The organism is Coprobacillus sp. (assembly GCF_984815275.1).
Map to the genome: position 1 here is coordinate 1 of NZ_CFJNYH010000007.1, position 96467 is coordinate 96467.

Consider the following 96467-nt stretch of genomic DNA (forward strand, 5'->3'; position numbering starts at 1 on the left):
TCAGGCGTTGGTAGAAATGAAAGAAGATCTTGAGAGACAAGAAAGCATTAAAGAAGAAATGATTCATAATATCTCACATGATTTAAAAACACCAATTGCTTTGATTCAAACATATGGTCAAAGTGTTAAGGATGATATTTATCCTTATGGTGATAAAAATAGTTCTATGGATATTATTTTAGAGAATGCTGAGCGATTAGAACATAAAGTGAAGTCGTTCTTATATTTAAATAGACTGGATTATCTACAAGGTGAGAATAATGAATTAGGAACATTTGATATGAAACAATTGATTGAAAAGATTGTCAATCAAATGGATGCTTTAAAACCAGAATTAACCTTAAAAACAGATTTAGAAGATGTATGTTTTATTGGTGATGAAGAACATTGGCGTGTTGCAATTGAAAATATCATTGAAAATGCAACACGATATGCAAAGACTGAAATACATATTATTCTTAAGGAAAAATATTTAGAGATTTATAATGATGGCGACCATATTGATCAAGAAACTTTACCTTTTTTATTTAATCCTTATGTTAAAGGTGTGAAAGGTCAATTTGGATTAGGACTTTCAATTGTCAGTAAGATTTCATCAATGTTTGGATATCAGGTTCATGCAGTTAATCAAGAAACAGGAGTCAGTTTTATATTTAGGAAAAAAACAGCATTATAAGGTGCTGTTTTTTTTATGAATAATCTTTCAATTGTTTTGATACAGCAAATGTCACAAAGATATTTAAAATGATTTCTGATGACATAAAAATAGAAACTATTGCACCTTCAGGACCTAATATTTGTAGAGTCAATGCATAAAAGAGTGTTCCTAACCACATCACTATAAAACCGACTTTCTTTTGTTGAGTTAATAAATAATATCCAAAGATAATTGTCATCCCACAAATGGCTCTTAGGATATTAAAGAATGAAAAATAATTTGTTAAACTGACTATTATAGAAACACCCATAATAACCATAGCAATATATATAAACATTGTTGTAGAATTTGTTGTCTTTGAACTCATAATATCTTTCCTCCTTTGTTCTTATTATACCTCATTTGAAAGTAAAAAAATAGATTCAGCATATGTCTTGCTCAATCTATTTGAAATATCAATGGCTCATTAATGAATATGGAGTTATTTTACGAATGCGTAAAGCAACAAAAATGGAAATAATAAAACCAAAGAAAATAATTATAAAGTTTAAAATCAGAAATATGGCTGGTATGATTTCAAAATTAACTTTCATAATGCCAATACTTGAAAATAATAAACTTAAGATAGGATTTATTGTATAATAAGCAGTTATAGAACCTAATAACGATCCTATGAGCAGAGCAGGCAATAAACTTAAGGCATTCTGTAAAACCAGTTGAGAAGTTGTATACCCTAATGCTTTTTGAATTCCCAGATGCTTTTTTCTGCGTGTTAATGAAGTCTTCATAACAAGATATAATGTTAAAGCGATAATAACAGCAGTTACAAAAGCAATAACAATGACTAACATACTCACAATTTCACGGTATGTTCCCATCGAAGCTGTAATGGTTTTCATATTATTCACAACACTGATAAATGTATCAGGGTATTTATCTTTAATCATCTGAATAAAGTCATCAATATTTATGTTATCATTTAAATAAACATTAAGAGTTGATTGTTGATGATAAGGAGACAATGCTTGATAAGCATCATTTGTCATTGCGGCATCATGTCCCATAAAGTTAGAACCTTGAATTAAACCTGTAATCAAATACTCTTGCTGGTTGTCACCTTTAATTAAAGTAATTGTATCACCAATCTGCTTATGAAATGATTGTGATAAGAGTCCTCCAATAGCAACTTCGTTTGTATGTTTTGGGAATCTTCCTTGATAAAGTATATCTTGATTATCATAATTGGCATAATCCTCAGTTGCATAACAAATAACAGATGCGCCTTCATCAGTTTTTAAATATTCAATATTATAATCAATAACCTTTCTTACTTCAGGGAATGTTTCTAATAAAACTTTTGTTTGCATTAAATGGGCAGGATTTTTGATATAAAGTTGTACATCAAAAAGTTCTCCAACAGTATATTCTAAAAATTTATCAAATTTAACTGAAATATTATCATACATTGCACTTGCAAACAGAGCGGCAAAGCTAATACTAGCAACAATCATTCCAACAAAAAGATTTTGTTTAAAACTTTGAACGAACGTTTTTCCAGCAAGTAAAATATGCAAATTCCCAGGAAAAGAATCAAGTGGGAAAATATTATGTTTGAAGTTATGGGTTGATAAACCGCTACGTAGTGCTTGAATTGGTTGAAGATGTCTTGCCTTTTGTGCCGAAAAAAGTGCAACACAGATAGTTAAGACAAGTAATAAACTGATAGTTAATGATGATGAAAATATATCAAATCCTTGATTCCAAATAATTCCTGTTTGAATAGCAAACATTTGCGAAAGAAGAGGTAAGAGTGCATAGGAACAGATAATTCCAAGAAATGAACCAATTATCGTTATTATTAAAAATTGAAGAAGAAGTGATTTTACAATATCTTTACCAGTATAACCAATGGCTTTAAGAGCACCAATATTTTGCATATCTTCTTCAATTGAATGACTGATTCTAAATTTAATGACAATGACTGAGATACTGGCTAATATAAATGCAAATGCAATGATTAATAATGATCCAATTGATGATGTGATTGTTCTGGCCATTTTAATTGTATCATAGAAAACACAATCATAGAGTGTAGTTGAGCGATTGACATCAGGAGTATGTTTGGTTGTATACACTTCAGCTAAAGAAGGGTCAGTGAGTTGAATGTGATACATGTAGGCATCTAAAGTATGAGTAAATGCCTTAGATAATTGTTGGTATTGAGCATCTTCTAAAATCAATCCTGTTGTTGTGGAATTAAGGGTTGCTAACATTGTTTCTTCATAGAATCCCGCAACTTGGTATGAAAACTTTTCTTCTTGACCATCATTTGAAAATACTCTTAAATGAAATGTATCACCTAATTCATAGTTTCCACCAGTCTTAAAAAGATAAGGTAAATAAATCGGATTATTATAAGATGTCTTAGATTTCTCTACATAAGAGATTTGACTGATTTGATGCTTTGATTGAGCATTCATAATAGCAAATTGCTTAGTGGTCTCGTCTTGATTATATTGACATTCACCAGATAAATACAAAATAGACTGTTTTTCTATTTGAGAAGATAATTTATCAGTATAGAGCTTTTGTTCAAATGAACTGATATATTTGGGGTCTTTTTTTTGTAGGGCAATAATGACATCAGCACTATTGAGATCTTTTGCTCTTTGATCAAATGACTGATTATAATGAAGACCAACCATTAATCCTAGATTCATTAAAATACCAGCAAGAATAATTATCAATAAAAGTGAAAGTGATTGCCCTTTGTTTTTGTGTAAATGGGACTTGGTTAAAAGCCAAATATATGTCATCATTACCACCCCATCTCAATCAGAAAGGATGTTAAAAGCTCATGGCGTTTTTGATTATTGGGTTGATATGGTCCTAAATGACATTCTCCACGAATGACACCATCTTGTAAATAGAGAATCCGATTCCCTCGGCGAGCTGATTGTAAATCATGAGTCACCATAATAATACTTTGACCTAATTGATTGACTTTTGTTAAGGTATTTAAAACATCAGTACTAGAAGCTGAATTTAATTGACCAGTTGGTTCATCAGCGAAAATGATTTCAGGTTGATTAATCAAAGCACGAACTATACCTGCACGTTGTGCTTCACCACCAGAAAGCTGGGATGAAAACTGTGACCAGCAGCTTTTTGGTAAACCAACTGATTTAAATAATTGGATAGCACGATTTAAAATGTCTTTGCGATTATGTGAAAGCAGTAATCCTGCTGCCATAACATTATCCATAACGCTCATTGTATCAAGTAAATAAATTTGTTGAAAAACAAAACCACAATGCTGTCTTCTAAAAATCGCCAATTGATCATTACTTAAATCAGAAATGATTTTATTTGAAAATTGAATTGTTCCAAGGGTTGGTTTATCCATTCCAGATAAAGCATATAATAATGTTGATTTCCCAGCCCCTGAAGGTCCCATAATGACAGTAAAATCCCCTCTATAAATATTTAAATCTAAGTTCTTTAAAATATGTTGTTGATTTCCCTGACTAGAGAATGTTTTACATAGCTTTTGAGTTGAAAGTATAATTTCATTCATCTTATATATTCCTTTCTGTCTATTGACATATTCACTCTATCATAGAAAATCCTTATTTGTCTTTGTTCAATTCTTAACAGTTTCTTAATTATGATGCTAAAGGTAATGATAAAACTAAAGAGAGACCATGCATTGATTCTACAGCCTTCATATCACCATGCATTTGTTTCATGAAATAGTGTGAGATATAGAGACCTAAACCACTGCCGCTCTTTTTCTGACTATTACTGCCACGATAAAATTTTTCAAATAAAAGGGGAAGTTCATCTTTTTTTATTCCTAATCCATTATCAGAAATGAATATAACGAAATGATTTTTTTTAAATTCAAAGGATATATCAATTTGGGATGCTTCATATTTATAAGAATTACTTAAGAGATTATCAAAGACCTGCTGTAAACGAATGGCATCATAACTTATTAAACACTCAGGAATAGATTGGATATGTGTCATATTTTGATAATCAGAATTTTTAATTATTTGATAAATTTCTTGGCTTTGATGAAGAGTAGGGGTAACTTTGAGTTCCTGTAATTCCTCTAAAGAAGCATGAAATAAATCTGAAATCAATTGATTAATTTGATTCGCTTTATCATGAATAATTTGCAATTGTTGTTTTTCTTTACTACTTGTTGATGTAACACTCATGAGTTCGGATACAGCTTGAATAGAAGCAACTGGTGTCTTAATATCATGACTTAGCTTAGCAACCAATTCTTTTTTACTTTGATTTGCTTGTTGTTCATGCAAACGTGCTATTTTTAATTCTTCACGCATTAAATCAAAACTTTCACTAAAAGCACCAAATATATTTTGACGGTCCATAGTGAGTGGGAAATCTAAATCTCCATGAGCAACCCGTGATGCAAATTCTTTGAGTTTTTGAAATGGTTGAAAGATAATATACTGGAGATATCTAAAATATCCAAGTACAAGAATAATCTCTAAAATAGTCATAATTGAAATAATCCAACTTGTTTTTTGTTGGTTTATGAGTGACTGAGAGTTTATAGGATTATGTATAATCAATTGACCAAGATATTGATCTTGATTTTGAATATTGATAATAGTCTCACGCTGAGCAAGTGAGTGTTGAGAACTGATGAAAAATTCTGCATTAGTTGTATATAAAATCTCTTCTTGTTTATTAATAATAGTAAAATCAAGTGTATGATCCTGATCAGGGTTGTTAAAAGATTGTGTCATTGATAATGTTTGCCATTGTTGTAAAGCAGACTGCTTAATATCATTGATCAAAACAGTATCTAAGGGTTGATTATCCTGCAAAGAGTAAATTTGAATAAGCAAAAAAGCCTGAAGGCTTATGAAAAAGATGATCATCAATAGTGTCACTTTCTTTTTCATGATAGCTGCTCCACGAATGTATATCCTACACCCCAGATTGTTTGAATCATGATGGGTGAATCAGGATTTTCTTCGATCTTTTCTCTTAAATGACGAATATGAACATTTAAAGTTCCATCACTTGTAAAGTGATCCCTCCATACATTATTAAAGATTTCTTCTTTTGTAAGAACTTTATTTCTATTTTCAATGAGATAACATAAGAGTCTATATTCCAAAGTTTTTAATTTTATAGGCTGACCATGAATGCTTACTTTTTGAGCAGAGAAATCTATATATAAATGCCGATTCTCATAGATATGTGAAGTTTTTGTTCCATAACGGTTCAATGTCACTTTCACTTTTGCAAGTAAAATATGAAGTGAATATGGTTTGCGAATATAATCATCTCCACCAATATGGAGAGCTAATAAAATATCATCATCACTTTGTCTAGCACTAATAAAAAGAATAGGAATCTGTGTTGTTTTTCTGAGAGCTTGACACAAATCAAAACCGGAAGTCTCACCTAAATTAATATCAAGTAATATTAAATCAACAGTATTATTTTTTAAGAATTCTATACAATCTCTTGCATTAAAGACAGCAACAGTTTTTACATCAAACAGATTAAAATATTCAGTTGTACTTTGAGCTAGAGGAACCTCATCATCAACAATTAAACAATCATAATGCATAATTTCTCATCCTCTCTTTCTTCATCATTGTATCCATTTCATCTTTATCTGTCAATCGACTTAAACGACTAATAAAAACAGAGACTCAATTTGAATCTCTGTTAAACATTCTGTTATCCTTTTTTCTTTGGATCTTTAGCAATTTCAGCAATTGATGTAATTGTACTTGCCAATCCTTGAATATCACTAGGAATAATAATCTTTGTTGCCTCACCTTCAGCAACTTTTTCTAAAGCTTTGAAACCTTCTAATGTGACATAAGCTTGAGCAGGTGCTGCATCATTAATATAAGCAATACCTTTTGCCTGAGCTTCATAAACAAGTCTTAATGCTTCTGCTTCACCTGTTGCACGAGCAATTTGGGCTTCTTTTTCTGCGTTGGCTTCAAGAATCATAGATTCTTTTTTACCTTCTGCAGTTAAGATGGCTGCAGTTTTTTTACCTTCTGCCTGTAAGATAGCCTCACGTCTTTCACGTTCAGCACGCATTTGTTTTTCCATTGCTTCTTGAATATCACGAGGAGGAATAATATTTTTCACTTCCACACGGTGTACTTTAATTCCCCAAGGATCTGTTGCTTCATCAAGAATAGAGCGCATTCTTGAATTAATAATATCTCTTGAAGTTAATGTTTCATCTAATTCAAGGTCTCCAATAATATTACGAAGTGTTGTTGCTGTTAAGTTCTCAATAGCATTTAATGGTCTTACAACTCCATAAGTAAATAATTTTGGATCAGTAATCTGAAAATAAACAACTGTATCAATTTGCATTGTCACGTTATCTTTTGTAATAACAGGTTGTGGTGCAAAATCAATAACTTGTTCTTTTAATGACACCTTATTAGAAATTCTATCTAATAAAGGAATCAAAATGTGTAAACCAACATTGCATGTACGATTATAAGCACCAATTCTTTCTACAACGTATGCATAAGATTGAGGAACAATACGAATTGTTCTTGCAATCACAATAATAGCAATAATCACCAAAATAACTATCCATAAATAATTTGTAATAAAATCTATCATAATCCATCATCTCCCGATTCTCTATTTATTTTTTTAACAATCACATGAGCACCTTCAATAGAAACAATTTCAGCATATTCACCTGCTTGAATTGTCATATTGTTTAAACTTGTAGCCATCCATAAAGTCCCCATAACTTTGACTTCGCCTTTATTATCTGCTGTAATTGTTTCTGTGACTAAACAATGTTTTCCAATAACTCTATCAAGATTTGTTTTAATAGTATTACCACGTAAATATTTTTTAGCCAATGGTCTTGTTACAAAAATACAAACAATTGAAATAATTGTAAATAGTACAATTTGTAGCGTTTGATCTAAACCAAAGAACTCGCCAATTAATGCAGCAATGGCACCTAAGCCAAACCAAATACTCACTAAATCAACTGTAATAGCTTCTACAATAATAGCAATAACTAAGACAATTGTCCATACGAACGTAATTGACATTGATTTCCCTCCTTATAGTTGTACTATCATTATAGCATGTACAACATCATATGTGGCTTTGTATTTATAACACTGGTTTTCACTAAAATCGAATTTAAATTCTTGACTTAGGTCATAGACAAACGATTTGTTGGAGATTCTACCATAACTCTTTCCTAATGAAATGCGATGGAGTTGACTAGCAGGATAGATATTGTCATCTAATTCTTGCTTGGTCACAGGTTTAATTCCTATTTGTCTTGTTTTTTTATCTATTCCTAACAAGACATAGTTGACATCTTCAAAATGAGCACATGCTGCTTTATTTAATGTTAAATTTGTTTCATATACAGTCACTGTCATTGTTGCAATATCATTTGTAGACCATTCAAAGTTCATTCTCTCGCCCTCCTTAATACCATTATATTATTAAAATTATTTTTTTGCAACAAAATTAGATAAATTTTATACTTTCATCAGGTATACTTTCAAATAAAGATAGTTTATAATAAAGAAGCAAAGGAGATTATGATGAAGAAAAAGATTTTACTATTATTATCTGTCTTATTGTTATGGGGTTGTCAATCAACGCCAATACCAACCAAAACTTTAAAACAAAAAACAACGCTTTCTTTCTTCTATGTAGAAACATGTTCACAATGTAAAGCCTTTAAGAAAGAAGCGATTCCGTATTTAGAAAAAATGTATGGTGATTCATTAGTTATACAACTCTATGATTTAGATGATGAAAAAACTGAACCTATTTATGATAAAGTGATAGATTCACTACAGGATTTTGATCAGGAATTTTATAAAAAAGGACCTTTCTATGCTGTTGAAGGTTATTTTGCAACTGTAGGATATACATCAGGTGATGAAGAAGAACTTGCTAAAGATATAGAAAAAGCTGTGAATCATGAAGAATTAGGATATGAATTAGAGGCTTATCGTTTCTTGTATAAGGAATCTTAAAATGAAGAAATTATTTTTAGCATTCCTTATTTTATTAACAGGATGTCAAAAGCAACCGCAGTATTATTTATATGTATATTATTCTCAAACTTGTCCAATGTGTAAATCATTTATTCATGTTGTCATACCACAACTGGAAGAAGAGTATGGTCAAAGTATGAAGATTACTAAAATGGATATTGATGAAGATGCATCAGTTGAAGCTTATGCAAAAACCTGTAGTTTATTAAAAGATTACTATGTTGATGAAGATGCTGGAAGCGTTCCGTTTATTGTTTTAGATGGTTATTTTGCAAAAGTTGGATATGATATAGGAACAGATCAAGAGATGATAGATGCAATTCATCAAGCGATTGCTGGTGAAGAGATCTCATCAGAATTAAAAGATGTTTATTATTTTCAAGAAGGAAAGACATTTCATTAAGGAGGAAATTTAATATGTCAACACCACACAATCAAGCCCAAATGGGAGATATTGCTAAAACTGTATTAATGCCAGGAGATCCATTGCGTGCAAAATTTCTAGCAGAAACTTATTTGGAAGATGTCAAACAATTTAATACCGTGAGAAATATGTTAGGATATACTGGCACATATCAAGGTAAACAAGTTTCTATTATGGGTTCTGGTATGGGACAACCATCAATTGGAATTTATTCACACGAATTATTTACACAATATGGTGTTGAAGCCATTATTCGTATTGGTTCTTGTGGTTCTTTACAAAAAAATGTTCATTTGCGTGATATTATTATTGCCCAAGGAAGTTGTACTGACAGCAATTTTGCTCATCAATATGAACTACCTGGAACATTTTCAGCAATTAGTTCTTATGACTTGCTTGAACAAGCAGTTGTGAAAGCAAAGGAAAAAGGCTTAAATTACCATGTTGGAAATGTGATTGCATCTGATATTTTTTATCATGCTGATCAGGGATCAGCACAGAAATGGGCTTCGATGGGGTGCTTAGGAGTTGAAATGGAATCTTATGCATTGTTTGCGACTGCAGCACATTTGGATAAGAAAGCCCTGACTTTGTTAACTGTTTCTGATTCATTGGTGACACAGGAAGAAACAACTGCTGAAGAAAGAGAAAAAACCTTTACAGCCATGATGGAAATTGCATTGGAGATTGCTTAATGATAAAGAAAGTGGCATTGTTTGATTTTGATAATACCGTTGCAAGTGGAAATACGATAACCAGATTGCTTCAGTATGATATACGTAAGCATCCTTGGCATTGTATATTCTTAATTCAAATGGCTTTCTATTATGGTTTATATCTTATTCATTTGTCATCATTTGAAAAAGCCAAATCAGCCTTGTTATTTCCTGTTCGTTATATGAGTGATCAGGAATTTGAGGATTTTTATCATCAACATGTTGAGATATATTACTATCCACAAGTTGTTGCAGAAATGCAAAGTAAAAAAGATGAGGGTTATGTTGTGATTTTGTGCACTGCTTCTAGTGAAGTCTATATGAAGTATAATCAACTGCCTATTGATCAGTTGATTGGTACAAGAACAAGACGCATTGGAAATCATGAAACATCTGAAATTATAGGTAAAAATTGTAAGGGGAAAGAAAAGATTAATCGGATTAAAGAGTATCTAAAGAATCAGGATATTGAAATTGATTATGAAAATTCATATGGTTATTCTGATTCTAATGATGATATTCCTATGTTATCATTAGTCAAACATAAAAAAAGAGTCTTATTAAAGACTGGTGAAATGATAGAATTTAAAGAATAAGACGTTTATCGTCTTTTTCTTATGGAAAGAGAGAGAAAAGATGTTAAAAAATTTAAAATTAGAACTTGCAAGTTTAGATGACCTAGAAGATATTGCTCATATTTATGAAGATATCCATACTGATTTAGAACAGACAGTGAATTATCCAAGATGGCCTAAAGGAATTTATCCAACAATTCACTCTGCAAAGCAAGCCATTGAAAAACAAGAAATGTTTGTATTAAAAGATCAGAACCAAACGATTGGAAGTGTTATTCTCAATCATCAACAGGACTTAGGGTATGAAGACGCAAATTGGCTTGTTAATGCTAAAGAAAGTGAAGTTATGGTTATTCACACTTTGGCAATTGCTCCATTATACAAAGGTCAGGGTTATGCAGGTATAATGATCCGTTTTATCAAAGATATTGCTAAACGATGTCACTGTTTAGCATTACGCTTAGATTTAACACAAGGAAATTTACCAGCACGTTATTTATATCAGAGACACGGGTTTTATTTTACAGGGATAGCTGATTTGCATCGTCAAGAGGATGGGATTGATTATTGTGAAATGTTTGAATATGATTTGACATCACCTAGAGATCAGTTAGAGATGATAGAAAAGATTGTTGATGATTTTGTGAGTGAACGTGATTGGCATCAGTATCATACAGCTGATAATTTATCAAAATCAATTATTATTGAAGCAGCTGAACTCTTAGAATGTTTTCAATGGGAAGATGAGTATAACTTTGAACATGCCTGTGAAGAATTGGCAGATGTCTTTATCTATTGTTTTCAATTATCTGCCTTTTTAAAAGTTGATATCAAAAAGATGATTTCTAATAAAATGAAAAAAAACATTAAAAAATACCCAGTTGGAAAGTGTTAATTTTGATATGAAAATTACATTATTTTATTTGTGTTGACTATAAACTAAATTCAAGACCAAATATACACTTTAATATTGAAGTGTTTTTTGGATGAATATAATCGATTTCATTTGTAAAATAGAAAATGAATGACGCTATCTTTTTTCAATGTATAATTTTTTATATCATAATAAAAACAATTTTAATTTATGCTATAATGAATGTATAGTATAGAAAATAACAGTCTCTAATGGCTAGATGAAGATTTTATAGCAGAAGGTGATAACAAAAATAACAACGAGAGTGGTAAATGGCTCTATTATGTAATATCCTCTTGTGGAGGTGTTTTATTAAAAATTTAAGGTGAGTTAGAAAAATCAAACGATAACAAGGAGAAAAATATGAGAAGAAAAGATAGAGAAATCACTGATTTTAATGAAATAATTGATATTATTAAAAAATGTGATGTTTGTAGAATTGCATTAAACGATGATGAATATCCATATGTTGTTCCACTCAATTTTGGTTTGGATGTACAAGGAAATCAGGTATTTTTTTATTTCCATGCTGCTATGGAAGGGAAAAAGTTGGATTTAATAGCAAAGGATAATCGTGCAACATTTGAAATGGATTGTGATCATAATTTTATTCTATATGAAGAAAGAATGAGTTGTACTATGGGATATGCAAGTGTTATTGGACATGGAACTATAGAAATTGTTGCGGATGAAGATAAATATGAATCATTAAAAATTTTAATGCGCCAATATCATGCAGAAGATTTTAAATTTAATACAGATATGATGAAAGTCACGACTGTATTGAAAATGACAGTGACAGATATGTTAGGAAAGAGAAGAAATAATATACATTAGTTGACTTTAAAATAATAAGAATCAATAAAGGGATATGTGAAGGAAATTATGAAATGAAGACAAATATGGTATTTATACTTTCCATAACAGTATTATTGATATTTAATATTTAACTTTCGTTTGTTTAATATCATCGAATATGAAGAGATATCACTAGGTTTGCATTTTGCTATCTTGATATGTATAACATAAATGAACCACATTATTTAGACGTACAAATAATCGTGGTTCATTTCGAGATTGTCTCTTTAATTATGTATAGATTAGATATCAAAATCTTCAGATTTGAAATGACTGTAAAATCTTCCTTGTGTTGCTGTGAAACGAAGAACACAATAGTCTGGATCAGTAACACCTTCAGGGTAATACATTGTATCACCATCTTGCCATATAAGTTCTTTACTTTGTGCATCTTCTAAAACTTCCATTGTTCCTTTGAGCATAACGCCTCTAAAGAATCGTTTGTCACAAAAATAGATACACGCTTTGGGATCCTTTCTATATTGTGCAACTCTTCTTGAAGAAGTATTGGTTGTAAAATAAAAAATCTTAATTCCTTCTCTTATACGTGGTGGTAACATGGCTTTGGTATTAGGGAAACCTTCTTCATCAATTGAACTGATAAAAGCAACACTTTGCTTATCTATTAAATTCCCGATTGTTTTTTCTGCATCTCTCATAAATATACCTCCTTTTTTTATTATAGGATGTTTAAGTATAAAGGTAAAGAAAAGGTATTATAATGAGAAAAAAAGTCTAATAATCAATTGTGATCATTAGACTTTTTATATCTTGTCTCCATAACATACCAAATGTTATGATGACCATTGTTGATAACATTGATCTATTGATCAAGGTCAGTAAACAGTAACATAATGTTAATGATACCAGCAATACCAACAATCATATAAATAATAGCACTTAACATAGAGGTACCAAAAATACTTTCAACTAGATTAAAATTGAATAAACCAATTAATCCCCAGTTGATGGCACCTATAATTGTAAATACCAAAGCAATCTTTTGTATTAGGTTCATAGTCTACTCCTCCTAGTGATAGTATAACCAAACATGTTATCTTTATTCATAAAACATGACATTTATCATAAATTATGTTGAGGAGGAAAAATGATGAATAAGAAATATATTGCAATCATTGCTGCGGTTGTGCTTTTGGTGGGTGGATTTTGTTTTTTTAAGTTTAAATCATCTTCATTGGATAAATTGATGAAAGAGGCCAATGAATATAAGAGTTATCAATTGGTTTGTAATATGGAAATGCTTGAGAATGATGAATTAAAATCATATCAAGTCACATCAACTTATGCTAAGATTGATGATAAAGATTACTATAAAGTAGAACTTTATGATAAATCTTTAAATCAAGCACAAGTTATAGTAAGAAATGATGATGGTGTATTTGTACTTACACCTTCATTAAATCAAGCTTTCCAATTTAAAAGTGAATGGCCAAATAACTCTCCAAAACCATACATCTATCAATCATTATTATCATTTTTAAAAGATAATAAACCAGAGAAGGTGAAAGATGGATATTTGGCAAATGGAAATATGACTTATGAAAACGATGAACGTGTGAAAACACAAGAAGTCAAATTCGATAAAGATTTAAAACCTGTTTATGTAACAGTTTATGATGGCGATGGAACAGAAGTGATCAAACTCACTGCAACATCTTTTAAATCTAATGAAGATATTAAGAAAGATGCCTTTGTTCAAGAGACAATTATGAAAGAAAGCAAAAACCAATATACAAGTGCTTCTGCGTCACTACCACTTTATCCTGTATCATTAATGGGATCAACATTAGAACATGAAAAAGTATCTCAAATCCAAAATACAACAAATCATATTCTTAAATTTACTGGAGATAAGTCGTTTACAATTATTGAAAGTGCAATGACTTCAGGTGATGATATTGATGTAGAGGTTGTCAATGGAAAAATGATTGATTTAATTGATGGTGTTGCTTTTGAAAATGAGAATCAAATGACATATGTTTCTTCTGGCATTGTATGCTCATTGTATTCTAATGATTTAACTAAAGCAGAAATGATTGCAGTTTTATCAAGTATGCAGGCATCTAATGTGAAATAGGGATTAATCCCTATTTTTTCTTGAAAAAAAATGCTGATTAGACTATACTAGAACAATGAAAAGGGGTGTTACTGTGACACATTATCGTGATACACATGCATTGATACGTCTTGATTATTTGCAGGACAATGTCAACACATTATACCAAAGAGTTCAAAAGCCAATGATGGCAATTATTAAAGCAAATGCATATGGACATGGATATCAGGAAGTTGCCAATGTTTTAAAGGATCATGAACACATTTCAATGTTTGGTGTAGCAACCTTAAAAGAAGCTATTGATTTACGAAAATTAGGGATTGAACAAGATATTTTGGTTTTAGGTGCAATTCCATTAAAAGACCTTGATTTTGTAATTGATTATGATATAACATTAACTTTATTCTCTAAGGAATATATGGAAGAGATTGTTGAACTTTATCATCATGAAAAGCCAGTCAAGGTGCATATAAAAATAGATACAGGAATGAATAGAATTGGGTTAAAAACAAAAACTGAATTTGAAGATGTATTAAGAAACTATCCTAAAGATATTTTTCAAATTGATGGTGTTTTTACACACTTTGCAACAGCTGATGATCCTCTGCAAAATGATGCTTATGAAAATCAACTGAATATGTTTTATGATATCGTTGGAGACCATCAGTTTCGCTATATTCATTGTCAAAACTCTGCTTCTATGATGTATCATCATGAAGAAAAATCCAATTTAGCAAGAATTGGAATAGCGATGTATGGTGTGGATCCTGCTGGTGAAGAGAGTGTACACTTAAAACAAGTCATGTCTTTATATAGTCGAGTTGTTATGATTAAAAAAATAAAAAAAGGAGAGAAAATAGGTTACGGATTAACTTATACGGCTCCTGAAGATGAATATATTGCAACATTACCAATTGGATATGCTGATGGTTTTATCCGTGCGAATCAAGGAAGAGACGTTTATATCCAAGGTAAGTATTATCCCATTGTAGGAAGAGTTTGTATGGATCAGATGATGGTTAAAGTGGATGAACATATCAAAGTTCATGATGAAGTTGAAATCTTTGGCGATCATATGACTTTATCACGTATGGCTAAAGAATTAAAGACAATTCCTTATGAAATTGTTTGTTTGATTAGTGAACGTGTAGAACGTATCTATCAGCCAACGGTCATGAAAATATATCGTGGTTAAATAATAAAATAACCAATCAAGAGAGAATCTTGATTGGTTATTTTGATATAGAAAAACTCTTGTTTAAAACAAGAGTTACTTAAGATTTTCTTTGATGAAATCATATAAAGAATAGTATTGCATACTTCCTTCTTTTTTAGCAATAACTTCGCCTTTTTTAATAACAAATGTTGCCGGGTAAGAAACACTTTCTCCCAATGTTTTTTCAACATACTCATTAATATTTTTTATATCTTTTGTATCTAAATAATAGAAAGGTGTAGAACGATTCTTTGTTGTATATTGTGTCATGATTGTTTGATAACCTGCGACAGTTGTATTTGATGAATCCCCTAAGACAACAACAAAGTCTTCTTTGCTTTCAATCATTTCTGTTAAATGAGATTGTTTTATTGTTTTATAATCTTTGAATGTTGCTTGACGATAAATAAATAATCCTAAAAAGACAACAAGCACCAAACCAAAGACGCTAATTTCTTTTGCAAACTTCTTAATAAACTCCATTATAAATGCCTCCTAATGTACATATTTTAACAAATTTACATACAGATGACAATAATAACTTTGTGTGAATTCTTTTCTAATTTTTAAGTGATACTTTGTTTTCAGTTTACTTTCTTGAAAAATATGTTTACAATAAAAGAAAAGAGAAAATAAGAGTGAGGTTTAAGGAATGAAAACATATTTAACATTTGATGTAGGGGGAAGTGCTATTAAATATGCATTAATCCAAGAAGATTTATCAATACTTGATAAATCAAGTGTGCCAACACCAATGGATTCATTGGAACATTTTGTTGAAACTATAGGAGAAATTTATGATCGTTATGCTTCTCAAATTTCTGGAATAGCTATAAGCATGCCTGGGATTATAGATCCTCAAAAAGGATATTCTTATACTGGCGGGGCATTACGTTACATAGAAAAATTGGAAACTGTAAAAGTTCTGCAAGCAAGATGTCCTATCAATATAACGATTGGAAATGATGCTAAATGTGCTGCTAATGCTGAAATTGGATTTGGTAATTTAAAAGATATTCAAGATGGGGCTGTTGTTATTTTAGGAACAGGAATTGGTGGGTGTTTGATTAAGAATCATCAAGTTCATACAGGGCGTCATTTTAGTGCAGGAGAATTTTCATTTATGAAAACGAATTGCCTAGATCCAATAGGGTTGGATTATGCATGGTCTGATCGTAATGGAATTAAAGGTTTGTTAAAAAGAGTTCAGGAAGAATTAGAAACTGATAAAAAAATGAGTGGTAAAGAAATTTTTGAATTAGCAAATCAAGGAAATGAAAAGGTCATTAAGGGGATTGATCAGTTCTCATTAGAAGTCGCTACGCAAATTTTTAATGTTCATATTATATTTGATTGTGAGAAAGTTGCGATTGGTGGAGGAATTAGTGCACAGCCATTATTAATTGAATTCATCCAAAAAAATTTAGATGCTATTTATGATAATTTAGGATTTGATGTTTATAAACCTGAAATTGTGCCATGCCATTTTAGAAATGATGCCAATCTTATTGGAACACTATATCAGCATTTAGAGACTTACAAGTAGTTGAATGACTACTTTTTTAATATTAACAATAGAGGTCTACAATTCATGTATTTATTTTTAGTACAAAGTAACGAGTGTTTGAGTTATCAAAGATGATTTAGGGAAATTATATATTAATAGATATTGTAAAATGAGTTGTGCCTTTTGGGATAGTGAATTCATGGAGAATCAAACATAGAAAAGTGTTTAATTCTTTATTTTTAAATTGATATAATTATGCTATAATTGAATCTCAAAAGAGGTGTATATATGGAACTCATTAATCAAACATTAATTATGGCGTTTTTAGGTATTATTGCTGCCTGTTGTGTAACATTCCCCATTTTATTTCTGGTACAAAGAAGGAAACAACATCGAGAACTTATAGAAACAATAAAAGATTTTTTAAAGCAATCTGATTAAATATACAATGACCAGTTTATGGATAACTTAATAAGAAAATAATGACTAGGTCATATAAAAGCTTGATTAGAATTGTTAAAACAGTATATCAATTGGTTCAGCAGATATAGATGTAAGATATGAAAAGATGTTTGTGGCTTGACATGAAATAATCATTCAAGCTGTTACAGAAAAATACTGCTTCCATAATAGTGAAATCATGGAGTTTAAATTATAATGAAACTTTCATTTGCCGGGGTGGTCTTTATATTGTCATGGCAAAAATGTATTGAAGACTATGGATTTTTGGTTTAAGATAATAAAAAATACAAAATCATCTCAGGAATGATTTTGTATAAAGTCTAAGATATATTGTATAAATTGTTTTTGGTGCTGTTCATCCATTCTTTCTGGATGCCATTGAACGGCTAGAATTTGGTTGTTTTCAATTCCTTCTATTAAACCATCTTCACTAATAGCACTTATTTTTAAAGTCTTAGGGACATCTTTAATATTTTGATGATGTGAAGAGTTAACTTTTATTTGAGATGGAAAATAGCGACTTAATAATGTATCTTTTTGAATAAGAACATGGTGATAATCTTTATTGTGTTGAATAAGCGTTGGATATTGTGAAGGAATGTCCTGATATAAACTTCCTTGAAATAAAATATTAATGACTTGAATACCACGACAGATACCGAGAATAGGTTTCTTTGCTTCATAAAACTGTTGAAAGATATCAAAGTCCATAGTTTCAATCAAATGATCTTCTAAAGTGTTTGAATGATGTGATTCTTGGTGATAATAATGAGGGTCAATATCATTCCCTCCACAAATAAGTAGCGCATTATTTCTATTAACAACATCTTGATATTGACGATCCTTTCTAGGAACTACAAGTTCAATATCAAAATATGGTGAAAGAAATTGATAATAAGTATCGTTCATAAAGAAGGTCATGTGATCTTCCTTCTTTCGTAGAGTTATGGCAATTTTATACATATTTCCTCCTAAAATGATTTTTAAATGTTGATAATTCATAAAAATAGATTATACTATTATATATGTAATAAAGAGGAAAATTTGACAATTTCACGTATTTATATTAAGATTGAATAAATTTAGTAATAAGGAGATTTTTTATAAGTGGACCCGAATCAGATAGTTATGATTTTTATGTTTATTTTATTAATTGCTTTATCGGCATTGTTTTCAATGAGTGAAACAGCATTTATGTCAGTTAATAAAATTAGAGTGAGAACTTTAGCAGAGGAAAATAATAAGAAAGCGAAGATTGTTGATTCTTTGTTGGAGAATCAAGATCGTTTGTTAAGTTCTATTTTAGTGGGTAATAATTTAGTCAACATAGGAGCTTCTTCATTAACAACATCATTTGTGATTTCTTTGTTTGGCAATGAAGGAACTGGAGTTGCAATTGCAACTGGTTTTGTCACTTTAATGATTTTAATCTTTGGTGAAATTACTCCAAAATCTTTAGCTACAAAAAATGCCGAGTCTATTGCTTTTGGTGTTTGTCGTTTTATTAAATTGATTACAATGATATGTACACCTGTTGTTGTGGTATTAAATGTCATTTCAAGTTTGTTTATTCATCTATTAGGTGGCGATACAGACAATGGACCAACAATGACAGAAGAAGATTTAAAAACAATTGTGACAGTTTCTCATGAAGAAGGTGTCTTGGAAGATGAAGAAAAAGAAATGATTCATAATGTTTTTGAATTTGGTGAAACCGAAATTAAAGAAATTATGACACCCAGAATTCATGTGGCTAGTGTTGCTGATGATGTTTCATATAATGATTTAATGAAAACATTTAAAGAAAGTCAATTTTCAAGAATACCTGTTCATTCAGATTCATATGATGAAATTATTGGTGTTTTGCATATTAAAGACTTAATGCTTTCTAAAGTTGTGAAATCAAAATTTGATGTGAAGGAATTTATGCGAGATACATTTGTTGTGTATGAATTTAATCATGTCTCAGATGTTTTTGAAGCTATGCGTAAAGAACATGTTTCTTTAGCGATTGTTCTTGATGAATATGGAGTTATGAGTGGTATTGTTACTCTTGAGGATATTGTTGAGGAGATTGTTGGAGAAATTGATGATGAATATGATGAATTAGAAGATTCATCAATTATAGAATTAGAAAATGGACAATATCTTATTGATGGAAGTCTTAATATTGATGAAGTGAATGAAACATGTGGAACAACATTTTCATCTGAAGACTTTGAATCAATTGGAGGTCTTGTTTTAGGTCAATGTAATGGGAGCCCTGAATTAAATCAGGTTTTAAAGATAGATCAAGTTTTATTAACAATTAAACAGATTGATAAAAATAGAATCGTTCAATTACAATTAGAACTTTTAAACCAAGAAGAAAATGATGAAGAAGAATTAGAGGAAAAGCATGACTAGTGTTTTTCCTTTCTTAATCAATAAGGAGGCATTATTGTGAAACACTTTTATGATAAGTGTGTAGAGATTTATGATGATTATCGTGCTGTTGTACCATCTTATGCGGCTGCAGCTTTATCGTTTTATTTATTATTAATCATCGTTCCTGCTTTTTCACTGGTTGCTGTTGGGACATCATTATTAAATATTGATATGAGCTTAATTGAAAATATTATTCAGCAGATTGTGATGCCAGAATATTCAGCAATGATTATTGATGTTTTAGAATCACGTTCTGTTAATACAGTGGCTTTAGTGACTATGATTATTTCTATTTATACAGTTTCTAGAGGTGTTGGAAATATCTATGAAATCTCAAAGAATATGTATCAGGAAGATCGTGATGAGAGTCTTATAAGTTATTATATCTATACATTTAAGGTGACAATATTCTTATTACTATTGTTTATTGGAATTATTGCAGTCATGGCTTTAGGACCACTGGCTTATATATTTAATATTTTATATTCATTATTTGGGATAAGACATATCTTTTTATATTTTTTGATGGTATTTTGTTTAATGAGTATTTATATGATTGTGCCACGGATTCGCACACATCATAGTGATGCTTTTCAAGGTGCATTGGTGGCAAGTGCATTGATGTTGGTTTTATATTATGGATTAAATATTTATTTTCAGTTTGCTGATTTTCAATCTGTTTATGGACCATTATCATTCATTGTTGTGATTTTGTTTGTGTTTGATTGGGCAGCGGAAATATTTTATATTGGAATGTATATTACAAATTTGTTACATTTAAGGAGAAAAGAAGATGAGAAAAGAACAAGTAGAAATTAAGAAATTAGGAATTAATGGTGAAGGGATTGGATATATCAATAAAAAGATATGTTTTGTTCAAAATGCTTTACCTGGTGAAATGGTAGAAGTAGAGATTATCGAAGATAATCGTAAGTTTTTAAAAGGAAAAGTGTTAAAGACAATGAATGTTTCCTCTGATCGAGTTGAATCTTTCTGTAAAGAAGATCATTTTTGTCAAGGTTGTTCATTAACTGCTCTTTCCTATAAACAACATCTTCCTCATAAGAAAGGAATACTTAAAGATGCATTAAAGAAATATACTGATTTTGATGTAGAAAGTCTTCCTATAAAAGCTGTTATACCAGCAATCACACAAACTGGTTATAAAAAGGTCGTTTCATTGCCAGTGACTTATTTTAAAGGTAAAGTTGCTGTTGGTATATATCAAAGAGAATCTAAGTATTTAACATTTATGAATAATTGTTCGATGCAGGATCCATTAATTAATCAATGTTTAGTTAAAATTGAAAATATTTTAAATGAATATAAAGTTAGAGATTATAATGATAAAGTCAAAAAAGGTCTTCGCTTTATGAAAGTGAGAAATATTGCAGGACAAATTCAAGTGCTTTTTGTTACAGGACAAGATGGAATAAGTGAAGAAGTGACAAAAGCAATTGGGCAAATCGAAGAAGTCAAAAGTATTTATTTTACAATCAATACATCAAGGCATCAGGATTTTGAGCAACAAGGTTATAAAAAAATATATGGTCAATCAACATTGCCTTTTCAATGTTTTGAACAACAATATTTATATTCTATAAAATCAGAATTTCCTATCAATCCAGAAATGGAAATGAAAAAATTAGATATAATGAAATCATTTATTCCTGAAAATACGAGTGTACTATCATTGAACTGTGGAATAGGATTATTAGAATTATCATTAAGTCAACATGTTGTTGCAATTGATGATAAAAATTATCATATTAAGGATGCAAAAGATAATGCGAAATTTTTACATAAAGATAATGTTGAATTTATCTGTAAAAATATTGACGAAGCAACTGTTCAGCAATGTAAAAAGAAAAGATTTGATATTGCTGTGATAAGATGTGAAGAGCTAAGTCGTGCTATTAAACAGAGTTTAGTATTATCAAAGGTCAAAGATGTTATTTATGTAAGTGACCATCCTTCATCACTAGCAAAGGATTTAGATGAATTGAGTAGTTATTACCAAATTGAAAGTATTATTCCTTTAGATACATATCCATATACATCTAAATTAGATACAATTGTGAAGTTAAAAAGAAAATAATGAAATTTAAAGAAATTGATTAGAATAATATGTACCCAGAATCTTGGATATATAAATTTATGAATTAAATATTAGTATATGGATGCTGTCCTGTATTGAATGGGGAGCATCCATTTTATTTTTGCTTAAATTCTATTGTCTATACTCTTTTATCGAGAATATAGATAAAGAGTGAATATAAAAGATTATTAGCTGAATAACTTAATATGCTTATACAAACAATCTGTAGTAATATATTAACAAGAATGTTACTTTTGGTGGTAGAAATAAATACTACTGTAATGAAAAGAGCTCATAAAAGATATATAGTGTAGCGCTTTTTGTTAGATAAATACAGAAATATGAATTGTTGAAAATCAATATCAATACAATGCTATCTTGAGGTGGAAGAGGAACTGTGTATATACAAGTGAATTGATATGAGTAAGGAAATGAACTTTGTCTATATAAGCATAGAAGTGCAAAGACTCTCAACTCAATAAGGTAGAAATATAATCATAAAAAAACTGATGAAATCTCTTTATAAGATAACATCAGTTTTATTTATAGTTTAATGTGTATGAACAAGTAATTCATCTTTAGAAAGTTCTTTGCCACATTTTTCACAGACATAAACGATACGAACATTTCCATCACAATCTTTATGATTTAAGCATTTAAAACTCTTTTGTAAATGGTGATCACCCCAAATAATTAAGGCATTATAAATATCGTCTAAATCATTGCTTTTATCAGTAAGATTATATTGATAGCGAGGTGGATGCTTTGAATAAAGCTCACAATCTAACAAATCATCTTCACATAAAGTTTTGAGACGATTAGATAAAAGGTTTGTTGGAATACCAGGGAGATTTTCTTGTAGTTCTTTATATGTTTTGAATCCAACTTTTACAGCATGTAAAATTAATAGTGTCCATTTGTCACCAATTAAATTTAATGTTTGAGCAATATTACAATCAATATCATATTGTTTTTTCATCATTATTCACCTCACTTGTTTAAAACTTCATTAATCATCGATTCCATAATTTCCAAATTTAATTGACCAACTGCATAACCATATGGTTCGCCCGTTTTTTCAATCATAAATGTTGTTGGTAAACTTGATATTTGGAAATAGGAAGTCACTTCACCGTTATCAAAGAGTACGGGCATATTATAACCTTTTTCATCTAAAAATTCTATAATTTCTTCTTGTGATTTCTCACCATTGCCAGGAGTAACAATGGTAATGATGGCAACTTCATTGCTGTCTTTATATTTTTCATAGAGTTTTTGAATTTCAGGCAATTCTCTTTGACATGGTGGACACCAAGTTGCCCAAAAATTAAGGAAGACAACTTTACCTTTTAAATCCTGAAAAGAAATATCCTGCTGATTTTGATCTTTTAATGCATAAGGGAGAGGAAATTGATTTTGTTCAACAGGTTCTTTTTGTGTCGCAACGGGAGTTGAAGCATTGCTCATATATTTTGAGATATCATTCATTTTACCAGTAACCATCGTGATACCAATCACAATGAGAACAATTGCACCTGCCTTGACTGCAATGTTCATCCATTTTTTACGTTTGTTTAACCATTCCAGTGTTTGGTCAGTAAAAAGCCCAACAATAAAGAAAGGAAGAGTTAAACCTATAGCATAGATAATAACCAATATGTTACTGATAAGAAAGCTACCTGAACTTGTTCCTAGAATAAGAATTGATGCAAGTGCTGGACCAATACAAGGTGTCCAAGCAAAACCGAATGTAAAGCCAAGAACAAATGCAAATATAAATTGTGATGGCATATATTTTTTCATAGAAAAACGTTTTGTCTGACTGAGTTTTTGTGAACGTATAACACCAAACTGATAGAGTCCTAATATAATAATCAAGATCCCACCAATTCGTGTCATAAGGGTCATATGTTCTTTAAAAAAAGAACTAATCACTTGGACTGATATATTTAATAAGAATATGGCTATAAAGATACCAATAATAAAGCATGTTGTGAGTAAAAATAATTTTTTACGACTAGGCTTTTCTTCATCATGGCTTTGACCAGAAAGATATCCTACATATAAAGGAATAAGTGGCAAAACGCAAGGGGAGAAAAACGAGAAGAGCCCTTCAAAGAAGACGAGGATAAAATTCATAAATTATCCCTTTAACATATTCTCTAAAGCAGGATAGGGAACAAAACCTAACTGCTTGTTTGTTATTTTACCTTTTTTCACAACAAATAAACTAGGTATAGATTGTACATTGAATTTTGCTGCTAATAAAGGAGTGGCATCAACATCAATTTTCACAACTGTTGCTTCAGGATGTTCATCAGCCAACTTATCTATACTAGGTGCTAACATTTTACATGGGCCACACCATTCAGCAAAGAAATCTATAAAGAGTAATTCAGCATTTTGATAAAAATCTAAAAATTCATTTTCATTTCGATGTAATACTTTTGACATATATAATTTTCCTCCTATATATTAAACAGATCATTTAAAGCTTCACTCATTGATGGATGAGTAAAGATATGATTAGCAATATCTTGATATTTCATATTTTGATTCATTGCTAATTGAACAAAGTTAATCATTTCTTCACTGCGTTCACATAACAAGACACAACCTAGTATTGCATCAGTTTTTTTATCTATAATCGCTTTTAAAATTCCTTCTGGTTTGCCATCAACATTGGCTCGAGGAATAGCAGCAGTAGGGAGCTTTGCAATTTTGACATCATATCCCTGCTGAGTGGCTTCTTGTTCACTTAATCCTATGCGAGAGAATGTTGGTGAAATAAATACTGAATAAGGAATATGACCACGATTATGAATGGTTCTTGTCTTATTTCCAAAAAGATGATCTTTAACAATACGATAATCATCTAATGAAATATAAGTGAATTGTAATCCACCTTTAACATCACCCATTGCATAAATATGAGGAACATCAGTTTGTAAATATTCATTAACAATAATCTGTCCTCTTTCATTCATTTGAACACCAGTATTTTCTAAACCTAAATCAGCAGTATTTGCTGATCGTCCAGTTGCTAATAAAATGGCGTCAAAACGATCAATATATCGCGTTTCATCTTGACTGTAGTGAATGACAGCTTTTTCATTTTGATTGCTGACTTCTTGAACACGACTCTTAAATTTAAATTGCACACCTTGATTTTCTAAGATATGTTGGATTTCTAAAGCAACATCTTCATCTTCACGCCCAACTAAGCGTTCATTCAATTCAAAGACTGTGACCTGACTTCCATAACGAGCATACATACTAGCAAGTTCTAAACCAATATATCCACCACCAATAATTGCTAAGTTCTTTGGGAGTGTTGTTTTTTTCATGATTGTAGCACTTGTATATATATGTTTGGCTTCTTGAATTCCTTGAATTGATGGAATCACAGATTTTGAACCAGTATTAATAAAAATGTAATCAGCAAAGATTGTTTTTTGACCATCAATTTCAACTGTATAATTGTCTACAAATCTTGCTGTTCCATCAATAATATCAACATTATCTAATTGTGCCAATTTATCATAATTCTTTTGGCGTAGTTTTGTAATTAAGTTTTCTTTTTGTTCAACAGCTGCTAAATATTCTTTTGTATCTGCTTGAACAATTAAAGATTTAGAAGGAATACATCCTTCGTTAATGCATGTTCCACCATACATTTGATTTGATTTTTCAATTAATGCCACTTTTTTTCCACGCTTTGCAAGCTCACCAGCTAACGTTTTTCCACCTTTACCAAATCCAATAATAATAGCATCATAATGTTTCATTTTATCAAGACCTCCTTTGTCTACAAATCTACTCTAACATAGTAACTTTATAAAATCAAGTAATATGATTAAATAAAGGGAAAGATTTTTCGCTGTTTGGTTTTTTCCTTGCTTTATTGTGTGATATAATCAAATCGAGGAGGGATAAATATGATTGTTTCAACATTATCAACATACCCTGGTAAGAAAGTTGTCAAAGATCTAGGAATTGTTTTTGCTTATGATGATGCAATTAGATTCAACAGAATAGCTATGAACATGGATAAGTATTTGAATCATGCTTTAGATTGTTTGGCAGATAAAGCAAAAGATAGAGGTGTGAATGCTGTTTTAGGGATTTGTTTTGATATAAGGGATACAATGAAACCGATGTTAATGGGAACAGCAGTTATTTTAGAAGATGAGGGGGAAAGCAAATGATTATTTCAGCACTACCTTATTATTTAGATCAAACAGTCATTGAAGATTTGGGTTATATTTACGCATATGATGATCAATTGATGTTGAGTCGAATCGTTGATGATAGTATCAAAGAAGCGATGAAAGAACTGACTAAAAAAGCTGAGAAACGTGGTGCCAATGCCATTTTAGGTGTGCATATGACAATAACAGAGAATTCTCGTGTTATGTTATCTGGACAGGCTGTTGTGATAGCAAATGTCGAATAAAAATGAGATTTGTAGAACGATGTAAATTATTGAAAAGGAATAATTGATTGGAAAATATTGTTTATTCTTTTTCCTTTTTTTGTTTAATAAATAATTATTGCCAAAAAAAAGTCCTATTTTGGTTTTCTAAATAAGAAATTGGCTCGTGAAAAGGTTCCCAAAATCGCGAGTTAATGTTATAATGATGACGTATTAAGATATGGAGGGATACAATGTCGATTTTATCTGGAAAAGGAAAAGTAAAATTAAATGGACAAAAGGCTTTAACAAAAGATAAGCCTATTTTGTCAATTGAAGCACCTGACGTTGTTTATATTCCCCTTGTTTTAGGAATGGCAACTGACTTTGATGTTCATGTCAAAGAGGGAGACCATGTATGTATAGGAACAAAAATTGCAACACGCAAGAGTATGTATGTTCCTATTTATTCATCAGTTTCTGGAACAGTTAAGGGAATTGAAAAGCGTATGCATGCTTCAAAAAGATTACAACAGCATATTGTCATTGAAAATGACCATAAAAATGAGAGAGTGAAAGCGTATGAAGTTAAAAATCCTGATTCTATGAGTCAGGAAGAAGTCTTCAATGCAATTAAGGAATTAGGAATTATTGGGTTAGGTGGGTCTGGATTCCCAACTTATATCAAATATTCTCATCCTCAAAATATTGAAACAATCTTAATTAATGGTGTTGAATGTGAACCATTTTTAACAAGTGATCATCTTGCAATGAAAAGAGATATTAAAGCTTTGTTTGATGGAACACAATATTTAATGAAAGCTGCTGGTGCGAAGAATGCAATTATTGCTATTAAAGAACATAAACCGGACTTAATGGAATTACTAGTTGAAGAAGCAAAGAATTATAGCAATATTGAACCAAGAGAAGTTCCTGATCGTTATCCAATGGGATGGGAAAGAGTTTTGGTTGAAACAGTCTTTAAGAAAGAGTTTGATAAATTACCTGCTGAAATTGGTGTTATAGTCAATAACTCATCAACTGCAATTGCTTTATCTAAAGGAATTAGAAATGGTGAGCCAATTACACATAGAGTTGTGACATTCTCTGGGAATGGACTTAAAAATCCACAAAACGTAGAGGTTGCGATTGGAACACCGGTGAATTATATTGTTGAAAAACTTGGTGGTTATATTGATGATGACTGTGATGGATTCTTAGTTGGTGGTGGACCAATGATGGGAAAATCGGTAATGAATGATACATTCGTTATTTATTCTCATAATAATGCCATCACTGTTATGAAAAAAGAAAACATCCAGCCTTTACCATGTTTAAAATGTGGTGAATGTACTTTACATTGTCCAGCTCATTTACAACCTGTACGTATTATGCAAGGTGAAAAGGCTGGAAATGTAGAATTGATTGGAAAATTAGATGTTGAACGTTGTGTTGAATGTGGTATGTGTACTTACATCTGTCCAAGTAAGATTGAAGTGACAGATATGGTTGCAAAAGCGAAACGTCGTTATCAATTAGCACAAAAAAGAAAAGCGTAGAGAGGAGTTTGATCATGAAGATTACTTTACAAAGAACATCACCAAACTATAAACAAAAGCTCTCTACACATAGAATTATGAGAGATTTGGCAATTGGTCTTATGGTGATTGTTGCTTACTCATTATATTTTTATTACTATAACTACCCAACTAATGAACCATTAATTGCTGCTGCATTAATTTATGTGGTTTCAATTGTTGTGGGAGTTGCAACTGAAGCTGTATGGGGCTTAATCCATAAAACAAATGTATTAGAACAAATTAAAAATGGTTTTCCTATTATTACATCTGTTATTTTTGCTTTAACATTGCCAATAGGAACACCTTTATATGTTGTTGCAATTGGATCTTTCGTTTCTATTTTCTTAGGAAAATTAGTATTTGGAGGATTTGGAAATAACATTTTTAATCCTGCATTGGTAGGTCGTGTCCTTGTTCATTTATCATTTGGTGATAAGTTATTGCCATATGTGAATGGGATGGCGGGAGCTCAAGGAATTGTTGATATCACATCAACTGCGACTCCTGCAACAATGCTTGCTGGAACAAACTGGATGGGTGGTGCTGACTTTAGCTACACATTGATGGACTTATTGACTGGTACACATGGTGGAACTTTGGGAGAAACATGTATCTGGTTAATCTTACTTGTCGGAGTTGTTTTGGCATTGAGAAGAGTCTTTGATGCTAGAATTCCTGTTGCCTATTTAGGAACAGTACTTATTTTAAGTGGTGTCTATGCAATCATGAATGGTTTGGATTTATTCACTTATCCTGTTATGCATTTATGTATTGGAGGAGTCGTGTTTGGAGCTATTTTCATGGCAACAGATCCAGTCACTTCTCCAACGAGTCCTCTTGGTAAGATTATTTATGGAATTGGACTCGGGTTCTTAACAATGATTATTCGTTTAAAAGCAAATTATCCTGAAGGTGTTTTATTCTCTATTTTAATGATGAATATGTTAACACCATTAATTGATTCATTTATTTTAGGAAGAACAAATACAAGAATTGTTAAGCAATGGGCAACAATTGGCGTTTGTTTGGCAGTGTCTATAGGTTGTGTCTTTGGAGCAGGATATAGTATTCAAAGTGATATTGCAGCTAAAAAAGCAAAAGAAGAATTAGCAGCTAAGAAAAAAGAAGAAGCTGAAAAGAAAAAGGCTGAAGAAGAAGCTAATTCTTATAATTGGAAAGTATTGGAAGAAGTTGATGGCGGATATATTATGGAAACAACAGGATATTCTTCTGATCAACCAATGAAAATTGAAGTGAAAGTTTCTGGTGATACTGTTAAATCAGTAAAGGTTTTAGAATCAGCAGGTGAAACAGAATATTATGGAGCTGAAATTATTCATGGAACTGCAGTGGCAACTCCTGAAGGAAAAGCATTCTATGATAAGTTCTTAACTGGTGAGTTTAAGACAAGTGATATTGATGGCGTTGATACAAAGACTGGTGCAACAATGACAACAAAAGGTATTGTGAATGCGATTAAAGGTGCTATTGTTATGTCACAAATGGAACGTGAAGTCAAAGGTGATACTTATGTTTATACAATGAGTGAAGTAGGATATACAGAGTCAGAACCTATGAAAATAAAAATTACTGTTGATAAAGCAAAACAAATGGTAACAAAAATTGAATTTTTAGATGCATCTGGTGAAACAGAATACTATGGAGCTGAATTAATTCATGGTACAGCTGTAGCAACTCCAGAAGGAAAAGCATTCTATGATAAGTATCTTGCAAAAGAATTTGGATTTGCTGATATCGATGGTGTTGATACAAAAACTGGTGCAACAATGACAACGAAAGGAATTGTTTCTGCAATTAAAAAAGCAATTGCAGCAACAAAATAAGGAGGATCATATATGAAAATATTAAAATTAGCTCTTTTCCTTGCAGTCGTTGCTGGACTTTCAGGAGCAGCATTATCAGTTGTTTACGAAATGACTGATCCTATTATTCAAGAAGCTAAAATTGCAAGCGAAAAAGAAAATTTAGTTAAAATTTATTCTTCTGCAGAATTTAAAGCGTTAGAAACTGATACATCAAAGTATCCTTCTATTCAAGGTGTTTATGAAGCAGAGGGAAATGGTTATGTATATAAATGTAGTGTGACAGGGTATGGTGGTGCTAGTACACCTATCGTTTATCTTATTGCCTTAGATAATGATGGAACTTATAAAGGTTATGAAGTTATTGATGCGAGTGGTGAAACAAGTGGTTTTGGATCTAAAGTTGCAGAACCAGACTTTAAAAATGGAATTGTAGGAAAGAATATTGGTGATTCTATTGATACAATTTCTGGTGCTACTGTTTCTTCAAGTGCTGTTATTACAGGTATTGAAGAAGCAACTGCTCATTATGAAGACAATTTTAAATAGGGAGGGAACATAGATGAAAAAATTTGATATATTCAAAAAAGGATTATTTATTGAAAATCCAATCTTTGTATTATTGTTAGGTCTATGTTCAGCTCTAGCAATTACTACAACTTTAACAAATGCTATTGGTATGGGAATGGCTGTTATTTGTGTTTTGATTATGAGTAATGTCATTATTTCATTGCTTAGAAAGATAATTCCAAATGAAATTAGGATTCCTGTATTTATTGTTATTATTGCAACATTAGTAAAATGTGTACAAATGTTAATGAATGCCTATACTCCAGCTTTATATGAGTCTTTAGGTGTATTCATTCCATTAATTGTTGTTAACTGTATTATTCTTGGAAGAGCTGAAAGTTTTGCTTCTAAGAATGGTGTTATTGATTCTTTATTAGATGCTATTGGAATGGGATTAGGATATACATTTGCTGTTGTTGTGATTTCGTTCTTTAGAGAATTAATTGGTTCTGGTGGTTTATCTTTATATAATCCCTTTGATGCAAGCCAAGTGATTTTCCAATTTGAGTTCTTTAAAGATTATTCCATTTCATTATTTACACAACCTGCTGGAGCATTTATTACTTTAGGTTGTATCCTTGCTTTTATTCAATTCTTAAGAGTGAGAAAAGAAAACAAAGCAAAGAAAGCGGAGGTGAAATAGTATGGGATTAGTGAGTTTGTTTATTGGGTTAACATTTGTTAACAATGTTGTATTAAGTAAATTCTATGCTGTTTGTCCATTACTTGGAGTTTCTAAGAAACCAAAGAATGCATTAAATATGGGATATGCGGTAACATTTGTTATTTTTGTTGCATCGATTGTCACATATGCAATTTATCATGGGGTTTTAAAACCATTAGAAATTACTTATTTAGATTTAATTACATTTATTTTGGTTATTGCTTCTCTTGTTCAATTTGTTGAAATGTTTTTGAAGAAAACAAGTCCAGAGATTTATAAGTCTATGGGTGTTTATTTACCATTAATTACAACAAACTGTGCAGTTCTTGGTGTTGCATTAGATAATATCAGTGCTAACTATAGTTTTATTGAAGCAGCTGTTGCTGGTTTGGCAGTTCCTATTGGTTTTACAATTGTTATTTATGTATTTGCAACAATTAGAGAAAGACTTGATATTGCAAATGTTCCTGCAAGTTTTAAAGGAACTCCAATTGCATTAATTACTGCTGGTATTATGGCATGTGCTCTTGCCGGAATCGCAGGTCTTGTTTAATGAATATTTGGGCTTTTGTTTGGATGGCAATTTTAATTGTTGTCTTTATTGGAACATATTTATTAAACAAAAACACTCCTAAACCTGAGGGGTGTGAAGAATTGAGCGAGTGTGGTGGGTGCAATAATATTGCTTGTTCTCACAACACTGCTCATCATAAGGAGGAGGTCAAGGATGAATATTAGTGCTGTTTTATCATTGGTGGCTATTGGAGCAGTTTTAGGATGTATTCTTGGTATTGCAAATAAATATCTAGTTGTTGAAGAAGATCATCGTATAGCTGATGTTATTGAAATGCTTCCAGGTGCTAACTGCGGAGGATGTGGATATCCAGGATGCTCTGGATTTGCAAATGCTCTTGTTGAAGGTGAAGCAACTAAAGTTTCTGCTTGTGTTGTGAGTAATCAAGAAACCAGAGAGAAAGTTGCAACCTATCTGAATGAAACTCCTGGTCCTGATGGAAAAGCTGTTAGTGTAACAATTTAATAGAAATAGATAAGAGACAAGTTTATGAATATTCATTATTCGAACTTGTCTTTTATAATTGAAATTATGCAGGTTTATGACTTTATCACAAATCATTAAAATATGAATATAAAAGTTATAAAAATAGGGGAGTATAGTGATAAATTTGACATCTTCTTTGATAATTTGAAAGTATGTGTTATACTGTTGATATTTGAGAAAAGAGGATATACATGAAATTTAAAGAACTAAAGTTAATAGAACCATTACAAATGGCAATTGAAAAATTAAATTATACAGAAGCAACACCAATTCAGGAACAAGCTATACCTTTATTATTAGAGGGAAGAGATTTACTTGGTTGTGCAAAAACTGGTACTGGAAAGACTGCTGCTTTTGCTTTACCTATATTACAGAAATTATATTTAAGAGATGAAAGTGAAAAATATCCAAGAACTATTAAGGCATTGATTTTGGCTCCAACAAGAGAATTAGCAATGCAAATAGATGAAACATTTCAATCTATGAATTCTTTTGTGAATTTGAAATCAACAGTTATTTTTGGTGGTGTTCGTCAAGGTTCACAAGTCACAAAGATTGAAAGGGGAATTGATGTTTTAATAGCAACACCAGGACGTTTGAGTGATTTATATAAACAAGGTTTACTAGATTTAAGTCATATTGAATATTTTGTTTTAGATGAAGCTGATCGTATGTTGGATATGGGATTTATTAATGATATTCGCAGGATTATGAAGTATATACCAAAGCAAAGACAAACGATGTTATTTTCAGCAACATTACCAAAAGAAATTCAGCATTTGATTGATGAAATTTTGAATAATCCTGAAAAGGTTATGGTGAGTTCAGGACAAATGACAGTTGAGAGAATACAACAATCATTATATTATGTTGATAAAGCTAATAAAGCAAAATTATTAATTAAACTTTTGGAGAATCCTCAAATTTATAATGCAATCGTTTTTGTAAGAACAAAAAGAAATGCCAATACATTATGTAAGAAACTTCAAAGAGCAGGAATTGAAGCAGAAGCTATTCATGGGGATAAATCGCAAAATGCTAGGGTCAGAGCTTTAAATCGATTTAAGGAAGATAAAGTACGTGTACTGGTAGCAACTGATATAGCAGCTAGAGGCATTGATGTTGATCATTTAACACATGTTGTTAATTTTGATTTACCAGAGCAAGCTGAGAACTATGTGCATCGTATTGGAAGAACAGCCAGAGCAGGAGCAGATGGAACGGCAATTACATTTTGCTGCTTTCAAGAAAAATCAGATTTATCAGAAGTAGAAAAGTTTATTGGTGAAAAGATTCCAGTTATAGAGAATCCTTATTATCCAATGGAAGACTTTAGTGTTCCTGTTAAAAAAGTAACATCACAGATGAAAAAATCTAATCAAACATCAAAAAAGAATAATCAAAAACAAAAAAATCAAAATACACAAAAGATAATTCAAAAACAAAAGCATAGTCAACCAAAACAGAAGAAACGTTCTTTTCATCAAAACAAGAAAACAGTATAATATGTTTTCTTGTTTTAAATTGTATTTTAGAGAGCATAATAATTGAAGTTATGAGCAAAGCGAGTACAATAATATCTTGAGGTGATATAAAGTGAAAATAACAGATTCTTTAGTATATGTAGGTGTTGAAGACAAAACTCTTGATTTGTTTGAAGGACAATATCCTATACCCAATGGAGTGACTTATAATTCGTATGTTATTTTAGATGATAAAATAGCAATCATGGATACTGTTGATAAAAGAGGTCAAGATATATGGTTGAAAAATATAGAAGCGGTTTTAAAGGATAAGATTCCAGATTATTTAGTTGTTTCTCATATGGAACCTGATCATGGAGCTAGTATTCAGATTTTATCTGAGAAATATCCAAGTATGAAAATAGTCGGAAATGTGAAGACTTTTACAATGATGGAACAATTCTTTCATACCGATTTTATTCAACAGAAAATGATTGTTAAAGAAGGCGATACACTCTGTCTTGGAAAACATAATTTACAATTTATAATGGCACCTATGGTGCATTGGCCAGAAGTCATGATGTCTTATGAACAACATGAAAAAACCCTTTTTTCAGCTGATGCATTTGGAACATTTGGCTCTTTTGATCAGGAATTATGGGAAGAGGAAGCAAGACGTTATTATCTTAATATTGTTGGCAAATATGGCTTGCAAGTTCAGAATGTACTTAAGAAAGCAAAAATGTTAGATATTCAAATGATTTGTCCATTACATGGACCAGTATTAAATAATCATTTAGATGAATACATACATCATTATTGTTTATGGAGTCAATATCAACCAGAAGAAAGTGGTGTATTGATTGCTTATGCATCTATTCATGGTAACACAAAAGATGCTGTGATGTATCTTGCTCATCTTTTGGAAATGCAGGGAGAAACAGTCGTTATGCATGATTTATGTCGTACAGATGTGTCTTATGTTGTTGCAGATGCTTTTCGATATGATCGGCTTATCTTAGCAAGTTCGTCTTATGATGGTGGCGTTTTCTGTCCTATGGAAACATTGTTACATCATTTGAAGAGTAAGAATTTCCAAAATAGAGATATTGCGTTAATTGAAAATGGAACTTGGGCTCCAAGTGCTATCAAAGCAATGAACGAAATTTTGGAACCAATGAAGAATATTCATATTATGGAACCAACTGTTACAATTCGCTCTACATTGAGTGAAAAAAACAAAGCAGAGTTTCAAATATTAATCAAGTCAATTATGGAAGGAGGGTGTAAGGATGAAATATGTGTGTGATGTCTGTGGTTATATTTATGATGAAGATTTAGGTGATCCAGATAATGGGATTGCTGCTGGAACAAAGTTTGATAAACTTCCAGACGATTGGGTTTGCCCATTATGTGGTGTAGGAACTGATCAATTTTCAAAAGTTGAAGAATAGTTTTCTATTCTTTTTCTTTACAACAATTGACAAATATGTTATATTAAGTTCGTAGCCGAACAAATAGGAAGTGAAAACATGTATAGAGACCCTGTTGGTCATAGGATTAAGACATTAAATAATTTAATGAAACGTGCTATGGATAAAGAATTTGGACATCGTCCAGATCGTGCAACATTGATGCATACTTGGATTATTGGTTTTTTACAAGATAGAGAAGATGCCAAGATAGATACGTTTCAAAAAGATATAGAAGAAGAATTTTCTATAAATCGTTCAACAACTTCAGAAATGTTAAAACTGATGTGTCAAAAAGGGATGATTCAAAGAGTTGCAGTCGTTCATGATGCACGTTTAAAGAAAATCGTTTTAACAGATCAAAGTCGTGAGTTTAATGCTCGTATGTCTCGCCAAATGGAACTCATACATCATCGCTTAGTTGATGGATTAACAGACGAAGAAATTGAATTTTATATTCAGATTTCAGATAAGCTCATCAATAATATAAAGAATGTACTATAATAAAATCAGGGAAATCCTGATTTTTATTCAATTATATTGTTCGTTAGCAAACAGTTTGGTTGCGTACTAAATAAAAAGAAAGGGTGATTATATGGTTAAGACCTTAATGAAGCAAATTAAAGAATATAAGAAAGATTCTTTATTAACAATGTTTTATGCCATTGTAGAAGTTATTTTAGAAATTATGATTCCATTATTAATGGCTGGTCTTATTGATCAAGGAATAGAAGCTCAGAATATAAGTGCTATTACCAGATATGGAATTATGATGTTTGTGATTGCCTTGTGTACATTGTCATTAGGTTTCTTAGCGGGGAAATTTGCTGCTCGTGCTTCTACAGGATTTGCAGCTAATTTAAGAGATGCTATGTATACCAATATCCAAACATTTTCTTTCTCTAATATTGATAAATACAGCACAGCAGGATTAGTCACAAGACTGACAACTGATGTGACAAATGTACAAGTTGCCTATCAGATGATTATACGTATGTGTATCCGAGCACCTATGAGTTTAATGAGTGCTTTAGCAATGGCAATGATCATTAATTTTAAGTTAAGTCTTATTTTTGTGGCAGCAATTGTCTTTTTGGTATTGGTGTTAGGAATGATTATGTATAAAGCAATGCGTTATTTTAATCAGGTTTTCCCAAAATATGATGATTTAAATGAAAGCGTTCAAGAGAATGTTGTGGGAATTCGTGTTGTGAAATCCTTTGTAAGAGAAAAACATGAAAATGAAAAGTTTAAGAAAGCAGCCCAAAGTATCTATAAGATGTTTGTGAAAGCTGAAAGTGTATTGGCATTTAACAATCCTGCCATGATGGTTTCAGTATATAGCTGTATTTTATTATTGTCTTGGCTAGGTGCAAAAAGTGTTGTTGTTGGAACTTTAACAACTGGACAACTCACAAGTTTATTTAGTTATACAATGAATATCTTAATGTCATTAATGATGTTATCAATGGCCTTTGTGATGATTACAATGTCAATTGCTTCAGCAAGACGTATTGCTGAAGTTATTAATGAACAATCTGACTTGGTTTCACCAGATAAAGCGTTAATGGAAGTGAAAGATGGTTCTATTGATTTCAATCTTGTGAACTTCTCATATAAGCATGGTGATGGAGAACCTGTTTTAAGAGATGTAAATTTGCATATTGCTTCTGGTGAAACGATAGGGATTATTGGCGGAACAGGAAGTGCGAAAAGCAGTCTTGTGAATTTAATTAGTCGTCTCTATGATGTGGAAAGTGGAAGTGTTTGTGTTGGTGGACATGATGTCCGTCATTATGATTTAGAAGTTTTAAGAGATGAAGTGGCTGTTGTTTTACAAAACAATGTCTTGTTTAGTGGGACAATTCTTCAAAATTTAAGATGGGGAAATGAAAATGCAACCCTTGAAGAATGTCAAGAAGCTTGTCGCTTGGCTTGTGCCGATGAGTTTGTACAAAGATTTGAAGATAGCTATAACACATATATTGAGCAAGGTGGAACAAATGTTTCTGGTGGACAAAAACAACGTTTATGTATTGCGAGAGCATTATTAAAGAAACCGAAGATTTTAATCTTAGATGATTCTACAAGTGCCGTTGATACAGCGACTGATGCAAGTATCCAGCAATCATTTGAAGAACGTATTCCAGATACAACAAAAATTATTATTTCTCAACGTATCTCTAGTGTTCAAAATGCTGATCGTATTATTGTTTTAAATGATGGAGTTGTAGACGGTTTTGATACACATGAAAAATTATTGAAAACAAACGCTATTTATCAGACAATTCATGAAACACAAACAAAAGGAAAGGAGGAAGCATGATGAAAAAGAAAAATGTATTAGGGCGCTTACTTAAAGACATCTTTAAACAATATAAAGTTCATTTGATTATTGTTTTTCTATGTATTATTGGAAATGCCATTGCAACTGTTCAAGGAACATTATTCATGCAGGTTTTAATTGATGATTATATTATCCCATTAATGGGAACTGCTTCTCCTGATTTTACAGGTTTATTTCATGCTTTATTGCGTGTAGCAGGATTCTTCCTTTTGGGAATTATTTGTGCTTATTCTTATAATCGCATTATGGTGAGTGTAACACAAGGTTATTTAAGAAATATGAGAATTCATTTGTTTGAACATATGGAGTCTTTACCTATTCGTTATTTTGATAGGACACCTCATGGTGATATCATGTCTGTTTATACAAATGATACAGATACATTAAGACAATTGATTAGTCAATCTATACCACAGTTGGTATCAAGTGCTATTACAATTATAACTGTCTTTATTTCAATGCTGACTTTAAGTTTACCTTTAACAGGTGTCAGTATGATTATGCTGTGTATTATGATTTTCACTTCTCAAAAACTTGGTGGATTATCAGGACGTTATTTTGTTCAGCAGCAAAATGAACTTGGAAAAGTGAATGGTTATATTGAAGAAATGATTTCTGGACAAAAGGTTGTGAAAGTCTTTAATCATGAAGAACAAGCTATTAATGATTTTAGAAAAATGAATAATGATCTAAGAGAAAGTGCATTTCAAGCCAATAAGTTTGCAAACATTTTAATGCCAATCACTATTCAAACAGGAAATGTATCTTATATTATCTGTGCTATTGTTGGCGCAGTTATGAGTTTAAATGGTTATGCTGGCATTACCATTGGGACATTGGTATCTTTCTTAACATTAAATAAAAACTTTAATCAGCCAATTGGGCAGATTTCACAACAAATCAATAGTGTTGCCATGGCACAGGCTGGTGCTAAACGTATCTTTGATTTGTTAGACCAGGAAAGTGAAACAGATGAAGGTGTTGTCACGTTATGTCGTGTTCAATATGTTGATGGTCAAATGGTCGAAACAAACGAAAGAACAGGACATTGGGCATGGCGTCATCCCCGTCAAAATGGTGGTGTTGAGCTTGTTGAAATGAAGGGCGATATTCGTTTAGAAAATGTTGATTTTGGTTATTTTGATGATCGTATGGTTTTACATGATGTGAGTGTTTTTGCTTCTCCTGGTGAAAAGATCGCTTTTGTTGGTGCCACTGGGGCAGGTAAAACAACCATTACAAATTTAATTAATCGTTTCTATGATATTCAAAAGGGAACAATTACGTATGATGGAATTGATATCAAGTTAATTAAAAAAGATGATCTAAGAAGATCGTTGGGCGTTGTTTTACAAGACACACATTTATTTACAGGTTCAATCATGGATAATATTCGTTATGGACGTTTAAATGCAACAGATGAGGAATGTATTGAGGCTGCAAAGTTAGCAAATGCTGATACATTTATTAAGCATCTTCCTGATGGCTATCAGACAATGTTAACTGGTGATGGTGGTCATTTATCACAAGGACAAAGACAGTTATTAGCAATTGCTAGAGCAGCAGTGGCAAATCCACCAGCTTTGATTCTTGATGAAGCCACTTCATCAATTGATTCACGTACTGAGAAGCTAGTTCAAAGTGGTATGGATAAATTGATGAATGGACGTACGACTTTGGTTATTGCACATAGATTATCAACAATTAAGAATAGTGACTGCATTATGGTTTTGGAACAAGGGCGTATTATTGAACGTGGAAATCATGAATCATTAATCAAGGAAAAAGGAAAGTATTATCAGTTATATACTGGTGCGATTGAAATGGATTAAGGTCGAAAGACCTTTTTCTTTTTGAAATATAAAAGAAAGAGCATAGAAGTTGTCATATCTTCATATTTTTTGTATAGTGGGGGAAAATGAAATAGAAGTGTGAAGAAGAGAGAGGAGTGTTCTATGTTTATTCAAGAATTAATGCAATATCAGATACAATATAAACAAAATGTATTTTTAAAAGAGTATACAACATTGCATATTGGTGGACGAGCTCATATTATGATTTTTCCAAAGTCAGTTCAGGAAATAGAACAGTGCTTAAAGTTATGTCAGAAGTATGACATGATTTATGTTGTTTTAGGGAAAGGAAGTAATATTTTAGCTTCGGATCAGGGGTATCATGGTGTTATTATTAACCTAACTATGTTTTGTGAAATGAAGAGGTTAGATGGACAGCGTATTTGTGTGCAAAGTGGTGCTACTTTAAAGAATGTTTGTGATTTTTGTTTACAGCAGGAATTGACAGGATTAGAGTTTGCTTGTGGAATTCCTGGGACAATTGGTGGAGCTGTTTATATGAATGCTGGAGCTTATGGTGGTGAAATGCAAGATGTCGTTGAGAAAGTTGTTTATTTGGATGATAAAGGAGTTAAAACGCTATCGCATAGTGAAATGCAATTTTCATATCGTCATAGTTATTTTTCTCAACAAAAAGGAATTATCTTGGAAGTGATATGTTGTCTAAAAATAGGCGATAAAGAACTTATGAAAAAACAAATGAATGATTTAATGAGACGTAGGCATGAAAAACAGCCAATGAGTGATTATAGTGCTGGAAGTACTTTTAAGCGCCCTAATGGGCATTATGCATCAGCATTAATTAAGCAATGTGGCTTACAAGGCTTTCAAATTGGTGGTGCACAAGTTTCATTAAAACATGCTGGTTTTTTAATTAATTGTGGACATGCCACAAGTCAAGAATTCTTACAGTTAATTAAGTATGTTCAAAAGACAGTATACAAACAAACTGGTTATCAATTAGAATGTGAGATTAAGATGTTAGAGTGATATGAGATTTTGAAAAGAATAATAGTGCCTTTTTTTGGAATATGATATAATGAAAAATGAAAGAAGGGATTATATGGATATAATACAGGCGGTGCAAGAAAGACATTCTGTACGTCGTTTTAGAAGTCATGACATTCCACAAGAACTTGTTGACGTCTTGCAAAATGAAATCTATAAATGTAATCAGGAAGGACAATTGCATATACAACTCATTCTTCAGGAACCTGGTGCATTCCGTCAATTTTTTGTTCATTATGGACGTTTTAAAAATGTTCAGAATTATATAGTGTTAGTTGGCAGAAGGAATGATTCTTTGGAAGAAAGATTAGGATATTATGGAGAGAGAATTGTATTAAAGGCACAACAGTTGGGATTGAATACCTGTTGGGTGGGGGCAACTTATAGTTCTAAAAAAGTTGTTTGTCAAATAGATCATGATGAACAAATGATTTGTATTATAGCGATTGGTTATGGTGATAATCAAGGAAAACCTCATAAGAATAAACCTATGGAAAGTCTTTATCAATGTATTGATGAAAAGCCAGATTGGTTTTTATTAGGAATGGAGGCTATGATGTTAGCTCCAACTGCGATGAACCAACAGAAATTTTTTGTGACTCTCAAAAATAATAAAGTAGAGATAATGACTCAAGGGTCTTATGCGAATATTAATCGTGGCATTTTAAAATATCATTTTGAACAGGGGGCACATAAAACAAAAGAGATTTGGTTATAATGTTTTAAGATGCACATTTGTTGATAAAGTGCATACTCTATGATAGACTCTGTATAGATTGATAGAGAAATATCATAATAGAGAGAGAAAGGATGATTATATATGTCAAATGTATTACATGTAAATGCTCAAGAATTTAATGATCTTATTTCAAATAACGGATTGGTTTTTGTAGACTTCTTCGCTTCATGGTGTGGACCTTGTAAGATGTTAGCACCCAGTGTTGATAAATTAGCCGCTGAGCATCCAGAAGCAAAAGTTGTGAAAGTAGATGTTGATCAAGAAAATGCTCTTGCTATGCAATATGGAGTTCAATCAATTCCAACTTTAATTGTATTTAAGAACGGTCAACCAGTGAATCGTCAAATGGGATTTGTTCCTTATGAAGCTTTAGAAAATATGTTGAAATAAAAATATTTCCCATTATTTAGGGAGATATTTTTTTAACCTTTCTTGTGAGTGTTTATCAAAAATAATATCGGGTTCAGCGAGATACTGGGCTAAAACATCTGCATCTTTTAATAATTCACTATAGTCATCATCAATACAATCCTTGTTACTGTGTTTAGCAATCGCATTGACAATAATAACGATATCCTCTTCATCCATATCAGTTTCTAAAAGCAGTTGATGAGTCATTTCACTGCTGATTTTTGCGTGATGAAAAGAAGTGTGATTGATAAATTGACTGTAATCATGAAAGAGTCCCATAATTGAAGCTATTTGGATATTCAGATGTCTTTCTAAAGCTATTTTTTGACACAAATGACAGACACTTAAACTATGAAAATAGGCTTTTTCTTTAGAAGTACCAAAGCATTCTTTTTCTATATTTTGATAAAAGATATGTTTAAGCTGATCAAAATGGTTCATCGTCTTAGCCCCTTTGGATATAGATTTTTTGCTTGATGGTTACTTTCTTTATAAAATGATAAAGGATAATCTTCAACAAAGATAATACCATATCCTTTTTGAGTACTGCCTTCAATTGTTTCACCATGCAGATATTGAGTAACTTCTTGGTCATTCTCATGAAAACGATAGAATTGTTTCACATCATTTATCTGTAAAGTCAGTGCAAGTGCTAAACTTGGTTCAAAGCGATTTTTTTTACATTCACCTAAATAGAATCCATTTCTTAAAACACGAATGCCTTTGAGTTCTGGAAATTGAGGTAAGATTGCATAGATATGATTATTGTTGTCATATAAGTAAGTAGGAACCTTACAATTTAAATAAGTTTTATAGAAGTCTTGCACAAGTAACTGATTCTGTTTAGAAATGACTGGTTTTAAGTTTTTACTTTTGAATGGAGTCATTTCCCCATGTTTTTGAATTAATGCAATAAAATGTCCTTCCCCCTGATAATGATGAGGATATAAACGAACAGCTTCTTCCATATTCATGCCAGGACTCATACCATGACTTTTCTTTAAGGGAATCAGTGAACAATTATAATGATTTAAAAGGTATTGAATTTGTTCTTCGTTTTCAATAGTATTATATGTACATGTTGAATAAATCAATTGACCTTCTGGTTTTAATAAATTCATAGCAGCATCCAGTAACTGTCTTTGAATATGGGCACATTCATGAACTTTTTCTAGTGACCATGTTTCAATAGCAGCATCACTCTTTCTAAACATTCCCTCACCACTGCATGGTGCATCTAAAATAATCTTATCAAAGAAGCCCTTCAATTGGTTTTCAAAAACAAGTGGATCACAGTTTGTCACAATCGTATTTTTTAATCCAAATCTTTCTACATTTTCAGAAAGAATTTTTGCACGTAATGGAACAATATCATTGGCAATCATCAAACCATCTTCTGAAAGCTGGCTAGCAGCAGCGCATGTTTTTCCACCAGGGGCAGCACACATATCTAAGATATAATCGTCTTTTTGAATGTTAAGAAAATGTGTCACCAACATAGCGCTTGGTTCTTGGATATAATATAATCCACATGAAAAGAAAGGAGATTTTCCTAAAGGATATTTTTCATAATTGAAATAATATCCATCTTTAACAACAACATGAGGTTGAATAAATTCTTTATTTAGATATTTTATTGCTTCTTTTTTATGAGGATTTAAATAAAAAGCTTTGACAGCTGGTTGTTCTAATGCCTTCATAAAATCAGGATATTCATTTTTTAATATGTCTTGCATTTGTTTTTCAAATAATCTATTCATCGTCTTCACCTTTTCTCATTATACAAAGCAAAAGGGGCTGTGTAAATATTTAATCTATGTTATACTGAAATTGGTGATGAAAATGAAGAGATGTGCATGGGCATATAGTGATGAATTAAGAGAATATCATGATCATGTGTGGGGAAAACCACAGCATGATGAAATCATGTTATTTAAAATGTTAGTATTAGAAGGTTTACAGGCTGGTTTAAGTTGGGAAATTATATTAAAAAAAGAAAAAGCTTATGAAGATGCTTTAAATCATTTTGATTATGTCAAGATTGCTCAGTATCAGGAAGATAAATATAATGAATTAATGGAGACACCATTGTTAATTAAAAATAAACTCAAGATGAGAGCCATTATAAGTAATGCTCAAGCATTTCTAAAAGTGCAAGAAGAATTTGGGTGTTTTGATGAGTACATATGGTCATATGTTGGACATAAGCAGATTGTTCATGATTACAATAATACTCAGGATGTTCCAGCTTTTGATGAGTTATCTATAGAAATATCTAAAGATTTAAAAAAACGTGGTTTTAAGTTTGTTGGACCTACAATCATCTATAGTTATTTACAGGCGATAGGTATTTATAATGATCATGAATTGTTATGTGATTTTCGCTAAAAAAATAGTATATTGTCTTTTTAAAGATAATATATTTGTGAAAGCATTGACACTCCTTTTGCTTGATGCTAGAATATGAAAGTAAGTAGGGATGTCACTTCTTTAAAGACATAAACCTTCAATAGTTATACTATTTATGGTTGGTTTTTTAAGAAGTTTTTTTATAGAGGTGAAATGATGTTAAATTTATTTAAAAGTAAAAAATATATTGGTTTACATGCTCCAGTTAATGGGGATATTATAGCGTTAAAGGATCTTTTAGATACAAAGAAAATAGGAGATGGGATAGCCTTTCGCTTTGATGGAAATCTGATTTATTCACCTTGTCATGCATTCGTAAGTATGCTTTCAAAAAATAATCACGCTATTAAGCTGACCATGGAAAATGGAATTGAAATTCTTATTGAAGTCGGTTTGGATGCTGAGAAATTGAGTGGTACAGGAATTGATGTTTTTGTAAAAGTGGGGCAAAATGTAAAAGCAGGTGATCCTCTTTTGCAGATAGATAGGCAATTCTTTGTTTCTCAAGGTGTTGAGTTAATTATTCCTATGATTGTCATGAAGAGTCAAAACTATCAGTTAAAGATCAAAATGAGTGGACAGGCGTCTGTCTTAGGTGAATATGTTGTTATATTCAAGTAGTCTCACAGTATTAGGGAATGTATAAAGTATTGTTTTTAATAAAAATCCAAGGAATGATTTCTTGGATTTTTCTATGTCATGAATATTTCTATGATGGAATGTTTTCTATGGCTGAATTTAACTTGATAGAAAGTAGAACTCAAACTGAGATACTTTCATAAAATATTTGTAAATAAGTGCTGTTAATTGATTTATCAATATAAGAAATGGCACTGAATATGAGATATGAATGCGATCAAAACTTCTATAAATATATGATGAATATATTGAAAAAGGCAAGTTAAATGAGTTATATATCTTTATATTATTGTATGTGTCATGAATGGTCAAACTCTTAAAGAATGTAAAAAATAAATAAAGAAATTTATAAATAATTATGATATAATAACTTGCGGGAGTGTGATTGTATGAGTTATGAGGTTGTAATTGATGATTTTCAAGGACCATTAGATCTGCTTTTACATTTGATTAAAGAAAAGGAAATGGACTTGGAAACATTAGAGGTTTCTGTTATTACTGATCAATATTTAGCCTATATTGACCAAATGGATGCTGATCAACTTGAAACAATGTCTGAATATCTTGTTATGGCGGCACAATTAATTGAGATGAAAAGTAAGATGCTTCTACCTAATGAAAAAGTAGAATTAGAAGATGATTATCAAGAAGACCCAAGAGAACAATTAATTAGAAGATTGATTGAATATAAAAAATATAAGGATATCTTAGATGATGTTCGTGAATGTTATGAATATAGACAAACTTTACATACAAAAGCACCAGCATTAATGGATGATTATGTTGTGGATACATCAGAATTAATTCCTGATCATTTAGAGGTTTATGATTTAATTAAAGCAATGCAAAAAATGTTTCAAAGAAAAGTGTTACATGCTCCATTAGAATCACGTATTGCTCGTGTTGAGATTTCTATTGAGGAACGAAGTGATCAAATCAGACAATATTTTAAGTTGCATAAAAATCAACGTATTCGTTTTGAGGAATTATTTGAAGAACCAACAAGAACATTTTTTGTTGTTACGTTTTTATCTATTCTGGTTTTGGTTAATACAAATGAATTAATTATTGAACAAGATGGAAATTTTGAGAACATATATTTAAAGGAGAGAAATTAATGGAACATGATGAAATATTAAGTGTTATAGAAGGAATGCTCTTTTTATCAGGGGATGAAGGATTAACCATTAAGCAAATCTCATCAGTATTACAAATTGGCAAAAAAGAAGCAACAACTTATGTTGATGAACTCATTCAAGTTATTAACGAAAGAGCAGTAAAAGGGTTTGAATTGGTTAATTTTGGTGGTGTATTTAAACTGATTACCTTTTCTTCACATCATGAATTCTATCAGCGAATGATTGAACAAAATGAAAATACCCTTTCTAATGCAGCATTAGAAACATTGGCTATAATTGCTTATAATCAACCTGTTACTCGTGTGCGTATTGAAGAAATTAGAGGGGTAGGATGTGATGCAATGATTCGAAAATTAGCTGCAAAAGCCTTGATTAAAGAAGTTGGCAGAGAAGATACACCTGGAAAGCCGATTTTGTATGGTGTGACTGATGAATTTATGGATGCATTTTCATTGACATCATTAGATGAATTACCTGAATTAAAGGAAATGAAAGAGGATTTTGATCAGGATGATATTTTTAATACAAAATATACTGAAAGTATGGAGGAAGGAGAACAGTAAAATGTTCTCTTTTTTTATTGACACTTCAGTTAGTTCGTGCTAACATCTAATCATTGAAGTTAGTTTGCGCTAACTAAATGTTGAATTTGGAGGAAAAAAGATGTTTGATAAGAGATTGATTAAAGAAATACCTGAAGCAAAAGCTTATGTAAAAAGACAAGTTCTATGCCAATGGATTGCATTGATTATGAATATCATATTTACCGTTGGATTGAGTTATACATTGGTTTTGTTGTTTCAAGAACAGTTAACAATTGAGATTTTAATGATTGGCATTGTTTTCGCAATCATTCTTTTTGTTATACGAGGTATTGTTTTGAAGAAAGCAACTCAATTTTCTTTTGCTGGAGCGAGTCTTGTCAAAAAAATATTGCGTGAAAGATTATTTAAGAAAATATTAGAGTTAGGTGGTCATTATCAGGATTATGTTGCAACAAGTGAATTGGTTCAATTAGGGGGAGAAGGAATTAATCAGTTAGAAACCTATTTTGCGCTTTATCTCCCTCAATTGTTTTATAGTGTACTCGCCCCTGTGACATTGTTTATTATCATTTCATTTTATGATTTTATGAGTGCACTTGTATTATTTTTATGTGTACCTATGATTCCTTTGTCAATAGTTCTGATTCAAAAAATTGCTAAAAAGTTATTAGCTAAATACTGGAATAGCTATACAACACTTGGTGATAGTTTCTTAGAAAATCTTCAAGGATTAACAACTTTGAAAATATATCAGAGTGATGAATTTAAACAAAAAGAAATGAATAAAGAAGCTGAGAATTTTAGAAAAGTAACTATGCGTGTCTTAATTATGCAATTGAATAGCATTAGTGTTATGGATATTGTTGCATATGGTGGTGCTGGTTTGGGAAGTTATTTTGCAATTACACATTATATGTATCAAGAGATATCTTTATTTATAGCATTATTTATTATCTTATTATCGTTTGAATTTTTTATTCCGTTAAGGCAACTGGGGTCTTTTTTTCATATTGCAATGAATGGTATTGCGGCTAGTGAAAAATTATTTAGAGTTTTTGATATTGAACATCAGCAAAGTGGAAAATTTGATTTCAAAGAAGGAGATTTTGGGTTATGTGTTGATCAATTATCTTTTCAATATACAAAAGAACAACCTTTATTAAAAGAAGTTTCATTTCAAATCAAGCCAAATCAATTTGTAGGAATTGTTGGAGAAAGTGGTTCTGGTAAAAGTACAATCGCAAAATTAATTATGGGATATCATCAAGATTATCAGGGAGAAATCAGAATTCAAACTCATCAAAGATATGATATTGATGATACAGTTTTCTTCAATCATTTTGTTTATATGACTCATGATCCTATGATTTTTAAAGGAACATTAAGAGAAAATATAGATATGTTAAATCAGTATCAAGATAAAGAGATTTGGGAAGCTTTGGAGAAAGTGAATTTGGCCTCTTTCTTTCATCAGCATAATGGATTACAGACACTTTTATTAGAATCAGGAAGTAATTTATCTGGTGGACAAAAACAAAGATTAAATTTAGCGAGAGCTATTCTTAAAAACGGAGATGTTTATATTTTTGATGAAGCAACAAGTAATATTGATGTGGAAAGTGAAAATGCCATTTTAGAAGTCATTAAGGACTTGTCTAAAGAAAAAACGATTCTTTTTATTACTCACCGTTTGAGTAGTGTAATTGACTGTGATGATATTTTGGTCATGAAACAGGGAGAGTTGATAGAACAAGGGACACATCAACAATTAAAGGCACAAAATGGTGTTTATGCACAAATGTTTACAAAACAAGCAAAATTGGAGGTTTATCAAGGATGAAAAAGGAATTAAATAATATTCAAGTTGTATGGCGTATGCTGGCACTTGTCAAACCGTTAACATTGCCAATGTCTTTTGCAGTCATTATGGGTGTTTTAGGATTTATTTGTGCCATTGGGATACCAGTTCTTTCAGTTATGGCTCTATTACAAATTGCAGGGATGTATCCCCATATAGATATGTCTATGTTGTTAATCTTTTTACTTGGTATGGCAGTGTTAAGGGGGCTTCTTCATTATGCTGAACAGGCAGCCAATCATTATATTGCTTTTAAACTCTTAGCGATTATTCGCGATCAGGTCTATGGTGTTTTGAGACGTTTGTGTCCAGCAAAACTGGATCGTAAAGATAAGGGCAATTTGATTTCTTTGATTACAAATGATATTGAATTATTAGAAGTTTTCTATGCTCATACGATTTCTCCAGTTCTGATTGCATTTTTAACATCATTAATAATGTTAAAATTCTTTGCTCATTTACATATGATTGCTATGATTATTGCACTTTGTGCATATATAACTATGGCTATAGTTATCCCTTTTTATGTCAATATGAAAGGAAAAGATATAGGGCAGAAAAATAGAAATGAAATAGGTCATATGAGTAGTTTTTTATTAGAAAGTTTTAGGGGATTAACGACTATCCTGCAATATCATATGGGACATAAACGAACAAAAAAGATGATAGATATGAGTGATAATATAGAAGATTTACAATCACAAATGAAAGATATTGAAGCCATTCAATTGGTAGCATCACAAATACTGATTTCGTTATCAGCGATTGTGATGTTTGTAAGTATGTTTGTTTTATATCTGCAAGGTGAAATAAGTGTTTATAGGGTGATTATGGCAACTGTTTTGATGTTATCTAGTTTTGGTCCTGTTTTGGCACTATCCAATTTAGCAAACAATCTTCTTTCCACATTAAGCAGTGGAAGACGCGTTTTGGCTTTGTTAGATGAAGAAGAACTCATTAAAGATGTGAGTGGCCAAACTGAAACATCATTTGGTGATATTTATGTTGATAATCTTTCGTTTGCATATGAAGAAGAAGTTATTCTTCAAGATGTTCATCATATTTTTAAACAAGGTCAGGTGACAGGTATTGTTGGGAAAAGTGGTAGTGGAAAATCAACATTATTGAAACTGATGATGCGCTTTTATGATCCAACAACGGGTATCATTCGAATTTCAGATCGAGATTTAAAGAATATCAATACTCAAGACATGCGACATATGTTTGCCTATGTAACTCAAGAAACAGTTCTTTTTCATGATTCTATTCTTAATAATGTAAAGATTGCTAAATTAAATGCAACCAATCAGGAGGTCTATGAAGCTTGTCAGCAAGCAAGTATTCATGATTTTATTATGTCATTACCACAAGGATATAACACAAAAGTAGCGGAATTAGGCGCATCATTATCTGGAGGAGAAAGACAAAGAATTGGACTTGCAAGAGCTTTTCTGAGTGATGCACCATGCATTTTGTTAGATGAACCTACAAGTAACTTAGATGTTTTAAATGAGGCTGTCATTTTAAGTTCTTTACAACAACAAAAGAATAAAACAATTATTTTGGTTTCTCATCGTGAATCAACAATGAAAATTGCTGATAAAGTGATTGAAATGGATATGGGGCGTATGAGTTAAATGGATATTGAAAAGAAAAGGCAAAAAGAGATTGAGATTGTTTCATTGATGATTCATTTGTATTGTCGTTATCATGATGATATTGATGAACAGGAACTGATAGGTTATGCAGCAGGACGGATTGAGAAATGTCCAATGATGCAAAAAAAGACATTTTGCAGTCAATGTCCTATCCATTGCTATCAAAAAGAAATGCAGGAAAAAATAAAAAAGGTCATGCGTTATAGTGGACCAAGGATGATATTTTATCATCCTATCTTAGCTATAAAACATGTTATTCAAAAATAAGGAGGAAGAATAATGAAGGTGATTTATTTTATAGGTGGTATAGTTTGTTTTGTTTTAGGTGCAATTGGTGTGGTTTTACCAATTTTACCAACAACTCCATTTTTATTAGCCGCAGCATTTTGTTTTGCAAGAAGTTCACAAAAGGTCAATGACTGGTTTTTACAAACCAAACTCTATCGCAATCACTTAGATTCATTTGTTCAAGAACGTGCAATGACCCTCAAAACAAAAGTATCTATCTTAGGTTTTGCCAGTTTTATGTTAGCTTTCCCCTTGATATTTAGTCAAAATATTTATTTGAGAATTCTGATTATTTGTTTGTACTGTATAAAATATTATTACTTTATATTTAAAATTAAAACGATTTCTTCACAAAAGACAATATAAAAAGCACTCTCAGAGTGCTTTTTTGGTTTACCCAATAACTGTTACGTTAGCAGCTTGAGGACCTCTGTCTCCTTCAACGATATCGAATTCAACAGTTTGTCCTTCTTCTAAAGTTTTGAAACCATCAGTGTTGATAGCTGAAAAATGTACGAATACATCTTTGTTTTCACCTTCAAGAGTGATGAAACCAAATCCTTTATCAGATTTAAACCATTTTACTTTACCTGTACTCATTATGAAGTACCTCCTTTAAAATTTGCAAAAAACCCAGTACCTCATTTTTAAACTACTATGAAATCCTAAAGAATTACTAATACTTTTGAAAATTACGTGCTCTGTTCCTTTGCTATAAGATATTATAGCATAGTCTTGTTTTTCATACAAGTTATTGTTGACAATGAAATTTAATAATGTATCATTTTCTTATAAGAGAAAAGGTGGTTAGAATATGTTAGAAAAATATGCTGAATTAATTGTTAAACAAGGAGTGAATTTACAGAAAGGACAAGAACTTGTCATTACTGCTTCAATTGAATGCTTCGAACTTGTACGTGCTGTTGCTAGGCAAGCTTTTGCAGTAGGAGCAAAAGATGTTATTGTTGATTATACTGATGAGAAAGTTACCCGATTACGCTATGAGAATTGTCCTGTTGAACATTTTCAGGAAGTTCCGCTATATTTTGCTGAACTCAAGAATCAATATGCCTTAAAACATGCTGCTGTTCTTTCAATTGTTTCAAGTAATCCCGAAGCAATGAAAGGCATTGATCCTATGAAAATTCAAACATGGAATATTGCTGTTCATAAAACTTGTCAGACTTTTTTTGACCATTTAGATATGGGAATTGATCGTTGGTGTATTGTTGGTGCACCAAGTGTTGGATGGGCGAATAAAGTCTTTCCTGATATGAGTGACCAAGAAGCAGTTCAGGCATTATGGCAAGCGATTTATAAAGTCACACGTTGTGATCAAGAAAATCCTATTGAAGCTTGGAATGAACATCGTCGTTCTTTTGAAAGAAGAGTTCAAATCTTAAATGAGAAAAAAATCAAATCTTTACATTATCATAATAGTTTAGGAACTGATTTGACAATTGGACTTAATGATGGTTATCTTTTTGCAGGAGGAGGAAGTTATACAACAGATGGCATCTATTCATTTCCAAATATGCCAACTGAAGAAATCTTCAGTTCTCCAGATAGAAATCAAGTCAATGGAACTGTTTATAGCTCTATGCCTTTAAATTATAATGGTCATCTTGTTGATCAATTTTCTATGACTTTTGAAAATGGTCGGATTGTTGATTTTCATGCAGAAGTTGGTTATGAAGTTTTAAAGAGTATTATTGAAACAGATGAAGGGAGTCATTATTTAGGTGAAGTTGCATTGGTTCCATACAATTCACCAATTCGTAATATGGGCATCTTATTTTATAATACTTTATTTGATGAAAATGCAGCATGTCACTTAGCGATTGGAAAAGGTTTTGGTGAATGTCTTAAAAATGGTTTAACTATGAGCAAGGAACAATTATTAGAAAAAGGAATTAATGATTCTTTAACACATGTTGATTTTATGATTGGAACAAAAGATTTATCAATCATAGCAACTTTAGATAATGGTGAAGAATTTGTTGTCTTTGAAAATGGAAACTATGCTTTTTAATATCGAGCAATCTTCAAAAGATTGCTTTTTCTTATGAAAAATAGAAAATGTATAAAAAAGTAGGGACTATCCCTATAATAAATAGAGAAAAACAGTGATTTGAAATTGACAAATTCAGTCATCTTGATTATGATTAATAAGCGTGACATAAGGAGGGATTATCATGTCAGATTTTATTGAACAAGTGAAAAAGCGTAGAACCTTTGCGATTATTTCCCATCCAGATGCTGGGAAAACAACTTTAACAGAGAAATTCCTTCTTTATGGAGGAGCAATCCAAGAAGCTGGTATGGTTAAAGGAAAAAGACAATCTAAACATGCGGTTAGTGATTGGATGGAAATCGAAAAACAAAGAGGGATTTCGGTAACCTCATCAGTTCTACAATTTAATTATGATGGATTCTGTATTAATATCCTAGATACTCCAGGCCATCAGGATTTCTCTGAAGATACTTATCGTACATTAATGGCAGCTGATAGTGCAGTTATGGTTATTGATGGATCTAAAGGGGTCGAAGATCAAACAAGAAAATTATTTAAGGTTTGTGCGATGCGTCATATACCTATCTTTACGTTCATTAATAAGATGGATAGGGAAGCTAAAGATCCATATGAATTAATGGAAGAAATTGAACGTGAATTAGGTGTAGAAACTTGTGCAGTCAATTGGCCAATTGGATGTGGGAAAGAGTTTAAAGGTGTGTATGAAAGAAATAATAAAGAAGTGATTCGTTTTATTCCTGTACAAGGTGGAAAAAAAGAAGTCGATGTTGAAATTTGTGATGCCCATAATGAACATTTAAAGGATGAATTGGGTGATGTTCTTTATCATCAGCTTCAAGATGATATTGAACTGTTAGATGGTGCAGGTGCAGAGTTTGATTTACAGAGAGTTCAAAAAGGTGAACTTTCACCAGTCTGTTTTGGATCAGCTTTAACAAACTTTGGGGTTGAACCATTTCTAAGACATTTCTTAGATATGACGACATCACCATTACCTCGTCAAAGTGATAAAGGTGAAATTGATCCCTTATCAGAAGACTTTAGTGCTTTTGTTTTTAAGATTCAAGCCAATATGAATAAAGCTCATAGAGATAGAATGGCATTTATGCGTATTTGTTCTGGGAAGTTTACAAAAGGTATGGAAGTTTTTCATTATCAGGGAAATAAGAAAATCAAATTAAATCAATCTAAACAAATTATGGCTGAAAGTAGAGAAGAAGTTGAAGAGGCTTATTCAGGAGATATTATTGGAGTCTTTGATCCTGGTATTTTCTCTATTGGTGATACATTATGTACACCAAAGAATAAATTTGCTTATGATGGAATTCCTACATTTGCACCAGAACATTTTGCTTTAATTCGCAATACAGATACAATGAAACGTAAACAGTTTGTCAAAGGTGTTGAACAAATTGCGCAAGAAGGTGCTATTCAGATATTCACTGAATTAGGTGGTGGTATGGAAGAAATCATTGTAGGTGTTGTTGGTGTCTTACAATTTGAAGTCTTAGCTTATCGTTTGAAGAATGAATATAATGTTGATATTGTGAATACACCATTGCCATATCAATTTGTCAGATGGATAAAAAATGATAGTATTGATTTAAAGACATTAAATCTTTCTTCAGATACAAAAAAAGTTCAAGATCTTAAAGGTCAGTATTTGCTTCTCTTCTCTAATGAATGGGGTGTTCGTTGGGCAACTGATAAAAATCCCGACTTAGTATTAGCAGAGTTTTCAAAGAATTAGAAACAATTTTGTTTCTAATTTTTTTTATCAAAAAACATTCTGTAAGAAGATTTTTCAGGGGTGATACAGTTGTATCTCTTTCTTGATTAATGAAAACGTGGTAAAATATTTTTCAGGGAGGTGTCATTATGGCTAATGAAGGAAAACGCTGTTATTGTCGTTGTATTAAAGAAATGACAATGATTATTGGAAAAGAAGAAGAAATTCTTTTTGCATTTAAAGAAGTTTATCCTTGTATGATTAGGACAAGTGACACTGAAGTCAATGATTATAAAATATATGGGAAAGAATTTGCTTTGAGTTGTAGTGAGAGTGAATTTAAGGAACATTTTAAGTTAATAAAACATCAACCAAATCATAAAAAATAGAATTGAAATTGGAGATATGTTTGTTTTTTTGAAAAAATATGATATGATGATGCAAGAAAGGGTGATGATTTTGGAAAAGAAAACATTTGAAATATCCAATATCCAATCAGTAGAAGAATTGAATCATTTAAGTTTAAAACTAAATGAACAAGAACAAGTCTCTCATATGAAAATAAGCAAAGAGAGTATTGTTTTTAATTGTATAGATATAGATGCTTTGTTAAGTTTAATTCAAGGGGTTAATAAAGAGCATATTGTTAAAGAAGTTATTGATGGTAGCAAACGTCAATATGATTTTGCTCAAAGAAAAGAAGTTCCACATTATTTTATGTTTAAAAATATGGTGACTGAAGATGATATTTATGTATTGATCAATCAAATCCAGGAAGATTCTAAATATCATGATATTGAATATGATCCTAAAAATAAGATATTAACACTGGTATCTTCTCAAAGAGATGTGTTGAGTTATTTAAGAAAAGAATTATTTAAGATTAATCCTTCAATTGAAATTATGGAACATCGTAAACCCATTCGTTCGCAAGATGTTTTTAATCAAAAGTATTTAAATAGATATATTCGTATAGGTATATTTTTGGTTGTTATTGCATTGGCTTTAATTACATCAAAAGATCATAATCAGATAACACCTATTTTGTGGTATGTCACAATGTTCTTGTTAGCAGAACCTATTTTAAAGAGTGCATGGAAACAGGTTAAACAATTGAAATTCTTTAAAGAAGATGTTTTGGTCATTGGAGCTTTCATTTTAGGTATAGCTGCACAAGCATATGTTGAAACATGTCTTGCTGTTATTTTGTATCAGGTCGCTGCACCATTCTTAAATAAAGTTTTAGAGAAATCTTTATTTAAGATTGATGAAGCGGTTGAGATGCCTGAAACAGGAGTTCGTTATCTTGATGAACGTGAGGAAGTCATTTCACTATATGAGTTTGAAATTGGTGATACAATGATTGTTAAACCAGGCGAAACTGTACATATTCCAGGTAAGGTCTTAAAAGGACCATCTGATTTGAGTACATATTCGAATACGAGTACATATGAACTTGTGCGTGCGAAAAAAGGAACACTTGTAAGTAGTGGAGATGTGAATGTTGGAGAAAAACCACTCTACATAAAAATTACTTCTACATATGAAAGTTCTAATTATATCGAATTAATGAATATTGCCAGTGCTGCCCCTGTTTATGAATCAAAGATTGAAAAATATACAAAGATATTATCACGTTTCTATACGCCAATCATGGTTGTATTAGGTTTGATCTTGGGGATTGTTTTACCTATCATTGATTTCCATACATATCGTTCTTATATTCATGTTGGAGCTGTTTTATTGATATTATCGGGAGCCTTATCTAGTGATCAATCAACATCATTAGGTATGTTAGCTGGTTTTGCAAAAGCTTTTCGTAATGGAATTATTATTGAATCTTCTTTAGGTCTTGATTCTATAAATGCATGTCAAACAATTGTTTATGATCGTTTTGATGGTGTTGAAGTGACTGAAGAAGAGTTGGAATTATTTAGAAAACTTTCTCATATGGGAAGAACATTGGTTATATTTAATGATGGACCTGTAGCTTTAGAAAATGATCAATATACAATTTATAATGATTTAAGTGTTGAGGAAAAATTAAGTAAAATGGATTCTTTAGTTGGACCTATTGTCTATATTGGAGATAGCTTTAAGGATATTGAATTACTGCAAAAGAGTTATGTTGGTATTTCAAGAGGTGGGTTAGCTGATTCTAAGGTTGTCGAGAACAGTGATATTGTCTTGATTGATGCTGAGTTAAATAAAGTTTATGAAACTTTCTTGATTTCTAGAAGTATGCGAACAACAGCTATTGCTAATAATGTTATAACAGTGCTAATGAAATTAGTTGTTTTAATTGGTGTGATTTCTTTCAATGGTTTTCCATTATGGATTGCTATTTTGGTAGAAATGTTAGTGAGTGCAACTGTTATGTATAACTCGACACATATTTTAGAGTAGAGAAATCTACTCTTTTTTTGGAGGTGAAAGAATGAAAATTGTGATTGCGCCAGATTCATTTAAAGAAAGTATGACTGCTCAAGAAGCAGCGAAAGCATTGGAGAGAGGTGTTCATTGTTATGATAAGACTATCAAAACAATTCTTTGCCCATTAGCTGATGGGGGTGAAGGGACATTGGACACTTTGGTTTTGGCTTTACAAGGAGAAAAAGTGGAGTATGAAGTCACAGGCCCACTTTTTAATAAGATAATGGCACCAATAGGTTATGTTGATGATATGGCGATTATTGAATGTGCAAAGGTTTGTGGGCTAGAACTTTTAGATGAAACTCAAAAAGACCCTTCTCAAACAACTTCATATGGTTTAGGTGAATTGATTGTTCATGCTGTTGAGCATCAAGTTTCAAAAATCATGATTTGTTTAGGGGGAAGTGCAACAAATGATGGTGGAATTGGTATGTTAGCAGCATTAGGTGTTCAATTTTTAGATGAATCTCATCATGTTGTCTCTTATACAATGGAAGGATTAAAGGATATTTGTAATATTTGTTTAGATAACTTTAATCAGCGTTTGAAAGATATTGAATGGATAGGTGTTTGTGATGTTATAAACCCTTTATGCGGAAATAATGGAGCAACTTATATATATGGTCCACAAAAAGGTTTATCTCAAGCCAAATTAGAAAGTATAGATCAAGCTATGTTTCAATATGCACAAAAAGCAGATTTCATGTTTCAAAAGGATTATATGATACAACCTGGAGCTGGTGCCGCAGGTGGATTAGGGTATGCTATGTTGGCTTTCTTAAAAGCAAAATTGCGCTCTGGGTTTGAAATTGTTAGTGAAACAATTCATTTAGAAGAAGCAATTTTACATTGTGATAAGGTTATTGTTGGAGAAGGAAAACTTGATAAACAAACACAATTTGGAAAGACACCTTATGGTGTTTTACAGATTGCTCAGAAATATCATAAAGATGTATATGCTTTTGCTGGTAAAATTGAAGATGTAGATGTTTTAAAACAACTTGGATTTAAAAGTGTTTATACAATTACACCTCATTATATGCCTTTGTCTATTGCTTTGAAAAAAGGTCAGGAGAATTTAGAAAAAACAATCTTTGAACATATGGAGGAAATCATAAATGAAATATAAAGTTGAAGTGCCAATGCCTTTAATGCAGTTCCTTTTGGAAAAAACTTCACAAAAAAGAAATGATATTAAGAATCTCTTGAAATATCAAAATGTTTGGGTTGATGGGCATATTGAAACACATTATGCATATGATTTACAAGTAGGACAAACTGTGGAAATTCAGGCTAAGAAAAATGATATGCCATTTGTTATTCTCTATGAAGATAAAGAAATTATTGTGATTGATAAACCATGTGGTTTATTAAGTGAACAAACCGCTAAAGAAAATGAAAAAACTGCTTATCAATATGTAAAACAATATCTTTATAAGAAAAAAGAAAATATTTTTCTTGTTCATCGTTTAGATCAGTATACATCTGGTATATTAATGTTTGTTAAAAACAAGAAACTTTATGATATTCTCACTCAAAATTGGAATAAATATGTCAAAACAAGAGGATATATTGCTATTGTTGAAGGACAGATGAAAAAAACAAAAGGAACTATTGAAAATTATTTGGCTGAATCTAAGACACAAAATGTCTATATTACAACAAAAGAACAAGGGAAAAAAGCAATTACTCATTATAAACAAATTCAATCAAATAAACGTTATAGTATGTTAGAGGTTTATCTTGATACAGGGAGAAAGAATCAAATTCGTGTTCATTTGTCTTCTTTACATCATTCGATAGTAGGAGATTCTAAATATGGTGCACAATCTAATCCACTCAAAAGATTAGGACTGCATGCTCATGAGTTTATGTTTGTTCATCCACTGACACATAAAGAAATGCGTTTTGTTTCTAAAACACCTGAATCTTTTGAAAAACTCTTTAAAAAGGGTTGACATATATGTTTAAATTCGTTATGATGTACCAGTAAATGAAAAGTAGTGGAAAGAAGAAGTGCCTACTTCTCGCCCGAATGAGAATATCGTTGGGCTAATGTCACTAAGATATCATATCTTAATGTCAATATGTGGGTACTTATGTGCTCACTTTTTATTTGTACTACAAAATTTATAGGAGGTGGCTATTATTAGCAAGTATAACAACCAACAAACAAATGATGACTTGGTAAATGAAAAAATTCGTTTTAAAGAAGTTTTAGTTATTGATCAAAACGGTGATCAATTAGGCGTTATGTCACGTAATCAAGCTTTGCATACGGCTTCTAATGCAAATTTAGATTTGGTTTGTGTGGCTCCGAAAGCTGCAACTCCAGTATGTCGTATTATGGACTATGGAAAATATCGTTTTGAACAACAAAAGAAACAAAAAGAAATGAAGAAAAATTCTAAGGTTGTCTCTTTAAAAGAAACACAATTATCTCCAACTATTGATGTTCATGATAAAAATGTAAAACTCAAAAGAACAATTAAAATGTTAGAAGCAGGAGATAAAGTCAAAGTGGCTGTTCGTTTTAGAGGAAGACAATTAGCTCATATTGATATTGGTCAAAAAATACTAGAAGATTTCGTTGCTGAATGTGCTGACTATTGCATTGTTGAAAAGCCAGCAAAAATGGAAGGACGAACATTGATTGCTATATTAGCACCAAAAAAGAAATAACAGGAGGACAAAATTATGCCAAAAATGAAATCACATAGTGGTCTTAAAAAACGTTTAAAGAAAACAGGATCAGGTAAAATGAAACGTAGTCATGCTTATATTTCGCATCAATCTCATCACAAGACTCATAAACAAAAGAAACACTTAGCGAAAGCAACTTTAGTACACCCTTCAGATATGAAGAGAATTAAGTCAAGATTACAAGGATAATTGGAAATAGGAGGAAAGAAATATGGCAAGAGTTAAAGGCGGATATACAACTAGACGTAGAAGAAAGAAAATCTTAAAATTAGCCAAAGGATATTTTGGTTCAAAACATACATTATATAAAACAGCTCATGAACAAGTCATGAACTCATTTGAATATGCATACAGAGATAGAAAAGCATTAAAACGTGAAATGAGAAAATTATGGATTGCACGTATCAATGCTGCTGCAAGAATGAATGAAATTTCATATTCTCAATTAATGCATGGATTAAAATTAGCTAATGTTGAAGTGAATAGAAAAATGTTATCTGAAATTGCTATTGCAGATCCAAAAGGATTTACTGCAATTGTAGATACTGCTAAAAAAGCATTAGCAAAATAATGATTTGTAAAGGCACAATGAAATTTGTGCTTTTTTTTATTTTTTGAAAGGGATTGACAGAAAGTGATAAGTCACTTATACTTATATATGTAGTATGCTACGTATTTAGGAAGAGGTGGTAAAGTGAATCATGAACATCTTGTATTGTGTTATAAACTTTCAAGCGCAATGATAACAACAATGAATAATCAATTAAGAGAGTATCATTTAACATTTCAACAACTTTTAATTCTTTTGTATTTAGAAGAACAGACAGAGGAAGTTGCAGGGAAAGATATTTGTCAGTATTTTGGGATATCGCATCCAACTTCGGTTGGATTGATTGCTAGAATGACAAAAGCTAGTTTTATTGTTGTTGAAGTTTCTAAGACAGATCGCCGTGAAAGAATTCTGCATTTGGCCAATAAAGGACGAGAAGTTATTGAACAATCAAGACATGTTATTGATCATTATATTGAGCATTTGGTTCAGCATTTAAGTGATGAAGAACAACAGAATTTTATAAATCTATTGTTTCAGTTAGACTCTATTTCTAAAATAGAGAAAGAAAGGTAGGAAAATTATGGGGACATTAAAGTTTGCTGTCAATATGTTAAAAAAGGAGTATAAAAAAAGCTTTGTATATACATTGACTTTATGTTTGACAATCGCTGTGACTTTTTTATTTTTTAATATTATTGATAATAAGTACTTGGTGACAAAAGTTGAATTAGCTTCTTCTCAACAACTGACGATTCCTTTTTCATCGACCTTATCGTTTGTTATTATTGTCTTTTGTGGATTTATGATTATATTTGCCAGTAATTTCTATATTTCAAGGAAAACCAAAGAAATAGCCATTATGGAGATGTCTGGATCTAGTTTTATTGGAGCAACAATGTATTTATTTTATCAAAATTTGATAATGAGTTTAATTGCTTTCCCTTTAGGAATTGTACTTGGAAGTGGAATATCAATGTTTGTTAATCAGCTTATATATCAGTATTTATCATATCAAGTGCCATTTTTCTATATCCCTTATACAGCAATTCTTGATACGGTAATTTGTATAGTAGTCATTATTGTTGCTCAATTGATTTATGCATCAGGGTTTGTATATCGTAAGGATATTCAATATATGCTTTCGCAAGAAGGGCGTAATAATGCTGTTGATCAGCGTATGTTTAAATTGCCACCGGTTATTTATATTGTGATTTATTTGCTTGGTATTATTTTGTTAATCACGACGCCATATGAATCAACATCTGCAATTGTTCCTTGTTGTATAGGGGCGGTTGGAATTAGTGGAATAGTAAAATATTGTTTAGGAATTTTTTTTAGGAGAAGAAAATGGAAGAGATATTTGGCTGATAAGATTCAATTAATTTCAATATCTAATCTGCAATATTCTTTGAACCGTGCGATTTTATTGATTGGCATTTATGCGATATCAACAAATGTTATGATTGCTATTATGATTTCTCAGCAGGAAAATCCTCGTGAAATGATGACTGCTATTATTGGATTCATTGTTGTTATTCTCTTATTGTTAGCTAGCATTATGTATAAATATATAATGGAAGCATCAACCAGAAGGATGTTCTATTATAATCTCTATAAGCTAGGATATTCTTATCATCAGCTCTTACAAATTATTCGTAAAGAGGTTTTCTCATTTTATGTGATATTAATTGGATTGCCTTTTGTTTATACAATGATTGCCTTAATTCAATCATATATCCATGAAGGTATTGCGTTAGATTTTATAATTGTTGCAGTGCTTACTCAAATGATTCCAGCAGTATTGGCAGGGATATTCACTTATGTTTCATATAAAAATTCTGTTTTACAAGTTCTAAAGGAGGGTGTACGTTATGAATAATGAAATATTGGTTGCAGAAAATGTGACAAAGATTTATGGGATTGATACAAAGAATCCTGTTACTGCTTTATCTGATGTCTCTTTAACGATGTATGAAAGTGACTTTATATGTGTTATGGGACCGTCTGGTTCAGGAAAATCAACATTTATAAATAATCTTTCAACAATCGATATTCCAACCAAAGGAAAAGTTTTTATTAATGGCCAAGAAGTCAGAACGATGGGAGAAAATGAAGTTGGTAAATTTAGATATGAAAATTTAGGTTTTATTTTCCAAGAATTTAATTTGCTTGAATCATTAACAATCTTTGAAAACATTGCTGTTCCTTTGACGTTATCTCATGTTCCTTTAGAAGAAGTCAAACAACGTGTTCAAGTGATTGCAAAGAAATTGGGTGTTGATGAACTTTTGGATAAGTATCCAAGTGAATGTTCAGGCGGACAAAGACAAAGAGCATCAATTGCCAGAGCACTTGTCACGAATCCTAAATTGATTGTTGCAGATGAACCAACTGGAAATCTTGATTCTAAAAATTCACATGATCTTCTAGAGTTATTTAAAAGGCTCAATGAAGAAGAGGGTGTTTCTATTTTAATGGTGACTCATGATTCTATGATTGCTAGTTATTCACAGAAACTTCTCTATATTAAAGATGGACAAATTGCTGAAACAATTGAAAGAAAAGATTTAACTCAAAAAGAATACTTTTATAAAATTGTTGATGTCAATTCAACAGAATCACAAAAATTATTTATAGATTAGTTGGGACCTCTTATTACGTTATATAATGAGATAATAAATATTGGATGAATTGAGACATGACTACTATTCATAATAATGCAAGTGGTAGAATGTTCTCAATTTATTAAAATAAGCATGAAGACCACATCTTTAAATTGTGGCTTTATGGATAAAGAAAACCAGAATTGCCCTTTGAAAATATTTTATTTGAAAATGAAACTCTTCTTATGGTTATAGGATTATTTCATTAGGGAACAACATTTGAATTTCATAATCAATAGATAGAGAATTGAGTTAATTATTTGACCAGTTTAAAACGTTTTATCCAGTTTTTAAAAAGCTAACAAAAGAGGAAATACTGAGAATATCTGATTTCCTCTTTTTGTATAAAAATAATGAGATAGTGTATACTTTGATTGGATTATTCATATATTTAAATGATTTGTCTAATTGTAGAAAAGGATATATAATAAGAAATAATAGGAGGGTTTAGATATGGCAGATTTAGAAATGTTAAAGAATATGAGTCTTGTTAATGGAATTTCTGGTTATGAGAAACAAGCAACTCGTATGATGAAATCATATATTGAGGATTGTGTTGATGAAATTCAATATGATAATATTGGGAGTTTAATTGGTATCAAAAGAGGAACTTCAAAATTAAAACTTCTTTTAACTGGACATATTGATGAAATTGGTTTTCTTGTCAGTGATATTGATGAAAGTGGGTATATTAAAGTTCAGCCAGTAGGTGGCTGGATGGGACAAAATTTACCTTCTTCCCTTATGGTAATCACAACAAGAAATGGCAAAGAGATTAAGGGTGTTTTTGGTTCTGTGCCACCTCATGGAAAAACACCTGAAGAGAGAAATAAAGTTGTTGAACCGAAGAATGCTTTTATAGATATTGGTGTTTTCAGTAAACAGGAAGCTTTGGATTTAGGTATTAAAAAAGGTGATCCAATTACACCAGTTTCTGAATTTACAATTATGGCTAATGAGAAATGTTTAATGTCAAAGGCTTGGGATGATCGCATTGGTGCAGCTGTGATTATACAGGTTTTAAGAAATTTAAAAGGGAAAACAATTTATCCAACTTTATATGGAGCTGGAACTGTTCAAGAAGAAGTGGGCTTACGTGGGGCAAAAACTGTTGGACAGATGATAAAACCGGATATTGCGATTGCGATTGACGTTACTTTTTCAATGGATTTACCTGGTGAAAAGGGTGATGTCAAACTTGGGTCAGGGGCAGCTTTGACAGTTATGGATGGAAGTGCTATTGCACATAGTGGTTTATTGAAAGAATTAGAATGTATCTGTGAGAAACAAGATATTCCTTATCAATTAGAAATAGATACTGCTGGAGGAACTGATTCAGGAGAATTAAGTAAGGTTGATGCTGGTGTTATGAATCTAACGATTTCTATTCCATCACGTTATATGCATTCTCATCGTACAATTATTCATCAAGATGATTTTGATGCAGTTGTCCAATTATTAACTTGTTTTATTGAAAAACTGGATGAAGAGTTAATGAAAGTGATGATTGAGGATAAGCGATAATGGGTGCGTTAATACTGGAGGGAGGAACATTTCGTCCTATCTTCTCTAGTGGTGTTATGGATGCACTGCTTGATTATGAAGTTGATTTTCCTTATGTTATAGGAGTGTCAGCAGGAATTACTGATGGTTTTTCATATGTTTCAAAGCAAACTAAACGTAATTATGATATTTTAATGAATCATCGACATGATAAGCGTTATGTTGGAATACGTAATTATTTAAGTGATCGCAGTTTATTTGGCTTGAAGTTTGCTTATGAAACAATACCTAATGAGTTATATCCTTTTGATTGGAACACTTTTTTAGAAAATCCAGCTATTATTAAAGTTGGTGTGACAAATGCTAAAACAGGACAATGTGAATATCTTGATGGAAAACTATTAGATAAGCAATGCACAATGTTAAAAGCAACTTGTGCAATTCCCTTTGCTTTTCCAGTTATTACTTTTAATGGTCAAGATTATTATGATGGAGGTATCTGTGACCCCATTCCTGTGAAACAAGCAAAAAGAGATGGACACGATAAGATGCTGATTGTTTTGACGAGACCAAAAGGGTATCAGAAAAATTTATCTAAAGCGAATATCATTGCTAGTCGTCGATTGAAAAAACGTTATCCACATTTGGTAAAACCCTTATTAACGCGTCATGAGTTATATAATGAGACATTGAATTATTGTGAAATGCTAGAACAAACTGGCAAAGCGGTTATATTGAGACCAAGTGAAGATGTGCAAATTGATTCTTTTGAAAAGGATTTGCATAAGATTGATGCGATTTATCATTATGGGTATCAACAGGCTGTTGAGAATATAGAAAAGATTAGAGCGTTATTAAAATGAATTTTTTTGACATTTTCACACAATATTAAAATAATATCTTGGTAATTCTATATTATGATATAAATGTAAAATATAAAACAGTCATAACTGAAAGGAAGATGAATATGGACGAAATGAATAAAGAAGAATTTGAAAATACTCAAGAATCTATAGATACTTCAAAGGAGCAGTATCAAGGAAATATGGGTGGTCCTGTGCATAAAGAAAAAAAGAAGAAAAATCCAGATAAAAATATGTTGTTTAAAGCAATTGTTGTTGTTTTATTGGTTGTATCGCTTGCTTGCAATGGTTTTTTGATGTATAAAGTCCTTGGAACGCAAGGTGGAAGTTCTACAAATGGAACATCAAATGCCAAAGTTCAAACAGTTAATTATGATGTGAAATCTGATTTAACAAAAGTTATAGAAGCTGCTAAAGAATCTACTGTTGGTGTTGCAGTTTATCAAAACAATAAATTATCAGGCAGTGGAAGTGGTGTAATTTATAAAATTGATGGTAAAACAGTATATATTATTACAAATCATCATGTGATTGAATCTGCTCAATCGATTGAAGTTATTTATTCCAATGGAGAATCTGTGAAGGCTGAATTGATAGGTAGTGATAAATATGGAGATATTGCAGTTTTAAAAATGACAGTCAATTTTGATGTCACTGCATTTAAAACTGGAGATTCTGATTTATTAGATGCTGGTGAAACTGTTTTAGCAGTTGGAAGTCCATTGGGTATTGAGTATGCAGGAACTGTTACACAGGGGATTGTGTCTGCTCCTAAACGTACTGTTTCTGTTGATTTAAACAATGATGGTAAAGAGGATTGGGATATGAATGTTATTCAGACTGATGCTGCAATTAACCCTGGTAATAGTGGCGGAGCACTTGTCAATGCAGTTGGTGAACTGGTAGGTATTACATCTATGAAATATTCATCTGAATCTGTTGAAGGTATGGGGTTTGCATTACCAATTAATGATGCTGTTAAGATGGTTGAAGAAATTATTTCAACTGGTAAAGTGAATAGACCAACATTGGGAATCTCTGGCGTTTCATTAGATGGATATTCTTCATATGAATTATATATGTATCGTATTCAAACAAATTTGAATAAGGGTATTTATGTTGCAGATGTTCAAAATGATTCAGCTGCCAGCAAAGCAGGAATTCAAACTGGCGATGTTATTACAAAATTTGATAATGAAGAAATTGAATCATATAAAGATTTCTTAACAAAACTCTATTCTAAAAAACCAGGAGATACTGTAAAATTAACGATTAACCGTAATGGTTCTACATCTACAGTGAATGTAAAACTTGGTTCTTCATAAGGAAAGACAAAAGGTCTTTCCTTTTCTTTTAAAAACTTATATAATAAATGCGGTGATGAGATGAATAAAGAAATAAAAAGACAATTAATATTGTCAGGAATATTGTTATGTATGCTGGTTTCAACATTGTTTCTCTGGTATGATAATTTTATGTTTCATACGTATGTGAATGTTGCTGATTATCAGTATTGTTTTGCAGGTGAAAATGATTCAGTCCTTATTGATGGCTATGAATTTTATAAAAATGATCGTATTCAAAAAAATGGTAAAGCAAGAGTTATGGCTTTAGAGGATCGCTTCTTTTTAAAAGGTGATCTTGTGAGAACAACTTTTGTTGTCAATACATCTAAAGAAGAATATCGATATGAACAAGAGACAAAAATGAAAACAGATAATGAAGTGTTTACACTTGAGGAAGTTGAAACAACTAAGCAACTTTATGATGATGATTTTGCTGATGTTATGATGCATATGACAATTATAAGAAATAACAAAACAGTTTATGATGAAGATATAGTTATGAAGAATCAAGTCATGACAGTTTTTAATGGTGGAAATAAAGAATATGCTATTCGAAATGTTTATGCAACACCATCATGGTTGAAAACAGGAGATTTCTCTTGCTCTGTTAAGGATATTGATAAAAAGTATCCAAATATAACTATTGATTATATGTATTTAAAGGATAATGGTCAGGTTGATGATATTAATGATTATGAAAGATTTGCATATGTAAAAGGTAAGACAGCTGATATATTAAAAGGTAATGATAAACAAGTGGCCTATTATGATGAACAGGATTCACTTCTTGGACGCACATTAAGTTGTGTTGTGACCTTGACTCAAGATGATTCCCAAGCTCAACCATATACTTTTATGATTCAACTTCAAGGAACAATAAAGGTGGTAGATTCAAATGGATAAAACAATAAAAAAAGATTTGATGACAATCTATATGTTTAGAAATGCATTAGCAACTTTATTAGGAGCTCTTTTAGCATATATTATTTCATTTATGCAGTTTTATCAATGTTCATTAGCACAAGCATTACAACGTCTTTTGATTTATGATATTTATACTACACTTTATTTTGTATTGACTTGGGTATTTGACTATATTGTTTTTGAGATGTCAAAGATTTTATATGATATATATGAAGAAAAAGTGACTTTTGTTCCTTGTATCATTTTAATTATCATCAGTGTTGTCATTTTCTTTGTTCCAATCTTAGATTTGTTTCAATATAATTTATGTTTCTTATTTGTATTAATAAGTTTGAGAATGATTAAAGAAATGTGGAAAAGAACACCTGAACTTTTTACTTGGACACATAAACTATTAAATAAAATAAAGAAAAGACCAGAATCTGGTCTAAAGTAAAGAAGACAAACTTTGAAGAAATTGTTGTCTAGAAGAATTGTCTAAAGAGTTATAGTATTCTTCAAAAAGAACACCTAATCCAATTAAAATAGTTTCTTCTTTTGAGGCAATACCTTCATCTATAGTCTTTTGCAAGTCAGAGGCTGAAAAGCCTTTTAAGTTCATTAAGAGTGCTTCGCGCATAATATCATCCTTTCTTATATAATATTGGATAAATGCAAGGAGTTTATACAGGAGTTTTATGAAAAGTTATCAAATTATATTAAATCAAGAAGAAATATATTATGATGTTATTTATAAGCATATGAATTCCATTCGTATGCGTGTTAAACAAGGAAAACTGGTTGTCAGTGCACCTTACTATACACCACGTTCACTTATTGAAGATAATATCCGAAAATATCAAGAAAAACTGCTACCATTAATTCATAATTATGAGGAATATGCCTGTTATCAGGAAAATGGATATGTTGACATTTTTGACACACGCTATATCATTCGTTTACGAGCGGTAGGACAGTATCAATGTGAAGTCCATGAACAATATCTCTATGTTTATCATCAAAATATTGCACAATGTGTAGAAAACTATTTAAAACGGATTTTACTTAATTATATAGAAGAAAAAATAATTTATTATTTAGCATATGATTTTGATTTAAATATGCCAAGGATTGAAATTAAGAAATACAAAGGAAGATGGGGAAGTTGCTATTATAAAGAAGGAAAGGTCTCATTTAATCTTTCTTTGATTCATCTTGATAAAGAGTTGATTGATTATGTTATTGTTCATGAATTAACACATTTTTTACAAGCCAATCATTCAACGCTTTTCTATCAGGAAATAGCAAAGCGTATGCCTGATTATAAAGAAAGATTAAAACGGTTGAAGGAGAAACATGTATGATTACATCTTTACAAAATGAAACAATTAAGGAAATTGTCAAATTAAAACAAAAGAAATATAGAGATGAAAAGAAAATGTTTCTTATTGAAGGTTTTCATTTAATAGAAGAAGCTCGTAAAAAGCATTCTATTCTTCAGATTATTACAACGTTATCTGATGACTTTGAAGAAGAAACATTGCATGTTTCTCAAAATGTTATGAATAAATTAGCTTTTACAAGATCACCTCAACCTATAATGGCAATTTGTCGTCAGAATAATCACAGTCTTATTGTTGAAGATGGTCAGAGATATCTATTGTTAGATCGTGTTCAGGATCCTGGGAATGTTGGAACAATGATGAGAACTGCACTGGCATTTGGTTATGATCAAATGATTATGTCTGAAGATTGTGTGGATTTATATAATGATAAAGTGATTCGTGCTACCCAAGGGGCATTGTTCCAAATGAATGTCTGCGTTATGAATTTAAAAGATGCTATTGTTTTCTTAAAGCATCAGGGGGTTGATGTTTATGGGACTTGTTTAAGAGATGCGTCTTCAATTGAAACATATCAGGTCAAAGATAAAATGGCATTTGTTATGGGTAATGAAGGTCAGGGTGTTTGTGATGAAATTTTAGAATTATGTCAACATCGTTTATATATTCCTATTCAAACAGTAGAATCTTTGAATGTTGGTATAGCTTCTGCTATAACAATGTATCATTTTCAAAAATAGAACTCTAATGATGATTGTGGAAAAAGAGGAAATGTCAATAAGTTTGGATATGTTTATTTGACAAAAGAATATATTTTAATGTCAGAAATGAATATGGAGTTTTTGGTCAAATTTATATTTATTGAAAGGATAAATATAAAAAAATGAGACAATATGTATATTCTGTGATATACTGAATAAAGTTCAATCAATAAAGACACGCATTTTGCTACGTGCCTTTTTTCATGTCTTTTTGATTAGGACCCAAGAAATGGGAAGAATAAAGGAAAGAGGTTGAGTTATGAAAGAAATTTTATCATGGTTAAATGAGTTTTTATACAGTAATATTCTAATTATTTTATTGGTTGTGGCAGGTATGTATTTTACGTTGAAGACACGCTTTGTACAGATACGAATGTTAAAGGAAGGTATTTCTTTATTGAAAGAAAAAGCTCATAGCGAAGATGGTGTGAGTTCTTTTCAAGCCTTAATGATATCTACTGCTTCACGGGTTGGAACTGGTAATATTGCAGGGGTTGCGACAGCATTGGCAGCAGGCGGTGCAGGATCTATTTTTTGGATGTGGGTTATTGCTTTGATTGGCGGTGCAAGTGCGTTTGTGGAATCGACGCTTGCTCAGATTTATAAAGAAAAAGATGGTGAAGTATTTCGTGGAGGACCGGCTTATTATATTGAAAAAGCCTTAGGAAATCGTTTTTTAGGAATTGTCTTTGCAGTGTTGCTTATTTCTTGTTTTATCTTTGGGTTTAATGGACTGCAATCTTATAATGTAAGTAGTGCAATGGCTTACTATTTTGATAATGAACAGTTATGTGCCTTATTAGTAGGAACAATATTAAGTATTGCCAGTGCATTTGTTATTTTTGGTGGTGTTCATCGCATTGGTGTTATGAGTTCTCGAATTGTTCCTGTTATGGCAGGATTATATATTTTATTGGGAATTTATATTACTCTCATGAACATCAATCAATTGCCTCATTTATTTGCAATGATCTTCGAAAATGCGTTTGATACCAAAGCTATTTTTGGTGGATTTACAGGTTCATGTGTTATGTATGGGATTAAACGTGGGTTATTTAGTAATGAGGCAGGAATGGGGTCAGCACCTAATGCTGGAGCCACTGCTGATGTCTCACACCCTGTTAAACAGGGGCTTGTACAGGTGATTTCCGTATTTATTGATACGATGCTTGTTTGTACAACAACGGCATTTATTCTTTTGAATTTTGGAATTGAAGAAGGCCTTACTGGTATGCCCTATGTTCAAATGGCTGTTTACAATGAAATTGGAGAATTTGGAATTCATTTTATTACAATATCTATTTTTCTATTTGCATTTAGTTCTTTAATTGGAAATTATTGTTATGCTGAAGGTAATTTGAAGTTTATAAAAAACAATCCAACTTTATTGTTTGTTTTTAGACTTGTAACGATTGCAGTTATTTTCTTTGGGGCACAAGCTGATTTTTCGATGATATGGGATTTAGCAGATGTTTTAATGGGATTTATGGCATTAATGAATATTGTTGTTATTTTATATTTACATCGTTATGCATTCAGTGCTTTAAAAGATTATCAACAACAAAAACGTCAAGGAAAGAACCCTGTTTTTCACCCAGGAGAATTGGGGATTCCAAATAGTGAATGCTGGGATAAGTGAAAATAAAATGATTAAAGAACTTTATTTTTTATAAATAGAGTTTTTTAATGTAAGTTGATAATATGAATGATTATGTTATAATAAAATAGGTAAGGGAAAGAAGGTAAATAAATATGAATTGTAATAAATGTGGGAAAGAATTAGAGGAGAAAACAGCGTTTTGTCCGTATTGTGGTGCACCTTTAAATGAAAAGGAACAAGTGGGAGATGGAGAGCAGGTTGAGTCTAAGAATATCGAAGTAAAAGAAGATGTGACAAATCAGTCAAGCAAAGTTAAAAAACAAATGAATAAGAATAAATTAATTATTATTGGATTCATTGCATTATTAGCTATTGCTGGAATTGGATTTGGGATGAAGACTTATTTGGATAATAAGGCACGAGAAGAATATGTCATGAATTATAATCAATATGTTGATGATATTGGGGTTTTAAAAATAAAAATGCTAGGCGGAGCAGCAAATGCTGAAAAAGTATGTAATTTGACTTTGAAAGTATGGTCAAATGCTATCTGGGAGACATCTGATACAAAAACGGATAAATATGTAAAACCAAATGGTAAATTTGTTTCTGATTTTAATGAAGCACTTACAAATATGACAAAAGATCAAACTGTTATGAATGATAGAGTTGCTTTAAGTTTGCATATTGATGAAACTCAAGAAATTATGGATAAAATGAAAAATCCACCTGAAGGATTAGAAGATAAATATGAAACTCTTAAAGAGATGTTTGATATGTATGAAGAGTTTCTAGAGGCGGCAGTGACACCGTCAGGCTCATATAAGAGTTATAATGAAAATGTCAATGATTTAGATTCCGATTTTATGAAGTTATATAATAAGGTGGATAAATTTGATTTAAATCATATATCAAAGTAATGTGTTTGTTAGTATTTTGTAGGATATTTATGATAACTGAAAAAAGACTTGTTTTTATAAAGAATTTTGGCTATAATATGGGAAGTAAACACGATGAAGAGGATAAGTAGATAGAGAATTTGTAGCAGAGAGGAAAACGTAAGCTGAGAGTTTTCTTACAATGTATTTATTGAATTCACCTTGGAGTGCGACTAATCATCGCCGTCAACACAACGTTACTGTGAATCAAGTGCATAACAGAATTTGTTATGAATTAGGATGGTACCGCGATTATAATCGTTCCTAGCTGGAACGATTTTTTATTTTGAAGGAGGACAATATGGACGAGTTATTAAAGATTAAAGAAGAAGCTCTTGCTAAAATTCATGATTGTATATCATTAAAGGATTTAAATGATTTAAGAGTCTTTTATTTAGGAAAAAAAGGACCAATGCAAGCGGCTATGAAATCTATGAAAAATATGAATCAGGAAGAAAGAGCAACTTTTGGTCAAGTTTCTAATAAGGTAAAACAAGAAATTACACAAGCTATTGAAAATAAAAAGGTAGCTTTAGAAGAAGCAGAAATGAATGCAAAATTGGCAAGTGAAAATATTGATATTACTTTACCTAGTACTGCTTTGCCATTAGGAAGTTTGCATCCTTTATCAGTTGTTAAAAATGATATTGAAGAATTGTTTTTAGGAATGGGATATCAGATTGCAGAAGGACCTGAAGTTGAAAGTGATCATTTTAACTTTGAGTTAATGAATTTGCCAAAAGGACATCCAGCAAGAGATATGCAGGATACTTTCTATATAGATGAAAATACATTAATGAGAACACATACTTCACCAGTTCAGGCACATGCAATGATTGCAGCCGAAGGAAAAGGACCAATTAAAGTTATTTGTCCAGGAAAAACATATCGTAGAGATGATGATGATGCAACACATTCACATCAATTTATGCAATGTGAAGGATTGGTTATTGATAAGAATATTACTATGGCTGATTTAAAAGGAACTTTAGAAGTCTTTGCTAAAAAAATGTTTGGTGAAAAACGTAAAATTCGTTTAAGACCTTCTTATTTCCCATTTACAGAGCCAAGTGTTGAAGTTGATATTAGCTGTCATAACTGTGAGGGAAAAGGGTGTCCGATGTGTAAACATACTGGCTGGATTGAAATTTTAGGAGCAGGGATGGTGAATCCTAGAGTTCTTGAAATGTGTGGTTTTGATCCAGAAGTTTACCAGGGATTTGCATTTGGAATTGGATTAGAACGTGTAGCAATGTTAAAATATAACATTGATAATATTCGAGATTTTTATAATAATGATTTAAGATTCTTAAATCAGTTTGGAAGAAAGGGGTAAGGGCATGGAAGCAAGTTTAAAATTATTAAATGAATATGTAGATATTAGTGATCAAGATCCAGCTGCTCTTGCAGAAATGATTACACGTATTGGATTAGAAGTAGAAGGAATGCATGAATTAGCACATGGTGATCAATTGGTTGTAGGGTATGTTAAAGAATGTCAGCCACATCCTGATAGTGACCATTTGAATGTATGTCAAGTAGAAGTGAAACCAGGCGTTGTCACACAAATTGTTTGTGGTGCTCCTAATGTGTCTGCTGGTCAAAAAGTCATTGTTGCATTACCAGGCTGTAATTTAGGTGAAGGTTTTAAAATTAAAGAAGGAAAAATTAGAGGTGAAGTATCTAATGGTATGATTTGTTCAATTGCTGAACTTGGATTAGATGCACGTCTTTTAAAGGAAGAGGATAAAGCGGGTATTCATGTTTTAGATGAAGAGGCTCCATTAGGTGAAGAGGCATTATCTTATTTAGGATTGAAAGATTATATTTTAGATATTGGATTGACACCTAATCGTAGTGATTGTATGGCAATGACTTCATTGGCTTATGAAGTTGCTGCGGTATTAAACAGAAAAGTGAAATTACCTGAAGTTAAAAAATATGATGAATTAGATAGTGACATTCGAGTTATTGTAGAAACTGATTTGTGTCCTTTCTTTGGAGCTAAGTTAATCAAAGGTGTGAAAACAAAAGAATCACCTCAGTGGTTAAAAAATCATTTATTAGCAAGTGGAATTAAGCCTATTAATAATATTGTTGATATTTCTAACTATGTCATGCTAGAAACTGGTCAACCTATTCATATGTATGACTATGATAAGATGAAAGAGAAATCTTTTGTTATTAAAACTGGTTTTCATCAAAAAGCAGTTCTTTTAGATGAAAAAGAGTATGAATTATTGCCAGAAGATATTATTGTTTCTACTGATCAAGGTATTGGTTGTGTAGCTGGGGTTATGGGAGGAAATGATACGAAGATTGATGACAATACTCGAAATATTGTGATTGAAGTTGCAACATTTGATGGAGCAACTTTACGTAATACAGCTCGTCGTATGAATTTATTAACTGATGCTTCTCAACATTATATTAAAGGTGCATTGAATACAGCAAATAGTTTTCATGTTTTAGATCGCTGTGCTGATTTATTAGTACAAGAAGCTGATGCTAGGGAAATTTATAAGACTGTATCAACTGATTTAAATGTGACAGAAAAGATTGTATCTGTTTCTCAGGATAAGATTAATGGATTATTGGGAATGTCGATTGCGTTGAATGAGATTCAAGATATCTTTGATCGTTTAAGTTTCTCTTATACTTTAAAAGAATCGACTTTTGAGGTTGTTGTTCCAACATATCGTAATGATATAACTATGGCTGCTGATTTGATTGAAGAAGTTGCGAGAATGTATGGTTATGATAATATTCCTTCAACACTTCCTTTGATGGAAATGACGAGAGGAAATTTAACACCAAAACAAAGCAATGAAAGGTTTATAAGAGATGTTCTTGTTGATTTGGGACTACATGAAACATTAACATATACATTGACTTCACCATCGACTGTTAATGATTTCAACTTATTTCATCCATTAGATGAACAGGTGAAATTAATGTCACCATTAGGCGAAGAACGTAGTGTCACAAGAAAATCAGTCATACCTTCATTGTTACAAGTCATCAATTATAATCAATCACATGCTTCTAAGGATGTTTGCCTGTTTGAAATTTCAAACACTTATGCAAAAGATGAAATCACAACTCTAGCAATTGCATGTCATGGAGTTTATCATAGTGTTCCTTGGGCTGGAATTCATAGAAATGTTGATTTTTACCTGGTGAAAGGATTTGTTGAAACTCTATTTAAGAAATTATGTATTGAGGAATCACGTTATAGTCTAGTAAGAGTAGAAGCTGATAATAAGAATTTCCATCCAGGAAGAAGTGGTTATATCAAGATGGGAAAACAAATTATTGGTGTGATTGGACAAATTCATCCTTTGATGGCAAAGAAATATGACATTAAGGGGGAAACGGTTGTTGCTGAATTGAATTTATCCACTTTATTAAATCTAAAGACAAAAGCACTAAAAGTGACATCAATTCCGCAATACCCTTCTGTTAATAGAGATATTGCATTAGTTATGGATACAGATATTCAAACATATGATGTTGTTCGTTCGATTCAAAAGGCTGGGAAAAAATTAGTTTCAAAAGCTGAAATCTTTGATGTGTATGAAGGTGAACATATTGAGGAAGGAAAGAAATCTGTAGCTATTACTTTAACTTTCCAAGATCCTACAAAAACATTAGAAGATACAATAATTAATGATGTTATGGAAAATATTTTAGCAGTAGTGAAATCAGAATATAATGCTCATTTAAGAGGGTAATAAAAAAAGGTAATAAATTTTATTACCTTTTTAATTTGAGTAAAAAAGATTTCAATGAGAATCTGTCTTATTCAATTTTTGCATAATTTTTTGTTTTTATAATTTTATAGACTTGTAATGTTGTAGAAGATATTAAGATTGCTAAAGCAATAGAAATGCTGATTCCAATAGTGGATAAAAAACTTTCAGCAAAGAGATTGTTTAATCCTTGTACTGCATATAACATTGTGTAATAGATTCCACTTCCTGGAACTAAAGGGAAACAACCAATGATAATAAAAATTGTAGCTGGAGCTTTATAATGGCGTGCCATCATTTCAGCAATAAGAGCAACACATAACATTGCAATAAAACTTTGTATAAAGATATTGTCTAGGAATTGTGTGGCAAGGTAAATAACCCAACCTAATGTACCTACAATGGAACCAACACATGCAAATTTTATATTTTTATGAATACGAAAAATAAATGTAAAACCAAGACAACCTACAAAGGCTGATAAGCATTGAATGATTTCGTTCATATTAAGCACCTCTCAATAGCATCATCATAACACCAACTCCAATTGCAATACTGGCAGCAATCAAAATCGCTTCAATCATCCTTGAAAGTCCAGAAATGAAGTCTCCACCAATAATATCTCTAAGACTATTGGTAATTGCAATTCCAGGAACTAACAACATGAGTGTTCCAGTGATGACAGATTGCTGATTCTCAACAATTCCTATTTTATTTCCTAGAATAGCAATCGTAGATAAAACCATGCTTGATAAGATAGTTCGAACAATACCATTAATCCTCAGCTTTTCTAGTAGATAAATAAAGTAATATAACACGAAACCAATAACTCCTGAAACAACCATATCAATGGCACCACCACCAAAAAATACACAGAACATGGCAGCAGATACAATATATCCTAACAATATTAATTGATAATTTAATTCTTGTGATTTTATGTTTTCTATTTTTTCTTGAATATTGTGAAGCTCTATATCTCCATTACTAATTTGTCTTACTAAACAATTTAATTCATAGAGATGATCTAAATGGATACGATTTGAACGTGCACGTTTAGAAACATGATAAGGGGTACCATCATGCAATGTTAATGATAATGTAAAATAAGAAGGTATTGCAAAGACTTCAACATTTTTAAATCCTAATCCTTCACACATACGTTGTAAAGATTCTTCGACACGATAGATTTCTGCACCATGTCTTAGTAATAAATAACCAATTTCATTCACAGATTGTAAAACTTCTTTTTCGTCCATGTTTTCACCTCACAATAATAATTTATATCATATTTCCTATCCCTTGCCTAGCATTTCTCGATAATTTTTTTGATTTCATTCACTGCTTACTTATGTTAAAATAAGGGAACGTAGAGAGGTGGAAAAAATGATTAAATTAATTGTTTGTGATATGGATGGAACAATCTTAAATAAGGATAATACGCTTGATGAACAAAGCTATCAAAAGATACTAGAAAAAAGTGATCAGGGTGTTGAATTTATGTTTGCGACAGGACGTGGGTTTGATATGGTTGAGGATATATGTCAAAGCAAAGGAATTTATAATTCTTTGATTTTAAATAATGGAACTCAATATAGAAGTTATGATGGTCATATCAATCGCTATTATCCAATGGAAAGAAAGTCTTTTGAACAGATTATGGCTATTTTGTTAGAATATGAATATCATATTTCGGTTCATACTCAGCAAGGAAAATATATTTTTGAAGATAAAGAAACCTATTTTTTAAGACATCAGAAGATATTGATGAAATCAAAAGGTATTGATGATCCTTCTTTATTACCAAAGACACCGTTTTTTACAAGAACTGGTTTTCTTAAAAATGTTCATGAAGTTAAAACAGTTGATGAATTGTATAAGTCTAAAGCATTGCCTTTAAAGATAGATGCTAGACATATTGATTATCAAAGTGTACAAGGTGTAGAGAAACTTTTAAAAGATATTAATCATTTACATATTTCTTCATCATTTGAAGAGAATATAGAGATTACAAGTGATGTTCATGATAAGGGGAGTATGCTAAAAGAGGTTTTAAAAGAGAAAGGATTATCTGTTTATGAAGTGGCAACTTTTGGTGATGGATTCAATGATATTGGAATGCTAGAATCATTTCCATATTCATTTGCCCCAGCGAATGCATCAGAACTGGTAAAAGAAAAAGCATCTTATGCATTGGAGGTAACCAATGAACAAGGTGCTGTTGCAAAAGGAATTCAAATCTTAGAAGAACTTAATCTGCTTTAATATAAGGAATACTTGCGTATTCTTTTTTGATGAGATCATAAGGTTGTTGAGAGAGTAGGGAAAGCAGACGTGTTGCTTTGAATTCTATCTCTAGTGCTGGATGCTGATATCTAGAGAAGTTTGTAACGATTGTATAAGGGCATTCTTTTTTTATGATATTGAGATATTGGCGTCCTTGTTCATTCATAGCAAGAATTCTTAAATAATCGATTTTCATAGCTGCCTGTATTTGCTGTTTTGTGTTTTTCATTAATAAATGAATAAGCATTCTTTGGATGCGTGGTTTGGTATATCTTTTTGATAACAAACAACCAAGTAATTCTTCCAGACAATTTGTTTTATGGATTTGAGAAATTAAAATATTTTCTAAACCTTCTTCAACCAAATGGTATTGTCTAAGTTCTTTGGGGGTTGAAGTCATGATTTGATATTTTAAATAAGGGTAGAAATCCTGAAGAAAAAACAAATCATTCTGATAATATTCAGGATGAGGGAGTGTTGATTTGAAATCTTTTTTTTCATAAATAGCCTTTCTAATAGCAGATGCACTGGCAATATCCTGCAGCTTGGTATCATGATAATCATTTGTACGTGCAAAACAGTGGGGTGTTATCGCGTAATGATGAGATACAATTTCTTTGACATAACTTAATCCTAATAAATCGTTAGGTGTTGTGATTTCTTTTCCCATAATCTGTCTTAGTGCTTGGTTGCAGGCATCAGGATAACGCAAACCTTCTTGCATGTAATGCTTGATGTGCATATTATAGTCTTCTTGATGCATTTCAATAGTGCAAGCAATATCCATAAATGTTTCAATGCGACCATCTTCACTTCCAAAACAGATATCTGTCACACCAATAGCATGTAATAAATCAATTGCCCCTTTGGCAAAATAATCAGCACTCTGGCAAGCATATACAAAGGGTAATTCTAATACGATATCTACTCCAAATTCAATGGCTAAACGACTGCGTGTCCATTTGTCTATAATAGCCGGTTCACCTCTTTGAACGAATGATGAAGACATGACTGCAATTGTATAATCACATTTTGTTATTGTCTTGGAACGCTGTATATGATAAATATGTCCATTATGAAATGGATTGTATTCTACAATGATTCCTAAAACTCTCATATTGACACCTCTTTTTGCTTAGTTTATCATAGTTTTATAAGAAAGCATAGAATTGATTAAAAGAAGTGAGGAATTCAACGAATTATGCGAAATTTTGATTGACATATTTGGTTGTTTTATATATAATCAACTATGCGGTGTAAAGGGTGATTTTTTTGAAATGGAATTTACAATGGATTTTGAAACAAAAAGATGGATGTTTTGATTTTGATGAAACACTTACGTTTCCATCAGAAATGTTTCATAATTTATCACAAGTCAATGGTTTGAAAGATGTTCATGTTGTAGGACGAGGATGTCTAGATATGAAAAATCATCAGTTATACGTTGATTTTCAAGTAAAAGGTCAAATGATTCTACCATGTGCCGTTTCATTAGAAGATGTGGATTACCCATTTGATATTAAGTCGGCAACTGTATTTGCTTTTTATAAACCTTTAGATGATGAAGATGTTATTGAGGTTAAAAGGGATACTGTTGATTTAACTCCTGTTGTTTTTCAGGAAATTATGATGGATGTTCCCATGCGTGTTGTTAAAGATGGCGCAACTTTGAAAACCGAAGGCAATGGTTGGAAAGTATTAAATGAAAAAGATGAAGGTAAGGATGAAGATTATATTGATCCTCGACTTGCCAAACTTAAAGATTATTTTAAGGATAAAGAATAAGGAGGTGTACCTATGGCAGTACCACAAAGAAGAGTTTCTAAAACAAGAAGAAACAAAAGAAGAACACATGACAAGTTAACAGTACCAGCTGTAGTTGTTTGCCCTGAATGTGGAGAATACAAATTATCTCATAGAGTATGCAAACATTGCGGAACTTACAACGGACAAAAAGTGTTATAAAAACTGCCCCTTATTAAAGGGCTTTTTTTATTTAAAAAATGAATAGTATAAATGTTTTTAAATAAAGAAGCATTGGTTAAATTTATGAGATGAGGATGAATATTTTGCTAATCGAATGCTTAGAATAGTTTATAATGAGGATAAAGTGAGGATTTGATATGAGAAAACGTAAAAGAGGCATGCTTTTGATTGTTTTGGTATTGATTATAGGAATGGCAATTGGGGTTATAGTAGGAAGAGAATTTCTTGAAATTCCAGTGTTGGATTTAAATGCGGTTGAACAAGCTTTTCAGAAAAATAAGGATTACCAATATTTTTATAATCAATTAAATGAAATTGAACAAAAGACGTATCAAAGAATATATTATGTTTTAAGTCAGCACCAAGAAGAAGTGACTTTAGAAGAAAAAGATATTGAAAAAGTAAAAGATATTTTTACAAAAGTTATTTATGACCACGGAGAACTCTATTATGTTAATTCCCAGTTTCAATATCAGGAAAACAAGCAAACTATACAGTTTTTACCTCTATATGACTATTCTTTAGACGAAGTAAAAAAAATGAATCAAGATATTGAAAAGAAAACTGAAGTTTTTTTAAATGAGGCTAAGAAAGAAACTTCACAATTGCAAAAAGCGCGACTTGCATATAATTATATTGTTGAAAATGTTGTTTATGAAGATGGTGTTGATAACAATCAAAATATGGTAAGTGCTTTGGCTAATGGAAAATCAGTCTGTGCTGGATATGCAAGAGGATATCAGTATCTTTTAAATCAGTTAGGAATAGAAAATGCCTATATTGTTGGAACTGCTAAAGAAACGCGTTCTCAGACATTGAATGGGGACGGGCATGCGTGGGTTATGATTCATCTGAGTGGTGACTATTATTATTGTGATCCAACATGGGGAGATGCTGTTCATGAGAATTCAGAACATGCCTGTTTAGGGTATTTTATGATGAGTAGCGAAGACATGTTAAAGTGCTATCAGCCTGAAGTTCCTTATGAAAAGACTCAACAATACCAGATCAATGTTTTTAAGGATGAAAAATGTTATATGGAAAAGTATGATGAAAGTGTTTTATCTTATGCAGTGAATAGAGGATTAAAAAATAAAAGCAGAGTAGCAGAAATAAAATGTATCAATGACAATGTTTATCAAAAAGTGAAAAGAAATCTTGAATCTTCTTATTTGGGATATCAAGTTTTAAGTCAAAACAAATGTTGGAATGAAAATGCAACTTATTCCTATAATGATGAATTAAGGATGATAGAATTATATTATTAATTGGAAAAAATTGAAAAAACAAAGATAAGTAGCGGGAAACTGCTACTTTTTTTGTTTAAAAAAGAGAAAAAAGGCATGTGATTTCTATGTACAAGGGGGATGAAATGTTATATAATAGTGGCATGAAGTGTTAAAGAATGTATAGAAATGTTATAAAGTGGGTGATTTTAAGTGTTCTTTGGAGAATTTAGACATAACATAGATGCAAAGGGGCGCTTAAGTATCCCTGCTAAAATGCGTAATCAGTGTGGTGAGTGTGTTTATGTTACAAGAGGCAATGATGGATGCCTCGCATTGTATACACAGGAAGGCTGGGAAGCTTATTACCATGAACTTCAATCATTACCACAAAAAAAGAAAAGCACTCGTATTTTTATACGTTTAGTGACTTCTAGAGCGAGTGAATGTGAGTTTGATAAACTCGGACGTATTAATATTCCACTTGTATTAAGACAAGAAGGAAATCTTGAAAAAGAATGTGTCATTGTTGGTGTTGGTGATCATGTTGAAATTTGGAGTCAGAGTGCATGGGATCAATTCTATGATGATAATAAGGATAGTTTTGATGATATTTCGGAAGATTTGGATGAATTTGAACTGTAAAGGAGAGACGCATGTTTAATCATATAAGTGTTTTATTAGAGGAAACAATTGAAGGATTAAATATTAAGGAAGATGGTATCTATGTGGACTGTACACTTGGTGGTGGTGGACATAGTCAGGAAATCTTAAAAAGATTAACAACTGGACATCTTTATTGTTTTGATCAAGATCAAGTAGCTATTGAAGTAGCTGCAAAGCGATTGAGTCAAATTTCTGACCATTTTACAATTATTTATTCAAACTTTAAAAATATGAAAAGTGAATTGAATCAATTAGGTGTTCAAAAAGTTGATGGTATTGTTTTTGATTTAGGTGTTTCATCTCCTCAATTTGATGATGGTGAAAGAGGGTTTAGTTATAACTATGATGCAAAGTTAGATATGCGTATGGATCGTAATCAGACATTAAGCGCTTATGAAATTGTCAATACATATGAATTCAATGAATTGGTGAAAATATTTTATAAATATGCAGATGAAAAGTTTTCTAAACAAATTGCCAGAGCAATTGAAAGACATCGTCAAGAGAAACCAATTGAAACGACATTTGAATTAGTAGAAATCATCAAGGAAGCGATTCCAGCACCAGCAAGACGAAAAGGTGGTCATCCTGCTAAAAGAACGTTTCAGGCATTAAGGATTGCAGTTAATGATGAACTTAGTGTTTTTGAAAAGGCTTTGGATGATTCATTAGATTGTATTTGTGTAGGTGGAAGAATTGCTGTTATTACTTTCCATTCTTTAGAAGATAAGATTTGTAAATATACTTTTAATGAGGTAACAAAGCAACCACAACTTCCTATGGGGATGCCTATTGTTCCAGAGTATTTGAAACCTAGATTTCAAAAAATAACAAAGAAGCCAATTGTCGCTGGTGAAAAAGAATTAGAAGAAAATCATCGTTCTCATTCAGCTAAATTGAGAATTATAGAAAGGGTTTATGAAAATGAAGAGAAGTAAGAAAAAAGAAACAGGATTTGCGAGATTTTCTAGAAGATTATTAATTGTAAGTTTTGCTGCTTTTGTATTAGGAATTGTTGCACTCAATTCTTATGAGTCATCATTGAATATTAGTTGTCAGGAACTTGAAAAAGAAATCACAGTCATTCAGGCTGATATTGATGGATTAACAATGCAAAAACAGGAACTTGCTTCTTTTACACGTTTAAGAGCTGTTGCAAGCAAAAAGGGATATGATTATAAACAAAGTACTGTGACAACTGCTGTTAGAGGAGTCCAAAGAGACTGATGGCGACTATAAAACAAAAAAATAATAATCAGAGTGCAAAGATCGTGTTATGTGTCTTTGCATTCATTATTATATTAATGGTACTAAATGTTATTTATTTGGGAGCAACAGGAAAACATTTGGTTAGTGGAGCTAATATAAAGGAATATGCTGAAAATCGTGGTGGTCAGCAAAAAGAAGAAACGTTGTATGCCAAACGTGGAACAATTTATTCTAGTGATAAACAGGTTATCGCAAGTGATGTTAAAAAATACAAATTATATGCCATTTTGTCAGAAACAAGATTGACAGTCGATAAAGAGCCTGCATATGTTGTGGATAAAGAAGAAACTGCTAAGAAATTAGCACCTATTTTAGGCGTTGATAAAGCGAAGATTTTAGAACAGTTAAATAAAAAAACATATCAGGTTGAATTTGGAAGTTATGGAAACAATCTTTCTTCATTGGTTAAAGATAAAATTGATGCATTAGGTTTACCAGGATTGGAATTTGAAGAAATTACAACCAGAAATTATAGATATGGCGATTTTGCTTCATATGAAGTTGGATATGCTCAACTCTTAACAAATGAAATTAATGGAAAAACAACAAAATCAATTATTGGGCAAATGGGTCTTGAGAAAGCATTTGATGACGAATTAAGTGGAAAAGATGGTAAGAAAGTTTATCTGGTTGATAATAATAATTATACTTTACCTAATGGTGTTTTAAGTGAAACGGCACCTGTTGCAGGGAATGATATGTATTTAACAATTGATGCTGATGTGCAAACTGAACTTGATTTACAGATGAAGCAGCTGGTTGAGAAATTAAAATCAGAAAAAGCAACTTGTGCAGTTATGGAAGCAAAGACTGGGAAAATTTTGGCTGTGAGTAATTATCCGTCATTTGATCCCAATAAACGTGATATAGATAACTATGTAGATTTATTTTTAAATGAAGCAGTTGAACCAGGTTCAGTTTTTAAATCATTTGTTTATGCAAATGGGCTAAATGATGGTCGATTAAATTTAAAGACCAAGTATCAATCTGGTAAGTTTTATTACAATAATAATAAAAAAGATTCCGTAAAAGACCATAATGGTGGTAAAGGTTGGGGAACAATCAGTTATGAACAAGGGTTTTATTATTCAAGTAATACTGCTATTTGTCATATGTTAAGAACTGTGAATGATAGAGTCTCATTACTTCAGGATTATGAAGATTTAGGGTTCTTTAAGTCAGGAACGGTTGATAAGTTAAGTACTGCATCAGGGTTTGCAGGATATAAAGGTGTTGTCGGTAGAGATATTGAATATTTGACAACTGGATTTGGACAAGGATCATCATGGACAGCTTATCAGTTGTTACGTGCTTATAGTGTCTTTGCAAACAATGATGGAAAAATGGTAACACCTTATTTTGTTGATAAGATTGTTGATAGTTCTACGAATGAAACAATTTATCAAGGAAAAACTGAATATTCTAAGCAGATTTATACAAATGAAACTGTCAAGAAAATGCGAGATTTATTAAGTGGTGTTATTAATATTAAAGGAAGTACTGGTTATTCTTATCATATGGATGATATCAATTTAATTGGAAAGACTGGAACAGGTCAGGTTGCACAGACTGGAGGATATAAACAAAATTTTTATACAAATAGTTTTGCTGGTTTAGCACCTTATGATGATCCGCAAGTTGTTATTGTTTTATGGTATCAGGGAAAAAATGCTTCATCAAAAGTTGCTGCTGAACTTGTTCAAGGTGTTGTGAGAACTGCATTAAACAAGATCAATGCACAACCTGTAAAGGAAGTTGAAACATCTACATTTGTGTTAGATTCATATATGAATCAAAGTACTGAATTTGCAAAATCAATTCTTACAAAACATCAGTTATCAACATTGTTGATAGGTGATGGTGATACAGTTATTGATCAATATCCAAAAGCAAAAACAGAAGTTTCATCTCAATCAAGAGTCTTTTTACAAACAAATGGAACAAATATTACAATGCCATCTATGGATGGATGGTCGCGTAAAGAGGCGGAAGCATTTGCAGCTATGGCAGATGTTCGTATCACTTTTGATGGTGTAGGTACAATCTATAAACAAAATGTTCCTAAAGGAACAAAGTTAAAATCAAATCAAGAAATTAAAGTTCAAGCAAAATAGAAAGTTCATATGAATTTTCTATTTTTGTTCTATATAACTAGGCTTCAGTATCTTTGAAAAATGTTATGTAAGGGATGGAGAGTCGTTGTATAGTAAACTAGCATAGATTTTATATCTAGAAATCAGTTGAGATTTAACTTATAAAGAACAGAAGATATTGCTTTTTAAAGATAAGGTATAAAACTGTGTGAAACTATCGCTATAAAAGAAAAGAAGTCTATATTTTTATCTTCATACATAAACTGTATGGGTGATGCTATGATTTTTTCAAAAATGGTCAAAAAAATAAAGTGGGTTAATATTGTCATGACAATTATTGTTGCAGCTATAGTTATAAGATTAGGTTATAGCCAATTTTATGCTTACCAAGAATTATCTTTAAAAGCTACAGAATCATGGCAAAGGGGATTTCCGTTAGAGGCAGCAAGAGGAAAAATTTATGATAGTCAACAAAAAGTATTGGTTGATAATTTGACAACTTCCTCATTAATTATTGTTCCTAGTCAAGTGAAAGATCCTGTCAATACAGCTGTACAGTTAGCAAAAATATTAGGATGTTCAGAAGAGAAGATATTAGAGAAAGTGAAGAAAAAAGTTTCAGTAGAAAGAATACAGCCTGAGGGTAGACAGATGGCTGAGGAGAAGGCTTATCAAATAGATCGTTTAAAACTTCCAGGGGTTTATTTAGTACAGGATACATTACGTTATTATCCACATAAAAACTATTTAGCACAAACTCTAGGCTTTGTAGGAATAGATAATCAGGGCTTGGTTGGACTAGAGTTGAAATATGATAAATATCTTTCTGGTGTTAATGGAAGTATTAATTACTATATGAATGCCAAAAGTCAAAATTTAAATATCTATCCAGCTGATTATATTTATCCAACCAATGGTATGGATATTGAATTAACAATAGATTCTCGTGTTCAAGATGTGGTGGAGAGAGAGCTAAACAACGCTTATCAAACATATAATCCAGATTCTATACTCTGTTTAGCAATGAATCCTAAGAATGGAAAGGTTTTGGCGATGTGTTCTAAACCGGATTATGATCCAAATGATTATAAAAATGCTGATAGTGAGATCTATAATAGAAACTTGCCAATCTGGAAATCATATGAACCGGGTTCAACATTTAAAATTATTACATTTAGTAGTGCTTTGAATGAAAATCTTTTTGATATGGATAAAGATACGTATTATGACAAAGGTTATGAAATTGTCAAAGGTGCAAGAATTAAATCATGGAAGAAAGGTGGACATGGTTTACAAACTTTCAGGGAAGTGTTACAGAATTCATCTAACCCAGGTTTTGTTGAAATTGGTAGACGTCTTGGAAAAGATAAGTTATATAAATATGTAAAAGACTTTGGATTAACTGAAAAAACAGGTATTGATTTGACTGGGGAATCATCAGGAATTATGTTTGATTATGATAAGTTTAATGAAGTTGAGCAAGCGACAGTTTCTTTTGGACAAGGTATATCTATTACACCTATTCAACTTGTGAGAGCAGTCTGTGCCTGTATTAATGGTGGATATCTCTATCAGCCATATATTGTTAATAAAATTTATAATTCTAAAACGCATGAAGTTGTTGTAGAGAATCAACCTAAGTTACTTCGTCAAGTTATCTCAAAAGAAACATCTGCAAAAGTAAGAGATGCCTTAGAAGGGGTTGTCACTGATGGAGGAGGTAAAAATGCTTATATAGATGGTTATCGTATTGGTGGAAAAACAGGAACGGCTCAACGTGCTATGAATGGGACTTATGCTGGTAATGGATATATCCTTTCTTTCTTGGGGATTGCACCAATTGATGACCCAGAAATTGTTTTGTATTTGGCAATGGATAATCCAAAAAATTGTGTACAATATGGGGGTACAACTGCGGCTCCAATTGCAAGAAAAATGTTAGTTGATATTTTACCAGCTTTAGGGGTAAAGAAGGTAACTGAACAAAAAGAAAAGGCTTATGTATGGACTGATGTCAAAACTTTTGATGTTCAAAATTATGTTGGGTTATCTAAAAAAGAAGTCAAGAGTGAAAATTATGGATTTGAATTTATGGGTAGTGGAGATTATGTTATCGATCAATTGCCACGTGTTGGAGAAAAAATAGAGGATGGACAGAAAGTTAAGATTATGTTAGGAAACAAAAGTTCATAAAGCAAAGGAGAGTGGAGAAGAGTGCATCTTCACTCTTTTGGTTTGCCTTTATCTTAAGTGAAGATTATCGCTGTATGTTTCATATCTTTTCTTTTGTTTGGTTGTTATTGTGAGGAAAATATGATATATTGTAAAAAGTAAAATACGTGTAAAGGAGTATGATTATGTTTTCAATGGTCTTTTTACAAATTGTTATCAATTTTATTGTGGCATTTGTCTTAGTCATGGCAGTTATGCCTAAATCTATTCAATATTTAAAGAAATTAAAATTTGGCCAAATCGAAAGAGAAGAAGGCTTAGAGTCTCATAAAGCAAAAGGTGGAACACCAACAATGGGAGGAATTGTTTTTATTCTTTGTGCTGTATTGGTTGTTTACATCTTGAATTTTTCATTCTTTCAAAATCCATATATTAACTTATTAACATTTGCTTTTGTTGGGTATGGATTAATTGGTTTTTTAGATGATTATTTAATTGTTGTCAGAAAAACAAATGAAGGATTAAAACCTATTTATAAATATGCATTACAGTCTGTAATGGCTATTGCATTTTATATGTTAGCAAAATATTTTATTCCTGATTTTGATACATCAATCTCAATTCCATTATTACATATGAATGTGGATTTAGGTTGGTTTTATCCTGTCTTGGTTTATATTATGTTTACTGCGGAAAGTAATGCAGTCAATTTAACAGATGGGCTTGATGGTTTAGCAACTGGGCTTTCTATGATTGCAACTTCAGTCTTTGTTATTTTTGCAATCATGAATAAAAATTATGAAATTGCTATTTATGCAATGATTATTGTTGGCGCATTACTTGGATTTATGTATTTTAATTATCATCCTGCCCGTATCTTTATGGGAGATACTGGTTCACTTGCTTTAGGTGGTATGTTAGCAGCATTAGCAGTTTTAACAAATCAAGAACTTTTACTTATTTTAATTGGTGGCGTTTTCTTAATGGAAACACTGTCAGTTGTTATTCAGGTTGTATCGTTTAAAACACGTGGAAAAAGAGTTTTCAAGATGGCTCCTATTCATCACCATTTTGAAATGTTAGGTTGGACAGAACAGCAGGTTGTAATTTCATTTTGGTTCTTAGGATTCATTTGTGGAATTATTGGTATTGTGTTAGGAGTTATGTAGGATGTTAAGTGGAAAGAAAGTTTTGGTTTTAGGGCTTGCAAAAAGCGGGAAGGCTGCTGTGGAGTTATTAAGTGCTGTACATGCAACAATTACAGTTAATGAATTTGCACTTCAGGAGCAAATTGAGTGTTATGATGAATATATAGCTCGTGGAATTGAAATGATTGTGGGTGGTCACCCAGATGATTTGTTTGAAAGAGATTTTGATTTTGTAGTCAAAAACCCTGGTATTAATTATCATAAACCATTTGTATTGCGTTTAAAAGAAAGGGGAATTCCTGTATATACAGAAATAGAGTTAGCTTATCGTTTGTCTCAACCTCAAAATTATATCGCTATTACAGGAACAAATGGCAAGACAACAACTGTTACATTAATTCGTGATATTTTAAAAAATGCAGGACGTCAGGTTTGCTTAGCAGGAAATGTTGGAACGCCATTATCAGAACTTGTCTTAAATGAAGATTTGCTTCATAAGAGTGATTATGATGTGGTATTGGAAATGTCTAATTTTCAATTGTTAGATATTGATGCTTTTCATCCAAGGGTTGCAACAATTATAAATTTGACACCTGATCATTTGGATTATATGGCATCATTAGAAGAGTATTATACTTCTAAAACACGGATTTATATGAATCAGGATCATAATGATATTTATTTACAGAATAAAGATGATGTGGTCTTAAAAGAATATCTTCAAAAGTATCCTCCACAAGCTAAGATTGTTTCCTTTTCATTAGAACAAGAGGCTGATTGTATGATCAAGAATGATGCTATTTATTATCAAGGTCAACATATTATCAATTTAGATGATATTAAAATTGTAGGACGTCATAATATTCAAAATATGATGATTGCCATTTGTGCCTGTATTCATTCAGGTATTGATGTTCAATCTATTCATGATACATTAGCTGCTTTTACAGGGGTGGAGCATCGTATTGAGTTTGTTAGAGAATATCAGGGTGTTAAATATTATAATGATTCAAAAGCAACAAATACTGATGCTGCAATTATTGCATTAAAATCATTTGAAAAACCAGTGATATTGTTAATGGGTGGACATGAAAAAGGATTAGATCTAAGAGAGATGGCAAATTATCAAAAACAAATCTCTCATCTGATTTGTTTTGGTGAGGCAGGAGAACGATTTGCTAAAGATATGAAGTGTCCAAATACGGATATTGTTAAATATATGAAAGATGCAATCATAAAAGCAAAAGAACTTGCTAAAAGTGGTGATGTTGTTCTATTGTCTCCTTCAACAAGTTCCTATGATGAATTTAGTGGTTATGAAGAAAGAGGAAATGTGTTCAAACATATTGTTAATAAATTTGAATAAGATAAGAAGGCTCTATCGGCTTTCTTTTTTTGCTTACAATTTTGTAAGGCGAATGTCTTATAAAATCATGTATAATAAAGACACAAGGAGTGAGAAATATGAAGAGAATATTAATAGTGGAAGATGATTCGGAGTTATGCTGTGAGTTAAAACTTTTATTAGAAAATGCTGGATATGAAGGCGTTATTTTACAGAATTTTCAAAGAGCTAAAGAAGAAATAATCAGTACTTGTCCGGATTTAATATTATTGGATATTGGAATTCCCTATATGAATGGTGAAATGTTACTGAGAGAACTGAGAAAAGAGAGTCAAATTCCTGTCATTATGGTGACGAGTCAAAATAATGAAACTGATGAGGTCTTAAGCATGAGTTTTGGAGCAGATGATTATATTACAAAACCTTATAATCCGACTTTATTATTGTTGCGAATAGAGGCAGTTTTAAGAAGAATGAATCATGAAGTGAATGTGTTAAAATATCATGATTTATTGCTGGTTCCAGAACGAGGGATCTTGAAGTGTCATGATGAATCATTGATTTTAACAAAGAATGAAATGTTAATTATGAAATATCTTATTGTGAATCAGGGGAAAATTGCCAGTCGTGAGGAAATTATGATGGATTTATGGGATAGTGAAGAATTTGTTGATGATAATACCTTAACTGTTAATATGAGTCGTTTAAGAAATAAATTACGCTCATTAGGTTATGGTGATGCGATTGAAACAAGAAAGGGATTAGGGTATATTTTGATATGACGATTGTGATGTATATAAAGGATAAGGCAGTCCATTTGTTGATTCATTTGATTATGGTGTTATTGGTGATATTGATGATGCTTGCTTTTCAATTGAATCAAGCTTTTATATTATTTATTATAACAATGATTGTATTTTTTATAAGTATTTGTTTTCTTTATGATTATTTCAGGCAAGTTTCTTTTTATCGCTTTTATCAAAAACAATTAGAACAGTTGGATCAAAAGTATTTTATATGTGAGTTGATAAAAGAACCTGGGTTTCTAGATGGGAAAATTCTTTATCAGTCACTATATACAATTAATAAATCAATGTTAGAAAAGATGAATGAAAGAGATGTCCAAGTCAATGATTTTAAAGATTACGTTGAGATGTGGATTCATGAAGTCAAGATACCTTTGGCACATTTAACATTAACTGTTCATAATCATAAAAGTGATGTGAGCCCACAGATATTAGAACAAGTTCGCAAATTAGAAAATCAAGTTGATCAAATTCTTTATTATGTACGTTGTGAAAATAGTCAAAAAGATTATTTAATTAAAAGTTCTTCTTTATCCAAGGTTGTGAAAAATGTCATTATGAAAAATAAAGATTACTTCATACATCATAAATTAAAACTCAGTCTTCATGATTTAAATAAAATGGTTTTAACAGATTCTAAGTGGTTAGAATTTATTATCAACCAAATTCTTAATAATAGTTTTCAGTATAGTACTCATAGGATGGAAAGTCGTATTGACATTTCAGCTGTGGAGGACAATAACCAGGTTATTTTAACGATTATGGATAATGGTATTGGCATTTGTCCAAGTGATCTTCCGCGCGTTTTTGAAAAGAGTTTCACAGGATATAATGGAAGAATTCAAAAGAAATCAACTGGCATGGGACTATATATATGTCAACGGTTATGTCAGCGTTTAGGACATCAAATACATATTGAATCTGTTCAAAATGAATATACAAAAGTGATGATTATTTTTCATAAAGATCATTATTACGATGTGGTGAAATAAGATGACAAATCTGTAAGGTTATGTTATATAAATCGATGGTTGAAAACGAGAAAATAATAGATAATAAGGATGACAAAGGAGGAAGGTATAATGGAACCTATTTTAAGAATTGAAAATATAGATAAATATTATGGAAACAAATCTAATTTAACAAAAGCCTTAAGTCATCTTTCATTAAACATTGATAAAGGTGAATTTGTGGCTATCATGGGAGCCAGCGGTTCAGGAAAGACGACTTTGCTTAATTGTGTATCCACGATTGATAGAGTCACAGCAGGACATATTTATGTTGGCAAAACTGATATTACAAAATTAAAAGGCAATCATTTGAATCGTTTTAGAAGAGAGGAACTTGGATTCATCTTTCAGGATTTTAATCTTCTTGATACATTGACTGCTTATGAAAATATTGCACTGGCTCTTTCGATTCAAAAAGTCTCAGTTAAAGAGATTGAAAAACGTGTCCAAGCCATTGCGCAAGCTTTAAATATCACTGATGTTCTTGACAAATATCCTTATCAAATGAGTGGTGGACAAAAACAAAGAGTGGCTTCAGCAAGAGCTTTAATTACTGATCCAAAACTGATTTTAGCAGATGAACCAACAGGAGCATTAGACTCTCATTCATCACAAATGTTACTGGCAAGTCTAAAAAAACTGAATGAACAACTTCAAACAACAATCTTAATGGTTACTCATGATGCTTTTAGTGCGAGTTATGCATCACGTGTTATCTTTATTAAAGATGGTCAAATCTTTAATGAACTCAGAAGAGGGAATCAGGAACGAAAACAATTTTTTGATCAAATTATTGATGTTGTGACATTGCTTGGAGGAGAATAATATGTTATTGAAACTCTCTTTAAGGAATATAAAACGAAGTTTTAAGGATTATACCATTTATTTTATGACCTTGATTTTGGGTGTTGCCATCTTTTATTTATTTAATTCAATTGAAAGTCAAACGGTTATGTTGAATGTTTCTTCTTCGACTCGTGAGATTATTGGAATGATGGTCAATATTCTTTCAGGTGTTAGCGTGCTAGTGTCTTTTATTCTTGGTTTCTTAATTGTTTATGCGAGTCGTTTCTTAATGAAAAGACGAAATAAAGAGTTTGGTATATATATGACTTTAGGTATGGGAAAACGTCAAATCTCAAGTATTCTTTTATGTGAAACATTCTTTATTGGTATTATTTCATTGGCAGTTGGTTTGGTTATTGGTGTTGCTTTGTCACAATTGATGAGTATTTTTGTAGCCAGTATGTTTGAAGCTGATATGACACGTTTTGCATTTGTTTTTTCTTCATCAGCAATGTTGAAGACCATATTGTATTTTGGTGTTATTTATATTGTTGTGATGATTTTTAATGTTTTCTTTATTGGAAAACAGGAGTTAATTGATTTGCTGTTAGCACATCGCAAAAATGAAAAAGTGAAAATGAAAAACATGTGGTTGTGTAGTGGTGTTTTTATCATTGGGATGATTATGCTGGGATATGCCTATTATCTTGTGACTGCTGGAATTACAAAATTAGATACAGCCGAAAAAATCTTTGTTCCAATTGGACTAGGAATTGTTTCAACATTTCTGATATTTTGGTCAGTATCAGGCTTTGTATTAAAAATCTTTATGGCGAAAAAGAAAACATATTATAAAGGCTTGAATACATTTACATTAAGACAATTTAGCAGTCAAATGAATACAACTGTTTTCTCTATGGGGATGATTTGTTTAATGTTGTTTGTAACGATCTGTGTGCTTTCAACTGGAATTTCTTTGAAGAATGCCACAACAGCCAATTTAAAGGAATTATCACCTACTGATATTTATGTTGAAAAGACTTGGAATTTGAAAGGGAATAAAGCCAATGGGAAGCCTTATAGCCAAAAAGATATTGCTGATTCTCATCTTTCAGTGAGCGAAACTTTAGTAAATCTTGATTTTTCTATTCATGAAAATTTGAAAGATGTTATCACTGTTAATGTCTATGCAACAAATGATTTGACTTTTGGTGATACATTAGGAAGTTATGCAACAAGTGTTCATTCTCAAATGCCTTATTTAAGATTAAATGCAGCAGAAAAAATCATGCGATTAAGCGAATATAATCAAGTCGCAAAAAGATATGGGAAACAAACATATCAATTACAGGACAATGAGTATATCGTGATTGCTAACTTTGGTGGAATGATTGAAATACGTAATGAAGCATTGAAAAGAGGAACTCAAATCGAACTCTTAGGAAAAATGTATTTACCTGCACATAAAGAATGTCAGGATGGTTTTTTAACTCCTAGTGCAAACCAAAGTAATAGTGGAATTATTGTTGTTCCAGATCAGGCAATAAATGAAAATTATAAGGAGAAAAATGTGTTAATTGCTGATTATAAGGCTACTGATGAAGTTGAAAAACAAAAGATTGAAGAAAAAGTTCAATCACTTGCTCAACATCCTTATGCTAAAGGATTAACTCAACTCAATGCTTCAACGAAAATAAGTATCTATGAAGGAAGTGTTGGTGTTGGAACAATGGTGACATTTATAGGTATCTATATTGGTGTTATATTCTTGATATCAAGTGCAGCAATTCTAGCATTAAAAGAATTAAGTGAAAGTGCTGATAATAAAGAAAGATATATGATGTTAAGGAAAATTGGAACTGATGAAAGGATGTTAAATAAAGCATTATTCACACAAATTTCACTCTTCTTTATAGCACCTCTTATTTTGGCTGTTATCCATTCTATATTTGGCATTGAGTTTTGTAAGTTTTTCTTACAGTCATTTGGAGAAGAAAATCTTTTACCATCCATTATGATGACAACCGTTTTCATTGTTATTATTTATGGTGGATATATGTTGCTGACTTATTTGACAAGTCGACAGATGATGAAAGAGTAATGTTATATATTAAAAAATGATAGGTAAGATTGAGATATGAAGGACATATTTCAATCTTTTTTCTAAAATTGGCTGTTATATACCTGTACACAATAATTCATTGAATAAATGATTTCGTGCATTATTTAAATTTATAGTTTTTATGGGAAGATATAAAGATATCTTCTTTTTTGATGACCTTTGACATATAAATAAGATGATGGAGGTCATAACATGAAAACAAAACGGATTATTACTTTAACTTTAACAATTGTTATTTTTGGATTGATTTGTGTTTATAGTTCATCTCATATATGGGCACTCTATAAATATGATGATTCTTTTTACTATATTAAGCGTCAAGCTATTTTTGCATGTATTGGTGTCATTGCCATGTTTGTGACTTCTCGCATTGATTATCATCTTTATAAAAAGTACTACAAACAAATTATAGGTGTTTGTTTCTTGTTGCTTATTTTGGTATTGATTCCTGGACTTGGAGTTGTTAGAGGTGGAAGTCGTAGCTGGTTTAATTTTGGTATTTTTGCTCTGCAGCCTAGTGAGTTGTTTAAAATTGGTATGATTATTTTTGCAGCAGTTTTTATTGAGAAAAATTATTATCAAATGAAAAAACTACGTTATAGTTTAAAACTATTAATGGTTATGGGATTGGGATTTCTTTTGATTATGTTGCAACCAGATTTTGGGAGTGGGATTGTTATGGCATGCAGTATTGTTGTAATGATTATTGTTTCACCTTTTCCCTTTATTTATTTTGTGTTTTTAGGTGCATTAGGGGTAGTAGGGATTGTTTTAATGATTTTATCTGCTCCTTATCGTATGGAGAGAATTCTTTCTTTTCTTGATCCTTTTCAAGATCCTTTGGGGAGTGGGTTTCAGGCTATTCAAGCTTTGTATGCTATTGGACCAGGAGGGCTGCTAGGTGTAGGTTTTGATAAGAGTATTCAAAAACACTTTTATTTGCCTGAACCACAGACTGATTTTATATTTGCTATTGTAGCAGAAGAATTTGGTTTTTTGGGTGGAGTATTATTAATTGGAGCATATTTATGGCTTTTTAAGACAATTTTACAAGTCAGTAAGAATGTCAAAGATTTATTTGGGAGTTTATTGATGATTGGAATTGTTTCAATGATTGGTATCCAGACTCTGATTAATTTAGGTGTTGTTGTTGGGTTATTTCCTGTCACAGGTGTAACACTCCCTTTGATGTCTTATGGGGGAACAAGTTTAACAATTACATTAATGAGTATAGGAATTTTAATTAATATCTCGAAATCAGTGAATTGTGTGTTATAATAGTCAGGTAGGGAGTGAGTTAGTCATGAAAATTATCGTAAGTGCAGGAGGAACTGGAGGGCATTTATATCCAGCTTTAGCTCTTGTTGATTATATAAAGACACAGGATAAAAATACAGAATTTTTATTTGTTGGAACAACGGATCGTTTAGAATCTCAAGTTGTTCCACAAATGGGCTATGAATATCGAGGGTTACATGTTAAAGGATTGGTTGGAAACCCTCTTCAGAAAATAAAAAATGCAATGATTTTTGTGAAGTCATTGAAACAATCTAAACAGATTTTAAAAGATTTTCAGCCCGATATTGTGATTGGTTTTGGTGGATATCCGAGTGCTTCAATTGTTTTGGCAGCAGCTAAAATGGGAATCCCAACAATGATTCATGAACAAAATTCTATTATAGGATTGACAAATAAAATTTTAATAAAAAAGGTTGATAAGATTGTATGTTGTTATCAAAAGGCGTATAATGAATTTCCTCATGAAAAAACTGTTTTATTAGGGAATCCCCGTGCAAGTGTTGTTTCTTCAAGACGTCTTCAAGACATACATCATTTATATCAGATTCCTCGTGATAGAAAAACAGTTGTCATTGTTATGGGGAGTCTTGGGTCATCATCAGTCAATACTGTGATGAAAGAAGCGTTAAGAGACATGCAACATGATGCATATGATGTTATTTATGTAACTGGTAAAAATTATTATGAATCAATGCGAGCAGATTTGCACGATTTGAATTCATCTATTCATTTGGTGGATTATATTGATGATATGCCAAGCTTGATAGCTTCTTGTGATTTAATTGTGTCACGTGCAGGAGCAACAACATTGGCTGAGATAACAGCTTTAGGAGCGGCATCTTTAATTATTCCAAGCCCTTATGTTGTCGCCAATCATCAAGAGTATAATGCTAAAGAGTTAGTTGATGCAACTGCTGCAAGATGGATATTAGAAAAAGATTTAGATGCTAAGACATTTGTGAAAGAAGTAAGAGATTTATTGGGGCATACTGAACTTTTGAATGATTTAAAGAATCATGCAAAAGAATTAGGAAAGCCTCATGCTTGTCAAGATATTTATCAAGAGATGTTAAAGACATTAGAAAGGAAATAGAAATGGATTTTGATCAATTGTTTTTTGATTTGGTTGATTTAGATATAGGTGATGTTTTAGAAAATGAACCAATGTATAAACATACAACTTTT

General features: G+C 31.4%; 103 protein-coding genes and 1 other annotated feature. Of the genes, 80 read left to right on the plus strand and 23 right to left on the minus strand.

The window, feature by feature from the left end:
• Positions 1–676 (plus strand): sensor histidine kinase (locus AC5M21_RS03805; protein ID WP_493531473.1); only part of this gene is annotated, 676 nt, incomplete at its 5' end.
• Between the two features lie 13 nt (positions 677–689).
• Here the strand turns inward: AC5M21_RS03805 and AC5M21_RS03810 are convergent.
• The 8 genes from AC5M21_RS03810 to AC5M21_RS03845 form a co-directional block, all read right to left on the minus strand.
• Positions 690–1025 carry a hypothetical protein gene (locus tag AC5M21_RS03810; RefSeq protein WP_008790525.1) on the minus strand — a complete coding sequence of 112 codons (336 nt, stop codon included), beginning with the start codon at positions 1023–1025 and terminating at the stop codon, positions 690–692.
• Between the two features lie 88 nt (positions 1026–1113).
• Positions 1114–3474: an ABC transporter permease gene (locus AC5M21_RS03815; RefSeq protein ID WP_008790524.1), complete on the minus strand. Its 2361-nt coding sequence runs from the start codon at positions 3472–3474 to the stop codon at positions 1114–1116.
• A 2-nt stretch (positions 3475–3476) separates the two neighbouring features.
• A complete protein-coding gene (locus AC5M21_RS03820; protein ID WP_008790523.1) occupies positions 3477–4235 on the minus strand; it encodes an ABC transporter ATP-binding protein in 759 nt (252 codons plus the stop codon).
• Positions 4236–4323: 88 nt separating this feature from the next.
• Positions 4324–5601, minus strand: coding sequence for a HAMP domain-containing sensor histidine kinase (locus AC5M21_RS03825; RefSeq protein WP_008790522.1), 1278 nt, complete (start codon positions 5599–5601; stop codon positions 4324–4326).
• On the minus strand, positions 5598–6278 hold the full coding sequence (locus AC5M21_RS03830; RefSeq protein ID WP_008790521.1) for a response regulator transcription factor: 681 nt from the start codon (positions 6276–6278) through the stop codon (positions 5598–5600). Before AC5M21_RS03830 ends, AC5M21_RS03825 begins: the two co-directional genes overlap by 4 nt.
• Before the next feature lie 113 nt (positions 6279–6391).
• Positions 6392–7309: an SPFH domain-containing protein gene (locus AC5M21_RS03835; protein ID WP_008790520.1), complete on the minus strand. Its 918-nt coding sequence runs from the start codon at positions 7307–7309 to the stop codon at positions 6392–6394.
• Positions 7306–7758 carry an NfeD family protein gene (locus tag AC5M21_RS03840; protein WP_008790519.1) on the minus strand — a complete coding sequence of 151 codons (453 nt, stop codon included), beginning with the start codon at positions 7756–7758 and terminating at the stop codon, positions 7306–7308. Before AC5M21_RS03840 ends, AC5M21_RS03835 begins: the two co-directional genes overlap by 4 nt.
• A gap of 12 nt (positions 7759–7770) precedes the next feature.
• Complete coding sequence (locus AC5M21_RS03845) at positions 7771–8136, minus strand: hypothetical protein (RefSeq protein WP_008790518.1); 366 nt, start codon at positions 8134–8136, stop codon at positions 7771–7773.
• 132 nt (positions 8137–8268) lie between these two features.
• On the opposite strand from AC5M21_RS03845, the gene AC5M21_RS03850 reads away from it, so the two are divergent.
• The 6 genes from AC5M21_RS03850 to AC5M21_RS03875 all read left to right on the plus strand — a co-directional run bounded on the left by AC5M21_RS03850 (position 8269) and on the right by AC5M21_RS03875 (position 12195).
• Entirely contained in the window at positions 8269–8709 is a 441-nt protein-coding gene (locus AC5M21_RS03850) for a hypothetical protein (RefSeq protein WP_017143823.1), read from the plus strand.
• Between the two features lies 1 nt (position 8710).
• Positions 8711–9133, plus strand: a complete 423-nt coding sequence (locus AC5M21_RS03855) for a hypothetical protein (RefSeq protein WP_008790516.1) — start codon at positions 8711–8713, stop codon at positions 9131–9133.
• Between the two features lie 14 nt (positions 9134–9147).
• Positions 9148–9849: a purine-nucleoside phosphorylase gene (gene deoD, locus AC5M21_RS03860; RefSeq protein ID WP_008790515.1), complete on the plus strand. Its 702-nt coding sequence runs from the start codon at positions 9148–9150 to the stop codon at positions 9847–9849.
• Positions 9849–10466: an HAD family hydrolase gene (locus tag AC5M21_RS03865; protein ID WP_008790514.1), complete on the plus strand. Its 618-nt coding sequence runs from the start codon at positions 9849–9851 to the stop codon at positions 10464–10466. The genes deoD and AC5M21_RS03865 overlap by 1 nt, the downstream gene beginning before the upstream one ends.
• A 40-nt stretch (positions 10467–10506) precedes the next feature.
• Positions 10507–11340 carry a GNAT family N-acetyltransferase gene (locus AC5M21_RS03870; RefSeq protein ID WP_008790513.1) on the plus strand — a complete coding sequence of 278 codons (834 nt, stop codon included), beginning with the start codon at positions 10507–10509 and terminating at the stop codon, positions 11338–11340.
• Positions 11341–11721: 381 nt separating this feature from the next.
• Positions 11722–12195 (plus strand): pyridoxamine 5'-phosphate oxidase family protein, encoded by a 474-nt coding sequence (locus AC5M21_RS03875; RefSeq protein ID WP_008790512.1) that lies wholly within the window; start codon positions 11722–11724, stop codon positions 12193–12195.
• A gap of 263 nt (positions 12196–12458) precedes the next feature.
• On the opposite strand, the gene AC5M21_RS03880 is transcribed toward AC5M21_RS03875, so the two are convergent.
• The gene (locus tag AC5M21_RS03880; protein WP_008790511.1) at positions 12459–12875 is read right to left on the minus strand and encodes a pyridoxamine 5'-phosphate oxidase family protein; all 417 of its coding nucleotides are present in this window, start codon (positions 12873–12875) and stop codon (positions 12459–12461) included.
• Positions 12876–13039: 164 nt separating this feature from the next.
• Positions 13040–13234: a DUF378 domain-containing protein gene (locus AC5M21_RS03885; protein ID WP_008790510.1), complete on the minus strand. Its 195-nt coding sequence runs from the start codon at positions 13232–13234 to the stop codon at positions 13040–13042.
• 93 nt (positions 13235–13327) lie between these two features.
• Between AC5M21_RS03885 and AC5M21_RS03890 the strand changes: the two genes are divergently transcribed.
• Both AC5M21_RS03890 and alr read left to right on the plus strand, forming a co-directional pair.
• A complete protein-coding gene (locus tag AC5M21_RS03890; protein ID WP_017143822.1) occupies positions 13328–14314 on the plus strand; it encodes a LolA family protein in 987 nt (328 codons plus the stop codon).
• Positions 14315–14387: 73 nt separating this feature from the next.
• Entirely contained in the window at positions 14388–15488 is a 1101-nt protein-coding gene (gene alr, locus AC5M21_RS03895) for an alanine racemase (protein ID WP_017143821.1), read from the plus strand.
• Positions 15489–15563: 75 nt separating this feature from the next.
• On the opposite strand, the gene AC5M21_RS03900 is transcribed toward alr, so the two are convergent.
• Positions 15564–15992, minus strand: coding sequence for a hypothetical protein (locus AC5M21_RS03900; protein WP_008790507.1), 429 nt, complete (start codon positions 15990–15992; stop codon positions 15564–15566).
• Positions 15993–16161: 169 nt separating this feature from the next.
• Here AC5M21_RS03900 and AC5M21_RS03905 point away from each other — a divergent pair, with 169 nt between their 5' ends.
• Both AC5M21_RS03905 and AC5M21_RS03910 read left to right on the plus strand, forming a co-directional pair.
• Positions 16162–17055: an ROK family protein gene (locus AC5M21_RS03905; RefSeq protein ID WP_008790506.1), complete on the plus strand. Its 894-nt coding sequence runs from the start codon at positions 16162–16164 to the stop codon at positions 17053–17055.
• A gap of 249 nt (positions 17056–17304) precedes the next feature.
• Entirely contained in the window at positions 17305–17457 is a 153-nt protein-coding gene (locus AC5M21_RS03910; RefSeq protein WP_008790505.1) for a hypothetical protein, read from the plus strand.
• A gap of 318 nt (positions 17458–17775) precedes the next feature.
• Here the strand turns inward: AC5M21_RS03910 and AC5M21_RS03915 are convergent, their stop codons facing one another.
• Positions 17776–18441 carry a gamma-glutamyl-gamma-aminobutyrate hydrolase family protein gene (locus AC5M21_RS03915; RefSeq protein WP_008790504.1) on the minus strand — a complete coding sequence of 222 codons (666 nt, stop codon included), beginning with the start codon at positions 18439–18441 and terminating at the stop codon, positions 17776–17778.
• A 144-nt stretch (positions 18442–18585) separates the two neighbouring features.
• Between AC5M21_RS03915 and AC5M21_RS03920 the strand changes: the two genes are divergently transcribed.
• Genes AC5M21_RS03920 through rlmD form a run of 3 tightly spaced genes read left to right on the plus strand, consistent with a single transcriptional unit; the run spans position 18586 to position 22003 of the window.
• Positions 18586–19884 carry an HlyC/CorC family transporter gene (locus AC5M21_RS03920; protein WP_008790503.1) on the plus strand — a complete coding sequence of 433 codons (1299 nt, stop codon included), beginning with the start codon at positions 18586–18588 and terminating at the stop codon, positions 19882–19884.
• Positions 19885–19920: 36 nt separating this feature from the next.
• Positions 19921–20724, plus strand: coding sequence for a YihY/virulence factor BrkB family protein (locus AC5M21_RS03925; protein ID WP_008790502.1), 804 nt, complete (start codon positions 19921–19923; stop codon positions 20722–20724).
• Entirely contained in the window at positions 20699–22003 is a 1305-nt protein-coding gene (gene rlmD, locus AC5M21_RS03930; RefSeq protein ID WP_008790501.1) for a 23S rRNA (uracil(1939)-C(5))-methyltransferase RlmD, read from the plus strand. Before AC5M21_RS03925 ends, rlmD begins: the two co-directional genes overlap by 26 nt.
• A 550-nt stretch (positions 22004–22553) precedes the next feature.
• Here the strand turns inward: rlmD and AC5M21_RS03935 are convergent.
• The 4 genes from AC5M21_RS03935 to AC5M21_RS03950 are packed head-to-tail and all read right to left on the minus strand — an operon-like array spanning position 22554 to position 25791.
• Positions 22554–22982, minus strand: a complete 429-nt coding sequence (locus tag AC5M21_RS03935; RefSeq protein WP_017143819.1) for a winged helix-turn-helix transcriptional regulator — start codon at positions 22980–22982, stop codon at positions 22554–22556.
• Between the two features lie 11 nt (positions 22983–22993).
• Positions 22994–24142 carry a cytochrome c biogenesis protein/redoxin gene (locus AC5M21_RS03940; RefSeq protein ID WP_008790499.1) on the minus strand — a complete coding sequence of 383 codons (1149 nt, stop codon included), beginning with the start codon at positions 24140–24142 and terminating at the stop codon, positions 22994–22996.
• A 3-nt stretch (positions 24143–24145) separates the two neighbouring features.
• On the minus strand, positions 24146–24457 hold the full coding sequence (locus AC5M21_RS03945) for a thioredoxin family protein (RefSeq protein ID WP_054325292.1): 312 nt from the start codon (positions 24455–24457) through the stop codon (positions 24146–24148).
• 14 nt (positions 24458–24471) lie between these two features.
• A complete protein-coding gene (locus tag AC5M21_RS03950; protein WP_302280730.1) occupies positions 24472–25791 on the minus strand; it encodes an FAD-dependent oxidoreductase in 1320 nt (439 codons plus the stop codon).
• A 150-nt stretch (positions 25792–25941) separates the two neighbouring features.
• Between AC5M21_RS03950 and AC5M21_RS03955 the strand changes: the two genes are divergently transcribed.
• From AC5M21_RS03955 to trxA, 18 genes are all read left to right on the plus strand, one after another.
• Positions 25942–26211, plus strand: a complete 270-nt coding sequence (locus AC5M21_RS03955) for a YbjQ family protein (protein WP_008790496.1) — start codon at positions 25942–25944, stop codon at positions 26209–26211.
• Positions 26208–26459 (plus strand): heavy metal-binding domain-containing protein, encoded by a 252-nt coding sequence (locus tag AC5M21_RS03960; protein ID WP_008790495.1) that lies wholly within the window; start codon positions 26208–26210, stop codon positions 26457–26459. Before AC5M21_RS03955 ends, AC5M21_RS03960 begins: the two co-directional genes overlap by 4 nt.
• Before the next feature lie 212 nt (positions 26460–26671).
• On the plus strand, positions 26672–27976 hold the full coding sequence (locus tag AC5M21_RS03965) for an RnfC family protein (RefSeq protein WP_008790494.1): 1305 nt from the start codon (positions 26672–26674) through the stop codon (positions 27974–27976).
• A gap of 14 nt (positions 27977–27990) precedes the next feature.
• The gene (locus AC5M21_RS03970) at positions 27991–29841 is read left to right on the plus strand and encodes an RnfABCDGE type electron transport complex subunit D (protein ID WP_008790493.1); all 1851 of its coding nucleotides are present in this window, start codon (positions 27991–27993) and stop codon (positions 29839–29841) included.
• Between the two features lie 12 nt (positions 29842–29853).
• Positions 29854–30369, plus strand: a complete 516-nt coding sequence (locus AC5M21_RS03975) for an RnfABCDGE type electron transport complex subunit G (protein ID WP_008790492.1) — start codon at positions 29854–29856, stop codon at positions 30367–30369.
• 13 nt (positions 30370–30382) lie between these two features.
• Positions 30383–31033 (plus strand): electron transport complex subunit RsxE, encoded by a 651-nt coding sequence (rsxE, locus tag AC5M21_RS03980; protein WP_008790491.1) that lies wholly within the window; start codon positions 30383–30385, stop codon positions 31031–31033.
• Position 31034: 1 nt separating this feature from the next.
• Positions 31035–31607: an electron transport complex protein RnfA gene (locus AC5M21_RS03985; protein WP_008790490.1), complete on the plus strand. Its 573-nt coding sequence runs from the start codon at positions 31035–31037 to the stop codon at positions 31605–31607.
• Entirely contained in the window at positions 31607–31792 is a 186-nt protein-coding gene (locus AC5M21_RS03990) for a hypothetical protein (protein WP_008790489.1), read from the plus strand. The genes AC5M21_RS03985 and AC5M21_RS03990 overlap by 1 nt, the downstream gene beginning before the upstream one ends.
• Positions 31782–32093 (plus strand): (Fe-S)-binding protein, encoded by a 312-nt coding sequence (locus AC5M21_RS03995; protein WP_008790488.1) that lies wholly within the window; start codon positions 31782–31784, stop codon positions 32091–32093. The genes AC5M21_RS03990 and AC5M21_RS03995 overlap by 11 nt, the downstream gene beginning before the upstream one ends.
• A 212-nt stretch (positions 32094–32305) precedes the next feature.
• A complete protein-coding gene (locus tag AC5M21_RS04000; RefSeq protein ID WP_008790487.1) occupies positions 32306–33619 on the plus strand; it encodes a DEAD/DEAH box helicase in 1314 nt (437 codons plus the stop codon).
• 91 nt (positions 33620–33710) lie between these two features.
• Positions 33711–34886 carry an FprA family A-type flavoprotein gene (locus AC5M21_RS04005; RefSeq protein ID WP_008790486.1) on the plus strand — a complete coding sequence of 392 codons (1176 nt, stop codon included), beginning with the start codon at positions 33711–33713 and terminating at the stop codon, positions 34884–34886.
• Positions 34870–35031, plus strand: coding sequence for a rubredoxin (gene rd, locus AC5M21_RS04010; protein WP_008790485.1), 162 nt, complete (start codon positions 34870–34872; stop codon positions 35029–35031). The genes AC5M21_RS04005 and rd overlap by 17 nt, the downstream gene beginning before the upstream one ends.
• A 78-nt stretch (positions 35032–35109) precedes the next feature.
• On the plus strand, positions 35110–35553 hold the full coding sequence (locus tag AC5M21_RS04015) for a MarR family winged helix-turn-helix transcriptional regulator (RefSeq protein WP_008790484.1): 444 nt from the start codon (positions 35110–35112) through the stop codon (positions 35551–35553).
• Positions 35554–35644: 91 nt separating this feature from the next.
• On the plus strand, positions 35645–37375 hold the full coding sequence (locus AC5M21_RS04020) for an ABC transporter ATP-binding protein (RefSeq protein WP_302280729.1): 1731 nt from the start codon (positions 35645–35647) through the stop codon (positions 37373–37375).
• The gene (locus AC5M21_RS04025; RefSeq protein WP_008790482.1) at positions 37372–39228 is read left to right on the plus strand and encodes an ABC transporter ATP-binding protein; all 1857 of its coding nucleotides are present in this window, start codon (positions 37372–37374) and stop codon (positions 39226–39228) included. The genes AC5M21_RS04020 and AC5M21_RS04025 overlap by 4 nt, the downstream gene beginning before the upstream one ends.
• Positions 39229–39351: 123 nt before the next feature.
• Entirely contained in the window at positions 39352–40239 is an 888-nt protein-coding gene (gene murB / locus AC5M21_RS04030) for a UDP-N-acetylmuramate dehydrogenase (protein WP_054688307.1), read from the plus strand.
• 73 nt (positions 40240–40312) lie between these two features.
• A complete protein-coding gene (locus AC5M21_RS04035) occupies positions 40313–40975 on the plus strand; it encodes a nitroreductase family protein (RefSeq protein WP_302280728.1) in 663 nt (220 codons plus the stop codon).
• A 102-nt stretch (positions 40976–41077) separates the two neighbouring features.
• On the plus strand, positions 41078–41386 hold the full coding sequence (gene trxA / locus AC5M21_RS04040) for a thioredoxin (protein ID WP_008790479.1): 309 nt from the start codon (positions 41078–41080) through the stop codon (positions 41384–41386).
• Between the two features lie 12 nt (positions 41387–41398).
• Here trxA and AC5M21_RS04045 read toward each other — a convergent pair whose 3' ends face one another.
• On the minus strand, positions 41399–41848 hold the full coding sequence (locus AC5M21_RS04045) for an HD domain-containing protein (protein ID WP_008790478.1): 450 nt from the start codon (positions 41846–41848) through the stop codon (positions 41399–41401).
• The gene (locus tag AC5M21_RS04050) at positions 41845–43167 is read right to left on the minus strand and encodes an RsmB/NOP family class I SAM-dependent RNA methyltransferase (RefSeq protein WP_008790477.1); all 1323 of its coding nucleotides are present in this window, start codon (positions 43165–43167) and stop codon (positions 41845–41847) included. The genes AC5M21_RS04045 and AC5M21_RS04050 overlap by 4 nt, the downstream gene beginning before the upstream one ends.
• A gap of 82 nt (positions 43168–43249) precedes the next feature.
• Here AC5M21_RS04050 and AC5M21_RS04055 point away from each other — a divergent pair, with 82 nt between their 5' ends.
• From AC5M21_RS04055 to AC5M21_RS04090, 8 genes are all read left to right on the plus strand, one after another.
• Positions 43250–43795: a DNA-3-methyladenine glycosylase I gene (locus tag AC5M21_RS04055; RefSeq protein ID WP_008790476.1), complete on the plus strand. Its 546-nt coding sequence runs from the start codon at positions 43250–43252 to the stop codon at positions 43793–43795.
• A 177-nt stretch (positions 43796–43972) separates the two neighbouring features.
• Positions 43973–44437: a PTS sugar transporter subunit IIA gene (locus AC5M21_RS04060; protein ID WP_017143815.1), complete on the plus strand. Its 465-nt coding sequence runs from the start codon at positions 43973–43975 to the stop codon at positions 44435–44437.
• A 407-nt stretch (positions 44438–44844) separates the two neighbouring features.
• Positions 44845–45573, plus strand: coding sequence for a segregation/condensation protein A (locus AC5M21_RS04065; RefSeq protein ID WP_008790474.1), 729 nt, complete (start codon positions 44845–44847; stop codon positions 45571–45573).
• Complete coding sequence (scpB, locus tag AC5M21_RS04070; protein ID WP_008790473.1) at positions 45573–46157, plus strand: SMC-Scp complex subunit ScpB; 585 nt, start codon at positions 45573–45575, stop codon at positions 46155–46157. The genes AC5M21_RS04065 and scpB overlap by 1 nt, the downstream gene beginning before the upstream one ends.
• A 100-nt stretch (positions 46158–46257) precedes the next feature.
• The gene (locus AC5M21_RS04075) at positions 46258–47979 is read left to right on the plus strand and encodes an ABC transporter ATP-binding protein/permease (RefSeq protein WP_008790472.1); all 1722 of its coding nucleotides are present in this window, start codon (positions 46258–46260) and stop codon (positions 47977–47979) included.
• The gene (locus AC5M21_RS04080) at positions 47976–49634 is read left to right on the plus strand and encodes an amino acid ABC transporter ATP-binding/permease protein (protein ID WP_008790471.1); all 1659 of its coding nucleotides are present in this window, start codon (positions 47976–47978) and stop codon (positions 49632–49634) included. The genes AC5M21_RS04075 and AC5M21_RS04080 overlap by 4 nt, the downstream gene beginning before the upstream one ends.
• Positions 49635–49922, plus strand: a complete 288-nt coding sequence (locus AC5M21_RS04085) for a nitrous oxide-stimulated promoter family protein (protein ID WP_008790470.1) — start codon at positions 49635–49637, stop codon at positions 49920–49922. It abuts the gene before it with no gap.
• A gap of 12 nt (positions 49923–49934) precedes the next feature.
• Complete coding sequence (locus tag AC5M21_RS04090; protein ID WP_008790469.1) at positions 49935–50309, plus strand: YbaN family protein; 375 nt, start codon at positions 49935–49937, stop codon at positions 50307–50309.
• 27 nt (positions 50310–50336) lie between these two features.
• Here AC5M21_RS04090 and AC5M21_RS04095 read toward each other — a convergent pair whose 3' ends face one another.
• Positions 50337–50543 (minus strand): cold-shock protein, encoded by a 207-nt coding sequence (locus tag AC5M21_RS04095; RefSeq protein ID WP_008790468.1) that lies wholly within the window; start codon positions 50541–50543, stop codon positions 50337–50339.
• 214 nt (positions 50544–50757) lie between these two features.
• Between AC5M21_RS04095 and AC5M21_RS04100 the strand changes: the two genes are divergently transcribed.
• From AC5M21_RS04100 to AC5M21_RS04180, 17 genes are all read left to right on the plus strand, one after another.
• Positions 50758–51975, plus strand: coding sequence for an aminopeptidase (locus tag AC5M21_RS04100; protein ID WP_008790467.1), 1218 nt, complete (start codon positions 50758–50760; stop codon positions 51973–51975).
• Positions 51976–52138: 163 nt separating this feature from the next.
• Positions 52139–53728, plus strand: a complete 1590-nt coding sequence (locus AC5M21_RS04105; protein ID WP_008790466.1) for a peptide chain release factor 3 — start codon at positions 52139–52141, stop codon at positions 53726–53728.
• A gap of 128 nt (positions 53729–53856) precedes the next feature.
• A complete protein-coding gene (locus tag AC5M21_RS04110) occupies positions 53857–54096 on the plus strand; it encodes a hypothetical protein (protein WP_008790465.1) in 240 nt (79 codons plus the stop codon).
• 64 nt (positions 54097–54160) lie between these two features.
• Positions 54161–56113 (plus strand): P-type ATPase actuator domain-containing protein, encoded by a 1953-nt coding sequence (locus AC5M21_RS04115; RefSeq protein ID WP_236916502.1) that lies wholly within the window; start codon positions 54161–54163, stop codon positions 56111–56113.
• 31 nt (positions 56114–56144) lie between these two features.
• On the plus strand, positions 56145–57269 hold the full coding sequence (locus tag AC5M21_RS04120; RefSeq protein WP_008790463.1) for a glycerate kinase: 1125 nt from the start codon (positions 56145–56147) through the stop codon (positions 57267–57269).
• A complete protein-coding gene (locus AC5M21_RS04125; protein ID WP_008790462.1) occupies positions 57259–58098 on the plus strand; it encodes an RluA family pseudouridine synthase in 840 nt (279 codons plus the stop codon). Before AC5M21_RS04120 ends, AC5M21_RS04125 begins: the two co-directional genes overlap by 11 nt.
• 181 nt (positions 58099–58279) lie before the next feature.
• Positions 58280–58822 (plus strand): translation initiation factor IF-3, encoded by a 543-nt coding sequence (gene infC / locus AC5M21_RS04130; RefSeq protein ID WP_008790461.1) that lies wholly within the window; start codon positions 58280–58282, stop codon positions 58820–58822.
• 15 nt (positions 58823–58837) lie between these two features.
• Positions 58838–59032 carry a 50S ribosomal protein L35 gene (gene rpmI / locus AC5M21_RS04135; RefSeq protein ID WP_008790460.1) on the plus strand — a complete coding sequence of 65 codons (195 nt, stop codon included), beginning with the start codon at positions 58838–58840 and terminating at the stop codon, positions 59030–59032.
• Positions 59033–59054: 22 nt separating this feature from the next.
• A complete protein-coding gene (gene rplT, locus AC5M21_RS04140) occupies positions 59055–59414 on the plus strand; it encodes a 50S ribosomal protein L20 (RefSeq protein WP_008790459.1) in 360 nt (119 codons plus the stop codon).
• A 123-nt stretch (positions 59415–59537) separates the two neighbouring features.
• Complete coding sequence (locus AC5M21_RS04145) at positions 59538–59969, plus strand: MarR family winged helix-turn-helix transcriptional regulator (protein WP_008790458.1); 432 nt, start codon at positions 59538–59540, stop codon at positions 59967–59969.
• 7 nt (positions 59970–59976) lie between these two features.
• Complete coding sequence (locus tag AC5M21_RS04150) at positions 59977–61275, plus strand: FtsX-like permease family protein (protein WP_008790457.1); 1299 nt, start codon at positions 59977–59979, stop codon at positions 61273–61275.
• On the plus strand, positions 61268–62038 hold the full coding sequence (locus tag AC5M21_RS04155; protein ID WP_008790456.1) for an ABC transporter ATP-binding protein: 771 nt from the start codon (positions 61268–61270) through the stop codon (positions 62036–62038). The genes AC5M21_RS04150 and AC5M21_RS04155 overlap by 8 nt, the downstream gene beginning before the upstream one ends.
• 474 nt (positions 62039–62512) lie before the next feature.
• On the plus strand, positions 62513–63583 hold the full coding sequence (locus AC5M21_RS04160; protein ID WP_008790455.1) for a M42 family metallopeptidase: 1071 nt from the start codon (positions 62513–62515) through the stop codon (positions 63581–63583).
• On the plus strand, positions 63583–64425 hold the full coding sequence (locus AC5M21_RS04165; protein ID WP_008790454.1) for a patatin-like phospholipase family protein: 843 nt from the start codon (positions 63583–63585) through the stop codon (positions 64423–64425). The genes AC5M21_RS04160 and AC5M21_RS04165 overlap by 1 nt, the downstream gene beginning before the upstream one ends.
• Before the next feature lie 104 nt (positions 64426–64529).
• On the plus strand, positions 64530–65750 hold the full coding sequence (locus tag AC5M21_RS04170; protein ID WP_017143814.1) for a S1C family serine protease: 1221 nt from the start codon (positions 64530–64532) through the stop codon (positions 65748–65750).
• 60 nt (positions 65751–65810) lie between these two features.
• On the plus strand, positions 65811–66674 hold the full coding sequence (locus AC5M21_RS04175; protein ID WP_008790452.1) for a hypothetical protein: 864 nt from the start codon (positions 65811–65813) through the stop codon (positions 66672–66674).
• The gene (locus AC5M21_RS04180; RefSeq protein WP_008790451.1) at positions 66667–67131 is read left to right on the plus strand and encodes a hypothetical protein; all 465 of its coding nucleotides are present in this window, start codon (positions 66667–66669) and stop codon (positions 67129–67131) included. Before AC5M21_RS04175 ends, AC5M21_RS04180 begins: the two co-directional genes overlap by 8 nt.
• Here AC5M21_RS04180 and sspI read toward each other — a convergent pair.
• Positions 67123–67314, minus strand: coding sequence for a small acid-soluble spore protein SspI (gene sspI / locus AC5M21_RS04185; RefSeq protein WP_008790450.1), 192 nt, complete (start codon positions 67312–67314; stop codon positions 67123–67125). The two genes, AC5M21_RS04180 and sspI, sit on opposite strands and share 9 nt — an antisense overlap.
• Before the next feature lie 58 nt (positions 67315–67372).
• Between sspI and AC5M21_RS04190 the strand changes: the two genes are divergently transcribed.
• From AC5M21_RS04190 to pheT, 6 genes are all read left to right on the plus strand, one after another.
• Positions 67373–68038, plus strand: coding sequence for a M48 family metallopeptidase (locus tag AC5M21_RS04190; protein ID WP_008790449.1), 666 nt, complete (start codon positions 67373–67375; stop codon positions 68036–68038).
• Complete coding sequence (locus tag AC5M21_RS04195; protein ID WP_008790448.1) at positions 68035–68757, plus strand: TrmH family RNA methyltransferase; 723 nt, start codon at positions 68035–68037, stop codon at positions 68755–68757. Before AC5M21_RS04190 ends, AC5M21_RS04195 begins: the two co-directional genes overlap by 4 nt.
• 280 nt (positions 68758–69037) lie before the next feature.
• Positions 69038–70417 carry an alanine/glycine:cation symporter family protein gene (locus tag AC5M21_RS04200; RefSeq protein WP_008790447.1) on the plus strand — a complete coding sequence of 460 codons (1380 nt, stop codon included), beginning with the start codon at positions 69038–69040 and terminating at the stop codon, positions 70415–70417.
• Between the two features lie 113 nt (positions 70418–70530).
• Positions 70531–71298, plus strand: a complete 768-nt coding sequence (locus tag AC5M21_RS04205; protein ID WP_008790446.1) for a zinc-ribbon domain-containing protein — start codon at positions 70531–70533, stop codon at positions 71296–71298.
• A gap of 84 nt (positions 71299–71382) precedes the next feature.
• Positions 71383–71585, plus strand: a binding site (T-box leader).
• A gap of 32 nt (positions 71586–71617) precedes the next feature.
• Complete coding sequence (gene pheS, locus AC5M21_RS04210) at positions 71618–72652, plus strand: phenylalanine--tRNA ligase subunit alpha (protein ID WP_008790445.1); 1035 nt, start codon at positions 71618–71620, stop codon at positions 72650–72652.
• Positions 72653–72656: 4 nt separating this feature from the next.
• Positions 72657–75050, plus strand: a complete 2394-nt coding sequence (gene pheT / locus AC5M21_RS04215; RefSeq protein ID WP_008790444.1) for a phenylalanine--tRNA ligase subunit beta — start codon at positions 72657–72659, stop codon at positions 75048–75050.
• Between the two features lie 67 nt (positions 75051–75117).
• On the opposite strand, the gene AC5M21_RS04220 is transcribed toward pheT, so the two are convergent.
• Both AC5M21_RS04220 and AC5M21_RS04225 read right to left on the minus strand, forming a co-directional pair.
• The gene (locus AC5M21_RS04220; protein ID WP_008790443.1) at positions 75118–75573 is read right to left on the minus strand and encodes a threonine/serine exporter family protein; all 456 of its coding nucleotides are present in this window, start codon (positions 75571–75573) and stop codon (positions 75118–75120) included.
• Position 75574: 1 nt separating this feature from the next.
• Positions 75575–76327 (minus strand): threonine/serine exporter family protein, encoded by a 753-nt coding sequence (locus tag AC5M21_RS04225; RefSeq protein WP_008790442.1) that lies wholly within the window; start codon positions 76325–76327, stop codon positions 75575–75577.
• Positions 76328–76454: 127 nt separating this feature from the next.
• Here AC5M21_RS04225 and AC5M21_RS04230 point away from each other — a divergent pair, with 127 nt between their 5' ends.
• On the plus strand, positions 76455–77333 hold the full coding sequence (locus AC5M21_RS04230) for a Cof-type HAD-IIB family hydrolase (protein ID WP_008790441.1): 879 nt from the start codon (positions 76455–76457) through the stop codon (positions 77331–77333).
• Here AC5M21_RS04230 and AC5M21_RS04235 read toward each other — a convergent pair.
• Positions 77320–78471: a nucleotidyltransferase gene (locus AC5M21_RS04235; RefSeq protein WP_008790440.1), complete on the minus strand. Its 1152-nt coding sequence runs from the start codon at positions 78469–78471 to the stop codon at positions 77320–77322. The genes AC5M21_RS04230 and AC5M21_RS04235 overlap by 14 nt on opposite strands.
• A gap of 146 nt (positions 78472–78617) precedes the next feature.
• On the opposite strand from AC5M21_RS04235, the gene AC5M21_RS04240 reads away from it, so the two are divergent.
• The 16 genes from AC5M21_RS04240 to murG all read left to right on the plus strand — a co-directional run bounded on the left by AC5M21_RS04240 (position 78618) and on the right by murG (position 96375).
• Positions 78618–79139, plus strand: a complete 522-nt coding sequence (locus tag AC5M21_RS04240) for a YceD family protein (RefSeq protein ID WP_237713633.1) — start codon at positions 78618–78620, stop codon at positions 79137–79139.
• A 12-nt stretch (positions 79140–79151) separates the two neighbouring features.
• A complete protein-coding gene (rpmF, locus tag AC5M21_RS04245; RefSeq protein ID WP_008790438.1) occupies positions 79152–79319 on the plus strand; it encodes a 50S ribosomal protein L32 in 168 nt (55 codons plus the stop codon).
• A gap of 158 nt (positions 79320–79477) precedes the next feature.
• Positions 79478–80608 (plus strand): transglutaminase domain-containing protein, encoded by a 1131-nt coding sequence (locus AC5M21_RS04250; protein ID WP_008790437.1) that lies wholly within the window; start codon positions 79478–79480, stop codon positions 80606–80608.
• Positions 80609–80779: 171 nt separating this feature from the next.
• Positions 80780–81211 (plus strand): division/cell wall cluster transcriptional repressor MraZ, encoded by a 432-nt coding sequence (mraZ, locus tag AC5M21_RS04255; RefSeq protein ID WP_117598687.1) that lies wholly within the window; start codon positions 80780–80782, stop codon positions 81209–81211.
• Between the two features lie 11 nt (positions 81212–81222).
• Positions 81223–82170 carry a 16S rRNA (cytosine(1402)-N(4))-methyltransferase RsmH gene (gene rsmH, locus AC5M21_RS04260; protein WP_008790435.1) on the plus strand — a complete coding sequence of 316 codons (948 nt, stop codon included), beginning with the start codon at positions 81223–81225 and terminating at the stop codon, positions 82168–82170.
• Positions 82157–82459: a hypothetical protein gene (locus AC5M21_RS04265; protein ID WP_008790434.1), complete on the plus strand. Its 303-nt coding sequence runs from the start codon at positions 82157–82159 to the stop codon at positions 82457–82459. Before rsmH ends, AC5M21_RS04265 begins: the two co-directional genes overlap by 14 nt.
• Positions 82459–84615, plus strand: coding sequence for a penicillin-binding protein (locus tag AC5M21_RS04270; RefSeq protein WP_008790433.1), 2157 nt, complete (start codon positions 82459–82461; stop codon positions 84613–84615). The genes AC5M21_RS04265 and AC5M21_RS04270 overlap by 1 nt, the downstream gene beginning before the upstream one ends.
• 258 nt (positions 84616–84873) lie before the next feature.
• Positions 84874–86787, plus strand: coding sequence for a penicillin-binding transpeptidase domain-containing protein (locus AC5M21_RS04275; protein WP_017143811.1), 1914 nt, complete (start codon positions 84874–84876; stop codon positions 86785–86787).
• Between the two features lie 164 nt (positions 86788–86951).
• The gene (mraY, locus tag AC5M21_RS04280; protein ID WP_008790431.1) at positions 86952–87935 is read left to right on the plus strand and encodes a phospho-N-acetylmuramoyl-pentapeptide-transferase; all 984 of its coding nucleotides are present in this window, start codon (positions 86952–86954) and stop codon (positions 87933–87935) included.
• A 1-nt stretch (position 87936) separates the two neighbouring features.
• Positions 87937–89280, plus strand: coding sequence for a UDP-N-acetylmuramoyl-L-alanine--D-glutamate ligase (gene murD / locus AC5M21_RS04285; protein ID WP_008790430.1), 1344 nt, complete (start codon positions 87937–87939; stop codon positions 89278–89280).
• Positions 89281–89378: 98 nt separating this feature from the next.
• Positions 89379–90041 (plus strand): response regulator transcription factor, encoded by a 663-nt coding sequence (locus tag AC5M21_RS04290; protein ID WP_008790429.1) that lies wholly within the window; start codon positions 89379–89381, stop codon positions 90039–90041.
• Positions 90038–91057 carry a sensor histidine kinase gene (locus AC5M21_RS04295; protein WP_054688287.1) on the plus strand — a complete coding sequence of 340 codons (1020 nt, stop codon included), beginning with the start codon at positions 90038–90040 and terminating at the stop codon, positions 91055–91057. The genes AC5M21_RS04290 and AC5M21_RS04295 overlap by 4 nt, the downstream gene beginning before the upstream one ends.
• Positions 91058–91147: 90 nt before the next feature.
• Positions 91148–91900 carry an ABC transporter ATP-binding protein gene (locus AC5M21_RS04300; RefSeq protein WP_008790427.1) on the plus strand — a complete coding sequence of 251 codons (753 nt, stop codon included), beginning with the start codon at positions 91148–91150 and terminating at the stop codon, positions 91898–91900.
• A gap of 1 nt (position 91901) precedes the next feature.
• Complete coding sequence (locus AC5M21_RS04305; protein ID WP_017143809.1) at positions 91902–93962, plus strand: ABC transporter permease; 2061 nt, start codon at positions 91902–91904, stop codon at positions 93960–93962.
• Positions 93963–94175: 213 nt separating this feature from the next.
• On the plus strand, positions 94176–95261 hold the full coding sequence (gene ftsW / locus AC5M21_RS04310; protein WP_008790425.1) for a putative lipid II flippase FtsW: 1086 nt from the start codon (positions 94176–94178) through the stop codon (positions 95259–95261).
• Positions 95262–95286: 25 nt separating this feature from the next.
• Positions 95287–96375 carry an undecaprenyldiphospho-muramoylpentapeptide beta-N-acetylglucosaminyltransferase gene (gene murG / locus AC5M21_RS04315; RefSeq protein ID WP_008790424.1) on the plus strand — a complete coding sequence of 363 codons (1089 nt, stop codon included), beginning with the start codon at positions 95287–95289 and terminating at the stop codon, positions 96373–96375.
• Positions 96376–96467 lie beyond the last annotated feature (92 nt).

Coding starts and splice junctions, on each gene's coding strand:
- AC5M21_RS04090 (WP_008790469.1), top strand. CDS start 49,935: ATGAAGGTGATTTATTTTATAGGTGGTATAGTTTGTTTTGTTTTAGGT.
- AC5M21_RS04110 (WP_008790465.1), top strand. CDS start 53,857: ATGGCTAATGAAGGAAAACGCTGTTATTGTCGTTGTATTAAAGAAATG.
- AC5M21_RS03825 (WP_008790522.1), bottom strand. CDS start 5,601: ATGAAAAAGAAAGTGACACTATTGATGATCATCTTTTTCATAAGCCTT.
- AC5M21_RS04065 (WP_008790474.1), top strand. CDS start 44,845: ATGAGTTATGAGGTTGTAATTGATGATTTTCAAGGACCATTAGATCTG.
- AC5M21_RS03890 (WP_017143822.1), top strand. CDS start 13,328: ATGAATAAGAAATATATTGCAATCATTGCTGCGGTTGTGCTTTTGGTG.
- AC5M21_RS03850 (WP_017143823.1), top strand. CDS start 8,269: ATGAAGAAAAAGATTTTACTATTATTATCTGTCTTATTGTTATGGGGT.
- AC5M21_RS04080 (WP_008790471.1), top strand. CDS start 47,976: ATGAAAAAGGAATTAAATAATATTCAAGTTGTATGGCGTATGCTGGCA.
- AC5M21_RS04235 (WP_008790440.1), bottom strand. CDS start 78,471: ATGAGAGTTTTAGGAATCATTGTAGAATACAATCCATTTCATAATGGA.
- AC5M21_RS04105 (WP_008790466.1), top strand. CDS start 52,139: ATGTCAGATTTTATTGAACAAGTGAAAAAGCGTAGAACCTTTGCGATT.
- AC5M21_RS04230 (WP_008790441.1), top strand. CDS start 76,455: ATGATTAAATTAATTGTTTGTGATATGGATGGAACAATCTTAAATAAG.
- AC5M21_RS04020 (WP_302280729.1), top strand. CDS start 35,645: ATGGTTAAGACCTTAATGAAGCAAATTAAAGAATATAAGAAAGATTCT.
- AC5M21_RS03945 (WP_054325292.1), bottom strand. CDS start 24,457: ATGTCAAAAGTATTACATCGAAATGAAAATGAATTTTTAGATTTTTAT.
- AC5M21_RS04060 (WP_017143815.1), top strand. CDS start 43,973: ATGTTAAATTTATTTAAAAGTAAAAAATATATTGGTTTACATGCTCCA.
- murG (WP_008790424.1), top strand. CDS start 95,287: ATGAAAATTATCGTAAGTGCAGGAGGAACTGGAGGGCATTTATATCCA.
- rplT (WP_008790459.1), top strand. CDS start 59,055: ATGGCAAGAGTTAAAGGCGGATATACAACTAGACGTAGAAGAAAGAAA.
- pheS (WP_008790445.1), top strand. CDS start 71,618: ATGGACGAGTTATTAAAGATTAAAGAAGAAGCTCTTGCTAAAATTCAT.
- AC5M21_RS03880 (WP_008790511.1), bottom strand. CDS start 12,875: ATGAGAGATGCAGAAAAAACAATCGGGAATTTAATAGATAAGCAAAGT.
- AC5M21_RS04195 (WP_008790448.1), top strand. CDS start 68,035: ATGATTACATCTTTACAAAATGAAACAATTAAGGAAATTGTCAAATTA.
- AC5M21_RS03845 (WP_008790518.1), bottom strand. CDS start 8,136: ATGAACTTTGAATGGTCTACAAATGATATTGCAACAATGACAGTGACT.
- AC5M21_RS03870 (WP_008790513.1), top strand. CDS start 10,507: ATGTTAAAAAATTTAAAATTAGAACTTGCAAGTTTAGATGACCTAGAA.
- AC5M21_RS04085 (WP_008790470.1), top strand. CDS start 49,635: ATGGATATTGAAAAGAAAAGGCAAAAAGAGATTGAGATTGTTTCATTG.
- AC5M21_RS04155 (WP_008790456.1), top strand. CDS start 61,268: ATGAATAATGAAATATTGGTTGCAGAAAATGTGACAAAGATTTATGGG.
- AC5M21_RS04180 (WP_008790451.1), top strand. CDS start 66,667: ATGGATAAAACAATAAAAAAAGATTTGATGACAATCTATATGTTTAGA.
- deoD (WP_008790515.1), top strand. CDS start 9,148: ATGTCAACACCACACAATCAAGCCCAAATGGGAGATATTGCTAAAACT.
- AC5M21_RS04045 (WP_008790478.1), bottom strand. CDS start 41,848: ATGAACCATTTTGATCAGCTTAAACATATCTTTTATCAAAATATAGAA.
- AC5M21_RS04200 (WP_008790447.1), top strand. CDS start 69,038: ATGAAAGAAATTTTATCATGGTTAAATGAGTTTTTATACAGTAATATT.
- pheT (WP_008790444.1), top strand. CDS start 72,657: ATGGAAGCAAGTTTAAAATTATTAAATGAATATGTAGATATTAGTGAT.
- AC5M21_RS03975 (WP_008790492.1), top strand. CDS start 29,854: ATGAAAATATTAAAATTAGCTCTTTTCCTTGCAGTCGTTGCTGGACTT.
- AC5M21_RS03855 (WP_008790516.1), top strand. CDS start 8,711: ATGAAGAAATTATTTTTAGCATTCCTTATTTTATTAACAGGATGTCAA.
- AC5M21_RS03910 (WP_008790505.1), top strand. CDS start 17,305: ATGGAACTCATTAATCAAACATTAATTATGGCGTTTTTAGGTATTATT.
- scpB (WP_008790473.1), top strand. CDS start 45,573: ATGGAACATGATGAAATATTAAGTGTTATAGAAGGAATGCTCTTTTTA.
- AC5M21_RS04095 (WP_008790468.1), bottom strand. CDS start 50,543: ATGAGTACAGGTAAAGTAAAATGGTTTAAATCTGATAAAGGATTTGGT.
- rlmD (WP_008790501.1), top strand. CDS start 20,699: ATGAGAAAAGAACAAGTAGAAATTAAGAAATTAGGAATTAATGGTGAA.
- AC5M21_RS04220 (WP_008790443.1), bottom strand. CDS start 75,573: ATGAACGAAATCATTCAATGCTTATCAGCCTTTGTAGGTTGTCTTGGT.
- AC5M21_RS04275 (WP_017143811.1), top strand. CDS start 84,874: ATGATTTTTTCAAAAATGGTCAAAAAAATAAAGTGGGTTAATATTGTC.
- AC5M21_RS04295 (WP_054688287.1), top strand. CDS start 90,038: ATGACGATTGTGATGTATATAAAGGATAAGGCAGTCCATTTGTTGATT.
- AC5M21_RS03955 (WP_008790496.1), top strand. CDS start 25,942: ATGATTGTTTCAACATTATCAACATACCCTGGTAAGAAAGTTGTCAAA.
- AC5M21_RS03915 (WP_008790504.1), bottom strand. CDS start 18,441: ATGTATAAAATTGCCATAACTCTACGAAAGAAGGAAGATCACATGACC.
- AC5M21_RS03960 (WP_008790495.1), top strand. CDS start 26,208: ATGATTATTTCAGCACTACCTTATTATTTAGATCAAACAGTCATTGAA.
- AC5M21_RS03875 (WP_008790512.1), top strand. CDS start 11,722: ATGAGAAGAAAAGATAGAGAAATCACTGATTTTAATGAAATAATTGAT.
- AC5M21_RS04190 (WP_008790449.1), top strand. CDS start 67,373: ATGAAAAGTTATCAAATTATATTAAATCAAGAAGAAATATATTATGAT.
- AC5M21_RS03900 (WP_008790507.1), bottom strand. CDS start 15,992: ATGGAGTTTATTAAGAAGTTTGCAAAAGAAATTAGCGTCTTTGGTTTG.
- AC5M21_RS04125 (WP_008790462.1), top strand. CDS start 57,259: ATGAAATATAAAGTTGAAGTGCCAATGCCTTTAATGCAGTTCCTTTTG.
- AC5M21_RS04305 (WP_017143809.1), top strand. CDS start 91,902: ATGTTATTGAAACTCTCTTTAAGGAATATAAAACGAAGTTTTAAGGAT.
- AC5M21_RS04270 (WP_008790433.1), top strand. CDS start 82,459: ATGGCGACTATAAAACAAAAAAATAATAATCAGAGTGCAAAGATCGTG.
- rsxE (WP_008790491.1), top strand. CDS start 30,383: ATGAAAAAATTTGATATATTCAAAAAAGGATTATTTATTGAAAATCCA.
- AC5M21_RS03965 (WP_008790494.1), top strand. CDS start 26,672: ATGTCGATTTTATCTGGAAAAGGAAAAGTAAAATTAAATGGACAAAAG.
- AC5M21_RS04015 (WP_008790484.1), top strand. CDS start 35,110: ATGTATAGAGACCCTGTTGGTCATAGGATTAAGACATTAAATAATTTA.
- AC5M21_RS04035 (WP_302280728.1), top strand. CDS start 40,313: ATGGATATAATACAGGCGGTGCAAGAAAGACATTCTGTACGTCGTTTT.
- AC5M21_RS03950 (WP_302280730.1), bottom strand. CDS start 25,791: ATGAAACATTATGATGCTATTATTATTGGATTTGGTAAAGGTGGAAAA.
- AC5M21_RS03835 (WP_008790520.1), bottom strand. CDS start 7,309: ATGATAGATTTTATTACAAATTATTTATGGATAGTTATTTTGGTGATT.
- AC5M21_RS04265 (WP_008790434.1), top strand. CDS start 82,157: ATGAAGAGAAGTAAGAAAAAAGAAACAGGATTTGCGAGATTTTCTAGA.
- AC5M21_RS03830 (WP_008790521.1), bottom strand. CDS start 6,278: ATGCATTATGATTGTTTAATTGTTGATGATGAGGTTCCTCTAGCTCAA.
- AC5M21_RS04225 (WP_008790442.1), bottom strand. CDS start 76,327: ATGGACGAAAAAGAAGTTTTACAATCTGTGAATGAAATTGGTTATTTA.
- trxA (WP_008790479.1), top strand. CDS start 41,078: ATGTCAAATGTATTACATGTAAATGCTCAAGAATTTAATGATCTTATT.
- rsmH (WP_008790435.1), top strand. CDS start 81,223: ATGTTTAATCATATAAGTGTTTTATTAGAGGAAACAATTGAAGGATTA.
- mraY (WP_008790431.1), top strand. CDS start 86,952: ATGTTTTCAATGGTCTTTTTACAAATTGTTATCAATTTTATTGTGGCA.
- AC5M21_RS04150 (WP_008790457.1), top strand. CDS start 59,977: ATGGGGACATTAAAGTTTGCTGTCAATATGTTAAAAAAGGAGTATAAA.
- AC5M21_RS04000 (WP_008790487.1), top strand. CDS start 32,306: ATGAAATTTAAAGAACTAAAGTTAATAGAACCATTACAAATGGCAATT.
- AC5M21_RS04075 (WP_008790472.1), top strand. CDS start 46,258: ATGTTTGATAAGAGATTGATTAAAGAAATACCTGAAGCAAAAGCTTAT.
- AC5M21_RS04160 (WP_008790455.1), top strand. CDS start 62,513: ATGGCAGATTTAGAAATGTTAAAGAATATGAGTCTTGTTAATGGAATT.
- AC5M21_RS03935 (WP_017143819.1), bottom strand. CDS start 22,982: ATGAAAAAACAATATGATATTGATTGTAATATTGCTCAAACATTAAAT.
- AC5M21_RS04025 (WP_008790482.1), top strand. CDS start 37,372: ATGATGAAAAAGAAAAATGTATTAGGGCGCTTACTTAAAGACATCTTT.
- AC5M21_RS03970 (WP_008790493.1), top strand. CDS start 27,991: ATGAAGATTACTTTACAAAGAACATCACCAAACTATAAACAAAAGCTC.
- rd (WP_008790485.1), top strand. CDS start 34,870: ATGAAATATGTGTGTGATGTCTGTGGTTATATTTATGATGAAGATTTA.
- AC5M21_RS04050 (WP_008790477.1), bottom strand. CDS start 43,167: ATGAATAGATTATTTGAAAAACAAATGCAAGACATATTAAAAAATGAA.
- AC5M21_RS03940 (WP_008790499.1), bottom strand. CDS start 24,142: ATGAATTTTATCCTCGTCTTCTTTGAAGGGCTCTTCTCGTTTTTCTCC.
- AC5M21_RS04205 (WP_008790446.1), top strand. CDS start 70,531: ATGAATTGTAATAAATGTGGGAAAGAATTAGAGGAGAAAACAGCGTTT.
- AC5M21_RS04290 (WP_008790429.1), top strand. CDS start 89,379: ATGAAGAGAATATTAATAGTGGAAGATGATTCGGAGTTATGCTGTGAG.
- AC5M21_RS03990 (WP_008790489.1), top strand. CDS start 31,607: ATGAATATTTGGGCTTTTGTTTGGATGGCAATTTTAATTGTTGTCTTT.
- sspI (WP_008790450.1), bottom strand. CDS start 67,314: ATGCGCGAAGCACTCTTAATGAACTTAAAAGGCTTTTCAGCCTCTGAC.
- rpmF (WP_008790438.1), top strand. CDS start 79,152: ATGGCAGTACCACAAAGAAGAGTTTCTAAAACAAGAAGAAACAAAAGA.
- AC5M21_RS03840 (WP_008790519.1), bottom strand. CDS start 7,758: ATGTCAATTACGTTCGTATGGACAATTGTCTTAGTTATTGCTATTATT.
- murB (WP_054688307.1), top strand. CDS start 39,352: ATGTTTATTCAAGAATTAATGCAATATCAGATACAATATAAACAAAAT.
- AC5M21_RS04250 (WP_008790437.1), top strand. CDS start 79,478: ATGAGAAAACGTAAAAGAGGCATGCTTTTGATTGTTTTGGTATTGATT.
- AC5M21_RS03815 (WP_008790524.1), bottom strand. CDS start 3,474: ATGACATATATTTGGCTTTTAACCAAGTCCCATTTACACAAAAACAAA.
- AC5M21_RS04170 (WP_017143814.1), top strand. CDS start 64,530: ATGGACGAAATGAATAAAGAAGAATTTGAAAATACTCAAGAATCTATA.
- AC5M21_RS03905 (WP_008790506.1), top strand. CDS start 16,162: ATGAAAACATATTTAACATTTGATGTAGGGGGAAGTGCTATTAAATAT.
- AC5M21_RS04120 (WP_008790463.1), top strand. CDS start 56,145: ATGAAAATTGTGATTGCGCCAGATTCATTTAAAGAAAGTATGACTGCT.
- AC5M21_RS04300 (WP_008790427.1), top strand. CDS start 91,148: ATGGAACCTATTTTAAGAATTGAAAATATAGATAAATATTATGGAAAC.
- AC5M21_RS04055 (WP_008790476.1), top strand. CDS start 43,250: ATGAAGAGATGTGCATGGGCATATAGTGATGAATTAAGAGAATATCAT.
- AC5M21_RS03865 (WP_008790514.1), top strand. CDS start 9,849: ATGATAAAGAAAGTGGCATTGTTTGATTTTGATAATACCGTTGCAAGT.
- AC5M21_RS04165 (WP_008790454.1), top strand. CDS start 63,583: ATGGGTGCGTTAATACTGGAGGGAGGAACATTTCGTCCTATCTTCTCT.
- rpmI (WP_008790460.1), top strand. CDS start 58,838: ATGCCAAAAATGAAATCACATAGTGGTCTTAAAAAACGTTTAAAGAAA.
- ftsW (WP_008790425.1), top strand. CDS start 94,176: ATGAAAACAAAACGGATTATTACTTTAACTTTAACAATTGTTATTTTT.
- AC5M21_RS03820 (WP_008790523.1), bottom strand. CDS start 4,235: ATGAATGAAATTATACTTTCAACTCAAAAGCTATGTAAAACATTCTCT.
- murD (WP_008790430.1), top strand. CDS start 87,937: ATGTTAAGTGGAAAGAAAGTTTTGGTTTTAGGGCTTGCAAAAAGCGGG.
- AC5M21_RS03985 (WP_008790490.1), top strand. CDS start 31,035: ATGGGATTAGTGAGTTTGTTTATTGGGTTAACATTTGTTAACAATGTT.
- AC5M21_RS04100 (WP_008790467.1), top strand. CDS start 50,758: ATGTTAGAAAAATATGCTGAATTAATTGTTAAACAAGGAGTGAATTTA.
- AC5M21_RS03885 (WP_008790510.1), bottom strand. CDS start 13,234: ATGAACCTAATACAAAAGATTGCTTTGGTATTTACAATTATAGGTGCC.
- AC5M21_RS04175 (WP_008790452.1), top strand. CDS start 65,811: ATGAATAAAGAAATAAAAAGACAATTAATATTGTCAGGAATATTGTTA.
- AC5M21_RS04115 (WP_236916502.1), top strand. CDS start 54,161: ATGATTTTGGAAAAGAAAACATTTGAAATATCCAATATCCAATCAGTA.
- AC5M21_RS03995 (WP_008790488.1), top strand. CDS start 31,782: ATGAATATTAGTGCTGTTTTATCATTGGTGGCTATTGGAGCAGTTTTA.
- AC5M21_RS03810 (WP_008790525.1), bottom strand. CDS start 1,025: ATGAGTTCAAAGACAACAAATTCTACAACAATGTTTATATATATTGCT.